This window comes from Escherichia whittamii (assembly GCF_014836715.1).
Lineage (GTDB): Bacteria > Pseudomonadota > Gammaproteobacteria > Enterobacterales > Enterobacteriaceae > Escherichia > Escherichia whittamii.
In genome coordinates, this window is record NZ_JACSQI010000012.1 from 1 (window position 1) to 115343 (window position 115343).

The 115343-nt window shown below is 51.0% G+C and carries 109 protein-coding genes, 3 pseudogenes and 1 riboswitch (1 of these 113 running past the window's edge); of the genes and pseudogenes, 56 read left to right on the forward strand and 56 right to left on the reverse strand.

Translation table 11 applies throughout. The annotated features are described in order from the left end of the window. The first annotated feature begins 359 nt into the window (after positions 1-359). The 7 genes from lysO to H9644_RS16770 all read left to right on the forward strand — a co-directional run bounded on the left by lysO (position 360) and on the right by H9644_RS16770 (position 9478). Positions 360-1259, forward strand: coding sequence for an L-lysine exporter LysO (gene lysO / locus H9644_RS16740; protein ID WP_064530173.1), 900 nt, complete (start codon positions 360-362; stop codon positions 1257-1259). A gap of 142 nt (positions 1260-1401) precedes the next feature. After that, on the forward strand, positions 1402-3054 hold the full coding sequence (hcp, locus tag H9644_RS16745; protein ID WP_191775471.1) for a hydroxylamine reductase: 1653 nt from the start codon (positions 1402-1404) through the stop codon (positions 3052-3054). Positions 3055-3065: 11 nt separating this feature from the next. Beyond that, entirely contained in the window at positions 3066-4034 is a 969-nt protein-coding gene (hcr, locus tag H9644_RS16750) for an NADH oxidoreductase (protein ID WP_191775474.1), read from the forward strand. A 132-nt stretch (positions 4035-4166) separates the two neighbouring features. Next, a complete protein-coding gene (gene poxB, locus H9644_RS16755; protein ID WP_191775476.1) occupies positions 4167-5885 on the forward strand; it encodes a ubiquinone-dependent pyruvate dehydrogenase in 1719 nt (572 codons plus the stop codon). Between the two features lie 37 nt (positions 5886-5922). Next, on the forward strand, positions 5923-6924 hold the full coding sequence (ltaE, locus tag H9644_RS16760; protein ID WP_064530169.1) for a low-specificity L-threonine aldolase: 1002 nt from the start codon (positions 5923-5925) through the stop codon (positions 6922-6924). Between the two features lie 10 nt (positions 6925-6934). Then, positions 6935-8365 carry an SDR family oxidoreductase gene (locus H9644_RS16765; protein WP_191775478.1) on the forward strand — a complete coding sequence of 477 codons (1431 nt, stop codon included), beginning with the start codon at positions 6935-6937 and terminating at the stop codon, positions 8363-8365. Between the two features lie 99 nt (positions 8366-8464). Then, positions 8465-9478: an NAD-dependent epimerase/dehydratase family protein gene (locus H9644_RS16770; protein WP_064530195.1), complete on the forward strand. Its 1014-nt coding sequence runs from the start codon at positions 8465-8467 to the stop codon at positions 9476-9478. On the opposite strand, the gene amiD is transcribed toward H9644_RS16770, so the two are convergent. Continuing rightward, entirely contained in the window at positions 9475-10305 is an 831-nt protein-coding gene (gene amiD / locus H9644_RS16775) for an N-acetylmuramoyl-L-alanine amidase AmiD (protein ID WP_191775480.1), read from the reverse strand. The two genes, H9644_RS16770 and amiD, sit on opposite strands and share 4 nt — an antisense overlap. Beyond that, positions 10302-10625: a heavy metal-binding domain-containing protein gene (locus H9644_RS16780; protein WP_001160732.1), complete on the reverse strand. Its 324-nt coding sequence runs from the start codon at positions 10623-10625 to the stop codon at positions 10302-10304. Before H9644_RS16780 ends, amiD begins: the two co-directional genes overlap by 4 nt. Positions 10626-10750: 125 nt before the next feature. Between H9644_RS16780 and H9644_RS16785 the strand changes: the two genes are divergently transcribed. The 6 genes from H9644_RS16785 to artJ all read left to right on the forward strand — a co-directional run bounded on the left by H9644_RS16785 (position 10751) and on the right by artJ (position 15364). Further along, positions 10751-11266 (forward strand): lipoprotein, encoded by a 516-nt coding sequence (locus tag H9644_RS16785; RefSeq protein ID WP_064530166.1) that lies wholly within the window; start codon positions 10751-10753, stop codon positions 11264-11266. A gap of 217 nt (positions 11267-11483) precedes the next feature. Then, complete coding sequence (gene artP / locus H9644_RS16790; protein WP_000027211.1) at positions 11484-12212, forward strand: arginine ABC transporter ATP-binding protein ArtP; 729 nt, start codon at positions 11484-11486, stop codon at positions 12210-12212. Positions 12213-12229: 17 nt separating this feature from the next. Continuing rightward, entirely contained in the window at positions 12230-12961 is a 732-nt protein-coding gene (artI, locus tag H9644_RS16795; RefSeq protein ID WP_064530165.1) for an arginine ABC transporter substrate-binding protein ArtI, read from the forward strand. Positions 12962-12967: 6 nt separating this feature from the next. Next, positions 12968-13684, forward strand: a complete 717-nt coding sequence (gene artQ, locus H9644_RS16800) for an arginine ABC transporter permease ArtQ (protein WP_180556328.1) — start codon at positions 12968-12970, stop codon at positions 13682-13684. Continuing rightward, on the forward strand, positions 13684-14352 hold the full coding sequence (gene artM, locus H9644_RS16805) for an arginine ABC transporter permease ArtM (protein WP_000464489.1): 669 nt from the start codon (positions 13684-13686) through the stop codon (positions 14350-14352). Before artQ ends, artM begins: the two co-directional genes overlap by 1 nt. Positions 14353-14632: 280 nt before the next feature. After that, entirely contained in the window at positions 14633-15364 is a 732-nt protein-coding gene (artJ, locus tag H9644_RS16810; RefSeq protein ID WP_064530163.1) for an arginine ABC transporter substrate-binding protein ArtJ, read from the forward strand. 50 nt (positions 15365-15414) lie between these two features. Here the strand turns inward: artJ and H9644_RS16815 are convergent, their stop codons facing one another. The 13 genes from H9644_RS16815 to H9644_RS16875 all read right to left on the reverse strand — a co-directional run bounded on the left by H9644_RS16815 (position 15415) and on the right by H9644_RS16875 (position 27596). Beyond that, a complete protein-coding gene (locus H9644_RS16815) occupies positions 15415-16896 on the reverse strand; it encodes a sulfatase (RefSeq protein WP_191775482.1) in 1482 nt (493 codons plus the stop codon). Positions 16897-16907: 11 nt separating this feature from the next. Next, positions 16908-17228 (reverse strand): PTS sugar transporter subunit IIB, encoded by a 321-nt coding sequence (locus H9644_RS16820; protein WP_064530161.1) that lies wholly within the window; start codon positions 17226-17228, stop codon positions 16908-16910. A 21-nt stretch (positions 17229-17249) separates the two neighbouring features. After that, the gene (locus H9644_RS16825) at positions 17250-18593 is read right to left on the reverse strand and encodes a PTS sugar transporter subunit IIC (RefSeq protein WP_064530160.1); all 1344 of its coding nucleotides are present in this window, start codon (positions 18591-18593) and stop codon (positions 17250-17252) included. 279 nt (positions 18594-18872) lie between these two features. Beyond that, on the reverse strand, positions 18873-20000 hold the full coding sequence (gene rlmC, locus H9644_RS16830) for a 23S rRNA (uracil(747)-C(5))-methyltransferase RlmC (RefSeq protein ID WP_191775484.1): 1128 nt from the start codon (positions 19998-20000) through the stop codon (positions 18873-18875). 40 nt (positions 20001-20040) lie between these two features. After that, entirely contained in the window at positions 20041-20529 is a 489-nt protein-coding gene (locus tag H9644_RS16835) for a YbjO family protein (protein WP_064530158.1), read from the reverse strand. Between the two features lie 59 nt (positions 20530-20588). Then, positions 20589-21434: a putrescine ABC transporter permease PotI gene (potI, locus tag H9644_RS16840; RefSeq protein WP_064530157.1), complete on the reverse strand. Its 846-nt coding sequence runs from the start codon at positions 21432-21434 to the stop codon at positions 20589-20591. Further along, positions 21431-22375 (reverse strand): putrescine ABC transporter permease PotH, encoded by a 945-nt coding sequence (gene potH, locus H9644_RS16845; RefSeq protein WP_064530156.1) that lies wholly within the window; start codon positions 22373-22375, stop codon positions 21431-21433. The genes potI and potH overlap by 4 nt, the downstream gene beginning before the upstream one ends. A 9-nt stretch (positions 22376-22384) precedes the next feature. Next, complete coding sequence (potG, locus tag H9644_RS16850) at positions 22385-23518, reverse strand: putrescine ABC transporter ATP-binding subunit PotG (protein ID WP_191775485.1); 1134 nt, start codon at positions 23516-23518, stop codon at positions 22385-22387. Between the two features lie 94 nt (positions 23519-23612). Further along, positions 23613-24725, reverse strand: coding sequence for a spermidine/putrescine ABC transporter substrate-binding protein PotF (gene potF / locus H9644_RS16855; RefSeq protein WP_191775487.1), 1113 nt, complete (start codon positions 24723-24725; stop codon positions 23613-23615). 350 nt (positions 24726-25075) lie between these two features. Then, positions 25076-25552: a type III secretion system chaperone family protein gene (locus H9644_RS16860; RefSeq protein WP_191775489.1), complete on the reverse strand. Its 477-nt coding sequence runs from the start codon at positions 25550-25552 to the stop codon at positions 25076-25078. Between the two features lie 87 nt (positions 25553-25639). Beyond that, entirely contained in the window at positions 25640-26542 is a 903-nt protein-coding gene (gene rimK / locus H9644_RS16865; RefSeq protein WP_064530152.1) for a 30S ribosomal protein S6--L-glutamate ligase, read from the reverse strand. Between the two features lie 60 nt (positions 26543-26602). Beyond that, entirely contained in the window at positions 26603-27325 is a 723-nt protein-coding gene (nfsA, locus tag H9644_RS16870; protein WP_064530151.1) for a nitroreductase NfsA, read from the reverse strand. Continuing rightward, positions 27309-27596 carry a DUF1418 family protein gene (locus tag H9644_RS16875; protein ID WP_191775491.1) on the reverse strand — a complete coding sequence of 96 codons (288 nt, stop codon included), beginning with the start codon at positions 27594-27596 and terminating at the stop codon, positions 27309-27311. The genes nfsA and H9644_RS16875 overlap by 17 nt, the downstream gene beginning before the upstream one ends. Before the next feature lie 159 nt (positions 27597-27755). Here H9644_RS16875 and H9644_RS16880 point away from each other — a divergent pair, with 159 nt between their 5' ends. Continuing rightward, positions 27756-28013, forward strand: coding sequence for a GrxA family glutaredoxin (locus H9644_RS16880; RefSeq protein ID WP_064530149.1), 258 nt, complete (start codon positions 27756-27758; stop codon positions 28011-28013). Between the two features lie 30 nt (positions 28014-28043). On the opposite strand, the gene H9644_RS16885 is transcribed toward H9644_RS16880, so the two are convergent. Then, complete coding sequence (locus H9644_RS16885; protein WP_167581265.1) at positions 28044-28421, reverse strand: inner membrane protein YbjM; 378 nt, start codon at positions 28419-28421, stop codon at positions 28044-28046. 267 nt (positions 28422-28688) lie between these two features. On the opposite strand from H9644_RS16885, the gene H9644_RS16890 reads away from it, so the two are divergent. After that, positions 28689-30374, forward strand: a complete 1686-nt coding sequence (locus tag H9644_RS16890; RefSeq protein WP_064530147.1) for an aspartate:alanine antiporter — start codon at positions 28689-28691, stop codon at positions 30372-30374. Positions 30375-30509: 135 nt separating this feature from the next. Here H9644_RS16890 and rcdA read toward each other — a convergent pair whose 3' ends face one another. Next, the gene (rcdA, locus tag H9644_RS16895; protein ID WP_191775493.1) at positions 30510-31085 is read right to left on the reverse strand and encodes a DNA-binding transcriptional regulator RcdA; all 576 of its coding nucleotides are present in this window, start codon (positions 31083-31085) and stop codon (positions 30510-30512) included. 83 nt (positions 31086-31168) lie between these two features. Between rcdA and H9644_RS16900 the strand changes: the two genes are divergently transcribed. From H9644_RS16900 to ybjH, 3 genes are all read left to right on the forward strand, one after another. Beyond that, positions 31169-32377, forward strand: coding sequence for an MFS transporter (locus tag H9644_RS16900; RefSeq protein WP_191775495.1), 1209 nt, complete (start codon positions 31169-31171; stop codon positions 32375-32377). Further along, the gene (gene ybjI, locus H9644_RS16905; RefSeq protein ID WP_191775503.1) at positions 32377-33192 is read left to right on the forward strand and encodes a 5-amino-6-(5-phospho-D-ribitylamino)uracil phosphatase; all 816 of its coding nucleotides are present in this window, start codon (positions 32377-32379) and stop codon (positions 33190-33192) included. The genes H9644_RS16900 and ybjI overlap by 1 nt, the downstream gene beginning before the upstream one ends. An 84-nt stretch (positions 33193-33276) precedes the next feature. Next, positions 33277-33561, forward strand: a complete 285-nt coding sequence (gene ybjH / locus H9644_RS16910; protein ID WP_191775505.1) for a protein YbjH — start codon at positions 33277-33279, stop codon at positions 33559-33561. A 40-nt stretch (positions 33562-33601) separates the two neighbouring features. On the opposite strand, the gene mdfA is transcribed toward ybjH, so the two are convergent. After that, a complete protein-coding gene (mdfA, locus tag H9644_RS16915) occupies positions 33602-34834 on the reverse strand; it encodes a multidrug efflux MFS transporter MdfA (protein WP_064530142.1) in 1233 nt (410 codons plus the stop codon). 285 nt (positions 34835-35119) lie between these two features. Between mdfA and ybjG the strand changes: the two genes are divergently transcribed. Both ybjG and deoR read left to right on the forward strand, forming a co-directional pair. Then, positions 35120-35716 (forward strand): undecaprenyl-diphosphate phosphatase, encoded by a 597-nt coding sequence (gene ybjG / locus H9644_RS16920; protein WP_191775641.1) that lies wholly within the window; start codon positions 35120-35122, stop codon positions 35714-35716. A 57-nt stretch (positions 35717-35773) separates the two neighbouring features. Then, complete coding sequence (deoR, locus tag H9644_RS16925) at positions 35774-36532, forward strand: DNA-binding transcriptional repressor DeoR (protein ID WP_064530140.1); 759 nt, start codon at positions 35774-35776, stop codon at positions 36530-36532. 47 nt (positions 36533-36579) lie between these two features. Here the strand turns inward: deoR and dacC are convergent, their stop codons facing one another. Further along, positions 36580-37782, reverse strand: coding sequence for a serine-type D-Ala-D-Ala carboxypeptidase (gene dacC, locus H9644_RS16930; RefSeq protein ID WP_191775507.1), 1203 nt, complete (start codon positions 37780-37782; stop codon positions 36580-36582). Positions 37783-38028: 246 nt separating this feature from the next. Here dacC and gstB point away from each other — a divergent pair, with 246 nt between their 5' ends. Then, positions 38029-38655, forward strand: coding sequence for a glutathione S-transferase GstB (gene gstB / locus H9644_RS16935; protein WP_130222154.1), 627 nt, complete (start codon positions 38029-38031; stop codon positions 38653-38655). On the opposite strand, the gene yliI is transcribed toward gstB, so the two are convergent. From yliI to H9644_RS16950, 3 genes are all read right to left on the reverse strand, one after another. Continuing rightward, positions 38652-39767: an aldose sugar dehydrogenase YliI gene (yliI, locus tag H9644_RS16940; RefSeq protein ID WP_064530138.1), complete on the reverse strand. Its 1116-nt coding sequence runs from the start codon at positions 39765-39767 to the stop codon at positions 38652-38654. The genes gstB and yliI overlap by 4 nt on opposite strands. A gap of 110 nt (positions 39768-39877) precedes the next feature. Continuing rightward, positions 39878-40261 (reverse strand): biofilm formation regulator BssR, encoded by a 384-nt coding sequence (gene bssR, locus H9644_RS16945; protein ID WP_191775517.1) that lies wholly within the window; start codon positions 40259-40261, stop codon positions 39878-39880. Between the two features lie 104 nt (positions 40262-40365). Continuing rightward, positions 40366-42420, reverse strand: a complete 2055-nt coding sequence (locus H9644_RS16950; RefSeq protein WP_191775519.1) for a beta-galactosidase — start codon at positions 42418-42420, stop codon at positions 40366-40368. A gap of 233 nt (positions 42421-42653) precedes the next feature. Between H9644_RS16950 and H9644_RS16955 the strand changes: the two genes are divergently transcribed. The 3 genes from H9644_RS16955 (at position 42654) to rimO (ending at position 46678) form a co-directional block, all read left to right on the forward strand. After that, on the forward strand, positions 42654-43736 hold the full coding sequence (locus H9644_RS16955) for a LacI family DNA-binding transcriptional regulator (protein ID WP_191775521.1): 1083 nt from the start codon (positions 42654-42656) through the stop codon (positions 43734-43736). Between the two features lie 253 nt (positions 43737-43989). Then, the gene (locus H9644_RS16960; RefSeq protein ID WP_191775643.1) at positions 43990-45225 is read left to right on the forward strand and encodes an oligosaccharide MFS transporter; all 1236 of its coding nucleotides are present in this window, start codon (positions 43990-43992) and stop codon (positions 45223-45225) included. Positions 45226-45352: 127 nt separating this feature from the next. Next, complete coding sequence (gene rimO / locus H9644_RS16965; RefSeq protein WP_001558886.1) at positions 45353-46678, forward strand: 30S ribosomal protein S12 methylthiotransferase RimO; 1326 nt, start codon at positions 45353-45355, stop codon at positions 46676-46678. 47 nt (positions 46679-46725) lie between these two features. Here the strand turns inward: rimO and H9644_RS16970 are convergent, their stop codons facing one another. From H9644_RS16970 to iaaA, 7 genes are all read right to left on the reverse strand, one after another. Then, entirely contained in the window at positions 46726-48054 is a 1329-nt protein-coding gene (locus H9644_RS16970) for a GGDEF domain-containing protein (protein WP_191775531.1), read from the reverse strand. 7 nt (positions 48055-48061) lie between these two features. Beyond that, positions 48062-50410: a sensor domain-containing phosphodiesterase gene (locus H9644_RS16975; RefSeq protein ID WP_191775533.1), complete on the reverse strand. Its 2349-nt coding sequence runs from the start codon at positions 50408-50410 to the stop codon at positions 48062-48064. A gap of 177 nt (positions 50411-50587) precedes the next feature. Then, positions 50588-51499: a glutathione ABC transporter permease GsiD gene (gsiD, locus tag H9644_RS16980; protein WP_138183110.1), complete on the reverse strand. Its 912-nt coding sequence runs from the start codon at positions 51497-51499 to the stop codon at positions 50588-50590. Positions 51500-51501: 2 nt separating this feature from the next. After that, positions 51502-52422, reverse strand: coding sequence for a glutathione ABC transporter permease GsiC (gene gsiC, locus H9644_RS16985; RefSeq protein WP_191775535.1), 921 nt, complete (start codon positions 52420-52422; stop codon positions 51502-51504). Between the two features lie 17 nt (positions 52423-52439). Further along, positions 52440-53978 (reverse strand): glutathione ABC transporter substrate-binding protein GsiB, encoded by a 1539-nt coding sequence (gsiB, locus tag H9644_RS16990; protein WP_191775537.1) that lies wholly within the window; start codon positions 53976-53978, stop codon positions 52440-52442. 19 nt (positions 53979-53997) lie between these two features. Further along, a complete protein-coding gene (gene gsiA, locus H9644_RS16995) occupies positions 53998-55869 on the reverse strand; it encodes a glutathione ABC transporter ATP-binding protein GsiA (protein WP_191775645.1) in 1872 nt (623 codons plus the stop codon). After that, the gene (gene iaaA / locus H9644_RS17000; protein WP_191775539.1) at positions 55856-56821 is read right to left on the reverse strand and encodes a beta-aspartyl-peptidase; all 966 of its coding nucleotides are present in this window, start codon (positions 56819-56821) and stop codon (positions 55856-55858) included. Before iaaA ends, gsiA begins: the two co-directional genes overlap by 14 nt. 203 nt (positions 56822-57024) lie before the next feature. Here iaaA and moeA point away from each other — a divergent pair, with 203 nt between their 5' ends. After that, positions 57025-58260 carry a molybdopterin molybdotransferase MoeA gene (moeA, locus tag H9644_RS17005; RefSeq protein ID WP_064530126.1) on the forward strand — a complete coding sequence of 412 codons (1236 nt, stop codon included), beginning with the start codon at positions 57025-57027 and terminating at the stop codon, positions 58258-58260. Further along, positions 58260-59009 carry a molybdopterin-synthase adenylyltransferase MoeB gene (gene moeB / locus H9644_RS17010; protein ID WP_191775541.1) on the forward strand — a complete coding sequence of 250 codons (750 nt, stop codon included), beginning with the start codon at positions 58260-58262 and terminating at the stop codon, positions 59007-59009. The genes moeA and moeB overlap by 1 nt, the downstream gene beginning before the upstream one ends. Before the next feature lie 189 nt (positions 59010-59198). Here the strand turns inward: moeB and fsa are convergent, their stop codons facing one another. Beyond that, positions 59199-59861 carry a fructose-6-phosphate aldolase gene (gene fsa / locus H9644_RS17015; protein WP_191775543.1) on the reverse strand — a complete coding sequence of 221 codons (663 nt, stop codon included), beginning with the start codon at positions 59859-59861 and terminating at the stop codon, positions 59199-59201. Positions 59862-59990: 129 nt separating this feature from the next. Between fsa and H9644_RS17020 the strand changes: the two genes are divergently transcribed. The 3 genes from H9644_RS17020 (at position 59991) to ybiV (ending at position 64288) form a co-directional block, all read left to right on the forward strand. Then, entirely contained in the window at positions 59991-60890 is a 900-nt protein-coding gene (locus H9644_RS17020; RefSeq protein WP_064530123.1) for a glycyl-radical enzyme activating protein, read from the forward strand. A gap of 5 nt (positions 60891-60895) precedes the next feature. Next, the gene (locus H9644_RS17025; RefSeq protein WP_191775545.1) at positions 60896-63328 is read left to right on the forward strand and encodes a glycyl radical protein; all 2433 of its coding nucleotides are present in this window, start codon (positions 60896-60898) and stop codon (positions 63326-63328) included. A gap of 144 nt (positions 63329-63472) precedes the next feature. Next, entirely contained in the window at positions 63473-64288 is an 816-nt protein-coding gene (gene ybiV / locus H9644_RS17030) for a sugar-phosphatase YbiV (protein ID WP_064530121.1), read from the forward strand. 28 nt (positions 64289-64316) lie between these two features. Here the strand turns inward: ybiV and H9644_RS21635 are convergent. Continuing rightward, a pseudogene (locus tag H9644_RS21635) lies at positions 64317-64442 on the reverse strand (DUF4261 domain-containing protein); the annotation flags it as partial. 115 nt (positions 64443-64557) lie between these two features. On the opposite strand from H9644_RS21635, the gene H9644_RS17035 reads away from it, so the two are divergent. Both H9644_RS17035 and H9644_RS17040 read left to right on the forward strand, forming a co-directional pair. After that, positions 64558-64839, forward strand: coding sequence for a hypothetical protein (locus tag H9644_RS17035; protein WP_064530120.1), 282 nt, complete (start codon positions 64558-64560; stop codon positions 64837-64839). Between the two features lie 84 nt (positions 64840-64923). After that, positions 64924-65313, forward strand: a pseudogene (locus H9644_RS17040) (DUF6960 family protein). Between the two features lie 47 nt (positions 65314-65360). Here the strand turns inward: H9644_RS17040 and H9644_RS17045 are convergent. Beyond that, the gene (locus H9644_RS17045) at positions 65361-66953 is read right to left on the reverse strand and encodes an ABC-F family ATPase (RefSeq protein ID WP_064530119.1); all 1593 of its coding nucleotides are present in this window, start codon (positions 66951-66953) and stop codon (positions 65361-65363) included. Positions 66954-67171: 218 nt separating this feature from the next. Here H9644_RS17045 and ldtB point away from each other — a divergent pair, with 218 nt between their 5' ends. Next, positions 67172-68092, forward strand: coding sequence for a L,D-transpeptidase (ldtB, locus tag H9644_RS17050; RefSeq protein WP_064530118.1), 921 nt, complete (start codon positions 67172-67174; stop codon positions 68090-68092). 193 nt (positions 68093-68285) lie between these two features. Here the strand turns inward: ldtB and H9644_RS17055 are convergent, their stop codons facing one another. Together H9644_RS17055 and mntR are read right to left on the reverse strand one after the other, a co-directional pair. Further along, positions 68286-69404: an anion transporter gene (locus H9644_RS17055; RefSeq protein WP_064530117.1), complete on the reverse strand. Its 1119-nt coding sequence runs from the start codon at positions 69402-69404 to the stop codon at positions 68286-68288. Then, positions 69401-69868, reverse strand: coding sequence for a manganese-binding transcriptional regulator MntR (gene mntR, locus H9644_RS17060; RefSeq protein WP_064530116.1), 468 nt, complete (start codon positions 69866-69868; stop codon positions 69401-69403). The genes H9644_RS17055 and mntR overlap by 4 nt, the downstream gene beginning before the upstream one ends. A gap of 185 nt (positions 69869-70053) precedes the next feature. Here mntR and mntS point away from each other — a divergent pair, with 185 nt between their 5' ends. Beyond that, a complete protein-coding gene (gene mntS, locus H9644_RS17065; protein WP_001001762.1) occupies positions 70054-70182 on the forward strand; it encodes a manganase accumulation protein MntS in 129 nt (42 codons plus the stop codon). Between the two features lie 270 nt (positions 70183-70452). Next, positions 70453-72036 carry a phosphoethanolamine transferase gene (gene opgE, locus H9644_RS17070; protein ID WP_064530115.1) on the forward strand — a complete coding sequence of 528 codons (1584 nt, stop codon included), beginning with the start codon at positions 70453-70455 and terminating at the stop codon, positions 72034-72036. Between the two features lie 48 nt (positions 72037-72084). Here opgE and ompX read toward each other — a convergent pair whose 3' ends face one another. Beyond that, the gene (gene ompX, locus H9644_RS17075; RefSeq protein WP_105289445.1) at positions 72085-72600 is read right to left on the reverse strand and encodes an outer membrane protein OmpX; all 516 of its coding nucleotides are present in this window, start codon (positions 72598-72600) and stop codon (positions 72085-72087) included. Positions 72601-72652: 52 nt separating this feature from the next. Beyond that, positions 72653-72700: pseudogene (locus tag H9644_RS17080) on the reverse strand (hypothetical protein). A 253-nt stretch (positions 72701-72953) separates the two neighbouring features. Here H9644_RS17080 and rhtA point away from each other — a divergent pair. The 6 genes from rhtA to ybiO all read left to right on the forward strand — a co-directional run bounded on the left by rhtA (position 72954) and on the right by ybiO (position 79919). Then, positions 72954-73841 (forward strand): threonine/homoserine exporter RhtA, encoded by an 888-nt coding sequence (gene rhtA / locus H9644_RS17085; RefSeq protein WP_064530113.1) that lies wholly within the window; start codon positions 72954-72956, stop codon positions 73839-73841. 298 nt (positions 73842-74139) lie between these two features. Further along, positions 74140-74643 carry a DNA starvation/stationary phase protection protein Dps gene (dps, locus tag H9644_RS17090; RefSeq protein ID WP_064530112.1) on the forward strand — a complete coding sequence of 168 codons (504 nt, stop codon included), beginning with the start codon at positions 74140-74142 and terminating at the stop codon, positions 74641-74643. A 557-nt stretch (positions 74644-75200) separates the two neighbouring features. After that, positions 75201-75947, forward strand: coding sequence for a glutamine ABC transporter substrate-binding protein GlnH (gene glnH, locus H9644_RS17095; protein WP_001516049.1), 747 nt, complete (start codon positions 75201-75203; stop codon positions 75945-75947). A gap of 108 nt (positions 75948-76055) precedes the next feature. Next, positions 76056-76715, forward strand: a complete 660-nt coding sequence (glnP, locus tag H9644_RS17100) for a glutamine ABC transporter permease GlnP (protein ID WP_061090926.1) — start codon at positions 76056-76058, stop codon at positions 76713-76715. Beyond that, positions 76712-77434, forward strand: coding sequence for a glutamine ABC transporter ATP-binding protein GlnQ (gene glnQ, locus H9644_RS17105; RefSeq protein ID WP_064530111.1), 723 nt, complete (start codon positions 76712-76714; stop codon positions 77432-77434). Before glnP ends, glnQ begins: the two co-directional genes overlap by 4 nt. Before the next feature lie 259 nt (positions 77435-77693). Next, positions 77694-79919, forward strand: a complete 2226-nt coding sequence (gene ybiO, locus H9644_RS17110) for a mechanosensitive channel protein (RefSeq protein WP_191775569.1) — start codon at positions 77694-77696, stop codon at positions 79917-79919. Here the strand turns inward: ybiO and rlmF are convergent. Beyond that, positions 79916-80842: a 23S rRNA (adenine(1618)-N(6))-methyltransferase RlmF gene (gene rlmF / locus H9644_RS17115; protein ID WP_064530109.1), complete on the reverse strand. Its 927-nt coding sequence runs from the start codon at positions 80840-80842 to the stop codon at positions 79916-79918. The genes ybiO and rlmF overlap by 4 nt on opposite strands. 275 nt (positions 80843-81117) lie before the next feature. Here rlmF and mcbA point away from each other — a divergent pair, with 275 nt between their 5' ends. The 5 genes from mcbA (at position 81118) to ybiJ (ending at position 85678) form a co-directional block, all read left to right on the forward strand. Further along, on the forward strand, positions 81118-81378 hold the full coding sequence (gene mcbA / locus H9644_RS17120) for a DUF1471 family periplasmic protein McbA (RefSeq protein ID WP_191775571.1): 261 nt from the start codon (positions 81118-81120) through the stop codon (positions 81376-81378). Positions 81379-81641: 263 nt separating this feature from the next. Beyond that, positions 81642-83924, forward strand: coding sequence for a catecholate siderophore receptor Fiu (locus tag H9644_RS17125; RefSeq protein ID WP_191775580.1), 2283 nt, complete (start codon positions 81642-81644; stop codon positions 83922-83924). Positions 83925-84136: 212 nt separating this feature from the next. Then, on the forward strand, positions 84137-84814 hold the full coding sequence (gene ybiX, locus H9644_RS17130) for a PKHD-type hydroxylase YbiX (protein ID WP_191775582.1): 678 nt from the start codon (positions 84137-84139) through the stop codon (positions 84812-84814). A 73-nt stretch (positions 84815-84887) separates the two neighbouring features. After that, positions 84888-85154 (forward strand): C4-type zinc finger protein YbiI, encoded by a 267-nt coding sequence (gene ybiI / locus H9644_RS17135; RefSeq protein WP_191775584.1) that lies wholly within the window; start codon positions 84888-84890, stop codon positions 85152-85154. A 263-nt stretch (positions 85155-85417) separates the two neighbouring features. Further along, a complete protein-coding gene (ybiJ, locus tag H9644_RS17140) occupies positions 85418-85678 on the forward strand; it encodes a DUF1471 family protein YbiJ (RefSeq protein WP_064530104.1) in 261 nt (86 codons plus the stop codon). Positions 85679-85906: 228 nt separating this feature from the next. Here ybiJ and hcxB read toward each other — a convergent pair whose 3' ends face one another. The 6 genes from hcxB to rhlE all read right to left on the reverse strand — a co-directional run bounded on the left by hcxB (position 85907) and on the right by rhlE (position 92685). Beyond that, positions 85907-86992, reverse strand: a complete 1086-nt coding sequence (hcxB, locus tag H9644_RS17145; RefSeq protein WP_135522967.1) for a hydroxycarboxylate dehydrogenase HcXB — start codon at positions 86990-86992, stop codon at positions 85907-85909. Positions 86993-87132: 140 nt separating this feature from the next. Beyond that, the gene (gene ybiB / locus H9644_RS17150) at positions 87133-88095 is read right to left on the reverse strand and encodes a DNA-binding protein YbiB (protein WP_191775586.1); all 963 of its coding nucleotides are present in this window, start codon (positions 88093-88095) and stop codon (positions 87133-87135) included. Between the two features lie 27 nt (positions 88096-88122). Further along, positions 88123-90273 (reverse strand): ATP-dependent DNA helicase DinG, encoded by a 2151-nt coding sequence (gene dinG, locus H9644_RS17155; RefSeq protein WP_191775588.1) that lies wholly within the window; start codon positions 90271-90273, stop codon positions 88123-88125. 170 nt (positions 90274-90443) lie between these two features. Continuing rightward, complete coding sequence (locus tag H9644_RS17160) at positions 90444-90725, reverse strand: type II toxin-antitoxin system RelE/ParE family toxin (RefSeq protein WP_191775590.1); 282 nt, start codon at positions 90723-90725, stop codon at positions 90444-90446. Continuing rightward, entirely contained in the window at positions 90725-91165 is a 441-nt protein-coding gene (locus tag H9644_RS17165; RefSeq protein ID WP_191775592.1) for an antitoxin PaaA2 family protein, read from the reverse strand. Before H9644_RS17165 ends, H9644_RS17160 begins: the two co-directional genes overlap by 1 nt. A gap of 155 nt (positions 91166-91320) precedes the next feature. Next, on the reverse strand, positions 91321-92685 hold the full coding sequence (rhlE, locus tag H9644_RS17170; RefSeq protein WP_191775594.1) for an ATP-dependent RNA helicase RhlE: 1365 nt from the start codon (positions 92683-92685) through the stop codon (positions 91321-91323). Between the two features lie 228 nt (positions 92686-92913). On the opposite strand from rhlE, the gene cecR reads away from it, so the two are divergent. The 5 genes from cecR to H9644_RS17195 are packed head-to-tail and all read left to right on the forward strand — an operon-like array spanning position 92914 to position 98555. Further along, positions 92914-93585, forward strand: a complete 672-nt coding sequence (cecR, locus tag H9644_RS17175) for a DNA-binding transcriptional regulator CecR (RefSeq protein WP_191775596.1) — start codon at positions 92914-92916, stop codon at positions 93583-93585. A 2-nt stretch (positions 93586-93587) separates the two neighbouring features. Beyond that, complete coding sequence (hlyD, locus tag H9644_RS17180; RefSeq protein WP_001334148.1) at positions 93588-94583, forward strand: secretion protein HlyD; 996 nt, start codon at positions 93588-93590, stop codon at positions 94581-94583. After that, entirely contained in the window at positions 94576-96312 is a 1737-nt protein-coding gene (locus H9644_RS17185) for an ATP-binding cassette domain-containing protein (RefSeq protein WP_191775598.1), read from the forward strand. Before hlyD ends, H9644_RS17185 begins: the two co-directional genes overlap by 8 nt. Then, positions 96305-97438, forward strand: a complete 1134-nt coding sequence (locus tag H9644_RS17190; protein WP_000070112.1) for an ABC transporter permease — start codon at positions 96305-96307, stop codon at positions 97436-97438. The genes H9644_RS17185 and H9644_RS17190 overlap by 8 nt, the downstream gene beginning before the upstream one ends. Positions 97439-97448: 10 nt before the next feature. Beyond that, positions 97449-98555: an ABC transporter permease gene (locus H9644_RS17195; protein ID WP_191775600.1), complete on the forward strand. Its 1107-nt coding sequence runs from the start codon at positions 97449-97451 to the stop codon at positions 98553-98555. Here the strand turns inward: H9644_RS17195 and H9644_RS17200 are convergent. After that, entirely contained in the window at positions 98517-98927 is a 411-nt protein-coding gene (locus tag H9644_RS17200; RefSeq protein ID WP_064530095.1) for a YbhQ family protein, read from the reverse strand. The two genes, H9644_RS17195 and H9644_RS17200, sit on opposite strands and share 39 nt — an antisense overlap. 132 nt (positions 98928-99059) lie before the next feature. Here H9644_RS17200 and H9644_RS17205 point away from each other — a divergent pair, with 132 nt between their 5' ends. The 3 genes from H9644_RS17205 to H9644_RS17215 are packed head-to-tail and all read left to right on the forward strand — an operon-like array spanning position 99060 to position 102015. Then, entirely contained in the window at positions 99060-99821 is a 762-nt protein-coding gene (locus H9644_RS17205) for an endonuclease/exonuclease/phosphatase family protein (protein WP_191775603.1), read from the forward strand. Beyond that, positions 99818-101059, forward strand: a complete 1242-nt coding sequence (gene clsB / locus H9644_RS17210) for a cardiolipin synthase ClsB (RefSeq protein WP_191775605.1) — start codon at positions 99818-99820, stop codon at positions 101057-101059. The genes H9644_RS17205 and clsB overlap by 4 nt, the downstream gene beginning before the upstream one ends. Beyond that, positions 101059-102015, forward strand: coding sequence for a lysylphosphatidylglycerol synthase domain-containing protein (locus H9644_RS17215; RefSeq protein ID WP_191775607.1), 957 nt, complete (start codon positions 101059-101061; stop codon positions 102013-102015). Before clsB ends, H9644_RS17215 begins: the two co-directional genes overlap by 1 nt. 3 nt (positions 102016-102018) lie before the next feature. Here H9644_RS17215 and H9644_RS21990 read toward each other — a convergent pair whose 3' ends face one another. From H9644_RS21990 to moaA, 7 genes are all read right to left on the reverse strand, one after another. Next, complete coding sequence (locus tag H9644_RS21990; protein ID WP_225221433.1) at positions 102019-102420, reverse strand: hypothetical protein; 402 nt, start codon at positions 102418-102420, stop codon at positions 102019-102021. A gap of 99 nt (positions 102421-102519) precedes the next feature. Beyond that, on the reverse strand, positions 102520-103224 hold the full coding sequence (locus H9644_RS17225) for a Bax inhibitor-1/YccA family protein (RefSeq protein WP_191775609.1): 705 nt from the start codon (positions 103222-103224) through the stop codon (positions 102520-102522). A gap of 135 nt (positions 103225-103359) precedes the next feature. Then, complete coding sequence (gene moaE, locus H9644_RS17230; protein ID WP_000852287.1) at positions 103360-103812, reverse strand: molybdopterin synthase catalytic subunit MoaE; 453 nt, start codon at positions 103810-103812, stop codon at positions 103360-103362. Between the two features lies 1 nt (position 103813). Next, entirely contained in the window at positions 103814-104059 is a 246-nt protein-coding gene (gene moaD, locus H9644_RS17235) for a molybdopterin synthase sulfur carrier subunit (RefSeq protein ID WP_191775612.1), read from the reverse strand. Then, a complete protein-coding gene (gene moaC / locus H9644_RS17240) occupies positions 104052-104537 on the reverse strand; it encodes a cyclic pyranopterin monophosphate synthase MoaC (protein WP_064530089.1) in 486 nt (161 codons plus the stop codon). The genes moaD and moaC overlap by 8 nt, the downstream gene beginning before the upstream one ends. A 2-nt stretch (positions 104538-104539) precedes the next feature. Next, on the reverse strand, positions 104540-105052 hold the full coding sequence (gene moaB, locus H9644_RS17245) for a molybdenum cofactor biosynthesis protein B (protein WP_000084634.1): 513 nt from the start codon (positions 105050-105052) through the stop codon (positions 104540-104542). Between the two features lie 21 nt (positions 105053-105073). After that, positions 105074-106063: a GTP 3',8-cyclase MoaA gene (gene moaA, locus H9644_RS17250; RefSeq protein ID WP_001295301.1), complete on the reverse strand. Its 990-nt coding sequence runs from the start codon at positions 106061-106063 to the stop codon at positions 105074-105076. Further along, positions 106051-106195, reverse strand: a riboswitch (molybdenum cofactor riboswitch). (Overlaps the previous gene by 13 nt.) A 265-nt stretch (positions 106196-106460) precedes the next feature. Between moaA and yvcK the strand changes: the two genes are divergently transcribed. After that, positions 106461-107369, forward strand: a complete 909-nt coding sequence (yvcK, locus tag H9644_RS17255) for a uridine diphosphate-N-acetylglucosamine-binding protein YvcK (RefSeq protein WP_064530088.1) — start codon at positions 106461-106463, stop codon at positions 107367-107369. A 173-nt stretch (positions 107370-107542) separates the two neighbouring features. Here yvcK and uvrB read toward each other — a convergent pair whose 3' ends face one another. The 5 genes from uvrB to bioB form a co-directional block, all read right to left on the reverse strand. Next, the gene (gene uvrB / locus H9644_RS17260) at positions 107543-109564 is read right to left on the reverse strand and encodes an excinuclease ABC subunit UvrB (RefSeq protein ID WP_191775614.1); all 2022 of its coding nucleotides are present in this window, start codon (positions 109562-109564) and stop codon (positions 107543-107545) included. A 574-nt stretch (positions 109565-110138) separates the two neighbouring features. Further along, positions 110139-110819, reverse strand: a complete 681-nt coding sequence (gene bioD, locus H9644_RS17265) for a dethiobiotin synthase (protein WP_064530086.1) — start codon at positions 110817-110819, stop codon at positions 110139-110141. Continuing rightward, complete coding sequence (gene bioC, locus H9644_RS17270) at positions 110812-111567, reverse strand: malonyl-ACP O-methyltransferase BioC (RefSeq protein WP_064530085.1); 756 nt, start codon at positions 111565-111567, stop codon at positions 110812-110814. Before bioC ends, bioD begins: the two co-directional genes overlap by 8 nt. After that, a complete protein-coding gene (gene bioF / locus H9644_RS17275; RefSeq protein WP_191775616.1) occupies positions 111551-112708 on the reverse strand; it encodes an 8-amino-7-oxononanoate synthase in 1158 nt (385 codons plus the stop codon). Before bioF ends, bioC begins: the two co-directional genes overlap by 17 nt. After that, on the reverse strand, positions 112705-113745 hold the full coding sequence (gene bioB / locus H9644_RS17280; RefSeq protein WP_064530083.1) for a biotin synthase BioB: 1041 nt from the start codon (positions 113743-113745) through the stop codon (positions 112705-112707). The genes bioF and bioB overlap by 4 nt, the downstream gene beginning before the upstream one ends. Positions 113746-113831: 86 nt before the next feature. On the opposite strand from bioB, the gene bioA reads away from it, so the two are divergent. Further along, positions 113832-115121: an adenosylmethionine--8-amino-7-oxononanoate transaminase gene (gene bioA / locus H9644_RS17285; RefSeq protein WP_074399642.1), complete on the forward strand. Its 1290-nt coding sequence runs from the start codon at positions 113832-113834 to the stop codon at positions 115119-115121. A gap of 58 nt (positions 115122-115179) precedes the next feature. After that, positions 115180-115343 carry the 5' portion of a kinase inhibitor gene (locus H9644_RS17290; protein ID WP_000767391.1) on the forward strand. Its footprint extends 313 nt past the window's final position, so 164 of the gene's 477 nt are visible here — the first part of the coding sequence; it begins with the start codon at positions 115180-115182; the stop codon falls past the right edge of the window.

A 115343-nucleotide genomic window follows, 5' to 3' on the forward strand; every position in this document is an offset into this window, starting at 1 on the left:
CAATCGCCGCCGCCCCCTGCACCCCCGGGCTCTGGCGAACAAAATCGCCGCTGCGCGGTACCCTCGGCTTATCCCTTGCGGCTAACGGGTCGGGCGCGAGGTAACATCCCTGTAAAACGCGCCCTCAGCCCACATCCATGTGGGCTGCCCCTGCCTTCAGGGAACGCCTCAGCGATTTTGACGCCACCAACACCGGTGCGGTTTGTAATTAAAGCGCAAGAATATCTTTAAATGAAAAGGAATACCCTACTGTTTCTGATGAATAACGTTTCCTTTTAATTGTAACTTTACTCATCCTTCTGCTTTCAGTAGTGTGTCATCGCGCATTTCGACTTCTTCTTTGCAAGGACTGGGTTTTCATGTTTTCTGGGCTGTTAATCATTCTGGTTCCCCTGATTGTGGGTTACCTCATTCCACTTCGCCAAAAAGCTGCGTTAAAACGCATTAATCAGCTATTAAGCTGGATGGTTTATCTCATTCTCTTTTTTATGGGTATCAGTCTGGCGTTTCTCGATAATCTCGCCAGTAACCTATTGGCGATTCTGCATTATTCCGCTGTCAGTATTACCATTATTTTACTGTGCAATATTGTCGCCTTGCTGTGGCTGGAACGCGGTTTGCCGTGGCGCAATAGCCACCAGCAAGAGAAATTGCCGTCGCGTATTGCGATGGCACTGGAGTCGCTGAAACTGTGTGGCGTCGTGGTGATTGGTTTTGCTATTGGCCTTAGCGGATTAGGTTTCTTACAACACGCGACCGAAGCCAGCGAATACACGTTAATTCTGTTACTTTTCCTCGTCGGTATTCAGCTGCGTAACAATGGCATGACCTTAAAGCAGATTGTCCTTAATCGCCGTGGAATGATTGTCGCCGCAGTGGTGGTTGCCAGTTCTTTAATTGGCGGTTTAATTAATGCCTTTATTCTTGATCTCCCCATCAATACCGCGCTGGCAATGGCTTCCGGTTTCGGCTGGTATTCTCTTTCAGGGATCTTATTGACCGAATCTTTTGGTCCGGTAATCGGTAGCGCGGCGTTCTTCAATGACTTGGCTCGTGAGTTGATCGCCATTATGTTGATCCCTGGCCTGATTCGCCGCAGCCGTTCTACTGCACTGGGCTTATGCGGTGCCACATCAATGGATTTCACCCTGCCCGTTCTTCAGCGTACAGGTGGGCTGGAGATGGTCCCGGCAGCGATTGTTCACGGCTTTATCCTTAGCCTGTTAGTGCCAATTCTCATCGCCTTTTTCTCCGCATAATACCTCTCTGGCGGTAGATCCCTGCCGCCAAAATTGCGCTAAATCAATCTCCCTTAAAGTTGCACTAAAAATCCCTTTTATCCCCGCGTTAAGCGTCTTAATCTTAAACATGTATATTAAATATAACTTTAAAGGTGTGATCATGTTTTGTGTGCAATGTGAACAAACTATCCGTACTCCGGCAGGAAACGGCTGCTCATACGCGCAGGGGATGTGTGGTAAAACGGCGGAAACCTCTGACCTTCAGGATTTACTCATTGCGGCGCTGCAAGGGCTTTCTGCCTGGGCAGTGAAAGCACGTGAATACGGCATCATCAACCATGACGTTGACAGCTTCGCGCCACGCGCATTTTTCTCAACTCTGACCAACGTTAACTTCGATTCTCCGCGCATTGTCGGCTACGCTCGTGAAGCGATTGCCTTGCGCGAGGCGCTGAAAGCGCAATGCCAGGCAGTTGATGCCAACGCCCGCGTCGATAACCCGATGGCTGACCTGCAACTGGTGAGCGATGATCTGGGCGAGCTGCAACGTCAGGCGGCAGAATTTACTCCGAATAAAGATAAAGCGGCGATTGGCGAAAACATTCTCGGCCTGCGTCTGCTCTGTCTGTATGGCCTGAAAGGTGCGGCGGCCTATATGGAACACGCGCACGTTCTCGGTCAATACGACAACGATATTTACGCCCAGTACCATAAAATCATGGCGTGGCTGGGGACCTGGCCTTCCGATATGAACGCGCTTCTCGAGTGTTCAATGGAAATCGGCCAGATGAACTTCAAAGTGATGAGCATTCTGGACGCAGGCGAAACCGGTAAATACGGTCACCCAACGCCAACTCAGGTCAACGTCAAAGCGACGGCGGGTAAATGTATCCTGATTTCTGGCCACGATCTTAAAGATCTCTACAACCTACTGGAGCAGACCGAAGGCACGGGCGTTAATGTCTACACCCACGGCGAAATGCTACCTGCACACGGCTACCCGGAGCTGCGTAAATTCAAGCATCTGGTCGGTAACTACGGCAGCGGCTGGCAGAATCAGCAAGTTGAGTTCGCTCGCTTCCCTGGCCCCATCGTGATGACCTCTAACTGCATCATCGACCCAACCGTGGGCGCTTATGACGATCGTATCTGGACCCGCAGCATTGTTGGCTGGCCGGGCGTTCGTCATCTGGATGGCGAAGATTTCTCTGCGGTTATCGCCCAGGCGCAACAAATGGCGGGCTTCCCGTACAGCGAAATTCCGCACCTGATCACCGTTGGCTTTGGCCGTCAGACGCTGCTTGGCGCGGCGGATACGCTGATTGATCTGGTGAGCCGTGAAAAACTGCGTCATATCTTCCTGCTTGGTGGCTGTGACGGCGCACGCGGCGAGCGTCACTACTTCACCGATTTCGCCACCAGCGTACCGGATGACTGCCTGATCCTGACCCTCGCCTGCGGTAAATATCGCTTTAACAAACTCGAGTTTGGCGCTATCGAAGGTCTGCCACGTCTGGTGGATGCAGGTCAGTGTAACGATGCTTACTCAGCGATTATTCTGGCGGTGACGCTGGCAGAAAAACTGGGCTGTGGAGTGAACGATCTGCCGCTGTCACTGGTGCTCTCCTGGTTTGAACAGAAAGCGATTGTCATTCTGCTGACGCTACTTTCTCTGGGCGTGAAAAATATCGTCACCGGCCCGACCGCACCAGGCTTCCTGACGCCAGACCTGCTGGCGGTGCTGAATGAGAAATTCGGCCTGCGTTCTATCACCACTGTTGAAGAAGACATGAAGCAACTGTTGAGCGCGTAAGGAGTTTGTCGATGACGATGCCAACGAATCAATGCCCGTGGCGGATGCAGGTTCATCACATTAAGCAAGAAACGCCGGATGTGTGGACGATTTCCCTGATTTGCCATGATTACTATCCGTATCGCGCAGGGCAATATGCGCTGGTCAGCGTGCGAAACTCAGCAGAAACGCTGCGTGCTTACACCATCTCCTCCACGCCAGGCGTGAGTGAATACATCACCCTGACCGTGCGGCGGATTGATGATGGTGTCGGTTCCCAGTGGCTGACTCGCGATGTAAAACGCGGTGACTATCTCTGGCTTTCGGACGCGATGGGGGAATTTACCTGCGACGATAAAGCAGAAGATAAATTCTTGTTGCTGGCGGCAGGCTGTGGTGTCACGCCGATTATGTCGATGCGTCGCTGGCTGGCGAAGAACCGTCCGCAGGCCGATGTGCAGGTGATCTACAACGTGCGCACGCCGCAGGATGTTATTTTCGCAGATGAGTGGCGTGACTATCCGGTGACATTGGTGGCGGAGAATAACGTTACCGACGGTTTCGTTGCCGGGCGTCTGACTCGTGAACTGCTGGAAAGCGTTCCTGACCTGGCCTCACGTACTGTGATGACCTGTGGCCCGGTGCCGTATATGGATTGGGTAGAGCAGGAAGTTAAAGCGCTCGGTGTGACACGCTTCTTTAAAGAGAAGTTCTTTACACCAGTGGCAGAAGCTGCAACCAGTGGTCTGAAATTCACCAAACTGCAACCGGCGCAAGAATTTTACGCCCCGGTTGGTACCACGCTGTTGGAAGCACTGGAAAGCAATAAAGTTCCGGTTGTCGCCGCGTGCCGTGCGGGTGTTTGCGGTTGCTGTAAGACGAAAGTGGTTTCTGGTGAATATACGGTGAGCAGCACCATGACGCTGACCGACGCCGAAATCGCTGAAGGTTACGTACTGGCCTGCTCCTGCCATCCGCAGGGGGATATGGTTCTCGCGTAATCACCTTATGCCCGATGATATTCCTGTCATCGGGCTGTTTAACCGTTAGTGCCTCCTTTTTCTCCCATCCCTTCCCCCTCCGTCAGATGAACTAAACTTGTTACCGTTATCACATTCAGGAGATGGAAAACCATGAAACAAACGGTTGCAGCTTATATCGCCAAAACGCTCGAATCAGCAGGGGTCAAACGCATCTGGGGAGTGACGGGCGACTCTCTTAACGGTCTTAGCGACAGTCTTAACCGAATGGGCACCATCGAGTGGATGTCCACCCGTCATGAAGAAGTTGCGGCCTTTGCCGCTGGTGCTGAAGCCCAGCTTTCGGGAGAACTGGCGGTCTGTGCCGGATCGTGCGGCCCCGGCAACCTGCACTTAATTAACGGCCTGTTCGATTGCCACCGCAATCACGTTCCGGTACTGGCGATTGCCGCCCATATTCCTTCCAGCGAGATTGGCAGCGGCTATTTCCAGGAAACCCACCCGCAAGAGTTATTCCGCGAATGTAGTCACTATTGCGAGCTGGTTTCCAGCCCGGAGCAGATCCCACAAGTGCTGGCGATTGCCATGCGCAAAGCGGTGTTAAACCGTGGCGTTTCGGTTGTCGTGTTACCGGGCGATGTGGCGTTAAAACCTGCGCCAGAAGGGGCAACCACACACTGGTATCACGCCCCCTTGCCCATTGTCACACCTGAAGAAGAAGAGTTACGCAAACTGGCGCAACTGCTGCGTTACTCCAGCAATATCGCCCTGATGTGCGGTAGCGGCTGCGCCGGGGCGCATAAAGAGTTAGTAGAGTTTGCCGGGAAAATTAAAGCGCCAGTGGTTCATGCCCTGCGCGGTAAAGAACATGTCGAATACGATAATCCCTATGACGTCGGAATGACCGGATTAATCGGCTTCTCGTCTGGTTTCCATACCATGATGAACGCCGACACCTTAGTGCTGCTCGGCACCCAGTTCCCCTACCGCGCCTTCTACCCGACCGATGCCAAAATTATCCAGATTGATATAAACCCAGCGAGCATCGGCGCGCACAGCAAGGTAGATATGGCGCTGGTGGGCGATATCAAATCGACCTTGCGTGCACTGCTGCCACTGGTGGAAGAAAAAACCGATCGCAAATTCCTTGATAAGGCGCTGGAAAATTACCGCGATGCCCGTAAAGGGCTGGATGATTTAGCCAAACCCAGCGAGAAAGCGATTCACCCGCAATATCTGGCGCAGCAAATTAGCCATTTTGCTGCCGATGACGCCATCTTTACCTGTGATGTTGGCACACCTACGGTATGGGCGGCACGTTATCTGAAAATGAACGGAAAACGCCGCCTGTTAGGTTCGTTTAACCACGGTTCGATGGCCAATGCCATGCCTCAGGCGCTGGGAGCACAGGCAACAGAGCCGGAACGTCAGGTGGTCGCCATGTGCGGTGATGGCGGTTTCAGTATGCTGATGGGTGATTTTCTCTCGGTGGTACAAATGAAACTGCCGGTGAAAATTATCGTCTTTAACAACAGTGTGCTGGGCTTCGTGGCGATGGAGATGAAAGCTGGTGGCTATTTGACTGACGGCACCGAACTGCACGACACCAACTTTGCCCGCATTGCTGAAGCGTGCGGTATTACGGGTATTCGCGTGGAAAAAGCGTCTGAAGTCGATGAAGCCCTGCAACGCGCCTTCTCCATCGACGGTCCGGTGCTGGTGGATGTGGTGGTTGCAAAAGAAGAATTAGCCATTCCGCCGCAGATCAAACTCGAACAGGCAAAAGGTTTTAGTCTGTATATGCTGCGCGCAATCATCAGCGGACGTGGCGATGAAGTAATCGAACTGGCGAAAACAAACTGGCTAAGGTAAAAAGGGTGGCATTTCCCGTCATAAATAAGGACATGCCATGATTGATTTACGCAGTGATACCGTTACCCGACCGAGCCGCGCCATGCTCGAAGCGATGATGGCCGCCCCGGTTGGGGACGACGTTTACGGAGACGACCCTACCGTTAATGCTCTGCAGGACTATGCGGCAGAACTTTCCGGTAAAGAAGCCGCCATTTTTCTGCCTACCGGCACTCAGGCCAACCTGGTCGCTCTGCTCAGTCACTGCGAACGCGGCGAAGAGTATATTGTCGGTCAGGCAGCGCATAACTATCTGTTTGAAGCCGGTGGCGCAGCGGTACTGGGCAGTATTCAACCGCAACCCATCGACGCTGCTGCCGACGGCACGCTACCGCTGGATAAAGTAGCGATGAAAATCAAACCCGACGATATTCACTTCGCCCGCACCAAATTGCTCAGTCTCGAAAACACCCACAACGGCAAAGTGTTGCCGCGTGAATACCTGAAACAGGCATGGGAATTTACCCGCGAGCGCAATCTGGCGCTGCACGTTGACGGCGCGCGCATCTTTAACGCCGTAGTGGCTTACGGCTGCGAACTGAAAGAGATCACGCAATATTGTGATTCGTTCACCATTTGTCTGTCGAAAGGTCTTGGTACGCCAGTCGGTTCGTTACTGGTTGGTAACCGTGACTACATTAAGCGAGCCATCCGCTGGCGGAAAATGACGGGTGGTGGGATGCGCCAGTCCGGCATTCTGGCTGCCGCCGGGATGTATGCCCTGAAAAATAACGTCGAACGCTTGCAGGAAGACCACGATAACGCCGCCTGGATGGCGGAGCAGTTGCGTGAAGCGGGCGCGGATGTAATGCGTCAGGATACCAATATGCTGTTTGTCCGCGTCGGCGAAGAGAATGCCGCCGCGTTAGGCGAATACATGAAAGCGAGAAATGTGCTGATTAACGCCTCACCGATTGTCCGCCTGGTGACGCATCTCGACGTTTCGCGCGAGCAACTGGCTGAAGTCGCTGCTCACTGGCGCGCTTTCTTAGCACGTTAAGGAGGGAGACGTGCCGCAACGCATTTTAGTTCTCGGTGCCAGTGGCTACATTGGTCAGCATCTGGTGCAGGCACTCAGCCAGCAAGGGCATCAGATCCTGGCGGCGGCACGTCATGTCGACAGGCTCACAAAGCTGCAACTGGCAAACGTCAGTTGCCATAATGTTGATCTTAGCTGGCCGGATAATCTTCCGGCCCTGTTGCAGGATATCGATACCGTCTATTTTCTGGTGCACAGCATGGGCGAAGGCGGTGATTTTATCGCTCAGGAGCGGCAGGTTGCTCTCAACGTCCGTGATGCTCTGCGCGAAGTGCCAGTGAAGCAATTAATCTTTCTCAGTTCATTGCAGGCCCCGCCCCACGAGCAGTCGGATCATCTGCGCGCCCGCCAGGCTACGGCGGATATCTTGCGTGAAGCCGGTGTGCCAGTTACTGAATTACGTGCCGGAATTATCGTTGGAGCAGGTTCCGCAGCGTTCGAAGTGATGCGCGATATGGTTTACAACCTGCCGGTATTAACGCCACCACGCTGGGTACGTTCACGCACCACGCCCATCGCGCTGGAAAACCTGCTGCACTATCTGGTGGCGCTGTTAGACCATCCGGCCAGCGAACATCGGATATTCGAAGCCGCCGGGCCAGAGGTGCTCAGTTATCAACAACAATTCGAACATTTTATGACCGTGAGCGGTAAACGCCGCTGGTTGATCCCCATCCCCTTTCCCACCCGCTGGATTTCGGTGTGGTTTCTCAATGTGATTACCTCCGTTCCCTCTACTACTGCCAAAGCGTTGATTCAGGGGCTGAAACACGATCTGCTGGCAGATGACACCGGGTTACGTGCACTCATTCCACAACCGCTGATCGCTTTCGATGACGCGGTACGTAGCACGTTGAAAGAGGAAGAAAAACTGGTCAACTCCAGCGACTGGGGATATGACGCGCAGGCTTTTGCTCGCTGGCGACCAGAATACGGTTATTTCGCCAAACAGGCCGGTTTTACGGTTAAAACTTCCGCCAGTCTTCAGGCACTATGGCGCGTGGTCAATCAAATCGGCGGAAAAGAACGTTACTTCTTTGGCAATATTTTGTGGCAGGCCCGGGCGCTGATGGACTGCGCGATCGGTCATAAACTGGCGAAAGGTCGCCCTGAGCGGGAATATTTGCAGACGGGCGATACGGTAGATAGCTGGAAAGTGATTGTCGTTGAACCGGAAAAACAACTTACGTTGTTATTTGGTATGAAAGCGCCGGGACTGGGACGACTTTGTTTTACGCTGGAGGATAAAGGCGACTACCGCACCATAGACGTTCGCGCTTTCTGGCATCCGCACGGCATGCCAGGCCTGTTTTACTGGCTTTTCATGATCCCCGCGCATCTGTTTATTTTTCGCGGCATGGCAAAACGAATCGCCAGACTTGCAGAACAAATCACAGATTAATCGAAAAAAACCTGCGTGATTCTTTCATGTTTCCCATTGCATCAAGGGGGAAATCACGAAAGAATGCGCACGTCGTCTTATAAACAACAGTGGAATGATATGAAGGTACTGGTTACCGGCGCCACCAGCGGCTTAGGTCGAAACGCGGTTGAGTTTTTATGCCAGAAAGGTATCAGCGTGAGAGCGACCGGTCGCAACGAAGCGATGGGCAAATTGCTGGAAAAAATGGGCGCAGAGTTTGTCCGGGCGGATCTGACCGAACTTGTCTCATCGCAGGCTAAAGTGATGCTCGCCGGCATTGATACGCTGTGGCACTGCTCCAGCTTTACCTCGCCCTGGGGAACGCAGCAGGCTTTCGATCTGGCCAACGTTCGCGCCACGCGTCGCCTGGGCGAATGGGCTGTTGCCTGGGGAGTGCGTAACTTTATTCATATTTCTTCGCCTTCACTGTACTTCGATTATCACCACCACCGGGATATCAAAGAAGATTTTCGCCCTCACCGCTTCGCCAACGAATTTGCCCGCAGCAAAGCCGCCAGCGAAGAAGTGATCAATATGCTCTCTCAGGCGAATCCACAAACACGCTTTACTATTCTGCGTCCACAAAGTCTGTTTGGGCCACACGATAAAGTGTTCATTCCCCGCCTGGCACATATGATGCACCACTACGGCAGCATTCTGTTACCGCACGGCGGCAGTGCGCTCGTCGATATGACCTACTACGAAAATGCCGTGCATGCCATGTGGCTGGCAAGCCAGGAAAACTGCGACAAACTGCCTTCCGGCAGGGTATATAACATCACCAACGGCGAACATCGTACACTGCGCAGCATCGTTCAGAAGCTCATCGACGAACTAAATATTGATTGCCGTATTCGTTCGGTTCCCTACCCGATGCTGGATATGATCGCCCGCAGTATGGAGCGTTTAGGCCGCAAGTCAGCGAAAGAGCCGCCGCTAACTCACTACGGCGTCTCCAAGTTGAATTTTGACTTTACGCTGGATATTACGCGTGCACAGGAAGAGTTAGGTTATCAGCCTGTCATCACGCTGGATGAAGGGATCGAGAAAACTGCCGCCTGGTTACGCGACCACGGAAAACTGCCGCGCTAATCCTGACCGTATTTCTCCAGCAACGCTTGTGCGATGGCCAGAGTTTCTGCATCCGCTTCGCCGTTATATAACGTCGGGCGGAAGTGCATCTGGAAAGCCATAATCACTCGTTGCTGTTCGCCTGGAGTCATTTCTGGTTTCACGTCATAGCCGTAACGGGCCAACAGTTCCAGCAATGAGGCGGTATCTACCGGTGTATGCGGCGCACGCCCGGTAAGATAAAAGTTCACCCGCTGCGCATCTGGCCAGGCACCAATCCCCTGCTGCGCCAGTTGTTGCCACGGAAATAACGGCCCGGGATCATCTTTGCGCTGCGGCGCAATATCTGCATGAGCCACTACGTTTTCTGGTTTGATGTGATAGCGGGCGATAATATCCTTCGCCAGTGGAATGAGCGCCTGAATTTGTGTCGGTTCAAATGGCGCAAAATATTTGCCCCCCGCTGATTTTTGCCAGCCGCGATTTTCCAGCTCAATACCTATAGAGGTGTCGTTAATTCGTGTCGCGCCACGCCAGGCGCTGCTCCCCGCATGCCAGGCCAGTTCCTGTTCTGGCACCAGTTGCCAGATACGCGGCTTGCCGTTGTAAAGTGGAGGCACGGCAGGAACCAGATAATGCGAACTCACGTGCTTATCGGTCAGTGTCGCCAGTGACGTATCAAAGTCCTCAGCCGTGTAGTGGATCACCAAAACTTTAATGCGCGGATACGCCGCCTGTGCCTGGCGCCGGGTATCAAGCTGGTATCCCTCTTTCTCGACAATGCCTTTTTCGCCTGCGCACCCAGCCAGGAACAAAGCGGCGGCAACCAGCCAGAAGACTCTCCTCATCGACGCGTTTTCACCGCCGTTCCGCTGACGCTAACCATCAGCATACTGCCATTTTGCCCGACCGTTTCGTAGTCGATATCAATGCCGACCACGGCGTCAGCCCCCAGCGCTCGCGCCTGCTCACCAAGCTCCTCAAAGGCTATCTCCCGCGCTTTACGCAGTTCTTTTTCATACGCACCGGAACGTCCGCCAACGATATCGCGGATCCCTGCAAAGAAATCGCGAAAAATGTTAGCGCCTAAAATCGCTTCGCCGGTCACCACACCGCAATATTCAACGATGGTCTGGCCTTCAAGTGTTGGGGTTGTGGAAAATTGCATGATCGATCTCCTTGTTTTCTAAGCCTTCGATCTTCAAAGCATTATCGGACTGATACGCTATTATTGAAAGGATATCATTATTATCGTAGAACGCTTTCAGAGCGATCGCTTATAAGGAAATGATTATGCGCTACAGCAAATTGACCATGATTATCCCTTGCGCACTGCTACTCAGTGCTTGTACCACCGTCACACCAGCCTATAAAGACAACGGCTCCCGCACAGGTTCTTGCGTCCAGGGCGGACCTGACAGCGTGGCCCAGCAGTTTTATGACTATCGCATTTCGCACCGCAGTAACGACATTACCGCTCTGCGCCCATATTTAAGTGACAAACTGGCAACTTTGCTGAGTGATGCCAGCCGCGATAACAGCCATCGCGAATTATTAAGCAGCGATCCGTTCTCCAGTCGCACCACCTTGCCTGACAGCGCACAAGTTGCCAGCGCCTCGACCATCCCAAATCGCGATGCGCGCAATATTCCGCTGCGGGTGGATCTGAAACAAGGCGACCAGAGCTGGCAGGATGAAGTGCTGATGATTCAGGAAGGACAGTGTTGGGTGATCGACGATGTGCGCTATTTAGGTGGCAGCGTTCACGCCAAAGCAGGAACATTACGTCAGTCCGTTGAGAACCGTTAATCCCTTGATTAGATTATAACCCCCATAAATTGTCTGGCATTCTGTGAAGAATGCCGACATTTATGCTCGCCGCCCTTCGCCGCCGTTATTTTGTGCTATGTTTATTGAATAATGCGCTTTGCTTTTAACTTTTAAAGCAGAAATATTGCATAATTATTCTGTCAAAGGTAGTATCTTCGACTTCAATAGCTATCCGACTGCCAGTATACGAGTGTCAATGAGTATTCAATTAAACGGCATTAATTGCTTCTACGGCGCACACCAGGCGCTGTTCGATATCACGCTGGATTGCCCGCAAGGCGAAACGCTGGTGTTACTTGGCCCCAGTGGCGCGGGGAAAAGCTCGCTGCTGCGTGTACTCAATCTGCTAGAGATGCCGCGCTCCGGTACGCTCAACATTGCAGGCAACCATTTCGATTTCACTAAAACGCCATCTGACAAAGCGATCCGCGAGCTGCGTCGTAACGTCGGTATGGTGTTTCAGCAATACAATCTGTGGCCGCATCTCACCGTGCAGCAAAACCTGATTGAAGCGCCCTGCCGCGTACTCGGCTTGAGTAAAGATCAGGCGCTGGCCCGTGCAGAAAAACTGCTGGAACGTCTGCGTCTCAAACCTTATAGCGATCGTTACCCGCTGCATCTTTCTGGTGGCCAGCAGCAACGTGTTGCTATCGCCCGCGCGCTGATGATGGAACCGCAGGTACTGCTGTTTGATGAACCGACCGCCGCGCTGGATCCGGAAATTACCGCACAAATCGTCAGCATTATTCGTGAGCTGGCGGAAACTAACATTACCCAGGTGATCGTCACCCACGAAGTTGAAGTGGCGCGTAAAACCGCCAGCCGTGTGGTGTATATGGAAAACGGTCACATCGTAGAACAAGGCGACGCGAGCTGCTTTACCGAGCCGCAGACCGAAGCATTTAAAAACTATCTCTCTCACTAAGATTCGGGATAACAACAATGAAAAAAGTTCTGATTGCCGCGTTAATTGCAGGTTTTAGCCTTTCCGCCACAGCCGCCGAAACCATTCGTTTTGCTACCGAAGCCTCTTATCCTCCGTTTGAATCGATGGATGCGAATAACCAGATCGTCGGTTTTGACGTCGACCTGGCACAGGCACTGTGTAAAGAAATTGATGCGACCTGCACTTTCTCTAACCAGGCGTTTGACAGCCTGATCCCAAGCCTGAAATTTCGTCGCGTAGAAGCGGTGATGGCCGGGATGGATATCACCCCGGAGCGTGAAAAGCAGGTGCTGTTTACGACGCCGTACTATGACAACTCCGCACTGTTTGTGGGTCAGCAAGGTAAATACACCAGCGTTGATCAGCTGAAAGGCAAAAAAGTCGGCGTACAGAACGGGACGACGCACCAGAAATTCATTATGGATAAGCACCCGGAAATCACCACCGTGCCGTATGACAGCTACCAGAACGCAAAACTGGATCTGCAAAACGGTCGTATCGACAGCGTATTCGGTGACACCGCAGTGGTAACTGAATGGCTGAAAGACAACCCGAAACTGGCGGCTGTGGGCGATAAAGTGACCGACAAAGATTACTTCGGCACTGGCCTCGGCATTGCAGTACGTCAGGGCAACACTGAATTGCAGCAGAAATTCAATGCTGCGCTGGAAAAAGTGAAGAAAGATGGCACTTACGAAACCATCTACAACAAATGGTTCCAGAAGTAATTCCTGATGAATGAATTTTTCCCTTTAGCAAGCGCCGCCGGGATGACCGTCGGCCTTGCCGTTTGTGCATTGATTGTCGGACTGGCACTGGCGATGTTCTTTGCGGTGTGGGAGTCGGCAAAATGGCGCCCTGTCGCGTGGGCAGGTTCAGCGCTGGTGACGGTCCTGCGCGGCCTGCCAGAAATTCTGGTGGTGCTGTTTATCTATTTTGGTTCCTCACAGCTGCTGCTGACGCTTGCGGATGGCTTCACCATCAATCTTGGGATCGTACAGATCCCGGTGCAGATGGACATCGAGAACTTTGACGTCAGTCCGTTCCTTTGTGGTGTCATCGCTCTATCGCTGCTATATGCCGCCTATGCCTCGCAAACGCTGCGTGGTGCATTAAAAGCGGTGCCAGTTGGCCAGTGGGAATCTGGTCAGGCGCTGGGGCTGTCAAAATCGGCTATCTTCTTTCGTCTGGTGATGCCACAAATGTGGCGTCATGCGTTGCCTGGCCTCGGTAATCAGTGGCTGGTGCTGCTGAAAGATACCGCGCTGGTCAGTTTAATCAGTGTGAATGACTTAATGTTGCAAACCAAAAGCATCGCCACTCGTACCCAGGAGCCATTTACCTGGTACATTGTGGCGGCGGCGATTTACCTGGTGATTACTCTGTTGAGTCAGTACATTCTCAAACGCATTGACCTGCGCGCGACACGTTTTGAGCGGAGGCCTGGCTGATGTTTGAGTATTTACCCGAACTAATGAAAGGGCTGCATACCAGCCTGACGCTAACCGTTGCCTCGCTGATTGTGGCGCTGATTCTGGCGTTGATTTTTACCATCATTCTGACGCTGAAAACGCCGGTGCTGGTATGGCTGGTGCGTGGCTATATCACGCTGTTTACCGGTACACCGCTGTTGGTGCAGATCTTCCTGATTTACTACGGTCCAGGTCAGTTCCCGACGTTGCAGGAATATCCGGCGCTATGGCATCTGTTGTCAGAACCGTGGTTATGTGCGCTGATTGCGTTATCGCTGAACAGTGCGGCGTATACCACGCAGCTGTTTTACGGTGCCATTCGCGCGATCCCGGAAGGTCAATGGCAATCCTGTAGCGCACTGGGAATGAGCAAAAAAGATACGCTGGCGATCCTGCTGCCGTATGCCTTTAAACGCTCACTCTCTTCTTATTCCAACGAAGTGGTGCTGGTGTTCAAAAGTACTTCGCTTGCTTACACCATTACGCTGATGGAAGTGATGGGTTACAGCCAGTTACTGTACGGGCGCACCTACGATGTGATGGTATTTGGCGCAGCGGGGATTATTTACCTGATCGTTAATGGTCTGCTGACGCTGATGATGCGTCTTATTGAGCGCAAAGCGCTGGCGTTCGAGCGGCGGAATTAATGTAGCTGCGTACGGTTTTGTAGGTCTGATAAGACGCACCAGCGTCGCATCAGACACCTGCACGGTGCCAGTGCCGGATGCGGCGTGAACGCCTTATCCGGCCTGCATAGTGCATAAGTTTTTATCATCAAGACGGATAACCCACTAAGTTGTCCGTCTTTTTTTATGCTTTAAAAAATATTTAGTCACATTTATTGCATATAAATTCATTTGATGGCATTGTAACCCCATGCCGCAGACACGGCCAATAACCATAAGATTGACAGACGGGAGTTCCATCATGAAAAAGTTAGTTCTTGCCGCTTTACTCGCATCCTGTGCGTTCGGCGCTTCTGCCGCAGAGAAAATCAATTTTGGCGTATCAGCGACCTATCCTCCGTTCGAGTCGATGGATGCCAATAACCAGATCGTCGGCTTTGATATCGACCTGGCAAAAGCGTTATGCACACAGATGCAGGCAGAATGTACTTTCACCAATCACGCTTTCGACAGCCTGATCCCGTCACTGAAATTCAGGAAATATGACGCCGTTATCTCTGGTATGGATATCACGCCAGAGCGTAGCAAGCAGGTATCGTTTACCACGCCCTACTACGAAAACTCAGCTGTCGTCATTGCCAAAAAAGATACCTACAAAACGTTTGCTGACCTGAAAGGCAAACGCATTGGGATGGAAAACGGCACTACGCACCAGAAATATATTCAAGATCAGCACCCGGAAGTGAAAACTGTCTCCTATGACAGTTACCAAAATGCCTTTATCGATCTGAAAAATGGCCGTATTGATGGCGTATTTGGCGACACGGCGGTGGTTAATGAATGGCTGAAAACCAATCCACAACTGGGCGTTGCAACTGAGAAAGTGACCGATCCGCAGTACTTCGGCACCGGCCTTGGCATTGCTGTACGTCCAGATAACAAATCCCTGCTGGAAAAACTGAATAACGCTCTGGCGGCAATTAAAGCCGACGGTACATATCAGAAAATTAGCGACCAGTGGTTCCCGCAGTAAATATTAATAAGCCGGAGTGGGCGAACGCCAACTCCGGCAAGATCACCTTTCTACGCCAGCCCCAAACGCTGGAACTGCTCTGGCGGTGCATCATTGTCTTTCATCAACTGAATCAGCAATTCGATCATCCGGGACTCGATCGCATCATCATGAATCGGATGTAACTGCTGCGGATCGTCTTGCAAATCAAACAGCAAATGACCAAATTGATTCAGCCCTTTATATTTCTCCTGTGCCGGAATGCGTAACACCTGTAATCCTTTGGTGAAACGAAGCGGCGGGACCAGCGATAAAGCCCGCATCTCATCCACCGGATAGCGACTGTTCATTTTGGCAGGCATTAACGTGTAATTAGCAATATCATCCTCACGCCCCGGCAGCGCGGCACGCATATAGACGTAACGCCCATCGGTTACGTTAACATGACCACTGAAGACACCAAACATCGCCGCACTACGTACCGGTTCATCATGGCTGACCGTTTTCGCCAGCGGTTGCCCCTGCACATCTGGCGGCACTGGCTGTTGAAAAAAGTCATACAACGTTGGCGCCCAGTCAATCATTTGCACCAGCGCTTGTCGCCGCTCGCCTTTTACACCACTGCGCGGATCCCAGATAAACAACGGATTATTGGCAACTTCGTTGTAATAAGGCATCTGGTTCTTCGCCCACCAGCCATGCTCACCGAGTAAAAAACCGTGGTCAGTGCCGACAATCAGCATGGTATCTCGCCACAGATCGTGCTGGTCCATCAGATCGAGAATGCGCCCCAGGTTGCGATCGCACATCGATACCAGCGAGCGATAGCTGCAGCGGATATGCTCCACGGCCTCGTCACTCTCCTGCACCCGACCACGCGGCCAGTCATAATGCGGCCCGTCCCAGTTATCTTCATACAAGGAAAGATACTCAACCGTTGTGTGAAACGGCTCGTGTGGATCAAACGTTTCGACCTGCAATAACCAGTTATCTTGCGCGTGATTTTTGTGGATAAAGGCACAGCCCGCATCAAACACTTTGGTTTGAGGAAAATCCGCTTCCTGTTGAATATATTCCCGGTTGACCCAGTCATGCCGCCACAGGCCAGAAACGCCGCCGCCGGTCTGTTTTTGTGGCACCTGTAACACCTCGGGAATATGCGGTTCCGCTACACTCGCCTGCCAGTGATCGCCTTCCTGACCACGGATAATTTCCCATGAACAATAGCGATTATGGTAATTTCCGCCCCCATCTTCCCAATAATGCAAATGATCGCTGATTAAATGGGTATAAATACCTGCTTTTTTGAGTAGCTCCGGCATAGAGTCATCAAAAGGTTCCAACGGCCCCCACTCCCGGTGCAGGAAGTTACAGCGGCCAGTGTGTAATTCACGTCGGGCAGGCATACACGGCATACTGCCGACGTAACTGTTTTCAAAGGTGGCGGCATGAGCCGCCAGACGTTGGAAATTAGGCGCTTTGGTTAACGCATCGCCATAAGGTGGCAGATAACGTTTATTCAGACTATCGAACAGCAGAATAATCGCTCTCATTACGCCCTACCTTATTGATTAATTAAATGTGGATAATGTTGCTGAACCACTTCGTAAATTTGCTGACCAATAGTTTCACCGTCCATAATATTTTCAATCGGGATCAAATATTGACCATGTTTCGGGTCAAGACTAACCACATCGAGTAACTTTTTCGAAATGGCGAAAATATCCGCCCAGTCGGTAAATCCGCCTACTTCGCCTGCGGCGGTATGTTCCATTTCAACTTTGAAATCATATTTGGTCAGCGCTTTTTTAACTACCGTTTGTAACATAACGCTACTACCGACACCGTAACCACAGACAAACAGAATATTAATTGTATCTTTCATTTTTAAACCCTTAATATTTAATTAACCCGCGTAAGGACCAAGATGGAATGTTGCAGCAATAAATTTCAGAACTTCACAAATAGCAGGCCATACGGTTGCCCAGTCAAATATTCCTGTCCAGCCGACGCCATTTTCAGCAAGTCCGGTTAACGGAATAGCCCACACCGTACCGAAGGTCTGAATAATACCCAGCAAGAATGTACAGATAATAACGGAACGGTATCCGCCCATTCGGTTCGCTAATACACCAATCGGACCACCTGAGAAAAATAACGGTACAAAGCCAGGCAATACCATAATTGGGCTGTGGATCAGTAATAAGATCCCCATCGAGAAAATGGTGCCAAAAGTACAGAAGACGAAGCCTAACGTCGCCGCGTTTGGTGAAAATGGTAACAGCGCGGCGACATCGACAGCAGGAATAGCGTTAGGAATAAAGCGATCTTGCCAGCCTTTAAACGAACCGTTAATTTCGCCCACCATCATCCGCACACCTTGTAGAAGGATGACCATGTACATCGAAAACTGTAAACCGAGGTTGATAATATAGATATACCAGGGCTTACCTTTCGCCATTAACTGAACATTATCGATACCCGTTGAGAGCAAGAAACCACCAACAAACAGCGTCATCACAATGGCGATAGCCGTTACGTTATGGTTAAAAATCGCCAGCCAACCGGGGAGTTTCAGGTTTTCAGCATCGTGCTTTTCAGGGTCACCAAATTTATGCGCAAATTTGGAGAAAAACCACAATCCCAACATCTGGTTATGAGCAATGGTAAAACCAGCATCTTTGGTCACTTTGGCAATGGGCTTAACAATGAGCGTGGTGGAGAAAGCCCAGAATACCCCCGTTAATACTCCGGCAATAATGATGGATGTAGTCCAGCTAAAACCCAGCCAAAAGACAATCAACCATAATACCGCCTGAGAATGTGAAACACCGGTATTCCCTGTCAAAAATATCCCTTTGGCACCAGTATACCGACCAAATAATACCAGCAGCAGGTTGGTAAAAAATGCCAGAACAAATACATAACCTACGTAACCAAAATTATCTCCCAACGCAATTTGCGTTGCCGCTTTCATCGCGTAGGAATCCATTAAATACCCGTGAACACCATAGGCTTTACTTACGGCTTCTGCTACCGGTTTAAATGTTGCGGAAAACTGGAAACCACCAAATAACACCATCATTAATCCCACCATGGCGCTTACCATGCCGGTAATAATTTTTATTGGCGATTTCTTATCAAGGGCATAACCAATACCCACCAGCAAACCAATTAAAATTGCCGGTTCAGTTAAAAACGTTTGAATAACATCTATGAATTTGGCAAACATCGTCGGAACGCCCTCCATAAGCGTACATTTCCGTTGTCAATGCATGAACCTTCTGCTGACGTTAATAAAGTTTCAGGAAATTTTGTGTTTCGCTAAGCGATGCCTCTGCATGTATTCGGTAAACGCACTGTAGTAATCAAAACAGTTCAATTAAAGATCTTATTTGATTATTTGTGATTTGATTTGCAAAAATAGAGCGATATATAATCGTGATCGATCGGTTATTATTAATCGATCGATCACGATTATTATTTTGAGTGAATAGTTGTTGCTGAAAAATTTATTACCGTGATGTGTTTAAATTTTCGCCAGCAAGGTCAGCACTTCATAATGCGCGGTGTGAGGGAACATATCGAAAAGCTGTACCCGCTCAATGCGGTAGCCAGGCAGTTCCCGGATATCTTTCGCCATCGTTTGGGCGTTACAGCTGGAGTAGATGATAAAGCGCGGTGCCATCTGTGAGAGATAATCACACAGTGGTTTACCAATGCCGCGACGCGGTGGGTTGACCAGCACGAGATCCGGCACTTGCCCCTGAGCGGTGGCAAACTGGGTAGAGTCCAGCGCCTGAAATTGCAGTCGCGTTAAGCCCAGTTCGTTAGCCGACTGTCTGGCACAAGCAATCGCCTCAGGTGCAATTTCGATGCCCGTGAGTTGCATTTCTGGCGTCGCGCAATGCAAACCAAAACCGCCCACGCCGCAGAACAAATCCCACATATGTTTGACCGGCAGTTGCCGTACCCAGTCGCGCGCGGTGGCGTACAGTTGACTGGCGACCGCCGGATTAGTCTGGAAGAAACTTTGCGGGCGGATCCACAGCGGCACATCGTTAAAACGCTCCGCCAGTGCCTGTTGTTCCGTAAGGTAGATCTCCGTCTCCCCTTCCATAATCGCCATATGTACCGGCTGAATGTTGACGGTAATAACTTTCAGCTGCGGCAGTTGGTCCTGTAACCACGGCAGCGCCTTACGCAGTTGCGCCAGCTTGGTGTCAGAACGCAGTACAAAGCGCAGCATCATACCGCCGTCTGTCTGGCTTTCGGTCAGCAGAATGTATTTCAGTTCGCCACGCTTACGCGCCACGTTATAAGGCGTTAGCCCCGCACGGGCGATAAACGGTTTCAGCGCCGCAAAAACGGGCGCAAATGAGGCAGGATAAAGCGGGCAGTCGCAAAGGTCTTCCGGCGTGCCGTCGCGATGCAGCATACCGAGCAGTGGTTTTTCTACGCTACCACTCACCACCATTTTGGCTTTATTACGAAACCCTCTCTCCGGGCCAGACACCGGCGCACACCATTCCACGACCGGAAAATCGGCGAGCAGATTTTTAAGATCGGCGGTTTTAGCGGAAAGTTGCTCTGGAATCGGCTGCGTTATCCACTGACAGGACCGACAGCGACCCGCGTCGTAAAGTGCGCACTGCATACATTGACCTTCACATCATCAGGGGCGACGATTATACACATTATTGCAACTGGAAGAACCGCCGACTGGTCGCGGGAACGAACAGCAGCATCAGGATGAGCATATCCGGCAGCTTCTGCAGCATCAGGCTATGGAAGATTTCACGTTTCGATTCACCGGGAATGCTGAACAGCTCCGGATAACCATAACCGAGCGAGGCCGCCCACAGATAACTGGCCGCAGTGATTTGTGTCAGCAGATACAGCCAGCGCGCCCAACTACGCCCTTTCACCAGCGAGAACGCACACCAGATCTCAATAAAAACCAGCGCCAGACTGCTTAAAAAGACCAGCGTTAAACTCCAGGTTTGTACGCTGCGATGAATGAACTCGCCAATGCCGCGCACGCCCAGCGTATTGAAAATCATCAGCACGTCGAGGCCACGGATCATAATAATGGCGAGCGCCGCCACCTGCACCAGCGCAGGCACATTCAGACGAGCATGTGATGAAGATGTTTTCTTAAAAAATCCCAACGGTTCGTCTTCCATGAAAACAATGCCGCGACATGGGCGGCATTATGTAGCCAGGTGGGCAAATTTTAGTGTCTTCAGCCACGTCTTGCACGCTGGATATCGCGTATCCGCTGCTTTTCTGCGCGCGCCATCAGATACCAGGCGATAAATCCGACAATTCCGACCGCGCCGAGAATTAACGTTGCAAGTGCGTTAATTTCCGGATTCACCCCCATCCGTACGCTGGAGAAGACCAGCATCGGCAGCGTTGTGGCTCCTGGGCCGGAAACAAAGCTGGCGATCACCAGATCATCGAGCGACAGGGTAAAAGCCAGTAACCAACCAGAAATGATTGCGGGCATAATCATCGGTAGCGTAATGACAAAAAACACTTTTAGCGGCATCGCACCGAGATCCATCGCCGCTTCTTCAATAGAGCGATCAAGTTCCCGCAGGCGCGAAGAAATTACGACCGCCACATAGGCGGTACAGAAAGTGACATGTGCCAGCCAGATGGTGAGCATGCCACGATCCGCTGGCCAGCCAATGGCGTGTGCAAGCGCGACAAACAATAGCAATAGCGACAAGCCCGTGATCACATCCGGCATGACTAACGGCGCGGTTATCATAAAAGCAAAACCGTTTGATCCCCGAAACCGTCCAAAGCGTACCAGCACCACCGCCGCAATAGTTCCGAGAACTGCCGCCGCCGTTGCCGCACAGGCAGCAATTGTCAGACTTAAACCAACTGCACTCATCATTGCGTCATCGCGCAATAACTCACCGTACCAACGCGTTGACCAACCCGCCCACACCGTCACCAGCTTAGAGCTGTTAAATGAATAGATAACCAGCATCAGCATCGGCGCATAAAGAAAGGTGAAGCCCAGCAGTAAAATTACAATCCGCCAGGGCGAACGAACGATCGGTAAGTTATTCATCCGTGTTCTCCCACACTTTTTTGCTGATACTTGTGGAACCACATAATAGGCACGATTAACAGCAACAACATGACAATCGCCACTGCCGAGGCTACGGGCCAGTCACGGTTATTGAAGAACTCCTGCCACAACACGCGGCCAATCATGATGCTATCCGGGCCGCCGAGCAGTTCCGGGATCACAAACTCGCCAACCGCAGGAATAAAGACCAGCATCGATCCGGCAATAATTCCGCCTTTAGTGAGTGGCACAATAACAGTAAAGAAGGTTTTCATCGGTCGTGCGCCGAGATCCAGTGCTGCTTCCACCAGCGAATAATCAATACGCGTCAACGCGGTGTAGATAGGCAACACCATAAACGGCACATAGGCGTAAACAATGCCAATATAGACTGCCAGGTTGGTATGCAGAATGGTCAGCGGTTGATCGATAACGCCCAGCCACAGCAGGAAGTTATTCAGCACGCCATTGTTTTTTAATATTCCCATCCAGGCATAAACGCGGATCAAAAACGAGGTCCACGACGGTAAGATCACCAGCAGCAATAAGATATTGCGGGTCGATGGTTTACTGTGCGCCACAGCCCACGCCAGCGGATAACCAAGCAGCAAACAACAAACTGTCGAAATCGCTGCCACCTGTAACGACTGGAGATAAGCATCGAAATAGAGTGGATCGTCGGTCAGTTGCAGGAAATTACCAAGATTGAGGGTGAGCGACAATTGCCCGTCGGCCCACTCCATCAGTTCGGTATAAGGCGGAATGGCGCGCGCCATCTCTGCAAGGCTTATTTTAAAGACGATCAGAAATGGCAGCAGAAATAGCAAAATCAACCAGATATACGGCAGCGCAATCACCAGTTTGCGCCCGTGCTTCATCTGCCACTGCGTAAGCCACTGTTTTAACCCGCCCGGCTGGACAGGTGGTTCAAGTGTACTCATCTTTGCTCCTTAAACCGTCAGCACCACACAACTGTCCACTTCCCAACATAAACGAACTTCATCACCCCAGGTCGGTAGCCCTTTGCGGTGACGATGCGCGTTTTGTAGCTGGGCGCTAATCATCTGCCCGCTTTTCAGGCGAACGTGATACACCGAAAGATCCCCGAGATAGGCAATATGTATCACCTCCCCTACCGCGAAGTTACAACCATTGGCGGGAGGCTCCTCGCAAAGCATGATTTTTTCTGGGCGCAGCGCCACGTGTACCGGCACGTTATCGACTACTGACGCCAGCGGATCGACTTTCAGCGGATGGACCAGCCCCGGTGAATCGAGCAACAGACCGTCTTCCTGACGCTCTTTTAGTAGCCCTTCAAAGACGTTGACTGAACCAATAAACTCGGCGCTGTAGCGGGTAGTCGGATGTTCGTAAATCTCTTCCGGCTCGCCAATCTGAACAAATTTTCCGCGATTCATAATGGCGATACGCCCCGCCATAGTCATCGCCTCTTCCTGATCGTGAGTAACCATTACGCAGGTCACGCCGACGCGCTCCAGAATATCCACCACTTCAAGCTGCATCCGGTCACGCAGCTTTTTATCCAGCGCCCCCATCGGTTCGTCGAGCAGTAATAGTTTCGGGCGTTTGGCGAGGCTTCGGGCCAGGGCCACACGTTGACGCTGACCGCCGGAAAGCTGATGCGGTTTGCGTTTGGTAAACTCCTGCATATGCACCAGCCCCAGCATCTCGTTGACCCGGCTGGCAATTTCCGCTTTCGGTAGTTTGTCTTGTTTCAGGCCAAAAGCGATGTTCTGTTCCACGGTCATATGCGGAAACAGCGCGTAAGACTGAAACATCATATTGATGGGGCGCAGGTAAGGCGGCACCTGTGACAAATCGACGCCATCAAGCATAATCTGCCCGGCAGAAGGTTGTTCAAAACCTGCCAGCATACGCAGCAGCGTGGATTTACCACAGCCGGATGCGCCCAACAGTGCAAATATTTCGCCTTTATAGATGGTCAGGCTGACATCATCGACCGCATGTTGACCATCATAAGATTTGGTCAGATTGCGGATTTCTAATAGCGGCGTCAGCGCCTTACGGGTTTTCGCCTGCGGGCGAGGGATAGCGTCATTCACGGCTGCTCTCCGGCATTTAATGTGTGCAAGCGCACCTTAATGGTGCGAATTGCCGGCGGGAATGGTGCTCCCGTCCGGCTTCTACAACAGCAGATTATTTTCCGCTCTTCACTTTGGTCCAGGCGCGAGTGCGCACCCGATCAATTTTCGGGTCCTGCACTTGTAGTGTGAACATTTTGGCGCGAACATCCGCCGGAGGATAAATTCCTGGGTTATCACGGACTTCCGCACTCACCAGCGGCGTAGCTTCTTTGTTGGCGTTGGCATAGAACACATGGTCGGAAATATGCGCTATCACATCCGGACGCAGCAGATAATTCAGAAACTGATAGGCTTCGTCTTTGTTTTTAGCATCAGCAGGCATAGCAAACACATCAAAGAATGCCATCGCTCCTTCTTTAGGAATCGAGAAAGAAACATTCACACCGTTTTTCGCTTCTTTCGCGCGGTTAGATGCCTGCCACACATCGCCCGCCCAGCCAATAGCGACGCAGATATCGCCATTCGCCAGATCGTTAATGTATTGAGATGAATGGAAATAACGAATATTTGGACGCAGCTTTAATAGCAGATCGGTTGCCGGGCCAGTGTAATCATCCGCTTTAGTGCTGTTGGGGTCTTTGCCGAGATAATTCAGCACGGTAGCAAAAACTTCTTCCGGTGCGTCAAGGAAAGAGACACCGCAGCTTTTCAGTTTTTCCAGATTTTCAGGTTTGAGGATCAAGTCCCAGCTATCAACTGGCGCGTTTTCGCCTAGTACGGCTTTGACTTTATCGACGTTATAGCCAATTCCGGTGGTCGCCCACATATACGGCATAGCAAATTTATTGTCGGGATCGTGTTTTGCCACCAGCTTCAGCAGTTCTGGATCGAGATTCTTCCATTCTGGCAATTTGCTTTTATCCAACGGCTGGAATACACCAGCAGTCAGCTGGCGTTCAAGAAAACTGGCTGACGGAACGACAAGATCAAAGCCGGTGCTCCCCGCCATTAATTTGCCTTCCAATACTTCGTTGGAATCGAAAACATCGTAGACGACTTTTATACCCGTCTCTTTTTCAAAATTTGCCACCGTATCCGGGGCGATATAATCAGACCAGTTATAAATGTGGAGTGTTTTTTGTTCAGCCGCGAGCGTGCCGACAGAGACGGCCATCAGAGCACCTGCAACCAGACCCGATAGCCATTTTTTATTTAAGGCAGTCATATCTCTTTCCTTCTGAAAGTTCGTTAACAAACGAACAAAAGTTGTCACACTGAAAGATATGCAATAAACGTGCATATTTTTTATCGGCGCGGCGCAAGAAAAGAGAACTCTCTCCCGGCCAGCATTGCTCGCTATATAAAAGCCTCGCAAGAATAACTTTAGCCAGGGTTTGAAACTATAGCTGTAATTAAAAAACAGTATTTAACAAATTTTTATGCGTATTTGCTCTATGTGATAAAGCGAATTCGGCACAAGACAAGTGAAAAAATCTTTAAGGAAAGGTTAAATTCAGCAGGAAATATTATGATGCGCAGTCACTGCGGCAGCGACTGCGTGCTCAAAAAGAGTTATCAGTGTAGGAAATAGTTTTCGGTAACGTTATTTTGCCCTTCATCGTCAGTCGGCAACAGCAGTTGATGGGCATTGGCTTCAAGGATGACCATCGAAATCTGCTCTTCACTCTGGCGTACGAACCATGAAAACTGTTCATAGGTTACGCCCTGCATAACGGATAAAGACTGGCAAACCACCAGCTTTGGCAGATTATCATCCTGCATATCAAGAAATGCTTTCACCGTCAGCGAACTGGCATTGATAGCCGATAAATCCGCCGCCAGCGGCAACACGGCTGAAGGTCTGACTTCCGCCATGGCAGAAAACAGGATCGTGTTATCAATCAGGTCGATTTTGGCATCAAAAACACCGTCGAAATTCTGCATATGCGGCAGATGTAGCGCCTGACAGTTATCACATTCAAAAAAACTCATCCCCAGGTCATCGAGCCATTGACGCAACGTATCCAGACCAGGAACGACCAGCGATGTCATAATTTTGTACAACCTCTTCCGATAAAAAGACTGGCACAGCTTACGCAAAAAGCGCAGGCAAAACCATGATCAGTCACGTTATTGCGACTAACCACCGGTTTTTAAGCAATATTCTGCCGTAGCGTGGCGCTCAATCCAGCGGATCATTTTACCCGCGATGTCGATACCGGTGGTTTTCTCTATCCCTTCCAGACCGGGCGACGCATTCACCTCCATCACCAACGGTCCGCGATTTGCACGCAGAATATCCACACCAGCAACATCCAGCGCCATCGTTCGCGCGGCTTTTATGGCGATTTCACGCTCCTGCGGAGTAATACTGGCAATGCTTGCCGCGCCGCCGCGATGCAAATTGGAACGAAAATCGCCCTCTTTCGCCTGCCGTTCAATTGCCGCAACCACTTCATCGCCAACGACCAGACAACGGATATCACGCCCTTTCGCTTCTTTTATATATTCCTGCACCAGGATATGCGCATTAAGACCGCGAAAAGCGTCAATCACGCTTTCTGCTGCCTGACGCGTCTCCGCCAGCACCACACCAATCCCCTGCGTGCCTTCGACCAGCTTGACCACCAGCGGCGCACCACCGACCATCTCGATTAAGTCGCTGGTATCATCCGGCGAATGCGCAATGCCTGTTACAGGCAGGTCAATGCCCTGTCGCGCTAACAGTTGCATAGACCGCAATTTGTCACGCGCACGGGCAATCGCGACCGATTCATTCAACGGATAGCTCCCCAGCATTTCGAACTGACGTAGCGCCGCCGTCCCATAAAAGGTAATGGCGGTGCCAATGCGCGGGATCACCGCGTCAAAATGGGGTAGCTTGCGGCCTTTATAATGAATAGAAGACGCCGCAGGATTAATGTTCATATAGCAAGAAAGCGGATCGAGAATTTCAACCAGGTGACCGCGCTGGATGGCGGCTTCACGCAGCCGCTTACACGAATAGAGCGTTCCATCCCGGGACAATATGGCAATTTTCACCCTGCACCTCTCTGTCAGACCTGGTCAAAAGCCCGCGTATAATACATCGGCGTTACGGTTTTAGCGCGTCGCCCAACCTTGTTTATGCAAATAATCGAGAATAAAAGGACGACTTTCTTTGATAATCGTCCGACGAATATGATCGCTCCAGGTATCCCGACGATTATTGCTACCACGGGTGAGATAATATTCCGCCAGTTGCTCGTCATACTGCGCCAGAGCGTCTTTATCCAGCGGTTGATAGCTGTTTTCATGCACCAAAATGGAGGCCGGTAAACGCGGTTTGAGATCCGGTTTATCCGCAGGCCAGCCAAGACACAGACCAAACAGCGGCAGAACATGCTTCGGTAACTTCAGCAGTTCCGTCACTGCTTCGATATTATTGCGCAGTCCACCAATATATACTCCGCCCAATCCCAGAGATTCCGCTGCAGTTAACGCATTTTGCGCCATCATCGCCGTATCAACGACACCGAGCAACAGTTGTTCCGCCAGGCCAAGCTGGGCATCCGGGCAGATTTGTAAATGACGGTTAAAGTCGGCACAGAACACCCAAAACTCCGCCGCTTGCGCAACATGTTTTTGCCCACCGGTCAGCGTTACCAGTTCATCACGCAACGTTCTATCGGTAATGCGAATAATACTCGTGCATTGCAAAAAACTAGAACTGGAAGTCGCTCGGGCGCTGTTGATAATCGCCTCACGCTGCGCCTCAGAAATGGGTTCATCAGTGAAATGGCGAATGGAGCGATGGCCACAAATAAGTTCAATCGTTGGCGTCATTATCTTTTTCTCTTTCTGAACGTGAAGATTCCAGTGGACGGTTCATCAGTTGTGGGGCAAGCCGTTTTGCCACCTGAAGAATAACCACCACCGCAGCGGGAAGCATGAGCAAAACACCGAGAAAAATCATCAGAATTTGTACCTCTGGTGTCGAAAACGGCATCGGAAGCGAAAGGTAATGGCTTAACGACAGCAGCGCCGTCACCAGTAACATCATGCCGATGAATTCCAGTATCAACACGCTTTTAGGTAATTTACCGATCGCGCGCATAATCTTCCCTCTGCAAAGTGAATAGCTATTTTAAAACCTTTCGTTGCGTTGTGCTTAACAGTTATAGCTTTAGTCAATCGATGCAACAGGTTAAACCTACTTTCAGCGAATAAGTTTTGGCGTGATCATGACGGACATAAACAGATGAGGAGAGAAACAATGCAAACCGTTATTTTTGGTCGTCCGGGGTGCCCTTACTGCGTGCGTGCTAAAGATCTGGCAGACAAACTGAGTAATGAACGCGATGACTTTGAATATCAGTATGTTGATATTCGTGCGGAAGGGATTAGCAAAGAAGATTTACAACAGAAAGCGGGTAAACCAGTAGAAACCGTACCGCAGATTTTTATCGATCAACAACATATTGGCGGCTTTACCGATTTTGCTGCGTGGGTGAAAGAAAATCTGGACGCCTGATCGCCTGACAAGCCCTCTGTATTGAGGGCTTTATTCATTTTTTCTGTGGTGTGGCTTGAACAGACTGCTGATAAACAAGAAACACAATGCCCCCAGCGCACACCAGAACACTGCACTCAATAACCACGCCAGCTCTTGCCAGAATGAGCGTGTCGGTGAAAAAAACAATCGCATAATTAACATTGAACACGGTGCCGCCAGCATTGCGCCAAACAGCGGTTTAAGGACTTCTCTACGCTGCGAAAAAAAGCTGGCAACCGCTCCAGGAAGAATGAAAAACAGCAAGCCGATTTCAGGATGCCCGGCAGCCCGAAAAGCGCCTTTCATATGCGTCGCCAGGAACAGGCACACTACAATGAAGAGGACAAAACAGCAGATTGCCCCCGCCCAACGTTGTTTATGTTTCACTCGCTCCTCCTGACACTGCCTCTATCGAACACATTTTCGCCACTATGGCGTTCAGTAAGATAAAGCCGCTTCGCATTCCATGCTAATATAGGCCAACACAATTCTTATAGCCGTTGGTATCTAATGTGATTACACTAGTAAAATATATTGTTACTTTACTATTGATTAAGTGCGCTGAATGAATTCGCGCTCTGAATTCAGGTAAAAACATTATCTTAAATTACCATTTCTTTCAACAGCTTACTCGTAAACAAGAAGTTAGTCTCCGTGAATATAAACGTCGCCGAATTGTTAAATGGGAATTACATTCTGTTATTATTCGTGGTCCTCGCGCTTGGACTATGTCTCGGAAAATTACGACTTGGTTCAATCCAACTGGGTAATTCCATTGGCGTTTTAGTCGTATCGTTACTATTAGGGCAACAACATTTCAGCATTAACACCGACGCGCTTAATCTTGGCTTTATGTTGTTTATTTTCTGCGTCGGAGTCGAAGCCGGCCCCAACTTTTTTTCCATTTTTTTTCGCGATGGGAAAAATTACCTAATGTTAGCTCTGGTAATGGTTGGCAGTGCGCTGGCGATCGCCTTAGGGTTGGGTAAGCTGTTTGGCTGGGATATTGGTCTGACGGCCGGTATGTTAGCAGGCTCCATGACTTCAACACCTGTCCTGGTCGGTGCTGGCGACACATTGCGTCATTCCGGTATGGAAAGCGGACAGCTCTCCACAGCACTGGATAATCTAAGCCTCGGGTATGCATTAACCTATTTAATTGGTCTGGTGAGTTTAATTGTCGGTGCACGTTATTTACCGAAGTTGCAGCATCAGGATTTACAGACCAGCGCCCAACAAATCGCTCGCGAACGTGGTCTGGACACCGATGCCAGCCGTAAAGTCTATCTGCCGGTAATTCGCGCCTACCGCGTCGGCCCGGAACTGGTCGCCTGGGCCGACGGCAAAAATCTACGTGAATTGGGTATTTATCGTCAAACCGGTTGCTACATTGAACGTATTCGTCGTAACGGGATTCTGGCAAATCCAGACGGTGATGCCGTGCTACAAATGGGCGATGAAATAGCGTTGGTAGGCTACCCCGACGCCCACGCTCGACTCGATCCCAGCTTCCGTAACGGTAAAGAAGTTTTTGATCGTGACCTTCTCGACATGCGTATCGTCACTGAAGAAGTTGTTGTCAAAAACCATAACGCTGTCGGTAAACGTCTGGCACAACTGAAGTTGACCGATCACGGTTGCTTCCTTAACCGCGTCATCCGCAGCCAGATTGAGATGCCAATTGATGACAACGTTGTGCTTAACAAAGGGGATGTTTTGCAGGTGAGCGGCGATGCCCGTCGCGTGAAGACCATTGCTGACCGCATCGGCTTTATCTCGATTCACAGCCAGGTCACAGACCTGCTGGCATTCTGCGCGTTCTTTGTTATTGGCCTGATGATCGGGATGATCACCTTCCAGTTCAGTACATTTAGTTTCGGCATGGGTAACGCTGCTGGCTTGTTATTCGCCGGCATTATGTTGGGCTTTATGCGCGCTAACCACCCAACCTTCGGTTACATTCCGCAGGGTGCGTTAAGCATGGTGAAAGAGTTCGGCCTGATGGTATTTATGGCAGGCGTTGGTTTAAGCGCCGGTAGCGGCATTAATAACGGCCTGGGTGCGATCGGCGGTCAGATGTTGATTGCCGGATTGATTGTCAGTCTGGTGCCGGTAGTTATCTGTTTCCTGTTTGGTGCCTATGTACTGCGTATGAACCGCGCGCTCCTGTTCGGTGCGATGATGGGTGCGCGTACCTGTGCTCCGGCAATGGAGATCATCAGCGACACCGCACGCAGTAACATCCCGGCCTTAGGTTATGCGGGCACTTATGCAATAGCTAACGTACTGCTGACGCTAGCCGGGACAATCATTGTCATGGTATGGCCAGGACTCGGATAAAACTGAAGTTGCCCTGAAAATGAAATTTTTTTGTACAATCACCGAACTTTTCTTCGGGGCATCAGTCTTAATTAGTGCCACTGCTTTTCTTTGATGTCCCCATTTTGTGGAGCCCATCAACCCCGCCATTTCGGTTCAAGGTTGATGGGTTTTTTGTTGCCTGAAATTTATCTCCTGCCCCGCCACTCGCGCCACCATCTGTAAAATCTCCTCGCGCGTTAGCGGCTTACGGTCAGTGACAAAATGCAGCGTCATCCCTTCAATAAAAGCATCCAGAGCCCGGGCCGTTCCTGGTTCGAACCATTGTTCGAGCGTTTGCTGACTGCGCTGCATCCAGTTTTGCATCACTGTTTTTAATAATGGTTTTCGGCTGGCCAGCGCGTAGAGTTGATACATCAACTCCATGTTGTCCGGCGTTGCAACCTGCGAGCTGTAGATCATGTCTGTTATGGCCTGGCAGGCACCTGAAGCATCACTAACACCGCTAAAAAATGCCTGATATTGCTTAGACATAATCTCTGTAAAACTGCTGAACGCCTCCAGCAGCAACTCATCAATTCCTGAAAAATAGTAGGTCATCGACCCTAACGGTACCCCGGCAAGGGTGGCTATTTTACGGTGCGTCACGGCATGTATTCCGTAAAGTTTAACCGCCTCAAGAGTGGCCTGGATGATTTTTTCTCGCCGTTGCGGATCATTAGCGCGACGCATGTCATTTCCTCTCTGTACAATTGTGTACAAATGTACACAACCTTGCTAAGGTTGTCTTCCCTCTTCTTTTTCTGACGTGATCTATGACCGTAAATTCTTCACGTAATGCCTTGAAACGTCGTACCTGGGCGCTGTTTATGTTCTTCTTTTTGCCGGGCCTTCTAATGGCTTCCTGGGCAACCCGTACGCCCGCTATCCGCGACATTCTTTCTGTCTCTATCGCCGAAATGGGCGGCGTGCTTTTTGGCCTGTCAATCGGTTCGATGAGCGGTATTCTCTGTTCGGCGTGGTTAGTGAAACGCTTTGGGACGCGTAATGTCATCCTGGTCACGATGTCCTGCGCATTGATCGGGATGATGATATTAAGTCTGGCACTCTGGCTGACATCTCCTGTGCTCTTTGCCATCGGGCTTGGCGTTTTTGGGGCCAGTTTTGGTTCCGCAGAAGTGGCGATAAACGTTGAAGGTGCTGCCGTTGAGCGAGAAATAAATAAAACGGTTTTACCGATGATGCATGGCTTCTACAGTCTCGGTACGCTGGCGGGGGCTGGTGTGGGGATGGCGCTGACGGCCTTTGGCGTTCCGGCAACTGTGCACATTTTGCTGGCGGCGCTGGTGGGTATCGCGCCTATTTATATCGCTATTCAGGCAATCCCTGACGGTACGGGAAAAAATGCTGCCGATGGTACGCAGCATGGTGAAAAAGGAGTTCCTTTTTATCGCGATATTCAGTTGCTGTTAATTGGTGTCGTGGTGCTGGCAATGGCTTTCGCAGAAGGTTCTGCCAACGACTGGTTACCCTTATTAATGGTTGATGGCCACGGATTTAGCCCCACGTCCGGCTCATTGATATACGCAGGTTTCACATTGGGGATGACCGTTGGACGTTTTACCGGCGGCTGGTTCATAGACCATTACAGCCGCGTTGCCGTGGTACGTGCCAGTGCGCTCATGGGTGCGTTGGGTATCGGGCTGATTATTTTTGTTGATAGCACCTGGGTCGCTGGGGTGTCTGTCGTTCTTTGGGGACTGGGGGCTTCTCTGGGCTTCCCGCTGACCATTTCAGCCGCCAGTGATACCGGCCCCGATGCGCCGACCCGTGTCAGCGTAGTGGCAACGACCGGTTATCTGGCTTTCCTCGTCGGGCCTCCACTTCTGGGCTATCTCGGCGAACATTATGGATTACGTAGTGCAATGCTGGTTGTACTGGCGCTGGTTATTCTCGCGGCTATTGTCGCGAAGGCCGTCGCCAAACCCGATACCAAAACGCAGACGGCGATGGAGAATAGTTGATGAGCATTAAATTAATTGCGGTAGACATGGATGGTACTTTCTTAAGCGATCAAAAAACCTATAACCGCGAGCGGTTTATGGCCCAGTATCAGCAGATGAAAGCACAAGGGATTCGTTTTGTCGTCGCCAGCGGGAATCAATATTATCAGTTGATCTCTTTCTTCCCCGAAATTGCCGATGAAATTGCCTTTGTGGCAGAAAACGGCGGTTGGGTAGTGAGCGAAGGCAAAGATGTTTTTAATGGCGAGCTGTCGAAAGATGCATTTACCACTGTCGTGAAACATTTACTGACGCGCCCGGAAGTGGAAATTATTGCCTGCGGAAAAAATAGCGCCTATACCCTCAAAAAATATGACGATGCCATGAAAACTGTGGCGGAAATGTATTATCACCGTCTGGAATACGTCGATAGCTTTGACAACTTAGAAGATATCTTCTTTAAGTTTGGCCTGAATCTTTCCGATGAACTGATTCCGCAAGTGCAAAAAGCATTACATGAAGCCATCGGCGATATTATGGTGCCAGTGCATACCGGCAACGGCAGCATCGATCTAATCATCCCTGGCGTACATAAAGCCAATGGCCTACGTCAACTCCAGAAATTATGGGGAATAGACGACAGCGAAGTAGTGGTCTTTGGCGATGGCGGTAACGATATTGAGATGCTGCGCCAGGCAGGGTTCAGCTTCGCAATGGAAAATGCCGGCAGTGCGGTTGTTGCAGCAGCGAAATTTCGTGCAGGTTCCAATAACCGTGAAGGCGTACTGGACGTGATCGATAAAGTTCTTAAACACGAAGCGCCATTTAATCAATAAAACGGCAGCACGCCCGGCAACACAACGCCTGCATGAAGGCTGCATAATTCGCAGAAATTAACTCACCGGATTATTTCAGGCGAAATGATTATGAAGAATTATGTTTTGCTGGGCGCGTTTCTCATGAGTTTTGCGGGTGCAACGATGGCGCAAAGTGTTACCGTCGATGTGCCGAGTGGATACAAAGTGGTTGTGGTACCTGATTCTGTCAGCGTTCCGCAAGCCGTCAGCGTTACTACCGTGCCGCAAACCGTCTATGTGGCCCCGACTCCCGCTCCGGCTTACCGTCCGCATCCGTATGTTCGTCACCTTGCCAGCGTTGGCGAAGGGATGGTTATCGAACATCAGATCGATGACCATCACCATTAATTCGAAAATGCCTGATTGCATTGTGCAATCAGGCATTTTTTTAACCTTCGTGTGAATTTCCTACCTGTTTATCTTTTAGAAAAATAAACATCAGCAGCAGCCACAAAATTCCGTTGGCAAGATTGAAGAGATTAAACAGACCGTTGCCACCGTTCAGATACGCGTGTTTACTGATCTCAATACCGACAGTGAAAATCAGCATTTGCAACATCCCCATTGCCGCCGAGACAGTACCTTTACTCATATCGCTAGCAAACAGCGTCAGACGCACCAACCCCGCATTCGCCAGGCCAATGCCAAAAGCATAAATACTTAACCCGGCGGTCATCCACAAATACGCGTGCGATGAGATGACCGTTGCCACAGCGGCAACCAGCAGACCAGTCATAATCGGCCAACCACCCATAATGATCAGCGAACGTACGGTGCGACGCGAGGTCAGCCGCGCCAGCAGTAAGTTCCCCGCAATTAATGCGCCGAAAATGGGTACTTGCAGCAAACCATATTCATAGCTGCTCAACTGCTCGCCGGTTATGATGATAATCGGCGACTGGGCAATCCACGCCAGCAACGGCAGACTGACAAATCCCAGTGCCAACGCCCCCGCAACAAAGCGACCATTCATCAACACCAGTTTGTAGTCACGCCCAAGCTCTTTCAGCGACAATTTCTCGCCAATACGCGTAGCGGTTTCTGGCATGGCACGTTGCAGGCCGAAGAAGGAGATAGTTGCCAACGCGGCAAATAATACAAACATCCCTTCCCAGGGCAGCACATGGATCCACGCCGCCCCCACCAGTGGGCCGAGTAGCGGAGCAATCAGCGCCACGTTCGCCATCAGCGCGGTGATCTTGATACAAACCGCCTCTTCGAAGGATTCCTGAATCGCGGCATAACCTACAGCGCCAATGAAACAGAGGCTTATACCCTGCAAGAAGCGCAACAGCGTGAATTGTTCAATGTTTTGCGCCAGTAAAATCGCCAGACAAGTGATGATAAACCACACTACGCCCGCCAGCATCACCGGACGGCGACCAATACGATCCGACAATGGCCCCAGCAGCCACTGTAAAAACATCCCACCCGCCAGGTACGCGGTCATCGAGGTAGGAACCCAATCAATGCCCGCCTGGTACTGTTCCACCACGGCCAACATACCGGGCTGAATCATATCGTTACCGATATAAGTTGAGAATTCGTAGAGCACCAGACAGAGAGGGAAAAGTAATGCCTGACGTCCGAGTCTGGCACCATTAGCTAATCTATTTTGCATGCAATTTCTTCGCCATTAATAATCGCGCAAAGTTTAATAAAAGCGCGGCTAACGAGAAAGCAATTTTTGCCCCTGAAACCGCCGTTAAGCACATTCTTACATTAATCGGCGTTTAGACTCTCTTTTTTTAAGCTTTATTTAACTACCGCGCGTTACCATTACTTAATGTAATACGGGCCACTTATGAGAAATAAGACGATGCCGCTTTACCCTGTTTAACATGCACCTTATTCTCACCGCCTTGCCTGACGGCTCTCCATTAAACACCTTATGAGTCTGGAAGTTATGCTGGAAAATCTCAATTACTCATTATTCTCTCTAATTAACGCCACGCCAGATTCTTCTCCGTGGATGATCTCGTTGGCGATTTTTATTGCCAAAGATTTGATTACCGTGGTGCCGCTACTGACCGGGGTACTTTGGCTGTGGGGGCGTACGGCGCAACGGCAGGTAGTGATAAAAATGGCGATCGCGCTGGCAGTCAGCCTGGTGGTTTCCTGGGGGATGGGTCACTTATTTCCACACGACCGCCCGTTTGTCGAGAATATCGGCTATAACTTCCTGCACCATGCGGCAGATGACTCTTTCCCGAGCGATCACGGCACGGTGATCTTCACCTTCGCTCTGGCATTTTTAATCTGGCATCGTTTGTGGTCCGGATCGCTTCTCATGGCGCTGGCCGTAATTATTGCCTGGTCGCGGGTCTACCTTGGCGTCCACTGGCCACTGGATATGCTTGGTGGATTGTTGGCGGGAATGATTGGTTGCCTTAGCGCGCATATTATCTGGCAAGCTGTGGGGACAATGCTCTACCAGCGACTGCAATCGTGGTATCGCTTCTGCTTCGCCTTACCGATCCGTAAAGGCTGGGTACGTGGCTGATTTCGGATAAAACGTGTAATATCAGGCGGCTCGCTTCAATAACTATTCAGAGGGAATATGGAAACACGTCGCGAAGAGCGTATCGGGCAATTACTCCAGGAATTAAAACGCAGCGATAAGTTGCATCTGAAGGACGCCGCCGCCCTACTTGGGGTTTCAGAGATGACGATTCGTCGCGACTTGAATAACAACAGCGCCCCCGTCGTATTACTCGGCGGCTATATCGTTCTCGAACCACGCAGCGCCAGCCATTACCTGCTAAGTGACCAAAAATCCCGTCTGGTGGAAGAAAAACGCCGCGCCGCAAAACTGGCCGCAACGTTGGTAGAACCCGATCAGACCCTCTTTTTTGACTGTGGCACCACTACGCCCTGGATTATTGAAGCGATTGATAATGAAATCCCTTTCACCGCCGTTTGTTATTCACTGAATACCTTTCTGGCGCTGCAAGAGAAACCACACTGCCGGGCGTTTCTGAGCGGTGGTGAATTTCACGCCAGCAACGCCATTTTCAAACCTATCGATTTTCAACAAACGCTGAATAATTTTTGTCCGGATATCGCTTTTTATTCCGCTGCGGGTGTGCATATCAAAAAAGGCGCAACCTGTTTTAATATTGAAGAGTTGCCGGTAAAACACTGGGCCATGTCGATGGCGCAAAAGCATGTGCTGGTTGTCGACCACAGTAAGTTTGGTAAGGTACGTCCGGCGCGCATGGGCGACCTGAAACGCTTTGATATCGTAGTGAGCGATTGTTGTCCGGAAGATGAGTATGTGAAGTACGCGCAAACGCAGCGCATTAAGTTAATGTATTAACTAAGCATCACCGGATGACGTCTACGCGCCATCCGGTCAACTAAAGATTAAGAGAACCAGCTGCCAAACCACTGATGGAATTTCATCATCACGAAATCCCACATCCGACCAAAGAATCCACCCTCTTCTACATTCTCCATTACGATTAACGGACGCTGTTCAATAGACTTGCCATTAAGCTGGAAATCAATGGTTCCGACAACCTGCCCTTTTTTCAGTGGTGCGGTGAGCTGCGGTTCCGTTAATGTATAACTGGCTTTCAGGTTTTTCAGTTGTCCGCGCGGAATAGTCACCGATCCGCCTTCGCCAGCACCGAGATTCACTTCGCTCTTATCGCCAAACCAGACTCGCTGGGTCACAAAGGTGGCATCAGGTTTAATTGGTGTCACGGTTTCAAAGAAACGGAAGCCCCAGGTGAGCAACTTTTCGGACTCATTAAAACGGATACGATCGGTTTTCGCTCCCAGTACAACAGAGATCAAACGCATGTCGCCCTGGGTCGCGGAGGCCACCAGGTTGTAACCGGCACCTGCCGTAGTACCGGTCTTCATGCCATCGACATTGACATTACTACTCCATAGCAGACGGTTACGGTTAGGCTGGCGAATCTTGTTGAAGGTAAATTCCTTCTCTTTATGAATGGCATACTCTTCCGGTACATCGTGGATTAACGCTTTGCCCAGCAAAGCCATATCGCGCGCGGTACTGAACTGCCCCGGTGCGTCGAGGCCGTGCACCGTCTGGAAGGTGGTGTTGGTCAGGCCCAATTTTTTAGCATAACCATTCATCAAACCAATAAATGACTCCTGACTGCCCGCAACGTAATCAGCCAGCGCAATACAGGCGTCATTACCGGACTGAATGATCACGCCTTTGTTTAAATCGGCCACCGAAACCTGATCGCCCGGTTTAAGGAACATCACCGACGAACCACGCAGCGCCGGATTGCCCGTTGCCCAGGCATCTTTACCGACCGTCACCATATCGGTGAGTTTAATCTTATCGGCCTTGAGCGCCTGCCCAACCACATAGCTGGTCATAATTTTGGTCAGACTGGCTGGGTCAAGTTTCTCATCCGCATTGCCTTCTGCCAGCACTTTACCGCTGGCGTAATCCATTAAAATCCATGCACGCGCATCCACGCTCGGCGCGTCCACGGTTTGTTCAGCTGCGAATGCCGTTGGGGCAAAAAGGAATAAAAATGCAGAACCCGCTGTAAAACCACGAAGGAGAGAGGAGAATTGCGTCATAAATGCCACCCGAGTATCCATTCAAAAAAAATACGTTATATCGCCGTATGATAAGTTCGGTGATTAATAACGCACACACAAACTTAAAGAAACCGTAAGTTGGTAAAGTTTTTAAAGTTTATGCAATATCCCGCCGCTTCGCTGCTTCTGGCGTCATTTTTTTGCCAACTGTTGCTTAAAAGTTAACTTTACTTCACCATCGGAATCCTGTTCAGCCTGTGGCTGCCTGTGTAAAAAGGGGTGAGTATGATTACGCTGTGGGGTCGGAATAATTCAACCAACGTAAAAAAAGTGTTGCTGACGCTCGAAGAACTGGATCTACCTTATGAGCAAATTCTCGCGGGCCGTGAGTTTGGGGTAAACCATGACGCCGACTTTCTGGCGATGAATCCCAACGGGCTGGTGCCACTGTTGCGTGACGACGAAAGTGATTTAATTCTCTGGGAGTCGAACGCCATTGTCCGCTACCTGGCAGCACAGTACGGGCAAAACCGCTTGTGGATTGACTCGCCAGCACGTCGCGCAGAAGCGGAAAAATGGATGGACTGGGCAAACCAGACGCTTAGTAATGCCCATCGCGGGATCCTGATGGGATTAGTCAGAACACCGCCTGAAGAGCGTGACCAGGCAGCCATTGATGCCAGTTGCAAGGAATGCGACGCCTTGTTTGCCCTTCTTGATGCGGAACTGGCAAAAGTGAAATGGTTCTCTGGTGATAAATTTGGCGTGGGTGATATCGCTATTGCACCGTTTATCTACAATTTGTTTAACGTCGGTCTGACCTGGACACCGCGTCCCAATCTGGAACGCTGGTATCAACAGCTCACCGAACGCCCCGCAGTACGTAAAGTGGTGATGATCCCCGTTAGCTAATTACGCGGGCTAACTTTTAGTAATTCCCCGTTGGACTCGTCGGTCAGGACGTATAAATAACCGTCGGGTCCAGTGCGAACATCACGAATTCGCTGCCCCCTGTCCGTTAATATGCGGCCATCTTCCGTCACTTTGTTGCCTTTGACGCTCATCACGATGACATCTTTGTCTTTTAACGCGCCAATAAATAATTTTTGCTGCCACTGGGGGAATTTGTCACTGTTATAGAAGGCCATACCGCTCACCGCCGGTGAGTCTTTCCAGTAGAAAATCGGTTGTTCGGTTCCGGCAACGATTTCCCCTTTCGCTTCCGGTATTTTAAATCCCGAGTAATTGATGCCCCAGGACGCCAGCGGCCAGCCGTAGTTTTTGCCTTTTTGCGGAATATTTATTTCATCACCACCGCGCGGGCCATGTTCATTCAACCACAGTGCATTACTCCACGGATTCATCGCCATCCCTTGCGGATTACGAATGCCGTAAGACCAGATCTCAGCTCGTGCAGCGGATTCCTTCACAAAGGGATTATCATCCGGGATCTCGCCCTGGTCGGTCAGACGCACTAATTTACCCTGTAATTTGTCGAGATCCTGCGCCGTCGGGCGCTGATTATTTTCCCCCAGACCAATAAAAAGATAACCGTTACCGTCGAATACCAACCGCCCGCCAAAATGGTTACCGGTAGACAGTTTTGGCATCTGCCGAAAGACGGTGTGGAAGTCGGTCACTTGTGAGAGATCATCACTTAAGCGGCCATAACCGACGGCAGTTCCGGCTTTGCCATCATCGCCAACTTCGGAATAACTTAACCAGATGCGGCGAGACTGGGCAAAATCAGGTGCTAAAGCCACATCCAGCAGACCGCCCTGCCCGTGCGCCCAGACTTCCGGCACTCCGGCAAGCGGCGCAGATAATCCTTTTCCTGCTTGCCAGTGACGCAACTCGCCGCCGCGCAGGGTGATTAACATGCCGTGATTATCGGGTAAAAAGGCCAGCGCCCACGGGTGATCGAGTTTGTCTTGCAGTACTTCGACATTTACCGTTGCAGGCGCCGCCCAAAGAGCGGAAGAAACACAGAGAAAGGGCACAAGGAAAAGGGATTGTCGATGCATAACGCCTCCGGATTGACTCTGGCTTAAAGCGTAGTCAGTGGAGGAGATGGCAAATTCATTTTTACAAAAACTTAAACATGAAGGGGGAGATGCTTTCTCCCCCTTAGTTTTCAGGCCTGCTCAAGCATGGTGTGCTTTTCAAGACTCTGGATACTCAGCGTTAAGCTCATCAGACAATTTTCAAGCTTATCGGAGTTGACGGTAATAAAATTTGGGCAATCATGATACCCACTCATCAAACATACTGCGGCTGTCGCTAATGCTTCTTCAGCGTGATGAAGAGCACTCCACTCATCCTTATCCAGATGAAGATTCAACCGCAGCGATTTATCGTGCAGTTCGCGATTCAGTTTAAAAAAGTTATCTCGTAGATGATTGCTTTCGCTGACGGACATGTATCCTTTAGCCTTCCTCAGATGCACGTACGCAGCGAGGTCAACTTGTGCGTCTTTCAACCGATTCAGCAGGTCGATTCGCTGTCTGTCAACGAACATACTTCGATCCTCCTCTTTCCAGCCTTGTTGCAATTAAATAGTATGGCTACTTTTTGTACAAAATGCTGTCAAGGATCAATACTTCACAACTTATTAATAAGAATTTACATTATTTCTCTTTCCAGCACCTCACATCCCCACGGCGCCAGTTCTAAGTCTTGTGAACAAGCCTTGCCCGTTTCTGCCACTCGCCACGCTCCAGGAAGCACAACATTTTGTACATGAGCAGTGTAGTTTTGTACAAAAACCCATTCCTGATTGCCGTCTGTCCGACGCGTTGCAATAACGCCAACAGGAAGCTCAGTAGCAAGTGCTTTTGGGAGATGAAGTGTGTTGATCAACATCGCGGCAAACGCTTGATGAAATGACGCATCATTACGCGAAGCCACATAGAAAGCACGACCTTGTCCGACGTGATTTACCGTTAACGCCGGCGTACCTGCATAAAAATCCTCGCTATAGTGCGCCAGAACCTGTGCGCCTTCGGCGTGAATAACCGCACATAATTCCCGTGCCTGCCATTGCCCCTGCAGTCCATACGCATTCGGCTCGCAGACAACTTCGTTATGCTGATAATCATTAAGGCTATCAATCTCTTCAGCCCACACGCCCATCAGATCACGCAACGGGCCAGGGAAACCGCCCAGGTGACATAAATCGGTTTCATTGACAATCCCGGACCAGTAAGTAGTGACAAAATTGCCTCCAGCTTCGACATAGGCACGAGCACGAGCAGCAAATCCATCGCGAACCATATAGAGCATTGGGGCGATAACTAACTGATAATCCGTAAGATCACAATCAGCGTTGATAATATCGACCGCCACGCCCTGCTCCCAGAAAGGTCGGTAATGCTCCACTACCGTTTGCTCGTAGTGGATACCGCAATTGCGCGGCCCGGCAGCATCATTGACCGCCCAGCGGTTTTCCCAGTCGAAAATAATGGCAACTTTTGCCTGCGTTTTCGTCCCAACCAATTGTTTAAGATGTGCCAGTCGTTGCCCCAGTTGTATGACTTCGCGCCCGGTACGCGTCTCCAGATGACCGACGTGATCAACCACCGCACCATGAAACTTCTCCACGGCACCACGACTCTTACGCCACTGAAAATAGTGCACGCCATCTGCACCGTGAGCGACGGCCTGTAAGGAAGAAAGAATATTCATTCCCGGCTTTTTCAATTTGCTGGTTGGCTGCCAGCTTGTCTGGCTGGGCGTGGATTCCATCAGAATAAACGGTTTATTTTTCAAGGTACGCATCAGGTCGTGATACATCGCTGTTTTACAGGCAACAGCGCGTTCATCTTCCTGTTTATGCCACATGGGATAGCTATCCCAACTCACAAAATCAACCACTTCAGCTAATGCCCAGTAGTTGTAGTCATTGAAATACCACATAAAATTGGTCGTCGCAGGTAAATCGGGGCGTTCTGCTTTTAACGGCGCGATCTCCATTTGATAGAACTCTTTTACCTGCGATGTGACAAAGCGCCGCCAGTCAAGATTCAAACCGTGGTTAGACATCTCACCTAACGGGGAAGGAGATTCAATTTGTGCCCAGTCACTGTATGTATGGCTCCAGAAGCCAGTCCACCATGCCTGATTAAGCGCCTCAAGAGTGGTGTAACGAGTCTGCAACCAACGGCGAAACGCCTGTTGGCATCCATTACAATGACACTCTCCGCCATACTCATTACTGATATGCCATCCCAGAACCGCCGGATGATTGGCGTATCGCTGCGCCAGCTTACGGTTAATTTGCGTCACTTTATCTTTATACACTGGCGAAGAAAGGCAGTGATTATGGCGACCACCGTGAAGCATTTTCTCGCGTGAGGCGCTAACTCTCAGAACCTCTGGATAACGTGCAGCAAGCCAGGCGGGTTTAGCTCCGCTCGGGGTTGCCAGGAAGACAGAGATCCCACCAGCATGAAGTTTATCCAGCACCTCATCCAGCCAGTCAAAGCAATATTCCCCCTCTGTGGGTTCCAGCATTGACCAGCTAAAAATACCCACCGACATGGTGTTACAACCAGCCTGTTGCATCATGGCGATATCTTTCTCCAGAATCCCGGGAACATGTAACCACTGCTCCGGATTGTAATCGGCACCATGAAGTAACCACGGGGCTCTGGGAATGATCGGTGGATGCTTGTCCATGCTGACTCCTGAATTGTTTTAAACAGACAAAAAATGTTATTCGTTCACAATATTGTCATCTAGTAATTAATTGCTTCGTTATGCAAGGAATGCCCGGCAGGAATGTGATCAAGTACGCGTTTTTCCCTTCAAATAGCTTCGGCGGTTCAGCTTACCGACAGTGAGACAAGTGAGCGTGATACGTATGACATTCACTGCGGTATACTGTGACAAATCTTTTAGCCGGGGCGAATATGAAAACCAAAGCTGCAACCCTTGCCGATGTTGCTCGTCATGCCAATGTTTCTTATCAGACAGTGTCGCGGGTGCTTAACAATTCAGCGAATGTGTCTGCCAAAACACGTCAAAAAATTGAACAAGCCATTGCCGAACTTAAATACGTTCCAAATCGCGTAGCTCAACAGTTGGTAGGGAAAGAGAGCAAAACGGTCGGGCTGGTTACAACTTCGCTCGCCCTACATGCCCCCTCGCAAATTGCGGCAGCAGTGAAAAAATATGCCGGAGAACAGGGATATCAGGTGCTGATATCCATGATCGATGATGTTGATATTAAAGGTATTCAGGCTGCAATTAATGACTTAAAAGCACAACGGGTAACAAAGATTATTATCAACGCACCGCTGGAAACGGCATTGGCTGAAAATCTGGTTGCTGAAAACAGCGATGTGTTGTGTCTGTTTCTCGACGTGGACCCTTATAGCCCGGTGTTTAACGTCACTTTTAATCCTGCAGAAGGTGCACGCGCCAGCGTGAAATATCTTTACGATTTGGGGCATCGTCAATTTTGCCTGATCTCCGGCCCAGAAAACTCAGTACCGGCGCGGCTACGACTCAATACCTGGCGCGATACTCTCGCCTCACTCCAACTGACGCCGCTGGCCATTCATTACGGTAGTTGGGACGCTCAAAGCGGCTATCTGGCGACGTTACAGATGCTACGTGAAACGCCACAGGTGACCGCTCTTCTGATCGCCAATGATCAGATGGCATTGGGGGCGTTAAGCGCCTTACATCAACAAAAACGTAAAATCCCGCAAGATATTTCTGTCATTGGCTATGATGACACCTATGAGAGTGCGTTTTTTGAACCCTCACTGACGACCGTCGCAATTGACTTTGATTTACAAGGAAAAATTGCCGTTCAACAAATTTTACAGCCGGACGATGAACACGCGATGCTCCGCTCTTCAACCATCCTTCCCAGTCGCCTGGTCGTACGTAACTCTGCTGGCCCTCTGCACTCACCACAGACTGATCTGATGAATATTGCCGAACACCTTCGCACACTGGCGGATGAACTAACACGCAAGGCATAAAAGTAATACGTTCTCATAAAAAGATTTAGTGATCTATTTCGCTAAATCTTTTTTATTACCAGCAATAATTGTGATGCAAATCGCAAACATTCATTTAACACATTGCCTAATCATCGCAGTCAGGGTCAGAGTAAAAATGAAATTGTTAACGTATGACATTTTCGGAGATGCATACCAAAACAATAACCAGTAAGCACAGCGAATGCCTGTGCCAACGGTAAATGACCCCACGCCAGTGATTGAGGATATGGCTATGTTATTGCCCGGTAAACGTAATTATATTTTGCTCAGTATTTTCGATTTCCTGTACCTCTTTGCCTGGTCGGCAACGATGGCATTTTTTGTCATATGGACGACACAGCATCTGGAAATTACCGCCACACGCACAGGATTACTTTATTCCGTTAATGCTTTCATTGCGTTATTAATGCAGCCGTTCTTCGGTTTCATCTCCGATAAATTTGGTCTTAAGAAACAACTCATCTGGATCCTCGTCGCATTATTACTTCCCGTAGGCCCATTCTTTATTTATGTATACGCCCCGCTTCTGGTTCATAACTTCTGGCTGGGCGCTGTTTTGGGTGGCGTTTACCTGGGGATCATTTTTAATTCTGGCTGTGGCGTTCTGGATTCCTGGATAGATAAAGTTTCGCGTCGTTATCATTTTGAATATGGTCGCGTAAGAATGTGGGGCTCTCTGGGATGGGCCGCCGCCGCGTGGATTGTGGGTAAATACATTGATACCAGTCCTAATCTCTCTTTCTGGCTGGCAAGCTGTGCCATTGTGGTCGCCGCAATCTGCTTTATGTTTACCAAAATTGAACTGACCGAGGCAGAAATTGAAAAAACCAATTCGCTGAAAGCTATCCATGCGCTTGAACTGGCGAAAAATAGTCAGTTCTGGTTTTTATTGATGTTCACTCTGTTCGTCACGCAAATTTATGACACCTACGATCAACAATTCGCACAATATTTTTCGCTGCAATTTCCGACGCCAGAAGAGGGCAATCGCTGGTACGGGATTCTGGCTTCTGTCCAGGTCTGCGGAGAAACCCTATTTCTCTGTCTGATGCCGTGGTTTGTTAACCGCACTGGCGCAAAATGGGCATTAGTGATTGCCGGAACCATTATGTCGTTACGCATTGCTGGTTCTGCAATCCAACTGGGACCGGTGTGGATTGCAGCCGTTAAAATGATGCACGCCATCGAAAAACCACTGATCCTGGTATCTGTGTTTAAATTTATCGCGGCTAACTTTGATCATAAACTCTCTTCGACGGTCTACCTGCTGGTGCTTTTTGTGGCATCCATCGCCACGGCAATCTATTCCCCCATTGCCGGCTATCTGTATGACACCATTGGCTTTGCTGAAACCTATTTAATCCTGGGAGCTATTGCCGGTTGCTTCACGCTTATTTCGGTCTTTACGCTGCGAGACAAATCCAGCAGCCAGCCCGCAAAGGCGCTAACTGAAAACCCAATAGCATGATAACCATTTACGCCCCGATATTTGGGGCGTTTTCCTCGCCTGTTGACCAGATTACGATACAAATTTTATCCAGAACTCTGTAGAATCCCTGCCCTGACCTTTCCTGTAACTGAATATTTTTTAAGCTATGAGCAAAGTAACTCCCCAGCCGAAAATCGGCTTTGTTTCCCTTGGCTGCCCGAAAAACCTTGTCGATTCGGAGCGCATTCTGACTGAACTGCGTACTGAAGGTTATGACGTAGTACCGAGCTATGACGACGCGGATATGGTGATCGTTAACACCTGCGGCTTTATCGACAGCGCGGTGCAAGAGTCTCTGGAAGCCATTGGCGAAGCGCTGAATGAAAATGGCAAGGTGATTGTGACCGGTTGTCTGGGGGCAAAAGAAGATCAGATCCGCGAAGTCCACCCGAAAGTACTGGAAATCACCGGGCCTCATAGCTACGAACAGGTTCTGGAGCACGTTCATCACTACGTGCCAAAACCGAAACACAATCCGTTCCTGAGCCTGGTGCCGGAACAAGGTGTGAAGTTAACCCCACGTCATTATGCCTATCTGAAGATTTCCGAAGGCTGTAACCACCGCTGCACTTTCTGCATTATTCCTTCAATGCGCGGCGATCTGGTGAGTCGCCCGATTGGCGAAGTATTAAGCGAAGCGAAACGTCTGGTTGATGCGGGCGTTAAAGAGATTCTGGTTATCTCCCAGGACACTTCCGCGTATGGCGTTGATGTTAAACACCGTACTGGCTTCCACAACGGCGAGCCGGTCAAAACCAGCATGGTCAGCCTGTGCGAACAGTTATCGAAACTGGGGATCTGGACTCGTCTGCACTACGTTTACCCTTATCCGCATGTGGATGACGTTATCCCGCTGATGGCTGAAGGCAAAATCCTGCCGTATCTGGATATTCCGTTACAGCATGCCAGCCCACGTATTCTCAAACTGATGAAGCGCCCGGGTTCGGTGGATCGCCAACTGGCACGCATCAAAAAATGGCGTGAAATCTGCCCGGAACTGACCCTGCGTTCAACCTTTATTGTCGGCTTCCCTGGCGAGACGGAAGAAGATTTCCAGATGCTGCTCGACTTCCTGAAGGAAGCACGTCTGGATCGCGTTGGCTGCTTTAAATACAGCCCGGTTGAAGGCGCAGATGCCAATGCTCTGCCGGACCAGGTCCCGGAAGAAGTGAAAGAAGAACGCTGGAATCGCTTCATGCAACTGCAACAACAGATTTCTGCCGAACGTCTGCAGGAAAAAGTGGGCCGTGAAATTCTGGTGATCATCGACGAAGTGGACGAAGAAGGCGCAATCGGCCGCAGCATGGCAGACGCTCCGGAAATCGACGGCGCGGTTTATCTCAACGGTGAAACCAACGTTAAGCCGGGCGATATTCTGCGTGTGAAAGTCGAGCATGCCGATGAATACGATTTGTGGGGTAGCCGGGTTTAATTAATGTCAGGCCGGGCAAAATTATTTTCCCGGCCTGCTAATAAACATTATTGCCAGCTAATCTGCGCCCTGCCGTTTTTCTTACTCTTATACAGACGCTCATCCGCCAGCATTTTCAGCCGCTCAACGGTGGTACATTCATTTGAATGCGCTACGCCGATGCTGGTGCTTAAATTAATGCTCCCCACCTGGAAATTAACGATTTCTTTTAATATCGATAGCAACTCTTCCAGCGTTCCACCTGTATAAATCACAGCAAATTCGTCGCCACCAAAACGATAGACTTTGCCTTTATCCACTGGAATTTGTGATTTAAGGATTTTCACAACCTTAATCAACACTTCATCGCCCAGCAAATGACCGAAGGTGTCGTTAATGTTTTTGAATTTATCGACGTCAAACAGGCACAAATATCCGCCTTTTTCCGGCAAAGCTTTTAAGTCTTCATCAAAGGATTTTCTGCCCATCGCTTTCGTCAGGTCGTCAAGAAACGCTGAGTTATACATACTGTAGAGTTTTTTGACATCCGCCGCCGAAAAGAAAAGTCCACCGTCCAGTACGCGGTCATAATGGTTATTAATAATGGCTTCTTTTTCAACAATGCCACAATTGATCACTCTGCGTACCAGATAGAGGCAGCTGGTTCCCGATATAACAGCCACCAATGCGGCAAAGAAGATGATCAACGTACACACCTGAACATAAACGTCTTTTTTATAGGCAAATACATACAATCCTGTCGGCAAATAGGAGAAATGCTCCATCGCTTCCGAAACAGTGAAAATGGCGTTTTTGGCATTATATTCATCACCAGTAACCGATTTGCCATTCTTAAAAAGTGAGAACATCAGGTTATCGCTGTCCATTGCCAGCGATTTTGACAGTAAAGAAAAACGCTCCAGCCCTAGTAAAAATATCAGACTGCGATTATGGGTAACCGGGTAGAGATAATAGACGAAGGTTTTACCGTCAAAAGAGATAAACCCGGTATTCTTAACATGCAAATACTTAACCACCTGCATGATATTTGCACAATAGTTATTCTCGTATTCCTTTACCTGGATACATTCATCACTGGAAATCAGATAAGGACCAACATCATACAAATAAGAAGGAGAAATCGAATCGGCGTAGGCTGTGCGTAAGCCAATCAGCAATTGTTCTTCCGTAGGATTTAGCGTATTGATGAGATCAATTGCCACACTACGCCGATATTCAGCAATATTTGCCACCGCAAAAGCAGTATCAATAACGGACTGTTTCAGGCCATACACCCGTTCTTTCACCATTTGAGTGTAGATCCCGCAGGCAACTGCCGAAATCATAATAAAAATCAGCAGACTGACTGTAAGTACGAATTTATTGATTCTGGACATACCTAAACTACTCTTTTACTAACTTTCCACTTTTATCCCAGGCAGAGAATGGCATAGGCTTCTGGTACAGATACCCCTGGGCCTGAACACAGCCTAATTTCATTAATTCACGCGCAACTTCTTCGCTCTCAACACCTTCTGCAATCACCGGAATCTGGTTATAGCGTGCCAGGTCGAAGATAATGCGTAAAATTTTTCCCGCGGTGCCGAAAATATCGCCAGTAAATTGCGAGTCCACTTTTATGCTGTCAGGGTTAATTTCATAAAAACGTTTCAGGTTTGACAGCCCTGTGCCAAAGTCATCAATCGATATCCCAACCCCTTGTTTACGCAGTTGTGCAATATTGAGATAAAAATGTTCACTAATTCGTTCGATCACTGTTTCAGTGATCTCAATACAAATACTATTCGCCTGCAGATCATGTTCTTTCATGATAGTTGTAAAATGCTCATGAAAGTGTGGTTCGTTTAACTGCCAGGGCGAAACATTAATATGCAGCAAGAAACCGTCCTTCAGGGCCGCACGCTCACTAAAATGCCTGAATTCACCCATCGCGGTTTTAATAATTTGATAACCAAGTTCATTGATAAACCCAATATCTTCAGCAATCGTAATAAACTTCTGCGGTGAGATTATTCCTCGTTCCGCAGAGATCCAGCGGCATAATGCTTCTGCGCCGATAATGTCTCTGGTTTTAATATCAACAATCGGTTGATAGACTAAAAATAGTTCACCTTTCTTCATCGCATGGCGAATATTGCGCGCAATCCAGATATTCTCTTCAATTTCGTTGAGTTTTGCGTCATCACAAAAAATAAACTCAGAGAACATATGGTCACGGATACTGGAAATCGCCAGCTTGAGTTTTTCGGCATAACTCCAGACGTTTTCACCCTTCAATGGTTCACAAATGGCAGATTTGTGTATACGCAGATTGCGGTAACCAAAGCTGCTGTCGAAATCATCTACCATCGCTATTTTGCGGGTAAAGGTCTGTACATTTTCCCGGCATAATAATAAATAGAGATCGGCATTGAATGTCACGATGTCACAGCATTGCGCATACTTCTCGGCAATTCGCTGACACAGTTTCCTGACGATTTTATTGCGTTCCTCAACGCCAAACACAGCTTCGACGGCTTCCAGCCCGCACAGTTTGATGATCCCGACAGCCAGATACTGGCTATTATTAGATTCAATAATCGCCATGTTTTTGATAAAACCACTCTCCTGATCGTAGGAGATTAGCGAGAGCAGCTTATTCGAACGTTCAATTTCAGCGTCTTTCATTTCCGCTATGGAATTTTTGATGCTGATAATCTCTTTCGCATCGCCTTCACGGATTTTCAGCGCCTGCATTTGTTCAGTAGAATCGGGCAAAAACTCCAGCGTATTGACCAGTTCTGTCATTTCGGAAAATTGTCGCCGAAACACTCGCGTGGTCATTAAGTAAACCAATAGCAATACGATAATAATAAACGCAAATGGTAGATAAAAGAGTTTATCTGATGCGTTAAATAAATTACCTGTTGGATAATAAAAATATATTTCGAACAACGCGTTATTTGGAACTTCAGATGTTCTTGCGATATATTCCGTGTCGAAAGAATCAATAATGTTATAATTTCCTTCGCTATTATAAATAATCAGTTTTTCACGGGCGAGTTGGTTTTTGGCGATGATCTCATGGCCTTGTTTTAAAAACAGCACTTCATCATTCGAACTGATTTGATCAAGATATTCATTCAGATAGCGCCAGTTTAAGTCGACATGAATCTTATTAACCGCCAGTAAGTCACGGTCTTTGCCATTAATTCGTAGGGTAAAAGAGATACACTTTTTCCCTGGGCGATCAAAGCAGTTGTAAGCCGGATTCCAGCTACTGACCGAGTCATCTGATGCCACCGACCAGGGCCGCTGCGACGGGTTAAAGTCGGCAAAGATGACGCGTCCTGCCTCATCGACAAGCGGCCCATTTACTTTTTCCTGGTGGTAAACAAGGATCTTATCATTCGCCCGACGTGAAAAGAGATAATATTTATTATCATCCAGTACCAATCCTACCGAATCCAGAAATGGCATCATTTCCATTTTCAGAATGACGGCACGTTTAATCTCCTCACTGTTTTTCAATAAATACAGCGAATCCTTTAACGTTAAGGCCGAACGCTCAATATCTTTAAAAAAATAACCTACATTTTTTTGAATAAGTTCAAAGCGGCTATCAGCACGTTTTACCGCCCTTTCCGATACCAACTGATAGTTAATGATGAAAAAAAGACCAATAAATGACAGCGTAGCCAACAAAAATAAAATAATCAGTCTTATCTTTATTTTTTCGTATAAACTAAGCATGTTAATACACGTAACAAAATAACTATCAGCACGCTGCCCCGCTGCATAAATAGACTTTTAAAGCAGCATATTTACCCATTAATCTGATTCTACAAAATCGGCAGAAAGTTACAACACTTGCGTATAGCAATAATTTCCTATGACGCCATTACATTATTAAGCAATATTCTGCTGTGACTATGCTTTAATTTTCGGGTCCAGCGCGTCGCGTAAGCCATCGCCCAGCAAGTTGAAAGCCAGCACGGTCAGGAAGATAGCGAGTGCCGGGAAAACCGCCACATGCGGGGCAATGACCATATCCGCTCGCGCTTCATTGAGCATAGCTCCCCATTCTGGTGTCGGCGGCTGCGCCCCCAGGCCGAGAAATGAAAGGCTGGCAGCCGAGATGATCGAAGTGCCAATACGCATAGTGAAAAAGACGACAATGGAAGAGACAGTCCCGGGCAAGATATGGCGCAACAAGATGGTCATATCGCTGGCACCAATACTGCGCGCCGATTCAATAAAAGTTTGCTGTTTCAACACTAGCGTGTTGCCGCGCACCAGGCGGGCAAAAGCAGGAATGGAAAAGATGGCTACAGCGATAATCACGTTAGCAATGCCGCTTCCTAACACCGCAACGACAGCAATCGCCAGTAATATGCCCGGGAAAGCAAACAGCACATCGCAAATACGCATAATCAGCCGATCCCACCAGCCCTCGTAATATCCCGCCAGTAAGCCCAATAGCGTACCGATCGCCGCACCGATAAAGACAGCAAACACCCCCGCCGCCAGCGAGATTTGCGCGCCAACCAGGACACGGCTGAAAATATCACGCCCCAGCGAGTCGACGCCAAACCAGTGCTGCAAAGAAGGACCGTTATTCAGGTTGTCATAATCGAAATAATTTTCGGCATCATAGGGGGCTATCCAGCGGGCGAAAATAGCCACCACAATCAACAAAATGACGAACAGTGCGGCAGCCATCGCCATATGCTGACGGCGAAAACGTCGCCAGAACTCATGCCACGGTGTACGTACCTGGTCAGGTTTTACCAGTGGCATAGCGTTTAACACCGCCTGACGTCGCCAGTTAAATAATCGCATCCTTACTTGTACCTGATAGCCGGGTTAATGGCGGCGTAAAGCACATCCACCACTAAGTTGATAAGAATAAACTCCAGCGAGAAGAGCAGAATTTCTGCCTGAATCACCGGGTAATCACGCATTTCTACCGAATCGACCAGTAAGCGCCCAAGTCCGGGCCAGTTAAATACTTTCTCCACTACGATGGAGCCGCCGAGCAAAAAGCCAAACTGCAATCCCATCATGGTGACCACCGGGATCATGGCATTGCGCAGACCATGTTTGAGGACAACCCAGGTTTCGCTCACCCCTTTCGCCCTCGCGGTACGCATATAATCTTCACTTAAAACGTCGACAAACGAGGCGCGGGTAAAACGCGCCATCACTGAAGCCACCGCCGCGCCGAGCGTCAGAGAAGGTAATATGTAGTGCTGCCAACTGTCTGCACCTACGGTAGGCAACCAGCCAAGTTCAACAGAGACAACCTGAATCAGCAATATTCCGAGCGCAAATGCCGGAAATGAAATCCCTGATACCGCGATGGTCATACTTAATCGATCCGGCCAACGGTTACGCCAGACGGCGGCGATAATACCAGCCGCCATACCGAACAGCACCGCCCAGGTCATACTGGTAATGGTCAACCACAGCGTAGGCATGAAGCGACTGGCAATCTCCTCGGCAACCGGGCGACGCGACACCATCGACAGGCCAAAATCCCCCTGCACAGCATTGGTGATGTAATGCCAGAACTGGTGATACAGCGGCTGATCCAGCCCCAGCTGCTGACGCACCAGTTCTATAACCTGCGCATCAGCTTCGGGTCCAGCAATCAATCGCGCCGGATCGCCGGGCAGCATGTGGACAAATAAAAACACCAGCACCGAGACGACAAACAGCGTCGGAATCAACCCCAGTAAGCGTTTGATAACGTAATTAAGCATTCCACTCCCTGCGTTGCTTATTGCAAATCCGCATCTTCAAAGCTGAAGCCGGTGTCTGGCATTATCCAAAAACCGGTCAGTTTTTTACTGTGGGCCGACACCAGTTTTTCTACCACCAGCGGGATCCACGGCGACTCTTGCCAGATGGTATCCTGCGCCGCCTTATACAAGCGCGCCTTTTCCGCCGGATCGTTGGTTTTCAGCGCCTGGGCAAGCTCGTCATCCACCTGCTTATTGCTGTAAAACGCGGTATTAAACTGCGTCGGCGGCCAGTTCTGCGAGGCAAACAGCGGCGATAGCGCCCAGTCAGCTTCACCAGTCGAAGCCGACCAGCCAGTGTAGAACATTCGCACACCGCTCTCTTTCTGCCCTTTACCTTCAACTTCCGCCGCTCGCTGCCCGGCATCCATCGCCGTTACCTGAGCTTTAATCCCCACCTGCGCTAGCTGTTGCTGGGTAAATTGCAGCACTTTCTGCGCGGTACTGTGATTATGTGATGACCACAGTGTGGTACTGAAACCGTTGGGATATCCCGCCTCTTTCAATAGTTCGCGCGCTTTAGCCGGATCGTAAGGCCACGGTTTATAACTTTGCGCGTAGGCAATACTCGGTGGCACCACACCAGTGGCAGGAACGGCATATCCCGCGAAGGCCACTTTCACCAGCGCCTGACGGTTGATAGCGTAATTCAACGCCTCACGCACTTTTGGGTTATCGAATGGTTTCTGCGTCACGTTCATGCTGATATAACGCTGCATAATCGACGGGCTGGCCATCAGCTCGATATTTTTATTCTTTTCCAGTAGCGCTGCTTGTTCATAAGGGATGGGGAAAGCAAACTGCGCTTCACCGGTTTGCAGCATTGCCGCGCGGGTGTTGTTATCCGCCACCGGACGCCAGGTGATGCTGTCCAGTTTGGGCAAGCCTGGCTGCCAGTAATCAGCGAATTTTTTAACCTTCACAAAATCGGTCTGATTCCAGGTATCCAGTTCATACGGTCCGGTTCCCACCGGATGAAAACCGATCTCCTTGCCATATTTATCCAGCGCCGCAGGTGAAATCATCGCTGTCGCCGGGTGAGCGAGGATGTTAATAAACGCGGAGAACGGTTGCTTGAGCGTAATCTTCACCGTTGTCGGATCGAGCGCTTCAGTTTTGGCAATATTTTTATACAGGTTATAGCGTTTAAGATGATTCGCCGGATCGCTGGCCCGCTCCAGATTCGCTTTTACCGCCGCTGCGTTGAAGTCGGTGCCATCCTGGAACTTAATCCCTTCGCGCAATTTCACGGTGTAAGTAAGGCCGTCATCGGAAACGGTATAACCCTCAGCTAGTACGTTTTTCAGTTTCATCTCTTTATCCAGACCGAACAGCCCCTGATAAAAAGATTTCGCCACTGCCTGCGACAACGTGTCATTCGCGTCATATGGATCGAGCGTAGTGAAGTTCGATCCCACTGCCACAACCACATCTTTGGCAGCAAATGCACAAGATGTCATCAACGCTGCGGCAATGCCCAGCGCCACTAACCCACTACGGTGTACAGCTCTTGCCATTTTATTCTCCGCCTGAATGTTATCTACGCAAAAATGCGTACTCTGATTGTGGTTGCGCGACGTAATGCCCCGGCCCGACGCATTGCAACGAGGCGGCTGCAACCTCTTCGCCACGCAGATGAATGTTGCTGGGAAGATCGTCTGACAGCAGCACGCGCTGCGGTCGTAGTCGGGACGGTTCAGCGACCGGAACTGCCGCCAGTAACTTACGTGTATAAGGGTGCTGCGGATTTTCAAAGACCGCACGCCGTGGACCAATTTCAACGATTTGCCCGAGATACATCACCGCCACGCGATGACTGATCCGCTCTACAACGGCCATATCATGGGAGATAAACAAAAAGGCGATGCCAAAATCACGCTGGAGATCGAGCAACAAGTTGATGATTTGCCCGCGGATAGAAACATCCAGCGCTGAAACGGCTTCATCGGCAATGATCACTTTCGGATTCAGCGCCAACGCGCGAGCAATGCAGATGCGCTGGCGCTGACCGCCGGAAAACTCATGCGGGTAACGCCACGCATGTTCAGGTAACAGGCCAACGCGCTCCAGCAACCACGCAACGCGTGCAGCAGCTTCTTTACCCTGCAATAAACCGTGCACACGCAGCGGTTCCATTATCGAATCGCCAACCGTCTGGCGCGGGTCCAACGAGGCGTAAGGATCCTGAAAAATAAACTGGATGTCGCGACGCAATGCCTGCAGTTTGCCAGGTGAAAGGGTATCGATTCGCTGCCCTTTGAAGATGATTTCGCCGCCCTGGGATTCAACCAGGCGCAGCAACGCTCGACCGGTGGTTGATTTGCCACTCCCGGACTCGCCCACCAGCGACAACGTTTCGCCCGGCCAGAGATCAAAACTGACCTTCTCAACCGCATGCACTTCTCGCGTTACGCGATTCAGTAAGCCGCTACGTAAAGGGAAACGGGTCACCAGATTACGCACCTGTAAAACAGGTTCGCCGTCAACCACCGTTTTCTGCTCGACAGGCCATTCCTGTTTTTCCGGATGTTCAAGCGATATCAGCGGGAAACGGCGAGGATAATCTTGCCCTTTCATCGCCCCCAACTGCGGTACGGCAGCCAACAGCGCGCGGGTATAAGGATGCTCTGGCGCATGAAAAATCTGTTCGACGCTGCCCGTTTCGACCGCTTCGCCCTGATACATCACCAACACCCGATCGGCTATCTCCGCCACCACGCCCATGTCGTGAGTGATAAAGATGACGCCCATCGACATCTCTTTTTGCAATACTTTGATTAATTGCAGGATCTGCGCCTGAATGGTGACATCCAGCGCGGTGGTCGGCTCATCGGCAATCAGCACCGCCGGACGACATGACAGCGCCATTGCAATCATCACTCGCTGGCGCATTCCGCCGGAGAGTTGATGCGGATAACGCGAAAGAATGGTTTGTGCTTCCGGGATGCGAACCTGATCCAGCATCCGCTTCGCCTCTACCATCGCCTGTTCACGACTGGCGTTTTGATGCAAACGGATTGACTCGGCAATCTGTTCGCCGACGGTAAATACCGGATTCAGCGAGGTCATCGGCTCCTGAAAAATCATCGCTATATCTGCACCGCGCACATGCTGTATTTGCCTGGCACTCTGCTCGTTAAGCTCAATCACTTCACGACTGCGTCGCCGCAACAGCATTTTATCGCACTGCACCAGACCGCCTGCTTGTTCCAATAGACGTATCAATGCCAGTGCTGTGACGGATTTACCGGAACCTGATTCCCCGACAATGGCCAGCGTCTCACCGCGTCGCAAACGAAAAGAAAGATTGCGCACTGCAGCCATTTTCTGCTGGTCCTGCCTAAAGGCAATATTGAGATTATCGACCGCCAGTACTTCACCGACATCAAGTTCATCACTGTGTGGCAACGGTGTCCCCTTTTTCACGGTAGATACCGGTGGTTGGTGTATCGCCTGCGTAGCCCCAGGCGCGATACATTCCTTCAGTATTAAACGGTAGCGCAACGTTACCTTCGTGGTCGATAGCGATTAAGCCACCGCTGCCGCCAAGCGCAGGGAGTTTTTCCATCACCACCCGCTCGCAGGCTTCCGCGAGGCTTAGACCGCCATAATCCATTAACGCGCTGATGTCATACGCCGCCAGCGCGCGAATGAAGACTTCGCCCGTACCGGTACAAGAAACCGCCACACTGGCGTTATTGGCGTAGCATCCGGCTCCAACTAAAGGACTGTCGCCCACTCGCCCGGGTAATTTATTGGTCATTCCGCCCGTGGACGTAGCTGCCGCCAGATTGCCGTGTAAATCCAAAGCCACGGCTCCCACCGTACCCATTTTCTGTTTTTCATCCAGCGGAGCGCCGCGATGGTCGAGGACAGTTTCCCCTCCCTCACGCGCCGCCAGCAGCTGTTCATAACGCAAAGGCGTGGAGAAAATCTCCGGCGAAACGCGCTCCATGCCATGAGAAAAAGCAAAGTTTTCCGCCCCCTCGCCAATCATCATCACATGCGGGCTTTGCTCCATTACCAGACGGGCTGCAAGAATCGGGTTGCGCAGATGGCTAACACCCGCCACCGCCCCCGCTTTCAGTGTGTTGCCATCCATCACACAGGCATCCAGTTCATGGGTTTCATCACGCGTAAAAACGGCGCCAATTCCAGCGTTAAAGAGCGGACACTCTTCCAGCAGGCGCACCGCTTCTGTCACTACATCCAGCGCGCTTTCGCCCGCTTCGAGCATTTGCTGTCCGGTTTCAACAATGGCAGACAGCGCCTCAATGTAGCGTAATTCCTGTTGCAGACTCATCTGTGCGCGGCTAATTGCGCCTGCGCCGCCGTGGATTGCAATGACTGCTTTGCCCATAGTCTTCGTCCATTAAGGGTGGCTCGCCACTTTTGCTATAAATATCAGAATTTTTATGAATTACTCATTCAATTTTTGAATATAGAAAGATGTATATCGCATGTAAAGGCGAGCGTCTGCTCTACGACCGAGGTGGCATACAGTCTGAAACGTTTTTCTGACATAATAGGCGAATTCGATTTTGCCTCCGCAGGAGTGTTTTCATGGAATTTACCACCGGATTGATGTCGCTCGACACCGCGCTTAATGAGATGCTTTCTCGCGTTACCCCACTGACCGCCCAGGAAACGCTGCCACTGGTACAGTGTTTTGGCCGTATTCTGGCGAGCGATGTGATTTCGCCGCTGGATGTCCCAGGGTTTGATAACTCTGCAATGGACGGCTACGCGGTACGTTTGGCCGATATCGCCTCCGGACAACCGCTGCCCGTTGCCGGGAAGTCGTTTGCCGGTCAGCCTTATCATGGCGAGTGGCCCGCTGGCACCTGCATTCGCATTATGACTGGCGCGCCGGTGCCGGAAAGCTGTGAAGCGGTGGTAATGCAGGAACAGACTGAACTCACGGACAATGGCGTGCGTTTTACCGCTGAAGTGCGTAGCGGGCAAAATATTCGTCATCGCGGTGAAGATATTTCTGCGGGCGCAGTAGTTTTCCCTGCAGGCACTCGCCTGACTACCGCTGAACTGCCAGTGATTGCTTCGCTAGGGATTGCCGAAGTTCCGGTGATTCGTAAAGTGCGAGTGGCGCTATTTTCCACGGGCGATGAACTCCAGCTACCCGGTCAGCCGCTGGGCGACGGGCAAATCTACGATACCAACCGTCTGGCCGTGCATCTGATGCTGGAACAGTTAGGTTGCGAGGTAATCAACTTAGGGATTATCCGTGACGACCCGAACGCATTACGTGCGGCATTTATTGAAGCAGACAGCCAGGCGGATGTGGTGATCAGTTCCGGCGGTGTTTCGGTCGGTGAGGCGGATTACACCAAAACCATTCTCGAAGAGCTGGGCGAAATCGCATTCTGGAAGCTGGCGATTAAACCAGGCAAACCGTTCGCGTTTGGTAAACTCTCTAATAGCTGGTTCTGCGGATTGCCGGGCAACCCGGTTTCAGCGACGCTGACTTTCTACCAACTGGTACAACCGTTACTGGCAAAATTAAGCGGCAATACCGCCAGCGGCCTGCCTGCGCGTCAGCGTGTACGCACGGCTTCTCGCCTGAAGAAATCCCCCGGACGTCTTGATTTCCAGCGCGGCGTGCTGCAACGCAACGCCGACGGCGAACTGGAAGTCACGACCACCGGGCATCAGGGTTCACATATATTTAGCTCCTTTAGCCTCGGCAACTGCTTTATCGTGCTGGAACGCGATCGCGGCAATGTTGAAGCGGGCGAATGGGTGGAAGTCGAGCCCTTTAACGCGTTGTTCGGAGGCCTGTAATGGCGGAACTCAGCGATCAGGAGATGCTGCGCTACAACCGGCAAATCATCCTGCGTGGTTTTGATTTTGACGGTCAGGAGGCGTTGAAAGAGGCGCGTGTGCTGGTCGTCGGCCTGGGCGGCCTCGGCTGTGCTGCCTCGCAATATCTGGCAAGCGCAGGCGTCGGCAACCTGACGCTGCTCGACTTCGACACGGTTTCGCTCTCAAATCTGCAACGCCAGACACTGCACAGTGATGCTACGGTCGGGCAACCGAAGGTGGTATCCGCCCGTGACGCCCTGGCGCGTATCAATCCGCATATTTCTATTACGCCAGTCAATGCACTGCTTGATGACGCTGAACTTGCTGCGATGATTGCAAAACACGATCTGGTACTCGACTGTACGGATAACGTTGCGGTACGTAATCAACTGAACGCAGGCTGTTTTGCCGCAAAGGTGCCGCTGGTTTCCGGCGCGGCAATTCGTATGGAAGGTCAAATCACCGTTTTTACTTACCAGGATGGCGAGCCATGTTACCGTTGTCTGAGTCATCTGTTTGGCGAAAACGCGTTAACCTGCGTAGAAGCGGGCGTGATGGCACCGTTGATTGGGGTGATTGGTTCATTACAGGCAATGGAAGCGATTAAACTGCTGGCTGGTTATGGCAAATCTGCCAGCGGAAAAATCGTTATGTACGATGCGATGACCTGTCAGTTCCGTGAAATGAAACTGATGCGCAATCCGGGATGTGAGGTGTGCGGGCAGTAATTGCCATCTGTTACGCGCCAGGCGCCGCATCCGGCAATGTGTTCCTGATGTCGGATGTGGCGTAAACGCCTTATCCGACCTACGGTTCGAACGCAGATTTCCAGGCATGATAAGACGCGACAGCGCCGCATCGGGCATTGTTGCCCTCCGCCAGGTCATAATTAATTTATGAGGATGACAAGCGCCCTGTTAAAGCGACGTTCTGCCAAAAGCCCCCTGCCAGTCCTGCTCAAACTTCGCTACAGCGGCATCAACGGCCGGATAGCTAATCATCTGTTGCGCAACATCCAGCGGCAGCGTGATTGATTCACATCCCACCAGTAAGCAGTCCAGCGCCTGACGCGGGGTTTTGAAACTGGCTGCCAGCACTTTCGCCTGTGGCGCATGCATTTTCAGTAACTGGTGTAAGTCGGTCACCGTCTGAATACCACTTCCGCCCTGGGCATCAATTCGGTTGACGTAAGGCGCAACATACTCCGCACCTGCCAGCGCCGACAACAGCCCTTGCGCCGCGCCATACACCGCCGTACCCAGCGTCGGAATACCTTCCGCTTTTAATAGCTTAATCGCTGCCAGCCCTTCGGCAGTCACAGGTACTTTAACCACGATATCCGTAATAATAGAACGCAGTTTACGCGCATCATTCACCATACCTTCAGCAGTAGTAGACATGACCTGGGCAAACAAACGCCCCTGTCCGCCCATTGCCTCATGTAACTCAGGAAGTAAAACTTCCAGAGGCTTCTTACCTGCCGCCACAATACTTGGGTTAGTGGTCACGCCCGCCAACGGAAAAACACGCGCCAGCGCCTTCACTGCGGCGACGTCTGAAGTATCCAGATACAGTTCCATAGTCATCCTCTAAATCTACTTTTGTCTGAATGCAGACTATCACGAGAAAACTCTCTGAACAGTTGACGCACATCAATCTAACTTTTATTCGAAAGTAATTTAATGTTTGAACGAAAAGAGAGGGCTTCTATGATTTTCAATATTCAGCGCTATTCGACCCACGACGGTCCCGGTATCCGCACGGTAGTTTTTCTTAAGGGGTGCTCACTGGGCTGCCGCTGGTGTCAGAACCCGGAAAGCCGCGCCCGCACGCAGGACCTGCTATATGACGCGCGTCTGTGCCTGGAAGGTTGCGAACTATGCTCGAAGACCGCGCCGGAAGTGATTGAGCGCGCGCTGAATGGCTTGCTTATTCATAGGGAAAAATTAACGCCTGAACATCTGACGGCACTGACCGACTGCTGTCCGACTCAGGCATTAACCGTGTGCGGTGAAGCGAAAAGCGTTGAGGAGATCATGGCGACCGTTCTGCGCGACAAACCGTTTTACGATCGCAGCGGCGGTGGCTTAACGCTTTCCGGTGGTGAGCCGTTTATGCAGCCGGAAATGGCAATGGCACTACTGCAAGCCAGCCACGAGGCTGGTATTCATACTGCGGTAGAAACCTGTCTGCATGTGCCGTGGAAATATATCGCCCCTTCTCTGCCGTATATTGATCTGTTTCTTGCCGATTTAAAACACGTTGCCGACGTGCCGTTTAAACAGTGGACCGACGGCAATGCTGCGAGAGTACTGGATAACCTGAAAAAACTCGCGGCGGCGGGCAAAAAAATCATTATTCGCGTGCCGCTGATTCAAGGCTTTAATGCCGATGAAGCCGCGGTGAAAGCCATTACTGATTTTGCCGCCAGTGAACTGCACGTTAACGAAATCCATTTCTTGCCCTACCACACGCTGGGCATCAACAAATATCACTTACTTAATCTGCCCTATGACGCCCCGGAAAAACCGCTTGATGCGCCAGAACTGCTCGACTTTGCCCAGCAGTATGCCTGCCAGAAAGGGTTAACCGCGACCTTACGAGGATAACAATCATGACAACACTGAAACTGGACACCCTCAGCGACCGCATTAAAGCGCACAAAAACGCGCTGGTGCATATTGTGAAACCGCCGGTCTGTACCGAACGCGCGCAGCACTATACCGAGATGTATCAACAACATCTCGATAAGCCAATCCCGGTACGTCGCGCGCTGGCGCTGGCACACCACCTGGCTAACCGCACCATCTGGATCAAACACGATGAGTTGATCATCGGCAACCAGGCAAGCGAAGTTCGCGCCGCGCCGATCTTCCCGGAATATACCGTGTCGTGGATCGAAAAAGAGATTGATGATCTGGCGGATCGTCCCGGCGCTGGTTTTGCAGTGAGCGAAGAGAACAAACGTGTTCTGCATGAAGTATGCCCGTGGTGGCGCGGTCAGACCGTGCAGGATCGCTGCTATGGCATGTTTACCGATGAGCAAAAAGGCCTACTGGCGACCGGAATCATTAAAGCGGAAGGCAATATGACTTCCGGCGACGCGCACCTGGCAGTCAATTTCCCGCTGTTGCTGGAAAAAGGGCTTGATGGTCTGCGCGAGAAAGTGGCGGAGCGTCGCTCGCGTATCAACCTGACAGTGCTGGAAGATTTGCATGGCGAGCAGTTCCTGAAAGCTATAGATATCGTACTGGTGGCCGTCAGTGAACACATTGAACGTTTCGCTGCTCTGGCGCGTGAAATGGCCGCCACCGAAACCCGCGAAAGCCGTCGCGATGAACTGCTGGCGATAGCAGAAAACTGCGACCTTATCGCCCACCAGCCGCCGCAGACTTTCTGGCAGGCGCTGCAACTGTGCTACTTCATCCAGTTGATTTTGCAGATTGAATCTAACGGTCACTCGGTGTCGTTTGGTCGTATGGATCAGTATCTCTATCCGTACTATCGCCGCGACGTTGAACTCAACCAGACGCTGGATCGTGAACACGCCATCGAAATGCTGCATAGTTGCTGGCTGAAACTGCTGGAAGTGAACAAGATCCGCTCCGGCTCGCACTCAAAAGCCTCTGCGGGAAGCCCGCTGTATCAGAACGTCACCATTGGTGGGCAAAATCTGGTTGATGGTCAGCCGATGGACGCAGTGAATCCACTCTCTTACGCGATCCTCGAATCCTGCGGTCGCCTGCGTTCGACTCAGCCTAACCTCAGCGTGCGCTACCACGCGGGAATGAGCAACGATTTCCTCGACGCCTGCGTGCAGGTGATCCGCTGCGGCTTCGGGATGCCCGCGTTCAACAACGATGAAATCGTGATCCCAGAATTTATCAAACTCGGTATTGAACCGCAGGACGCTTACGACTACGCAGCGATTGGCTGTATCGAAACCGCCGTCGGCGGTAAATGGGGCTATCGCTGCACCGGCATGAGCTTTATCAACTTCGCCCGCGTAATGCTGGCGGCGCTGGAAGGCGGTCGTGATGCCACCAGCGGCAAAGTGTTCCTGCCACAAGAAAAAGCGTTGTCAGCGGGTAACTTCAACAACTTCAATGAAGTAATGGACGCGTGGGATACGCAAATCCGTTACTACACCCGCAAATCAATCGAAATCGAATATGTCGTCGATACCATGCTGGAAGAGAACGTGCACGATATTCTCTGCTCGGCGCTGGTGGATGACTGTATTGAGCGGGCGAAGAGTATTAAGCAAGGTGGCGCAAAATATGACTGGGTATCTGGCTTACAGGTCGGTATTGCTAATCTCGGCAACAGCCTGGCGGCAGTGAAGAAACTGGTATTCGAACAGGGCGCGATTGGTCAGCAACAACTGGCGACCGCACTGGCGGAAGACTTCGACGGTCTGACTCACGAGCAATTGCGTCAGCGTTTGATTAACGGCGCGCCGAAGTACGGCAATGACGATGATAGCGTCGATACGCTGCTCGCTCGCGCTTATCAGACCTATATCGACGAACTGAAACAGTACCATAACCCACGCTACGGTCGTGGCCCGATCGGCGGCAATTATTACGCAGGTACGTCATCTATTTCCGCTAACGTACCGTTTGGCGCGCAGACGATGGCAACGCCGGACGGGCGTAAAGCGCATACTCCGCTGGCAGAAGGCGCAAGCCCAGCCTCCGGTACCGACCATCTCGGCCCAACGGCGGTCATTGGCTCGGTGGGGAAACTGCCTACGGCAGCGATTCTTGGCGGCGTGTTGCTCAACCAGAAACTGAATCCGGCGACGCTGGAAAATGAATCTGATAAGCAGAAACTGATGATCCTGCTGCGCACCTTCTTTGAAGTGCATAAAGGCTGGCACATTCAGTACAACATTGTTTCCCGCGAAACATTGCTGGAAGCGAAAAAACATCCGGATCAATACCGCGATCTGGTGGTACGCGTCGCGGGCTATTCCGCCTTCTTCACCGCCCTGTCGCCGGAAGCGCAGGACGATATCATCGCCCGTACCGAACATATGCTGTAATCCCCTTAGCCCGGCGGCGTCGTCGCCGGGCCAAATCATTCACATCATCAATTTCACTCTCTCTTTCATTCGAAATAAATTTGTGTCCTGCGTCACATTGTTATTACACTGTGGCGGTTTGCATTCATTGCCAGGAGCACTTCTATGAGCGTAAAAGTTATCGTCACAGACATGGACGGTACTTTTCTAAACGACGCCAAAACGTACAATCATGAGCGTTTTATGGCGCAGTATCAGGAATTTAAAAAACGCGGTATTGAGTTCGTTGTCGCCAGTGGTAATCAGTATTATCAGCTTATTTCCTTCTTTCCTGAGCTAAAGGATGAAATCTCATTTGTCGCAGAAAACGGCGCGCTGGTTTACGAACATGGCAAACAACTGTTTCACGGCGAGTTGACCCGGCATGAATCGCAAATTGTCATTGGTGAGCTGCTGAAAGATAAACAGCTAAATTTTGTCGCCTGTGGTCTGCAAAGTGCCTATGTCAGTGAGAATGCGCCAGAAGCTTTTGTCGCCCTGATGGCAAAACACTACCATCGCCTGAAACCTGTAAAGGATTACCAGGACATTGACGATGTGCTGTTCAAATTTTCGCTCAACCTGCCGGATGAACAAATCCCATTAGTGATAGACAAACTGCACATTGCACTCGACGGAATTATGAAACCGGTGACCAGTGGTTTTGGGTTTATTGACCTGATTATACCCGGCCTGCATAAAGCGAACGGTATTTCACGGTTGATAAAACGCTGGGATTTGTCACCGCAAAATGTGGTAGCGATTGGCGACAGCGGTAACGACGCCGAAATGTTAAAAATGGCGCGTTATTCTTTTGCGATGGGCAATGCTGCTGAAAGTATTAAACAAATCGCTCATTACGCTACGGATGACAATAATCATGAAGGCGCGCTGAATGTGATTCAGGCAGTGCTGGAAAATAAACCGCCTTTTACTCTTTAACGAGAGCCGGGGCAATTGCCCCGATTTCTCAATGAGCGTTACACTCATCTTCTTCAATCAGCTCAACCACTAATGTGGTTCCAGGTCTCTGTAAGTAATATTCATTATCAAGGGGATCACGCAATTTCATAAACGTTGTTTCACCGACTTGCATAATGTTACTCATCAGATCGGAGGCTGGGAAGTCAATACAGGGCATGCTAATATCTCTACGCCTTTAGCAAGGGATACAATAGGTTTTGATCTAACATTATTTAAGGGTTATCAAAATGCATCACTTGGAAATATACTACTCAGGAAATGATAATTGGATTATTTTCTCAAATTTATATAAAGAGTATAAAGACATTGAAAAAGTACAAGAATTAGCAAGGAAATTTAATAATGATTTAATATTGGCAAGTGTCATTTATGGAAAGATTGGTGAGGGGTATTATCTTGCCTGGATTGAGAATAAAGTTCCGGCCCTGGGCTATTTAACGCCTTTGGATTGCAATAACGATTTAACCCTTATAACCAGATTAAAAGAAATGTTAATGAGAATGCCATGAAATTATAAATAACATTGAAAATTACCCTAGCGAAGATGTTTAGCTTATAAAAATCAGGACATACATATTATGGAGATTAAAAATCTGGAGGTTATTGAGCATTATGGTATATGTAACTGGTATCCTGAACATGGAAGTCATTTAGTCTCGCCTGATGATCTCCTGGAGTTTATTAACTTAAAACCAGCAGGAAAGATATTTAAATGTATACGAATTGATGATAAATGGTGTTCAGTAATCTATGGCGAGAAAACATTTAAAATCGATCCAGTGATATATCACACCGTGCCGGATTTGAAATTTTATATTAATCAATCTGTTTGGGTTAAAACAAAGAATAGTGTGGGCACAATTATTGATATTTATTGACATTTTAAAAATGAGACACCCCTTTATTTTATAAACTTTGAAGGTAAACGATCATCCAGTCGATATTCAGAAAGTGAGCTGTCTCTTCCACATAATATACCTTGAATGTAGCGCGGCCCCACAGAGATTATCTCTGTAGAGCCAGCATAATATTACTCGATCCCTCTGCTACGCAGATAATCTTCGTAATTACCGCTAAAGTCGATCACGCGTTCCGGAGTGATTTCCAGAATGCGGGTCGCCAGTGAACTTACAAACTCACGGTCGTGAGAAACAAAGATCAGCGTACCCTGATACAGTTCCAGCGCCATGTTCAGCGACTCGATAGATTCCATATCCAGGTGGTTGGTCGGTTCGTCCATGATCAGAATATTCGGTTTCTGCATCATTAACTTACCAAACAGCATACGGCCTTTTTCACCACCGGAAAGCACTTTGGCAGGTTTTTTGATGTCGTCCTGGCTGAACAACAAACGGCCAAGAATGCTGCGCACCGCCTGCTCGTCATCGCCTTCCTGCTTCCACTGGCTCATCCATTCGAACACGGTCAGATCATTATCGAACTCATATTCGTGATCCTGCGCATAGTAACCAATGCGCGCGTTCTCAGACCATTTTACGGTGCCGCTATCCGGTTGCAGATCGCCCACCAGCGTTTTCAGCAGCGTAGATTTACCGACGCCGTTGGTACCGAGCACCGCCAGCTTTTCACCCACTTCCAGCAGCAGGTTGAGATTTTTAAACAGCGGACCGTTATCAAACCCTTTGGTCAGCCCTTCTACTTCCAGCGCGTTACGGAACAGTTTCTTATCCTGCTCAAAACGGATGAACGGGTTCTGACGGCTGGAGGCTTTTACCTCTTCCAGTTTGATTTTATCAATCTGACGCGCACGCGAAGTTGCCTGACGAGATTTCGAGGCGTTAGCGCTAAAGCGGCTAACGAAGGATTGCAGCTCGGCAATCTGCGCTTTCTTCTTGGCGTTATCAGCCAGTAGACGTTCGCGCGCCTGGGTCGCCGCCGTCATGTACTCATCGTAGTTACCCGGATAAACGCGCAGTTCGCCGTAATCCAGATCCGCCATGTGGGTACAAACCATGTTGAGGAAGTGACGGTCGTGCGAAATGATGATCATGGTGCTGTCACGCTCGTTCAGCACCTGCTCCAGCCAACGAATGGTGTCGATGTCCAGGTTGTTGGTCGGTTCGTCGAGAAGGAGGATGTCCGGATCGGCAAACAGCGCCTGCGCCAGCAACACACGCAGTTTCCAGCCTGGCGCCACTTCGCTCATTGGACCGTAGTGTTGTTCCACTGGAATACCCACGCCGAGCAACAACTCACCGGCGCGCGCTTCCGCAGAGTAACCGTCCATTTCGCCGTATTTCACTTCCAGATCGGCCACTTTATAGCCATCTTCTTCGCTCATTTCCGGCAAAGCATAGATGCGGTCGCGCTCCTGCTTCACTTCCCACAACTCTTTATGCCCCATGATCACCGTATCCAGCACGGTGTACTCTTCAAAGGCAAATTGATCCTGGCGCAGCTTACCAATGCGCTCATTCGGATCGAGGGAAACGTTACCCAGCGTCGGCTCAAGGTCGCCGCCGAGGATTTTCATAAAGGTGGATTTACCACTACCGTTCGCGCCAATCAGGCCGTAACGGTTGCCGCCGCCAAATTTGACGGAAATGTTTTCAAACAACGGCTTACTGCCGAACTGCATGGTGACGTTACTGGAAACTAACACAGGCGTATCCTGAAAAGAGATATGACAAACCGCGTATTATGCCATAAGTCTGAAAGAAGATCCCGCTTGCCGCTTAAGGTCTACACTCTTCCCAAAGGCAAAAAATGTGATTTCGTACACATCTGATTTCACTGTTAGCTGGAATGAACATATAATGCGCTTCCAATACTCTAAGATTCTCAACCTAATGGCCTGCCAGGCACTAAATCTCGCTTAACATGAATATGAAATTGAAAACATTATTCGCAGCGGCCTTCGCTGTTGTCGGCTTTTGCAGTACCGCCTCTGCGGTAACTTATCCTCTGCCAACCGACGGGAGTCGCCTGGTTGGTCAGAATCAGGTGATCACTATCCCTGAAGGTAACACTCAGCCGCTGGAGTATTTTGCGGCCGAGTACCAGATGGGGCTTTCCAACATGATGGAAGCGAACCCTGGAGTAGATACCTTCCTGCCGAAAGGCGGCACCGTACTGAACATTCCGCAGCAACTGATCCTGCCGGACACTGTTCATGAAGGCATTGTGATTAACAGCGCAGAGATGCGTCTGTATTACTATCCGAAAGGGACCAACACCGTTATCGTGCTGCCGATCGGCATTGGTCAGTTAGGTAAAGACACACCTATCAACTGGACCACCAAAGTAGAGCGTAAGAAAGCAGGCCCGACCTGGACACCGACCGCCAAAATGCACGCAGAGTACCGCGCAGCGGGCGAACCGCTTCCGGCTGTCGTTCCGGCTGGCCCGGATAACCCGATGGGGCTGTACGCACTGTACATCGGTCGCCTGTACGCTATCCACGGCACCAACGCTAACTTCGGTATCGGTTTGCGCGTAAGCCACGGCTGTGTACGTCTGCGTAACGAAGACATTAAATTCCTGTTCGAGAAAGTGCCAGTCGGTACTCGCGTGCAGTTTATTGATGAGCCGGTAAAAGCGACTACTGAGCCAGACGGCAGCCGTTACATTGAAGTCCATAACCCACTGTCTACCACCGAAGCCCAGTTTGAAGGTAAGGAAATTGTACCGATTACTCTGACGAAGAGCGTGCAGACAGTAACTGGCCAGCCAGACGTTGATCAGGTTGTTCTGGATGAAGCGATTAAAAACCGTTCCGGGATGCCGGTTCGTCTGAATTAATCGTCAAAACGTAAAGCAAAAGGCGGAGTAATAATCCGCCTGATGCGCTACGCTTATCAGGCCTACGAAGAACCTGCGATATATTGATTTTGTAGGCCGGATAAGGCGTTAACGCCGCATCCGGCATGAACAAAGCGCGTATTACCAACAATCAGAGGCGGACTCATAATCCGCCTTTTTTATTTGCCGGCTCTTACACTGCCGGGATCATCACCAACAAAACATATCCCACCAGCGCCGCCCACAGCAGCATCGGTATTGAATAGAGATGGAAACGCCACCAGATACGGCGATCGTTCGCCATCCGTAACGCAATCAAATTTGCCAGCGATCCGGGTAATAAACCAAAGCCACCTACGTTTACCGCCCATGCCAGCAACAATGACGGCGGCACATAGTTCAGCAGCAAAATCGTGCTCGGCACGTTACTGATTACCTGCGATAAACCAATCGCCGTCAGCCATAATCCAGGTTCAGATAAATGACTCACGTTGCTCAACACGCCCTGTAATGCCGGAAGCTGGGTCAGTAAATGGACGTCAATAAACATCGCCATAAACACCAGCAGCAGCGTCCAGTCCACACTCAGTATCACGCGACGCGCCAGCAGCGTAAACCCCGCCGCCACAATCACCAGTCCCCACAGCTCTTGTTTTAGCTCAAGTGCCATAAGAAAGACGATATACAACCCCAGACAACTCCACACCAGTCGTGGTTTCCACTCCGGCATTTGCGTACCCGTATGATATTGCAGCGCCTTTCCAGGGAAGCAACACCAACACAGCAGCAGTAGTGTCAGCATCATCGCACCAGCCAGCGGAGCCATTTGGGCAATAAAACCGACAAACGAAAGACCAGAGCATCCCCAGATTAGGATATTTTGCGGATTGCCAATCGGCGTCAGCAACGATCCGGCATTCACCGCCAGCGCCTCGAAAATAATCAGCCGATTAACCGGTATCTCACACAGTCTTTTTAGCGTGATGGTCAGCGGAACAACAATAAACAGCGCGACATCGTTGGTCAGAAACGTAGAAAGCAGCGCCGCTGCCAGCACCATAAACATCGCCAGCCGGCGCTCAGTAGCAAAACGGCGCACCATTTTGCGCCCAAGCACATCAAAATAACCGCTTAACTCGACGCCTTTGGTCAGCAGCATCAGGCCACTTAAGGTGATGATGGTGTGCCAGTCAATAGCACCAGGCCAGGACTTAGGTGTGAAAGGAACGAAAAAACTTAATCCGATGCCAACGAGAATTAATAACTGAAAAAAGCGATCGCCTTGCAGCGTGTGTAAAAAAGGCAGACTCATTTGGCACCGTGTTTCTGGGTAAACAAACGAAAGGCGTCCAGCGTCTCCTCACTGACATGGTGCTCCATGCCTTCCGCGTCGCGACGGGCGATTTCCGGGCTAACCCCCAATACCAGCAAGAAGTTTTCAACTATATGGTGCCGCTCGCGGCTTTCCTGTGCCAGTTTCTCCCCTTCCACCGTTAAAAACACGCCACGCCAGGGGATCATTTCAATCAATCCCATTGTCGCCAGTCGCTTAAGCATTTTAGCCACCGTAGGTTGAGAGACACCCAGACGGGCGGCCATATCAACCTGACGCGCTTCTCCAACCTCCCTCATCAGGTCAGAAATCAGCTCAACGTAATCGTCGATAAGTTCACGACGATGTGCCTCTCTGACCTGGCGGAATCCTTCAACGTGCTCTTCCACGTTCACTAACTGCGTCACTTTTTTTGCTGTTGGCGTACCTGCGCGACGACTCATTGTGCTTCCTCATTATGGTGACGCATGGATAGCGTTCTCATTTCGTGCACACATTGTAAACCAGAGTTGCGAAGGCACAAAAAATTAACGTTTTAGCAATAGCTATATAATATAGCCTGTGCTATATCTGTATGTAATGCAATCATCCCTCAAGGACCGACGGGATTAGCAAGTCAGGAGGTCTTATGAATGAGTTCAAGAGGTGTATGCGCGTGTTTAGTCACTCTCCCTTTAAAGTACGGTTAATGCTGCTCTCGATGTTGTGCGATATGGTCAACAACAAACCGCAGCAGGATAAACCCTCCAATAAATAGCGGCGTCGCGGTACGCCGCTTCACTCCTGCTTTATTGCAGGCATAAATTGTTCAGGATTGAATTCCCCCACTTTTTATCGGTATTGCTATTCTCTTCGCAAAAGATTTGTTCCTCAGTAGTTGACCTGAACGGCGGCTCGCTCTATCTTCTTGCAGCCCTGCGTATATTGCGGCTCGCAGATGCGGACCCTTCCCCCTCTTCACGCACTCTTGCAGGTATTGACCCTTGACGCCAGGGTAAGCACATGGCGTTTGTTACGATAGTGGCATATGAACTTAACCCTTAAAGAATCGCTTGTTTCCCGTAGCCAGGCTTTTAGCCCGTGGACTGCGTTCTACTTTTTACAGTCGCTATTGATTAACCTTGGTTTAGGTTATCCCTTTAGTTTTCTCTATACCGCCGCTTTTACTGCCATTTTGCTTTTGCTATGGCGGATGTTGCCGCGCGTGCAAAAAACCTTAATAGGCGTCTGTTCGCTGGTGGCGGCCTGTTATTTTCCTTTTGCTCAGGCGTACGGTGCGCCTAACTTCAATACCTTGCTGGCGCTGCATTCCACCAATATGGAAGAGTCGACCGAAATTCTTACGATCTTCCCGTGGTATAGCTATCTGGTCGGCTTATTTATTTTTGCACTCGGCGTGATTGCGATCAGGCGGAAAAAAGAGAATGAAAAAGCACGCTGGAATAAATTCGACAGCCTGTGCCTGGTATTCAGTGTGGCGACATTTTTTGTCGCTCCGGTTCAAAATCTCGCCTGGGGCGGCGTATTTAAACTCAAAGACACCGGTTATCCGGTATTTCGTTTTGCTAAGGATGTCATCGTCAATAATAACGAGGTGATTGAAGAGCAAGAACGGATGGCAAAGCTTTCCGGGATGAAAGATACCTGGACAGTCACTGCAGTTAAACCAAAATATCACACTTATGTGGTGGTCATTGGCGAAAGCGCACGTCGCGATGCCCTCGGTGCCTTTGGCGGTCACTGGAACAATACCCCGTTTGCCAGCAGCGTTAACGGCCTGATTTTTGCTGATTACATTGCTGCCAGTGGCTCCACGCAGAAATCTCTCGGATTAACGCTTAACCGCGTGGTCGATGGCAAGCCACAGTTTCAGGATAACTTTGTGACCCTGGCCAACCGGGCAGGATTCCAGACCTGGTGGTTTTCTAATCAAGGGCAAATAGGTGAATACGATACGGCTATCGCCAGCATCGCTAAACGTGCAGATGAAGTGTACTTCCTGAAAAATGGTAATTTTGAAGCAGATAAGAATGCCAAAGACGAAGAACTACTGGCAATGACCGCTCAGGTATTGGCGGAAGAACATTCGCAGCCGCAACTGATTGTTTTGCATCTGATGGGCTCACATCCTCAGGCCTGCGACCGGACACAAGGCAAATACGAAACCTTTGTACAATCGAAAGAAACATCGTGCTATCTCTATACCATGACGCAAACGGACGATTTACTGCGCAAACTGTACGACCAGTTACGCAACAGCGGCAGCAGTTTCTCCATGGTTTATTTTTCAGACCACGGTTTAGCCTTTAAAGAACGCGGAAAAGAAGTGCAATACCTGGCCCACGATGATAAATATCAGCAGAATTTTCAGGTGCCTTTTATGGTCATTTCCAGCGACGATAAAGCGCACCGGGTGATTAAAGCCCGCCGTTCAGCCAATGATTTCTTAGGTTTTTTCTCTCAGTGGACGGGAATTAAAGCGCAGGAAATCAACATCAACTACCCGTTTATTTCCGAGAAGAAAGCCGGGCCGATATACATCACCAACTTCCAGTTACAGAAGGTGGATTACAACCATCTGGGAACCGATATTTTCGACCCGAAATCTTAAGATAAAAAATCCGCCCCGAGAGGCGGATTTTTTATATCACCGAAGTGATTAGAAGCGGTAACCAACACCGGCAATCCAGGTGCCTACGTCAACGCTACGAATACGGCTCTGCTCGTAAGAGAAGTCCAGCGCAACGTTTTCGATTGGGTTGAACTGCAGACCTGCGCCGTAGGAGAAACCGTAGTCGCTGGTGTCGTGTTTATAGGTCGGGTAGTTGGTGTCCTGGAATTTACCGTAGCCCACACCTACAACACCGTAGATGCTCGCCCAGTCGTTGATGCGGTATGCCGGACCAGCGGTGATGCCGTAGTACTGGGTTTTGTTGTAATCGCCTGCACTGTTAGTACGACTTTTTTCAGTGTAAGTGAAAGAACCGATCACACCCAGCGGGCTGTTGTCTTCTTCATAGCGGTATTTCAGGTTGAAACCGCCCATTTTGTTCATTTTGCCCTGAGCGTCACTCTGAGCGTAACCGCCAGTTACGGTAGAAGTTGCAGCTACGGAAGTACCTGCGGTGAAAGCCAGAACTGCGGCCAGTGCTGAAAGACATGCAATTTTTTTCATAACCACCTCAAATGTGATTCAAATAAGTCCTAAGCTTTAAATATATCAAAAATTAATGGGAAACTCTTCGCGATTTGTGATGTCTAACGGGCTATTTCATGTAACAGAACGTTTCCACATGCCGCTATCCATCTAAATTTAAATCATTTTTTCAGTGAGCTGCTTAAGTATTACGCATATTTTCACTGCCATTCATCCAGATTATTCCTAATCACCAAGCTGATGAATCAATCAATCCTGGCGCATTTTAGTCAAAACGGGGGAAAATTTTTTCAACAAATGCTCAACCAGTTTTGGTTATATCCAGTACACTCCTCGCTTTATCTGACTATACACATTTATGGGGGGAACGGATGCCAGGGACATTACGTAAAATGCCGGTCTGGTTACCGATAGTCATATTGCTCGTTGCCATGGCGTCTATTCAGGGTGGGGCTTCATTAGCAAAATCGCTTTTTCCATTGGTTGGCGCGCCGGGCGTGACTGCACTGCGTCTGGCACTGGGAACGCTGATTCTTATCGCATTCTTTAAACCGTGGCGATTGCGGTTTGCCAAAGAACAGCGCTTGCCGCTGTTGTTTTACGGCGTCTCACTGGGTGGAATGAACTATCTTTTTTATCTTTCTATTCAGACCGTGCCGCTTGGGATTGCGGTGGCGCTGGAGTTCACCGGGCCACTGGCAGTGGCGCTGTTCTCTTCTCGTCGCCCCGTAGACTTTGTTTGGGTTGTACTGGTGGTTCTCGGCCTGTGGTTCCTGCTGCCGCTGGGGCAGGATGTTTCACATGTCGACCTGGCTGGCTGTGCGTTGGCGCTCGGTGCCGGTGCTTGTTGGGCTATCTATATATTAAGTGGGCAACGCGCCGGGGCGGAACACGGCCCGGCGACGGTGGCAATCGGCTCGCTGATTGCGGCGCTTATTTTCGTGCCGATTGGCGCATTCCAGGCCGGAGAGGCACTCTGGCACTGGTCGGTTGTTCCATTGGGTCTGGCTGTCGCTATCCTCTCTACCGCTCTGCCCTATTCCCTTGAGATGATTGCGCTCACCCGTTTGCCGACACGGACATTTGGTACGCTAATGAGTATGGAACCTGCGCTGGCTGCCATTTCCGGAATGATTTTCCTCGGTGAGACATTGGCGCCAATACAACTGCTGGCCCTCGGCGCGATTATTTGTGCCTCAATGGGCTCAACGCTGACAGCGCGCAAAGAGACTAAAATTAAAGAATTAGATATTAATTAAACCTGCCTTTCTGCATGGTTATGCATAACCATGCAGAATATTACACGAATCCTCCTCCCGTCCTTTTTTATATATCTTGTTCTCCAAAAACCTATTCTCTGTGAATAGTTCGCGTAAAAAAGAAAATAAGAATCGTTGCTGGCAATATACATAACTATGTGAATTTATATGGTTTTTATTTTTTACGCTTGTTACCACTATTAGTGTGATAGGGACAGCCAGAATAGCGGAACACCAGGGCGGTGCTATACTTAGTCTCGTTAATTACTGGGACACAACATCAAGAGGATATGAAATTATGAGTACCGCTAAATTAGTCAAAGCAAAAGCGACCAATCTGCTTTATACCCGCAACGATGTCTCTGACAGCGAGAAGAAAGCGACAGTTGAGTTGCTGAATCGCCAGGTTATCCAGTTTATTGATCTCTCTTTGATTACCAAACAAGCGCACTGGAACATGCGCGGCGCTAACTTCATTGCCGTGCATGAGATGCTGGATGGTTTCCGTACCGCACTGACCGATCATCTGGATACCATGGCAGAGCGCGCGGTGCAGCTAGGCGGCGTTGCCCTTGGTACCACTCAAGTTATTAACAGCAAAACCCCGCTGAAAAGCTACCCGCTGGATATCCACAGCGTACAGGATCACCTGAAAGAACTGGCTGATCGTTACGCGATTGTTGCCAACGACGTGCGCAAAGCGATTGGCGAAGCGAAAGATGACGACACCGCAGATATCCTGACCGCCGCTTCCCGCGACCTGGATAAATTCTTGTGGTTTATCGAGTCTAATATCGAATAACTCCATCGCTGATGAATTCAGATGGTTGATAAAGTGCGCTTGTTCATGCCGGATACGGCGTGAACGCCTTATCCGGCCTACAAAAACAAGCAAATTCAATATATTGCATGAACTATGTAGGCCTGATAAGCGTAGTGCATCAGGCAGTTTTGCGTTTGTCATCGGTCTTAATCCATCGCTAATAGATTTAGAAAGCGGCTTCCTGACAGGAGGCCGTTTTGTTTTGCTGCCTGCTTCTACGCACTTTTTTAGTGCATCCCGTCGCCCTTCCCTTCCGATAAAGTAATTTTTTTGTATCAACAACATCACACAATCGTTACATAAAGATTGTTTTTTCATCAGGATTTACGCTAAATAATCACTGTGTTGACTGCACTATTTTAGCGCACCACTTTGGCGCCCCAGAATGGTGCAATCCAACGGTGTTGCCTCATAAATCGTGCAATGAGTTTTCATCGCTTTTCGAAAAATCAATGAGTTGCAAAACTGGCACGATTTTTTCATATAGGTAAGTGTTACGCAGGGGATCGTCCCGTGGATAGAAAAAAGGAAATGCTATGAAGTCTGTATTAAAAGTTTCACTGGCAGCACTGACCCTGGCTTTTGCGGTTTCTTCCCATGCCGCAGATAAAAAATTAGTTGTCGCGACAGATACCGCTTTCGTTCCGTTTGAATTTAAACAGGGCGACAAATACGTGGGCTTTGATGTCGATCTGTGGGCGGCAATCGCCAAAGAACTGAAGCTGGATTACGAACTGAAACCGATGGATTTCAGCGGCATCATCCCGGCATTGCAAACCAAAAACATCGATCTGGCGCTGGCGGGTATCACTATTACCGACGAGCGTAAAAAAGCGATCGATTTCTCTGACGGCTACTACAAAAGCGGCCTGTTAGTGATGGTGAAAGCGAACAATAACGATGTGAAAAGCGTGAAAGATCTCGACGGAAAAGTGGTTGCTGTGAAGAGCGGCACGGGCTCCGTTGATTACGCGAAGACGAACATCAAAACCAAAGATCTGCGACAGTTCCCGAACATCGATAACGCTTATATGGAACTGGGTACTAACCGCGCAGACGCCGTCCTGCACGATACACCAAACATTCTGTACTTCATCAAAACCGCCGGTAATGGCCAGTTCAAAGCGGTGGGTGACTCTCTGGAAGCACAGCAATACGGTATTGCTTTCCCGAAAGGTAGCGACGAGCTGCGTGACAAAGTCAATGGCGCGTTGAAAACCCTGCGCGAAAACGGAACTTACAACGAAATCTACAAAAAATGGTTCGGTACTGAACCGAAATAATTACTGCCTTTAATTTATGGCCCGGTGGCCTTTTGCATACCGGGCCTGCGTTTCGCCCAGCCAGTCTTCTGGCTCAGGGTATTTACACCACGGTAACAGGAACAACATATGCAGTTTGACTGGAGTGCCATCTGGCCTGCCATTCCGCTTCTGATTGAAGGCGCCAAAATGACCCTGTGGATTTCTGTCCTCGGTCTGGCTGGCGGCCTTGTAATCGGCCTGGCGGCAGGTTTTGCACGCACCTTCGGTGGTTGGATAGCCAACCACGTCGCGCTGGTCTTTATTGAAGTGATCCGCGGCACACCTATCGTCGTCCAGGTGATGTTTATCTACTTCGCCCTGCCGATGGCGTTTAACGACTTACGCATCGACCCGTTTACTGCGGCGGTGGTCACCATCATGATCAACTCCGGCGCGTACATTGCGGAAATCACGCGTGGTGCGGTGCTGTCAATCCACAAAGGTTTTCGTGAAGCAGGACTGGCGCTCGGCCTTTCACGTTGGGAAACCATTCGCTACGTGATTTTACCGCTGGCACTGCGCCGCATGCTGCCACCGCTGGGTAACCAGTGGATCATCAGCATTAAAGATACCTCATTGTTTATTGTTATCGGCGTGGCGGAACTGACCCGTCAGGGGCAAGAAATTATTGCCGGTAACTTCCGCGCCCTTGAGATCTGGAGCGCCGTTGCGGTGTTCTATTTGATTATTACCCTGGTGCTGAGTTTTATTCTGCGTCGTCTGGAAAGAAGGATGAAAATCCTGTGATTGAATTTAAAAACGTCTCCAAGCATTTTGGTCCTACCCAGGTGCTGCACAATATCGATTTGAACATTGCCCAGGGTGAAGTGGTGGTGATTATCGGGCCTTCCGGTTCCGGTAAATCGACTCTGCTGCGCTGCATCAACAAACTGGAAGAGATAACCTCCGGCGATCTGATTGTCGATGGTCTGAAAGTTAACGACCCGAAAGTTGACGAGCGTTTGATTCGTCAGGAAGCGGGCATGGTGTTTCAGCAGTTTTACCTTTTCCCACATCTGACGGCGCTGGAAAACGTGATGTTTGGTCCGCTGCGTGTACGTGGTGCGAACAAAAAAGACGCGGAAAAACTGGCTCGTGAACTGCTGGCGAAAGTCGGTCTGGCGGAACGCGCCCACCACTACCCTTCCGAGCTTTCTGGTGGTCAGCAACAGCGTGTGGCGATTGCCCGTGCGCTGGCGGTAAAACCGAAAATGATGCTGTTCGATGAACCGACATCAGCTCTTGATCCGGAACTGCGCCATGAAGTGCTGAAGGTTATGCAGGATCTGGCTGAAGAAGGGATGACGATGGTGATCGTGACCCACGAAATCGGTTTTGCCGAGAAAGTGGCTTCGCGCCTGATCTTTATCGACAAAGGCCGGATTGCAGAAGATGGCGATCCACAGGTGTTGATCAAGAACCCACCGAGCCAGCGTTTACAGGAATTTTTACAGCACGTCTCTTAATAAGACACATTGCCTGATGCGCTACGCTTATCAGGCCTACAGGATATATAGCAACTTATTGAAATTGCATGAACTTGTAGGACAGATAAGGCGTTCACGCCCATCCGGCAAAAAAGCCCGCACGTTGTCAACAACCTGCTAAATGTCCCTTCCTCCCTTTCACCCGAAAGGGAGGCACACCAGATTCCTCTCATTTAAAATCGCCCCTCCCCCAGCATCTATACTTATCTTTTTGCTCTGTTTTCTCACTGGAGGAGTCATGCGGTGGATCCTGTTCATCCTCTTCTGCCTGCTGGGCGCACCTGCCCACGCGGTATCCATACCCGGCGTTACAACCACAGCCTCATCGGATTCAGCCTCAGAACCGGCCCCGGAACCGGATATCGAACAAAAAAAAGCGGCCTATGGCGCACTGGCGGATGTGCTGGATAACGACACATCTCGCAAAGAGTTGATCGACCAGTTGCGTACCGTCGCCGCTACGCCCCCTGCGGAACCGGTACCGAAGATCGTGCCGCCGACGCTGGTTGAAGAGCAAACCGTGCTGCAAAAGGTCACCGAAGTCAGCCGTCATTATGGTGAAGCCCTTTCCGCCCGCTTCGGGCAACTTTATCGCAATATCACCGGCTCCCCGCATAAACCGTTTAATCCACAAACCTTCAGCAATGCGCTGACCCATTTTTCAATGTTAGCGGTGTTAGTGTTTTGTTTTTACTGGCTGATTCGCCTGTTCGCACTGCCGCTGTATCGCAAAATGGGCCAGTGGGCGCGGCAAAAAAATCGCGAGCGCAGTAACTGGTTGCAGCTCCCGGCGATGATTATCGGGGCGTTTATTATCGACCTGCTGTTATTGGCTTTGACGTTATTTGTCGGTCAGGTTTTAAGCGATAACCTGAATGCGGGCAGTCGCACCATCGCCTTTCAACAAAGTTTGTTCCTTAATGCTTTCGCCCTGATTGAATTTTTCAAAGCGGTTTTACGCCTGATTTTCTGCCCGAACGTGGCGGAGCTGCGCCCGTTTAACATCCAGGATGAGAGCGCCCGTTACTGGAGTCGCCGCCTGAGCTGGTTAAGCAGTCTGATAGGTTATGGCCTGATCGTGGCAGTGCCGATTATCTCTAATCAGGTGAATGTACAGACAGGCGCGCTGGCAAACGTGGTAATCATGCTGTGTATGACTGTCTGGGCGCTGTACCTGATCTTTCACAATAAAAAAGAGATCACCCAACATTTGCTCAACTTTGCGGAACACTCGCTGGCCTTTTTCAGCCTGTTTATCCGCGCCTTTGCGCTGGTGTGGCACTGGCTGGCAAGCGCCTATTTTATCGTGCTGTTTTTCTTTTCGTTGTTCGATCCGGGAAACAGCCTGAAATTTATGATGGGCGCGACGGTACGCAGCCTGGCGATTATTGCTATCGCGGCGTTTGTTTCCGGCATGTTTTCCCGCTGGCTGGCGAAGACCATCACTCTCTCGCCACATACTCAGCGTAGCTATCCGGAACTGCAAAAACGGCTGAACGGCTGGCTGTCGGCGACGCTGAAAACGGCGCGTATTCTGACGGTCTGCGTGGCAGTTATGTTGTTGTTGAGCGCATGGGGATTATTCGATTTCTGGAACTGGCTGCAAAACGGTGCGGGGCAGAAAACCGTGGATATCCTGATCCGCATCGCGCTCATTCTTTTCTTCTCGGCGGTTGGTTGGACAGTGCTCGCCAGTTTGATCGAAAACCGGCTGGCTTCAGATATTCATGGCCGTCCGCTGCCCAGCGCCCGCACGCGTACCCTGCTGACGCTGTTTCGCAACGCGCTGGCGGTGATCATCAGTACCATCACCATCATGATTGTGTTGTCGGAAATCGGCGTCAATATTGCGCCGCTGCTGGCAGGTGCCGGGGCATTAGGTCTGGCTATCTCTTTCGGTTCGCAAACGCTGGTGAAAGATATCATCACCGGGGTATTTATTCAGTTTGAAAACGGCATGAATACCGGAGATTTAGTTACCATCGGGCCGTTGACGGGTACGGTGGAACGGATGTCAATTCGCTCCGTTGGCGTGCGCCAGGATACCGGGGCGTATCACATCATTCCGTGGTCTTCGATTACCACCTTTGCCAACTTTGTCCGCGGTATTGGTTCGGTGGTGGCAAATTACGATGTTGATCGCCATGAAGATGCTGATAAAGCCAATCAGGCACTGAAAGATGCGGTAGCGGAATTGATGGAAAACGAAGAAATTCGTGGGCTGATTATCGGTGAGCCGAACTTTGCCGGAATTGTCGGCTTAAGCAATACCGCGTTTACGCTGCGCGTGTCATTCACCACGCTGCCACTCAAACAGTGGACGGTCCGCTTTGCCCTCGACAGCCAGGTGAAAAAGCATTTCGACCTGGCTGGCGTTCGTGCTCCGGTACAGACTTATCAGGTGCTGCCAGCTCCGGGCGCGGCCCCCGTAGAACCGTTGCCGCCGGGGGAGCCAACGCTTTAACGCTGGCGATTGACAAAACGACGGCGCTGCTCGTCGTTCATAAAGGTCCAGGCTATGAAACGACTCTGCTTTTGCCCCTGGGCCATCTCTTTTTTGACCACCTTCACCGCACCAACATCCGTCAGTGCGCGATAAAGTGGCGGTAAGTTTTCGCCACGAGAAACCAGTGAGGTAAACCACATCACCTGCTTCGCGAAGCCTTTACTCTCTTCAATCATCTTTTTGATAAAGGCCACTTCACCGCCTTCACACCACAGCTCCTGTTGCTGACCACCAAAGTTCAGTGCATCGTCTTTGTTCAGCCCCAGGTTACGGCGTTTACGCTCACTACCAGCCCGTGCCGCAGCGGCGGAATCGTGGAACGGCGGGTTACACAAGGTGGCGTCGTATTGCTCGTTTTTGTGGATGATACCGTTAAAAATTGCCCCGCTCTCTTTCTGCCGACGCAGACGGATCGCACGGTTAAGACCTGGATTAGCACTGATGATCGCCTGCGCGCTGCTTAACGCCTGGCTGCTGGTTTCACTGCCAGTAAAACGCCAGCCATATTCATGTACGCCAATCAGCGGATAAATACAGTTCGCACCAACGCCGATATCCAGAATGCTGGCATTGGCTGGAATCGTTCCTGTTGCTTCTGCCAGTAAATCAGCCAGGTGATGAATATAATCCGCCCGGCCCGGCACTGGCGGGCAGAGGAAACCGTCCGGAATATCCCAGTTCGCCACGGCGTAAAAATGCGCCAGCAATGCCTTGTTGAGCGCCTTCACCGCCAGTGGATTGGCGAAGTCTACGCTTTGTTCCCCGGCAGGAGTAAGCGTGAGGAATTGCTTCAGTTCAGGATTGACCTGACAAAGCGTGGCAAGATCGTAGCGACTGTGATGACGGTTGCGCGGGTGTAACCCCGGTTTCTGGGCAGACATAGCATTCTCCTTTAAGCAGCGGCGTAAGATACCCGCATAACGCTACAGGGTAAATATTTGGCTGCGTTTATCATTTCCAAAAACCTTAGAATGACTATGGTTTATGGCAATTCATCATAAAAATCAGCAGCATGTATCTTATTGATTTGTCTTGTTTTGTAAAAATATATCGTTCAAAAAATAAGCACATCTCTGTCAATTTTTTGCGTCATTTGCATCGCGCAGGCGACCTACACTTATCAGGCACTACCCGTTGTATTTATGAGGATGTCATTATGAGAAAGTGCCTCACACTACTGATTGCCACCGTCCTGAGCGGAATCACTGTCACGGCTTATGCCGCACAACCACTGAGTAACCAGGACAGCGGCCAACTAAGGCCAGCCGGAACCGTTTCGGCAACTGGCGCATCCAACCTAAGCGATCTGGAGGATAAACTGGCAGAAAAAGCGCGCGAACAAGGTGCGAAAGGTTATGTCATTAATTCCGCGGGAGGAAATGATCAGATGTTCGGTACCGCAACCATCTACAAATAACCACACCAACGTAACTGCATTCGCCTCTGGATGCAGTTTTCGTCCATTTTGTAATCAAAAAACATCAAATATGAACTAAATGTAAATAAATGTGTTTCTTTTCGCTTCAGGGGTGATAGAAAATCGCGCCAAGTGATAATGCTTATCAAAATTATTATCACTTGCACGAGCGCTATTACGGGATTAACAGTGGCATCGCATCCGCAGAGATGCTTTCTCGTGACAGTGAAAACTTCAACATATAAGAAAAAGTCACCTGCAAAATGGAAAACAATCGCAATTTCCCTGCCAGACAATTTCATTCGCTCACGTTCTTTGCCGGCCTTTGTATTGGCATCACGCCTGTGGCACAGGCACTCGCCGCCGAAGGGCAAAACAACGCTGATGACACACTGGTTGTCGAGGCGTCAACGCCTTCGCTTTATGCGCCACTTAAATCTGCCGATCCGAAATTCTCCCGTCCGGTAGCGGATACTACCCGCACGATGACGGTGATTTCTGAACAGGTGATTAAAGATCAGGGCGCAACCAACCTTACCGACGCGCTCAAAAACGTCCCCGGCGTGGGTGCGTTTTTTGCTGGTGAGAACGGTAACTCCACCACTGGCGACGCCATTTATATGCGTGGTGCCGATACCTCTAACAGTATTTATATCGATGGCATTCGAGATATTGGCAGCGTTTCGCGCGACACCTTCAATACCGAACAGGTCGAAGTGATTAAAGGGCCGTCCGGCACCGACTACGGGCGCAGCGCGCCGACTGGCTCGATCAATATGATCAGCAAACAGCCGCGTAATGATTCCGGCATTGACGCCTCCGCCAGTATTGGTAGTGCCTGGTTCCGTCGCGGCACGCTGGACGTCAACCAGGTGATTGGTGACACCACCGCCGTACGTCTGAATGTAATGGGCGAAAAAACGCACGATGCCGGGCGCGATAAGGTCAAAAATGAGCGTTACGGCGTCGCCCCTTCCGTAGCTTTTGGCCTCGGTACAGCGAATCGTTTGTATCTTAATTATCTGCATGTCACCCAGCACAACACGCCAGACGGCGGTATTCCAACCATCGGTTTGCCGGGCTATTCCGCCCCTTCTGCGGGAACGGCGGCACTGAATCATTCCGGAAAAGTTGATACGCATAACTTTTATGGGACGGATTCCGATTACGACGATTCGACCACCGACACCGCTACCATGCGTTTTGAGCACGACATCAACGATAACACCACCATTCGCAACACTACGCGTTGGTCGCGCGTGAAGCAGGATTACCTGATGACGGCGATTATGGGCGGGGCATCAAATATTACCCAGCCCACCAGCGATGTGAATAGCTGGACGTGGTCACGCACGGCGAATACCAAAGATGTGAGTAATAAAATTCTCACCAACCAGACCAACCTGACCACCACATTTTATACTGGTTCTATCGGTCATGACGTCAGTACCGGCGTGGAATTTACCCGTGAAACGCAGACCAACTACGGGGTTAATCCGGTGACGTTACCGGCGGTGAATATTTATCATCCTGACAGCAGCATTCATCCTGGCGGCCTGACGCGCAACGGTGCCAATGCCAACGGTCAAACAGATACCTTTGCGATTTATGCCTTCGATACGCTGCAAATCACCCGTGATTTTGAGCTGAACGGCGGAGTTCGACTGGACAATTATCACACTGAATATGACAGTGCTACCGCCTGCGGCGGCACTGGTCGCGGTGCCGTCACCTGCCCAACTGGCGTGGCAAACGGTTCTCCGGTAACCACTGTCGACACCGCGAAGTCTGGCAACCTGGAGAACTGGAAAGCCGGGGCGCTGTATCACCTGACAGACAATGGCAATGTCTATGTGAACTATGCTGTTTCCCAACAACCACCAGGCGGCAGTAATTTCGCTCTTGCACAGTCTGGCAGCGGTAACAGTGCCAGTCGCACCGACTTTAAACCGCAAAAAGCGAAAACCAGTGAGATTGGCACCAAATGGCAGGTGCTGGATAAACGCCTGTTGCTTACCGCCGCGCTGTTCCGTACTGATATCGAAAATGAAGTTGAGCAAAACGATGACGGGACTTACTCACAATACGGTAAGAAACGCGTCGAAGGCTATGAGATATCCGTGGCCGGGAATATAACTCCCGCGTGGCAGATGATTGGCGGATATACCCAGCAAAAAGCGACCATTAAAAATGGTGCGGATGTGGCTCAGGATGGTTCATCATCACTGCCATATACGCCGGAGCACGCCTTTACCTTATGGAGCCAGTATCAGGCAACCGATGATATCTCCGTTGGCGCGGGCGCACGCTATATCGGCAGTATGCATAAAGGTTCAGACGGCGCGGTGGGAACTCCGGCGTTTACCGAAGGTTATTGGGTCGCCGATGCCAAACTGGGGTATCGCGTCAATCGCAATCTCGACTTCCAGCTAAACGTCTACAACCTGTTTGATACCGATTACGTCGCCTCAATTAACAAGAGCGGATACCGTTATCACCCGGGCGAGCCAAGAACCTTCTTGCTCACGGCCAATATGCATTTCTGATTCAGATGTGGGGCGCAGGGCTCACTAATGTTGATGGCGAGAACAGGACTGCCTGATGCGCTGCGCTTATCAGGCCTACAAGGTTGTGCAACACATTGAGTTCACATCATTTGGTAGGCCGGATAAGGCGTTCACGCCGCATCCGGCATGAACAAAGCACCTGCTGTTAAAAATCGGGGTGGGGTGAAAGCCCCACTTTTTGGAGAACTTGTATGATGTACCACATTCCCGGCGTGTTATCGCCACACGACGTCGCGCGTTTTCTTGAACAACTGGAACAAGCCGAATGGGTAGATGGACGCGTCACAACCGGCGCACAAGGCGCACAAGTTAAGAACAATCAACAGGTAGACACACGCAGCGCCCTGTACGCCGCCTTGCAAAATGAGGTACTGAACGCGGTTAACCAACATGCTTTGTTCTTTGCCGCTGCCTTGCCGCGTACCCTTTCCACGCCGCTGTTTAATCGCTATCAGAACAATGAAACCTATGGTTTTCATGTGGATGGCGCAGTACGCAGCCATCCACAAAACGGCTGGATGCGCACTGACCTTTCTGCCACGCTGTTTTTAAGCGATCCAGAAAGCTACGACGGCGGCGAACTGGTCGTTAATGACACCTTCGGGCAACATCGGGTAAAACTCCCGGCAGGCGATCTGGTGTTGTATCCCTCCAGCAGCCTGCATTGCGTGACACCCGTAACCCGCGGCGTGCGAGTGGCATCATTTATGTGGATCCAGTCGATGATCCGCGATGATAAAAAGCGCGCCATGCTGTTTGAACTGGACAACAATATTCAGTCGCTGAAAAGCCACTACGGCGAAAGTGAAGAGATCCTGTCGCTACTCAATCTTTATCATAATCTGCTGCGGGAATGGTCGGAGATCTGACGCTTGAACTGCCCGAGTTCGCCCCTATATTAGCTACACTTAACTGTACAAGCATTGATATGGGGAGGGCGATATGGCATCCGGTTGGGCTAACGATGACGCCGTCAACGAACAGATCAACAGTACAATTGAAGATGCGATTGCCCGCGCTCGGGGTGAAATTCCGCGTGGCGAGAGCCTGTATGAATGTGAAGAGTGTGGCGCGCCCATCCCGCAGGCCCGTCGGGAAGCCATTCCTGGCGTGCGCTTATGCATTCATTGCCAGCAGGAGAAAGATTTACAAAAGCCGGCTCATACAGGATATAATCGCAGAGGTTCGAAAGACAGCCAGTTACGTTAACTACAACAGGCATAATGTAGAGCCAGTATAATTTGTATTTTGCGTGGCATTCCGTGCCTTTAACGCAGCCGTGACCGCCACGTGGTAGAAAGATGATTCATAAATACAACAAATGAATGAATTATCAGCATGTTAGATATCAATCAATTTATTTGAACAAGGTGGTCAATTCTCTTCGATTTTATCTCTCGTAAGAAAACGTGATACTCATCACATCGACGAAACAACGTCACTTAAACAAAATCACCTGCGAGAGATTAATTATGAAAACTATCAAAACTGTTGTTGCTGCTATGGCTCTTTCAACTCTGTCATTTGGCGTGTTTGCGGCGGAGCCGGTAACGTCATCTCAGGCCCAGAACATGAATAAAATCGGTGTTGTGTCTGCCGATGGCGCGTCCACCCTCGATGCTCTGGAAGCGAAACTGGCTGAAAAAGCTGCGGCTGCCGGTGCGAGTGGATACAGCATCACTTCTGCCACCAACAACAATAAATTAAGCGGAACTGCGGTTATCTATAAGTAATTCGTAGGTTGGATAAGACGTTTAGACTGCATCCGACAACAGATGCCTGATGCGACGCTACCCCGTCTTGTCAGGCCTACAAAATCCGAACCGTTGGTCGGATATGGCGTTTACGCTACATTCAGCAAAGGTATTTCCCTGTCTGTTTGCCGACAGACGCATATGCTCTAACCCTCATTGATCCTATGTTACCCTTGTTTGCCCGTCCGACACTGGACGGGCTTTTTTTTAGCTGGCTAACTGCTGACAGAAAGCCTGCAACGTCTCTTCCGGCATACCAACCTGTCGCGCCGCATCACAAATGGCCTGCCAGCTTCCCGCATCCAATGGGATCCCCAACTCCTGCCGTTCGCGACGCGTGTTCACTTCCCACTCACCCGGTAGCAAAATCGGCTTATCTTCATCATGCGGCGAAGCTTTCACCCACTCGGCAAAGGCTTCGGTCTGCGCGCTACAATCCGGCGCGCCGAACAGTTCCGGATTGATGATGATAGTGGTCATGCAGTTAAGAATGGCATCGGGACTGGTTTGTAACGTTTCCTGATGCGTCGTTTTACCGCCAGAAAGCGCCCCGCCAAGAATTTCACACATCGCCGCCAGGGCGTAGCCTTTATGTTCGGCAAAGGTCAACAACGAACCCAACGGCGACTCCTGCATGACCGCCGGATTTGTCGTCGGGACGCCGTTAACATCAATCAGGCAGCCTGGCGGCACGGGGACACCTTTATGCCAGGCGACGCGAGTTTTACCAAATGCGATGGCGCTGGTGGCGTAATCAAGCAACAGTGGGAAATTATCTTTACGTGGGAAAATCACACAGAACGGATTGGTGCCAAAGCGGCTGTCGCGGCCGTGGAACGGTGCAACCATTGGAATACCGACCACGTTAACAAAGTGGATAGAAACAAACCCCGCCGCCGCGCACTGTTCCGCCCAATAACCGATTCGGCCGATATGATGCGAGTTATGTAGCGCCACGGCAGCAATGCCGTGCTGATGCGCTTTCTCAATCCCCAGCGCCATCGCTTCGTGTGCCGCCACCTGACCAAATGCGCGATCGCCATCAAGCGTGACCACAGCCCCCGCCTCTTTGATAATTTTGGCGTGATGGTTGATTTGCAAAGAACCCAGGCGCCAGGAATGCACATAGCTTGGGATCATGCCAATACCATGTGAATCATGCCCAGCCAGATTTGCCGCGATTAAATGATCGGCAACTAATTTTGCTTCCTGTTCCTCGCTCCCCATCTGACGAAATACAGCCTGAATAAAACGGTGTAGCGTCTGCGCATAAAAGCGATGACCACTTTCCATAGTTAACTCCTGTTTATGTTATATGCCTGTTGCTTTTTTATGCTGCGCGCCAGACGCGGGAAGGTCAATAAAGATGCAGGAATTTCATATTGCGGTGGGGTAAAGGCCGGATGACAGTGCTCATCCGGCGGAGAGAAAAATTAAAATGCCTGGTTAACGCGCGCCAGGCCGTCGCTAATGGTTGCCACTTCGCGCGCCGCCAGCAGGCAGCAAGCCATCTGGATTTTTAGTGACTGGGGAATCGGTTCGCTGCCAGCCAGGCAACGTTCAATCCACTGCGCCGTGGTTTTCGGGTCTTTGGCTTGTGGCAGTAGCTCGCTGCCAGCTGTGTCCTGTTTTTCATACAGCACCCGCATCCCTTCACGGCCGATCAAATTGATTTGCGGGCAGCGTTGCGGATTAGCATAAACTTCGCCTTCGGTGCCGTGCATTAACAGTGCCCGTCCGCCAATATCGCTAAAGAATTTCGCGACTCGCCCGATGTATTCCGGATGCGAGACGCTGGAAAGACGCAGCGCCTCACCTTCGGCAAATGGCGTCGCCAGTTTCGCCAGGGTATGTGCACTGTTACGCACGCCCATCCGCCAGCGCATTGCCAGTTGTTTTTCCAGCGGCGGGCAAAACGCGCCAACAGGCATAAAGACAGGTTGATGTTCGTCGAGCTTCGCCTGCGCTTGTCCGGCATGTCGCGTTGGTGCTATCCCCATCAGTTCGAAAATGGTTTCGGTCAACACACGAGTTGGATCCTCGCTGACGCCGTGAACCACCACAGGAAAACCGAGTTTGTGTAGCAGAAGTGCCAGCAACGGCGTCAGGTTGGCCTGTTTACGCGCACCGTTGTAACTGGGGATGACAATCGGCATCGGCTTACCGGCAGGCGGCGTCAGCTTGATAGTGTGATTTTGCATGGCTTCGTAAAAACCAAGCATCTCTGCTTCCCCTTCCCCTTTGATACGCAGCGCAATCAATACACCGCCCAACTCAAGATCAGGCACTTCACCGTTGAGCATATGGGCATACAGACCGCGCGCCGTATCCTGGTCTAAATCGCGCGCGTGGTTTTTCCCGCGCCCGATCTCTTTAATGATTTTGCGATAGTCCATTTACGACTCCTTACCTGACTCACATCATTAACGCCGCCGACGGCGTGGGGATTTCGCTTTTTCTTTCTTTTTAACTATACCTTCAGGGACTTCCGGTTGCTCAATCGGAAATACCGGTAATGCATCCAGTAGTCGCTTGCCATAATTTTTGGTCAACAAGCGTTTGTCGTAGATAACCACTTCGCCCCAGCAACTGTGGCTTCGAATAAGACGCCCGACCTGCTGGATCAGGTTAAACGAAGCGCTCGGCAGGCTTTGCACCTCAAACGGATAGCGATTGAGACTTTTTAGCCATTCGCCTTCGGTGATCACCACCGGACTGTCGATAGGCGGGAAGGCAATTTTATGGATATGCACCTGACTTAGCAGATCGCCTTTCAGATCCAGACCTTCGGCAAAAGACTGTAAACCAACCAGTACGCTGCGCTCGCCGTTAGCAACACGTTTGCGGTGCAGTTCAACTAAGCGATAGCGCGGCTGATCGCCCTGTACCAGCAGCATCAGGCGTAAATCCGTCACATAGTCGAGAAACCGCTGCATCGCACGCCCGCTGGCAAACAGCACTAACATACCGAGATGTTTTTTACTCTCCACCTGCTCACGGAAGAACGCCGCCATTTCAGCAATGTGCTGTTCTTCGTTGTCGATGGAAGGCTCATAGCGCATCCGTGGAATAACAATTTTGCCCTGCTCGCAATGGTTGAACGGTGAATCCAGCGCCACAAAGCGGTCGCCCGCTTTCTCTTTCAGCCCGCTCATCTCCTGCAATCGCGAAAAACTGTTTAGCGAACGCAAGGTCGCAGAAGTGACAATAATGTGCGGAATGCTGCGCCACAGCAGTCTTTCCAGCTGATCGCTGACGCGGATCCCCACGCAGTGAAACCAGAGATGTAACTGCCCGTCACGCTCTTCCCGCGTCGCCCATTTGGTCACTGGCGCACCGGAAGATTGCGCCAGCGAAGCCAGCCGCCAGAGTTTGCTTTGTGCCTCAAACATCCCCAGCGCGCGGTTCATCTGCAAAATCAACCGATGCAGACGCACAATGTCGTGGCTGCCGGTTTTCTCGCTTAAATCATTGAGGAATAACTCCGCCAGCCCACGCAGCATCTCGGTGAGTTTTGCCAGCCGCTGACAGATCTCCAGCACTTCATCAGGCAGTTCGCCCATCGCAAAACGGTGTTCAGCTTCCTGCCCGGCAGGCATATAAAGATTTAGGATGTTGTTTAAAGAGGCAATAAGTTCATACAACTCTTCACAATGCGCATTCAAACGCTCGGGGATCGCCAGCGGTGGGATCGTCTTCGGGCGAAACTGCTCCATGCAGGTAGCGACCAGTTTCGTGAACAAGTCCAGCTGTAGCCGATACCAGGGCGCGGTGATTTCGGCGCTCATCTCCAGCGCATCCCGCGCTACATCTGGCAGGTGATGACCTTCATCCAGCACCAGTAGCAAATTTTTCGGGTCAGGCAATACCGCTTCGCTTTCCATCGCCGCCATCACCAGCGCATGGTTTGCCACCACCACTTCCGCTTCCTGAATTTCCCGACGAGCAACAAAAAACGGGCATTCGCGATAGTAGTAACAGTTGCGGTTGAGGCAGCTGGCTTTATCGGTGCTCAAACGACGCCAGAGATCATCATCAATAGCGATATCAGTATGATCGCGCAGACCATCCCACTTATATGTATCGAGATCGCCCTTCAGCTTGGCACAGCGTTTTTGCTCTTCCTGATTGTTCGGCGTGAGTTCATCGTCGAGAAACGCGAGCAGGTCCTGTTGTGTGGGTTCAGTGCTGGCGAGCGCTGTCAGGTTACGCGGGCAAACGTAGCGCCCACGCCCAAAAGCGGCAGTGAATTTAAGATCGGGAATGATCTTTTTCAGCAGCGGTAAATCTTTGCTGTAGACCTGATCCTGCAACGCCACGTTGGCGGTACTCACCACCAGCGTTTTTTGCTCTTCGCGGGCAATAGCGATGCCGGGGATCAAATAGGAGAGCGTTTTCCCAACGCCTGTGGGAGCTTCAATCGCCAGATGGCGCCCTTCTTCTCCGGCCAGCGTTTTGGCGACGTCCGCAATCATCTGCCGCTGCGGCGCACGGGGAATAAAGTCGGGGATCTGTTCCTGAAGCGCCTTATACCAGGCGGCGATTTGCGCTTTAAGCGCGGCGGTTAATGCCATGAGAAAACCTGAAATACTGTATAAACAGCCATTATTGTGGCATTTTTCGGTTTTCAGGGGTAATGGTTTTTCTGTTTCTGGAAAGCGGCTCGCAATAACGTTTTCTGGATGCGGGGGTTTCCCGCAGCTAAAGAAACATCATTGCGCAGCAAAAGACATTGTACACAGGCTTATTCCGCTGGCGGCCATTGCAGGGCGGTATGCAAAACGCGCAGTACCGAGAGCGTATCGCCCTCCACTTGATAAACAAGCACATAATGCGGTCTGACAACGGCTTCATGAGTACCAGCGACTCGTCCGGCACGATACATTTCAGGGCGTTCACAGGCCTGTTCCGCAATGTTTTCAAATTGATTATCAAGGGCAATTGCCGCTTGCGGATTATCTTTACTGATGTATTCCATGATTTGCTCCCTGTCAGACAGGGACATTGGCTTCCATTCCAGACGCATTAATCCCCCTTCAACAATGCTTTTTTACGGGCAGCAAATAGACTTTTGGCCTCTTCATGAGAGAGCACCGGGCGTGGGTCGTCAATGGCGGCCTGCACCTGTTCACGAAACCAGGCATCATACGCAGCAGCTTCATGAGCACGTTTTAATGCCTCTGCCCTGTCAGGTCGGGTCGTTTTCATCTGACCGTCCGGGTCGTAATTAGAGGCGTCGACTTCAAACCGGGCAATACCAACATCTTTCAGGTAGTTGACAACCGTTTCCAGCCGTTTAAACAAGCGAATTTGCCGACTGCGTTGTGCTGCAAGAGGCCGTTCAGTGTGACCGTATTTCACGGTCAACGACCAGCCGCCCTGGGTGCCAATAACGTGTGCTGCATCCACTACGCCAGATTCAACCAGTTTATGTAAGGTTGAGTGATCAATCGTTTCTGGTGCCATAATGCGCTAACCTCTTTGTATACGGCATGCAATTTATAATTAAAGATAGCGCAATTAATAATAAATTGCATTTTTTGATCGTAAATTCTCCAGGGTGAAATTGCGGTAGAAAGAGACTTGTGGCGAAGATGCCGGGCATAGCCCGGCATAAAAAATTACTGCGCAGCGGCAGGTTTACGCGGACGGCGACGACGTTGTTGTTCGCCTGCCGGTTTGGCATCGCCGAGACGACGAGACGGTTTTTCTGCAGGTTTCGCGCTAGCTGATTTCGCGCCACCTTCTGCACGGCGTGGTTGCTGTTGACCGCGACCACCGCCCTGCCCACGACCGCCGCCGCCACGTTGCTGGCGACCATTCTGGATCGGTTCGGCTTTGATTGACGGGTCCGGCTCATAGCCCGGAATCGCAATACGCGGGATCTCTTTTTTCAGCAATTTTTCGATATCACGCAGCAGCTTGTGTTCATCAACACACACCAGCGACAACGCTTCTCCAGTTGCCGCCGCACGGCCAGTACGCCCGATACGGTGGACATAATCTTCCGGTACGTTTGGCAACTCGTAGTTGACGACGTGCGGTAGTTCTTCAATATCCAGGCCACGCGCAGCGATGTCAGTTGCCACCAGTACACGAATATCGCCCGATTTAAAATCAGCCAGCGCACGGGTACGCGCACCTTGCGATTTATTACCGTGGATCGCCGCACTGCGAATACCATCTTTATTTAATTGTTCAGCCAGATGGTTAGCGCCATGTTTGGTACGGGTAAACACCAGCACCTGCTGCCAGTTGCCTTTACCAATCATGTGTGACAACAGTTCCCGTTTGCGTTTCTTATCGACAAAGTGAACGTGTTGTGTCACCTGAGCAGACGCGGTATTGCGGCGTGCCACTTCAATTTCCAGTGGGTTATGCAGCAGTTTTTCCGCCAGAGCTTTAATATCGTCAGAGAAGGTTGCGGAGAACAACAGGTTCTGGCGCTTCGCTGGCAGTTTAGTCAGCACGCGACGGATATCGTGGATAAAGCCCATGTCGAGCATGCGGTCAGCTTCATCAAGGACGAGGATTTCTATCTGGTCCAGTTTCACCGCGTTTTGATGTTCCAGGTCCAGCAGACGCCCCGGTGTTGCCACCAGCACGTCAACGCCGCCGCGCAGCTTCATCATCTGCGGGTTAATGCTGACGCCGCCAAACACCACCAGCGAACGAATGTTCAGGTATTTGCTGTAATCACGGACGTTTTCGCCAATCTGCGCCGCCAGTTCACGGGTCGGGGTGAGGATCAACGCACGTACCGGACGACGCCCTTTGGCGTGCGGCTCGCGGGAAATCAGGTGTTGCAACAGCGGCAGCGTAAAGCCCGCTGTTTTGCCCGTGCCGGTCTGGGCACTGGCCATCAGGTCGCGGCCTTCCAGCACCGCAGGGATCGCCTGCTGCTGAATAGGGGTGGGTTCACGGTAACCTTGCTCGGCAACGGCGCGCAGGATATCAGGGCTTAAACCCAAAGAATCGAAAGACATAACTACTCCGAACCGCCCCGACCGTTACCGGTGTAGTTTTCAGGGAGATACTGAAAAGGAAAATGACAAAAACCACAATGTCATGAGGGAGCGGAGTGTAGCAGTTTTTGTGACGCGGCGCATAAATTATCCCTATTGCTGGCATTGCAAAAAGAGTTAGCCATACTGGACAACTCCGATAAGGAGTCATAATCTTAATCAATCATTTGATTAAGAATGGACTGTGCGATGAATAATCCCGCCATGACAATCAAGGGTGAACAGGCGAAAAAACAGCTGATTGCCGCCGCACTGGCGCAGTTTGGCGAGTACGGAATGAACGCCACCACCCGCGAAATCGCCGCCCTGGCCGGGCAGAATATTGCTGCCATCACCTACTACTTCGGTTCAAAAGAAGATTTATATCTCGCCTGCGCCCAGTGGATTGCCGATTTTATTGGCGAGCAGTTCCGCCCACACGCCGAGGAAGCCGAACGCTTGTTCGCGCAACCACAGCCGGATCGCGCTGCCATCCGCGAATTGATCCTTCGCGCCTGCAGGAACATGATTCAACTGCTCACCCAGGATGACACCGTCAACCTCAGCAAGTTTATCTCCCGTGAGCAGCTCTCTCCCACGGCGGCCTACCATCTGGTGCATGAACAGGTGATTAGCCCGCTACACAGCCATCTTACGCGTCTGATTGCCGCCTGGACCGGTTGTGATGCCAACGATACCCGCATGATCCTCCATACCCATGCATTACTTGGCGAGATTCTGGCGTTTCGTCTTGGTAAAGAAACGATTCTGTTACGCACCGGCTGGACCGCGTTCGATGAAGAAAAGACCGAACTGATTAACCAGACGGTGACATGTCATATCGACCTGATTTTGCAAGGATTATCGCAAAGGAGTTTGTAGTGATGAAAAAACCTGTCGTGATTGGACTGGCGGTAGTAGTGCTTGCCGCCGTGGTTGCCGGAGGCTACTGGTGGTATCAAAGCCGCCAGGATAACGGCCTGACGCTGTATGGCAACGTGGATATTCGTACGGTGAATCTTAGCTTCCGTGTCGGTGGTCGCGTTGAGTCGCTGGCGGTGGACGAAGGTGATGCCATCAAAGCGGGCCAGGTGCTGGGCGAACTGGATCATAAGCCGTATGAAATTGCCCTGATGCAGGCGAAAGCAGGCGTTTCGGTAGCGCAGGCGCAGTACGACCTGATGCTGGCCGGTTATCGCGACGAAGAAATCGCTCAGGCCGCCGCCGCCGTAAAACAGGCGCAGGCCGCTTATGACTATGCGCAGAACTTCTATAACCGCCAGCAAGGGTTGTGGAAAAGCCGCACCATTTCGGCAAACGACCTGGAAAATGCGCGCTCCTCGCGCGACCAGGCGCAGGCAACGCTGAAATCAGCTCAGGATAAATTACGTCAGTACCGTTCCGGTAACCGCGAACAGGATATCGCCCAGGCGAAAGCCAGCCTCGAACAGGCGCAGGCGCAACTGGCGCAGGCAGAGTTGAATTTACAGGACTCGACGCTGGTCGCACCGTCTGATGGCACGCTGTTAACCCGCGCGGTAGAGCCTGGTACGGTGCTCAATGAAGGCGGCACGGTGTTTACCGTCTCACTGACGCGTCCGGTGTGGGTGCGCGCTTATGTTGATGAACGTAATCTTGACCAGGCCCAGCCAGGGCGCAAAGTGCTGCTCTATACCGATGGTCGTCCGGACAAGCCCTATCACGGGCAGATTGGTTTCGTTTCGCCAACCGCTGAATTTACCCCGAAAACCGTCGAAACGCCGGATCTGCGTACCGACCTCGTCTATCGCCTGCGTATTGTGGTGACCGACGCCGATGATGCGTTACGCCAGGGAATGCCAGTAACGGTGCAATTCGGTGACGAGGCAGGACATGAATGATGCCGTTATCACGCTAAACGGCCTGGAAAAACGCTTTCCGGGCATGGACAAGCCCGCCGTCGCGCCGCTCGACTGTACCATTCACGCCGGTTATGTGACGGGGCTGGTGGGGCCGGACGGTGCGGGCAAAACCACGCTGATGCGGATGCTGGCAGGATTACTGAAACCTGACAGCGGCAGTGCTACCGTGATTGGCTTTGATCCGATCAAAAACGACGCTGCGCTGCACGCCGTGCTCGGCTATATGCCGCAGAAATTCGGTCTGTATGAAGATCTCACGGTGATGGAAAACCTCAATCTGTACGCGGATTTGCGCAGCGTCACCGGTGAAGCGCGGAATCAGACTTTTGCTCGCCTGCTGGAATTTACTTCTCTTGGCCCGTTTACCGGGCGCCTGGCGGGCAAGCTCTCCGGCGGGATGAAGCAAAAACTCGGCCTGGCCTGTACCCTGGTGGGCGAACCGAAAGTGTTGCTGCTCGATGAACCTGGCGTCGGCGTCGACCCCATCTCACGGCGCGAGCTGTGGCAGATGGTGCACGAACTGGCAGGCGAAGGAATGTTAATTCTCTGGAGTACTTCGTACCTCGACGAAGCCGAACAGTGCCGCGACGTGCTTTTGATGAACGAAGGCGAGCTGTTATATCAGGGAGAACCGACGGCCCTGACGCAAACCATGGCCGGACGTAGCTTTCTGATGACCAGCCCGCACGAGGGCAACCGCAAACTACTACAGCGCGCACTGAAACTGCCGCAGGTCAGCGACGGCATGATTCAGGGGAAATCGGTGCGTCTGATCCTCAAAAAAGAAGCCACACCAGACGATATTCGCCACGCCGACGGGATGCCGGAAATCGACATCAGCCAAACCTCGCCCCGCTTTGAAGATGCGTTTATTGATTTGCTGGGCGGAGCTGGAACCTCGGAATCCCCGCTGGGCGCAATATTGCATACGGTAGAAGGTACACCCGACGAGACGGTGATCGAAGCGAAAGAACTGACCAAAAAGTTTGGCGATTTTGCCGCCACCGATCATGTTAATTTTGCCGTCAAACGCGGTGAAATCTTTGGTTTGCTCGGGCCAAACGGCGCAGGGAAATCGACCACTTTTAAGATGATGTGTGGCTTGCTGGTGCCGACCTCCGGCCAGGCGCTGGTGCTGGGAATGGATCTGAAAGAGAGTTCCGGTAAAGCGCGCCAGCATCTCGGCTATATGGCGCAAAAATTTTCGCTCTATGGCAACCTGACCGTCGAACAGAATTTACGCTTTTTCTCCGGCGTGTATGGCTTACGCGGTCGGGCGCAGAACGAAAAAATCACCCGTATGAGTGAGGCATTCGGCCTGAAAAGTATCGCCTCGCACGCCACTGATGAACTGCCCTTAGGTTTTAAACAGCGTCTGGCGCTGGCCTGCTCGCTAATGCACGAACCGGACATTCTGTTTCTCGATGAACCAACTTCTGGCGTCGATCCCCTCACCCGCCGCGAGTTCTGGCTGCATATCAATAGCATGGTAGAGAAAGGCGTCACGGTGATGGTCACTACCCACTTTATGGATGAAGCGGAATATTGCGACCGCATCGGTCTGGTGTATCGCGGGAAGCTGATTGCCAGCGGTACGCCGGACGATTTGAAAGCGCAGTCGGCTAACGATGAGCAACCCGATCCCACCATGGAGCAGGCTTTTATTCAGTTGATCCACGACTGGGATAAGGAGCATAGCAATGAGTAATCCGATCCTTTCCTGGCGTCGTGTGCGGGCGCTGTGCGTCAAAGAGACGCGGCAGATCATTCGCGATCCGAGTAGCTGGCTGATTGCGGTAGTGATCCCGCTGTTACTGCTGTTTATTTTTGGCTACGGCATTAACCTCGATTCCAGCAAGCTGCGGGTCGGGATTTTGCTGGAACAGCGTAGCGAAGCGGCGCTGGATTTCACCCACACTATGACTGGTTCGCCCTATATTGACGCCACTATCAGCGATAACCGTCAGGAACTGATCGCCAAAATGCAGGCGGGGAAAATTCGCGGTCTGGTGGTGATTCCGGTGGATTTCGCCGAACAGATGGAGCGCGCCAACGCTACCGCGCCGATTCAGGTGATCACCGACGGCAGCGAGCCAAACACCGCTAACTTTGTGCAGGGCTATGTCGAAGGGATCTGGCAGATTTGGCAAATGCAGCGAGCGGAGGACAACGGGCAGACTTTTGAACCGCTTATTGATGTACAAACCCGCTACTGGTTTAACCCGGCGGCGATTAGCCAGCACTTTATTATCCCCGGTGCGGTGACCATTATCATGACGGTCATCGGCGCGATCCTCACCTCGCTGGTGGTGGCACGGGAATGGGAACGCGGCACCATGGAGGCTCTGCTCTCCACCGAGATTACCCGCACGGAGCTGCTGTTGTGTAAGCTAATCCCTTATTACTTCCTCGGCATGCTGGCGATGCTGCTGTGTATGCTGGTGTCGGTGTTTATTCTCGGCGTGCCGTATCGAGGGTCGCTGCTGATCCTGTTTTTTATCACCAGTCTGTTTTTGCTCAGTACCCTGGGGATGGGGCTGCTGATTTCCACGATTACTCGCAACCAGTTCAACGCCGCTCAGGTGGCACTGAACGCCGCTTTCCTGCCGTCGATTATGCTCTCTGGTTTTATTTTTCAGATCGACAGTATGCCTGCGGTGATCCGCGCGGTGACGTACATTATTCCCGCACGTTACTTCGTCAGCACCCTGCAAAGCCTGTTCCTCGCCGGGAATATTCCGGTGGTGCTGGTGGTGAATGTGCTGTTTTTGATCGCTTCGGCGGTGATGTTTATCGGCCTGACGTGGCTGAAAACCAAACGTCGGCTGGATTAGGGAGAAGAGCATGTTTCATCGCTTATGGACGTTAATCCGCAAAGAGTTACAGTCATTGCTGCGCGAACCGCAAACGCGTGCGATTCTGATTTTACCCGTGCTGATTCAGGTAATTCTGTTCCCGTTCGCCGCCACACTGGAAGTGACCAACGCCACCATCGCCATCTACGACGAAGATAACGGCGCACATTCGGTGGAGTTGACCCAGCGTTTTGCCCGAGCCAGCGCCTTTACCCACGTGCTGCTGTTGAAAAGTCCACGGGAGATCCGCCCGACAATCGACACACAAAAGGCGCTACTGCTGGTGCGTTTTCCGGCTGACTTCTCGCGCAAACTGGATACCTTCCAGACCGCGCCGTTGCAGTTGATTCTCGACGGGCGTAACTCCAACAGTGCGCAAATCGCCGCCAACTACCTGCAACAGATCGTCAAAAATTATCAGCAGGAGCTGCTGGAAGGAAAACCGAAGCCAAACAACAGCGAGCTGGTGGTACGCAACTGGTATAACCCAAATCTCGACTATAAATGGTTCGTGGTGCCGTCGCTGATTGCCATGATCACCACTATTGGCGTGATGATCGTCACTTCACTTTCCGTCGCCCGCGAACGTGAACAAGGTACGCTCGATCAGCTCCTGGTTTCGCCGCTCACTACCTGGCAGATATTTATCGGCAAAGCCGTACCGGCGTTAATTGTCGCCACATTCCAGGCGACCATTGTGCTGGCCATTGGTATCTGGGCATATCAAATCCCCTTCGCCGGATCGCTGGCCCTGTTCTACTTTACGATGGTGATTTACGGTTTATCGCTGGTGGGATTCGGTCTGTTGATTTCGTCACTCTGCTCAACGCAACAGCAGGCGTTTATCGGCGTGTTCGTCTTTATGATGCCCGCCATTCTGCTTTCCGGTTACGTTTCGCCGGTGGAGAACATGCCTGTGTGGCTGCAAAACCTGACGTGGATTAACCCTATTCGCCACTTTACGGACATTACCAAGCAGATTTATTTGAAGGATGCGAGTCTGGATATTGTGTGGAACAGCTTGTGGCCGCTATTGGTCATAACGGCCACGACAGGGTCAGCGGCGTACGCGATGTTTAGACGTAAGGTGATGTAATTTTTTATCTTTCGCCAGTAACGACACTACCGCCGGGCCGGCAAGGATCGCCAGCCCTGCAACGGCCAGCAAATAGTTGTTTTCCAGTACGCGGGACAACAGCCACAACACAATCAGCGCCGCGCCAAAATACCAGGTGGTGGTCAGCTCTTCCAGCACATCCGCCACCTCTCGCCAGCGTTGCTCGGGATGACGCTGAAACACCAGCATCATCACCACGGTGACACAATACAGCACGCATAATCCCACGCCGACGTGAACCAGAGTTTTACTCATCCAGCCCATCACCAGCAGCGCCACTACCAGTAAATGCAACATAATCTGCCAGCAACTTAGGCCAGTTGCGACACGAACACGTTGTTGCCACTTCATGGCTTCTCTCCTGAAGAATTTATCTCTACTAACTCAGAGTACCGAACTTTACGGAAAATTCCGTAAGACCGCACCTTTTTGTGACGCCGACTACACTATTTCAATGAGATAAGAGGCAAAGACAGGAAAATTATGCCCGATCAAACACAACACTTTTCGTTCAAGGTGCTCACCATCAATATTCACAAAGGTTTTACCGCGTTTAACCGACGCTTCATTTTGCCGGAGCTTCGCGACGCCGTGCGCACCGTCAACGCCGATATTGTTTGCCTGCAGGAAGTGATGGGCGCGCACGAAGTTCATCCGCTGCGTGTAGAAAACTGGCCCGACACATCTCACTACGAGTTTCTCGCCGACACCATGTGGAGCGATTTTGCCTACGGCCGCAATGCTGTGTATCCGGAAGGGCATCACGGCAACGCGGTACTGTCACGCTATCCCATTGAACATTATGAGAATCGCGATGTTTCGGTCGATGGCGCGGAAAAACGTGGCGTGCTCTACTGCCGCATTGTGCCGCCAATGACCGGAAAAGCGATTCATGTGATGTGCGTACATCTCGGTTTGCGAGAGGCGCACCGTCAGGCGCAACTTGCGATGCTTGCCGAATGGGTAAACCAGCTTCCGCCCGACGAACCCGTTTTAGTGGCGGGTGATTTCAACGACTGGCGGCAAAAAGCCAATCATCCGTTGAAGGCCCATGCCGGGCTGGATGAGATATTTACCCGCGCCCACGGACGCCCGGCGCGCACGTTTCCGGTGCAATTTCCCCTACTACGACTGGACAGGATCTATGTCAAAAATGCCAGCGCCAGCGCGCCAACGGCGTTGCCGCTGCGGACCTGGCGACATCTTTCTGACCATGCTCCTTTGAGTGCGGAGATTCATTTATGAAATGTAGCTGGCGCGAAGGCAATAAGATCCAGTTGCTGGAAAACGGCGAGCAATATTATCCCGCTGTATTTAAAGCGATTGATGAGGCGCAAGAACGCATCATCCTTGAAACGTTTATCTGGTTCGAGGATGACGTCGGTAAACAACTGCATGCGGCACTGCTGGCGGCGGTGCAACGTGGAGTTAAAGCGGAAGTTTTGCTGGATGGCTACGGTTCGCCGGATCTCAGCGATGAGTTTGTCAATGAACTGACTGCGGCTGGCGTGATATTTCGTTATTACGATCCCCGCCCTCGCCTGTTCGGTATGCGTACTAATGTATTCCGCCGGATGCATCGCAAAATTGTGGTGATCGATGCACGTATCGCCTTTATTGGTGGACTGAATTACTCCGCCGAGCATATGTCCAGCTACGGTCCAGAGGCTAAACAGGATTACGCGGTACGTCTGGAAGGGCCGATTGTTGAAGATATTTTGCAATTTGAACTGGAAAATCTGCCCGGGCAAAGCGCAGCACGGCGCTGGTGGCGACGTCATCACAAAGCGGAAGAAAACCGCCAGCCGGGAGAAGCGCAGGTATTGCTGGTCTGGCGCGATAACGAAGAACATCGCAGCGATATTGAACGTCACTATCTGAAAATGCTCACTCAGGCACGGAGGGAAGTGATTATCGCCAACGCCTACTTCTTCCCTGGCTATCGGTTTTTACACGCCTTGCGTAAAGCGGCGCGGCGCGGAGTGCGGATCAAACTGATTATTCAGGGCGAACCGGATATGCCCATTGTCAGAGTCGGCGCGCGCTTGCTGTATAACTATCTGGTTAAAGGCGGTGTTCAGGTGTTTGAGTACCGTCGCCGCCCGCTCCACGGCAAAGTGGCATTGATGGACGATCACTGGGCAACGGTAGGTTCCAGTAATCTCGATCCGCTCAGTTTGTCGCTAAATCTCGAAGCAAACGTCATCATTCACGATCGAAAATTTAACCAGACGCTGCGCGACAATCTTAACAGCATCATCGCTGCCGACTGTCAGCTGGTGGATGAAACTATGCTGCCGAAACGCACCTGGTGGAACCTGAGCAAAAGCGTGCTGGCGTTCCACTTTTTGCGCCATTTCCCGGCGCTGGTGGGCTGGCTTCCGGCGCATACACCGCATCTGGCACAGGTTGATCCCCCCGCACAACCAGCAATGGAAACGCAGGATCGGGTAGAAACGGAAAACACGGGGATAAAACCCTGATGAGTAAATCGCATCCACGCTGGCGCCGGACAAAGAAGATCCTCACCTGGCTGTTTTTTATCGCGGTGATTGTGTTGCTGGTGGTCTATGCCAAAAAGGTAGACTGGGAAGAGGTCTGGAAGGTCATCCGCGACTACAATCGCGTTGCGCTGCTCAGTGCGGTTGGGCTGGTGGTCGTCAGTTATCTGATTTACGGCTGCTATGACCTGCTCGCCCGCTTCTACTGTGGTCACAAACTGGCGAAGCGCCAGGTGATGCTGGTGTCGTTTATCTGCTACGCCTTCAACCTGACGCTCAGTACCTGGGTCGGCGGCATTGGTATGCGCTATCGTTTGTACTCTCGTCTGGGATTGCCCGGTAGCACTATCACACGGATTTTCTCGCTGAGTATTACCACCAACTGGATGGGCTATATTTTACTGGCGGGGATTATCTTTACCGCAGGCATGGTGGAACTGCCGGAGCATTGGTATATCGATCAAACCACGCTGCGTATTCTCGGCATTGGCTTACTGATGATTATCGCGGTTTATTTGTGGTTTTGCGCGTTCGCGAAGCACCGCCATATGACCATCAAGGGGCAAAAGCTGGTGCTACCTTCATGGAAATTTGCCCTGGCGCAGATGCTGATTTCCAGCGTTAACTGGATGGTAATGGGAGCGATTATCTGGCTGTTACTCGGTCAAAACGTGAACTATTTCTTTGTTTTAGGCGTGTTACTGGTTAGCAGTATTGCCGGCGTCATTGTGCATATTCCGGCGGGTATTGGCGTGCTGGAAGCGGTGTTTATCGCGCTACTGGCAGGAGAGCATACATCAAAAGGCACGATTATCGCTGCCCTGCTCGCTTACCGTGTCCTGTACTACTTTATCCCGCTGCTGTTGGCGCTGATTTGCTATCTGGTACTGGAAAGTCAGGCGAAGAAGCTACGGGCGAAAAATGAAGCGGCGATGTGATGTTCAGTTAACTTCTTTTGGTTTAAGTTCGGGATGCTGTTTATAGATGGGGTTCATGATGTCGATTAGCATGCGCCCCATTATTTCACCAACGGCAGAACGATAAGTATTAAGCTCAGATTCATCGCAAGTTTGCTGAACACGTGATACTGACGCATCTAATTTAGAACCAATGTCGAGCATTAATGCGCTGATATCTTCTGCTATATTTTTATCTTTGAACATTTCATAAACCTTTTTATTTATGACAGACACAGACGCTAAACTAGCAGCGACAACCGCCACCAAATGAGGGGCAGCATTTTGCTGGGCAAAGCGCTTTTTTGCTGTAATTGAGTAGCAGAGGATCGTCTGTTCAAATGCGTTATCTGTCCCTGAAATGATGCAGTGGACATAGTCTGGCATTTGTGGCGATTCAATTCTCATGTAAATGAGCGGAATAGTCTTTATAAAATCCGAAAAAAATCCCGGCACCTGGCCGGGATATTGATGGTGAAAAAAGAATTAACGGCGGTTGCCAAATATCCGCAGCAACATCAGGAACAGGTTGATGAAGTCCAGATACAAGGTTAACGCACCAAGAATGGAGTATTTACGCAGGTTCGACGTGTCACGGGTATCAATCTGCTCGCCCATATTTTTCAGTTTCTGAGTGTCATACGCCGTCAGTCCAACAAAGACAATCACGCCGATGTAGGTGACTGCCCACATTAATGCCTCGCTTTTCAGCCAGAAGTTCACCAGCGAGGCGATGACAATACCGATTAACGCCATAAACAGCATATTGCCGAAGCTGCTTAAATCGCGTTTCGTGGTGTAACCATACAGGCTCATTGCGCCGAACATCCCGGCAGTAACGACGAAGGTACTCGCGATAGAGGCAGCAGTATAGACAATGAAAATACTGGAAAGCGTCAGGCCAGTCAACGCCGAATAAAGCATAAAGAGCATGGTTGTCACGCCTGCACTCAGCTTTTGAATCATCGCTGATAACACAATAACCAGAGCTAATTGCGCTATTACCAGACCAATTAAAAAGATGCGGTTGGTGAATAACAGCTCCATAACGGCGGCGGAATTGGCCGCATACCAGGCAACAAATGCAGTAAGCAGCAAGCCCACTGTCATCCAGCCATAGACCTGTGCCATATAGGTTTGCAGGCCAGCTCGGGTTTGTACGATTGAATCAGAACGTGGGAATCTGTCCATGACTTTCTCCTGAAGATATAAGGAATATCTTAAGGATACTGCAAATGAGGAGGGTGTGCATCGACGCCGCGTAAACGCATGTCCAGAGCGGAGAAATTGCCGGATGCAACTGTGCGGTATCCGGCATACTAAAAACTACCAGCGTTTTGCCGCCTGCTGATCGCTCTCCCGGGCTTCGACCCAGCGGTCGCCTTCCGGCGTGGCTTCGCGCTTCCAGAACGGCGCGCGGGTTTTGAGATAATCCATAATAAACTGCCCGGCTTCAAACGCACTGCTGCGATGCGCACTGGTAACGCCGACAAAAACGATTTCATCACCCGGCCATAATTCGCCAATGCGATGAATAACCGTTACTCTTCCCAGCGGCCAGCGGTTACGCGCTTCATCAACGATTTCTGCCAGTGCTTTTTCAGTCATCCCCGGATAGTGTTCGAGGGTTAATGCTTTTACGCTGTCCCCCAGGTTATGGTTGCGCACCTTTCCGGTAAAGGTGACCACTGCACCGTCTTCGTCACGCTCCGCCAGCCACGGGTACTCTTCCCCTACGCTGAACGGCTGCGGTCCGACAACAATTTTAGTTTCTGCCATCTTATCCTCCGGTTACCGGCGGGAAGAAAGCCACTTCGTCGCCGTCAGTCAGCGGATGGTCAAAACTCACCAGCGTCTGGTTGACGGCAGCCAGTAATTTGCCATCTTCCAGCGCCAGCGCCCAGCGATCGCTCTGCGCAGCCAGGTGTTGACGTAATACTTCTACGGTTGGGAACTCCGCAGCCACTTCGATTGCATCGGTCCCCACCAGCTCGCGCACCTGGGCGAAAAAAAGAACGTTAATCATCCGCTTCCACCTTAAAGTCACCTGACTTGCCGCCACTTTTCGCCAGCAAACGTACCGGACCAATCACCATATCTTTTTGCACCGCTTTACACATATCGTAGATAGTCAGCGCGGCCACGGAGGCCGCCGTTAATGCTTCCATTTCGACACCGGTTTTCCCGGTCAGGCGACAAAGTGTTTCAATACGTACCCGATTATTCTCCGGCTCGGCCTGTAAATTGACTTCGACTTTACTGAGCATCAGCGGATGACACAGCGGGATCAGATCCCAGGTGCGTTTTGCTGCCTGAATACCGGCAATACGCGCAGTAGCAAACACGTCGCCTTTGTGGTGGCGACCATCGATGATCATCGCCAACGTCTCGCTGCGCATGGTGACAAAAGCTTCAGCTCGCGCTTCACGTACGGTTTCCGCTTTGGCGGAGACATCCACCATGTGCGCTTCGCCAGCGGCGTTGATATGGGTCAGTTGCGACATACTTATTTCTTCAAATGTGGATGGAAATTGCACGGACGCGTACGGGCGTCCAGCTGCGGCGCGATGATGTTTTCCCAGGCGGTGCGACACGCTTTGGTTGAACCAGGCATGGCGAAAATCAGCGTCTTGTTAGCGACGCCCGCTACCGCACGGGATTGCAACGTTGCGGTGCCAATCTCTTCAAACGACAGCATACGGAACACTTCGCCAAAACCTTCGACTTCACGGTCGAACAGCGGCAGCAATGCTTCAGGTGCCTGATCGCCTTCAGTCAGGCCAGTACCGCCAGTAATCAACACCACTTGTACATCGTCGCTGGCTATCCACGCAGATACCTGAGCACGGATGGCGTAGCGGTTTTCTTTGACAATAGCTTTATCTACAACATGATGGCCCGCTTCCTGCGCAGAATCGCGCAGATAGTGACCGGAGGTATCGTCTTCTTCACCGCGACGATTAGAAACCGTAAGAATAGCAATACGGGTCGGGATAAATTCAGTGCTTACCTGACTCATCTGATCTCTCCTTTTGACGTTTTAACCGCCAATGTACGATAAGTTTTGCGTAATACCGGTGTTGTTTTGATGCAGGAAATGGGTCTGTTTTTTCTCCCGCAGCGCCGCTGAAATACGCGCTTCCAGCGCCTGTTGCTGGGTATCATCTTCCAGTAGATCGCGCAGATTAACGCCGCCCTCACCAAACAGGCAGAGGTGGAGTTTACCAATGGAGGAGACGCGCAGACGGTTGCAGGTGGCACAGAAGTCTTTTTCATACGGCATGATTAGGCCGATCTCTCCGGCGTAATCCGGATGACAAAAGACTTGCGCCGGGCCGTCGCTGCGTTGACGCAGTTGATGGATCCAGCCGCGACGCAGCAGCTCGTCACGCAGAACCTGACCAGAAATATGGTGCTTACGGAAGAGTTCACTGCCCTCGCCTGTTTCCATCAGTTCGATGAAACGCAACTGGATAGGGCGATGCTGGATCCAGTTCAGAAAGGTGTCGAGTTGGTGATGATTGACATCGCGCATCAGCACGGTATTGACTTTGACCTTCTCAAAACCGGCTTCAAATGCGGCATCGATGCCCGCCATTACCTGGTTGAATTTATCCTGACCGGTAATAGCATGAAACTGACGGGCATCGAGGCTATCAACGCTGACGTTAATGCCCGTCAGCCCGGCATCGCGCCAGTTCGCCACGTCGCGTTCCAGACGGTAACCATTAGTGGTGACCGCAATCTGGCGGATAGCATCGTTTTCTCGTACAGCGGCGATGATATCGGTAAAGTCGCGACGTAAAGACGGCTCACCGCCTGTCAGACGGACTTTTTCGGTACCCAGACTGGCAAAGGCGCGTGTAACCCGGCGAATTTCATCGACGGTCAGAAAGCCTTTATTGGTGACGCCGCTCGGCTTGTAGCCATCCGGCAGACAATATGTGCAACGAAAGTTACACACATCGGTAATCGACAGGCGCAAGTAATAAAACTTACGCGCAAATGCATCAGTCAGTTGTGAAGCCATGTACACCTTTCCAGATACGGGAGGCGAAGTCATTTCTTCCTTCGCCCTGGTGGCAACCTTTCAAAGCATTGTCACGGCCAAAGCACCATATCAGTTGACCCAGGTGCAGAGGCTAGAGTGTTTAGTGGTTATGCCGATACTAGCGCGTAAATGAGATTTTTACCATTCACCCTTTTCGCTATGTAATCATGTATATAGCGTCATGATCGGCCTATTTCGCTACAGAATAAGGGAAAATGGCGGTTTTACTTTGATATACATCATCAGGGATGCAGAGCGAGTATCATCCTTTGGAGGTAGAAAACCATGAGTTGTATCCTCAATATTGGCAGGCTAATTGCTGTCTCCCCGTAATTTGCGCTACTGTAGCGCGGATAATCTGACTTCAGGAATGTATATGCGCAATCGTACGCTGGCTGACCTTGATCGTGTCGTTGCTCTCGGCGGGGGGCATGGACTGGGACGCGTTCTCTCATCACTTTCGTCTTTAGGTTCTCGTTTAACGGGCATCGTAACCACTACTGATAATGGTGGTTCGACGGGACGTATTCGTCGCTCGGAAGGCGGTATTGCCTGGGGCGATATGCGCAACTGTCTAAACCAGCTGATAACGGAACCGAGCGTCGCTTCCGCGATGTTTGAATACCGTTTTGGCGGTAATGGCGAACTTTCCGGGCATAACCTTGGAAACTTGATGTTAAAGGCGCTGGATCACCTTAGCGTGCGGCCTCTGGAAGCCATCAATTTGATTCGTAATCTGCTGAAAGTAGACGCGCAATTAATTCCGATGTCAGAGCATCCCGTTGATCTGATGGCCATTGATGATCAGGGACACGAAGTTTACGGCGAGGTCAATATCGATCAGTTAACTACGCCGATTCAGGAACTACTTTTAACCCCCAACGTACCTGCCACTCGTGAAGCGGTGCTGGCGATCAATGAGGCTGACCTGATAATTATCGGGCCTGGGAGTTTTTATACCAGCCTGATGCCAATCCTGCTGCTTGAGGAAATGGCACAGGCGCTACGCCGCTCTCCAGCCCCGATGGTTTATATTGGCAATTTGGGAAGAGAATTAAGCCTGCCTGCGGCGAATCTGAAGCTGGAAAACAAGCTGGCGATTATGGAGCAGTATGTCGGTAAAAAGGTGATTGATGCGGTAATTGTCGGACCGAAGGTGGATGTTTCTATGGTTAACGACAGATTAGTCATTCAGGACGTACTGGAGGCCAGCGATATTCCCTATCGTCATGACCGCCAGTTGTTACATAACGCGCTGGAAAAGGCATTACAGGCGTTGGGTTAACGGAAAACCGGAAGAACATTCCGGCTTCAGATTGCTGACAAAGCGCGCGTTGTTCATGCCGGATGCGGCGTGCAAACCGCGCAAATTCAATATATTGCAGAGAAAATGTAGGCCTGATAAGCGTAGCGCATCAGGCTGTTTTTCATTTGTCATCTGTCTTCTTCGCTATCCTGTTACGAAGCTGCAATAAACAACTCACGCAACTGATGCAACTGATCACGAATTTGTGCCGCCTCTTCGAATTCGAGGTTTTGCGCGTGTTGCATCATCTGACCTTCCAGTTCATGGATTTTCTGCTGCAACGCTTTAGGCGACATATCCATCGGCACATTATCCGGTTCGACAATCGGGCGCGATTTTCCTCTGCCCTTCGCTTTGGTTTTAGCAATGTTCTGCCCCAGCGCCAGGATATCGACCACTTTCTTGTTAAGCCCTTGTGGCGTAATACCATGCTCTTCGTTGTACCGCTGCTGTTTCTCACGACGACGTTCCGTTTCGCCAATCGCTTTCGCCATCGACGGGGTTATCTTGTCGCCGTAGAGAATCGCTTTGCCGTTGATGTTACGCGCTGCACGACCAATGGTCTGGATCAGCGAACGTTCTGAACGCAGGAAGCCTTCTTTGTCGGCATCGAGGATCGCCACCAGCGAGACTTCCGGCATATCCAGACCTTCGCGCAGTAAGTTGATGCCAACCAACACATCGAACTCGCCCAGACGCAAGTCGCGGATGATTTCCATACGCTCGACGGTGTCGATATCCGAGTGAAGATAACGCACGCGTTCACCGTGTTCTTCCAGATATTCGGTGAGATCTTCCGCCATCCGCTTAGTCAACGTCGTGACCAGTACGCGTTCGTTAATTGCCGCCCGCAGGCGAATTTCTGAAAGAAGATCATCAACCTGGGTCGCTACCGGGCGCATTTCGATAATCGGGTCCAGCAGTCCTGTTGGACGCACCACCTGATCCACCACGTCGCCACCGGATTTCTCCAGCTCGTAATTACCGGGGGTCGCAGAAACATAGATGGTTTGCGGTGCTAATGCCTCGAACTCTTCGAACTTCAGCGGACGGTTATCCAGCGCCGAGGGCAGGCGGAAACCGTACTCTACCAGCGTCTCTTTACGCGCCCGATCGCCTCGATACATGCCGCCAATTTGCGGAATAGTCACGTGGGATTCATCGACCACCAACAGACCATCGGCGGGTAGATAATCAAACAGCGTCGGCGGTGGCTCACCGGGTCCACGACCGGAAAGAAAGCGCGAATAGTTTTCAATGCCTGAGCAATAACCCAGCTCGTTCATCATCTCCAGATCAAACTGGGTACGCTGAGTCAGGCGTTGTTCTTCCAGCAGCTTGTTATTTGCCAGCAGCACTTTGCGCCGATCGGCCAGCTCTTCTTTGATCTCTTCCATTGCCTGCACAATACGCTCACGCGGGGTAACGTAGTGTGTTTTCGGATAGATGGTAAAGCGGGGAATGGTTGAGATAATCTGCCCTGTTAACGGGTCGAAAAGCGACAGCCTCTCTACCTCTTCGTCGAACAATTCAACACGTAGCGCAACGTCGTCGGACTCCGCCGGAAAAATATCAATCACTTCTCCGCGAACACGGAAAGTCCCGCGCTGGAACGCCTGGTCGTTGCGGGTGTATTGCAGTTCCGCCAGACGCCGCAGAATCGCGCGCTGATCGATAATCATGCCGACCGTCAGATGCAGCATCATCTTAAGATATAAGTCAGGGTCGCCCAGACCGTAGATGGCTGAAACAGAGGCGACCACCACCACATCGCGGCGCTCCAGCAAAGCTTTAGTCGCTGAAAGCCGCATCTGTTCAATATGTTCGTTTACCGAGGCATCTTTTTCAATGAAGGTGTCAGAACTCGGCACATAGGCTTCCGGCTGATAGTAGTCATAGTAAGAGACGAAGTATTCCACCGCATTTTCCGGGAAAAATTCTTTCATCTCGCCGTACAACTGGGCCGCCAGCGTTTTGTTGGGCGCCAGCACCATCGTCGGGCGCTGAAGGTCAGCGATGACGTTAGCGATGGTAAATGTTTTCCCGGAGCCCGTTACGCCAAGTAGAGTCTGGTGAGCCAGGCCATCTTCAAGTCCCTCTTCGAGGCGTCGAATTGCCTCAGGCTGATCGCCAGAAGGTTTGAAAGCGGAATTCAGTTTGAACGGTTTACTCATGAGTCGCTACCTGAAGGAGTGGGCGGGCAGGTATGTAATTTTACTCGTCGTGCTTAATAATGCCAACAAATTATACTGGATAAAAAAACAGTTTCACGCCACATTATTTCTGTTACATCGTCAACGAAAGTGTCAATCATGAGCATAATTTGCTCAGTGACGAGATAAAACTCCAGGCTTGCGGGGTTATCCCCAAAGCAACGGCTTTTTTAACAATTGTCAAGATGACTGATGACGGATTTATGGCAAGAGATGTCACTTTCATGACTGCCATTGCTTTTATTTAATTAATTGAAAAATAACAAATATTTTCCCAAGCCTTCTTTCGCGTCAATTCGCGTGCAAGCCGCGTATTCTCTCGCTTGCATCGCGTTTTCTAACTCTAATGCACATGGTTATCCACAGGAATAGTGGATAACTGCCTGCAGCCCGTATGCCCTGCCGCCTGGGCAATTCCCACACTAACCGCATATTGTGGGCGTAAATATTTTTTCTCGATTCTTTTAAAATTTAATTGGTTAAATTGCAGGCAACAGACGACGCGATCTCGCTCGCACTTTAACCAAATATATTGCTACAACAATGCGGTGAGATTGAGGTACTTTCCGGTTAGCGCGTTTTCAGGGGGTTCATCAAGCCACGGGATCTCCCCAAGCAGCGGTGCGGAAATCATCCGCTTGAGCGTGGCCATATATTCAGCATGACGTTTGCCCGGTGGAGTGACATCGTTCGCTACCCACCCTGCAAGGGTAAGTCCGACTTGCTGTACAGCCTGTGCGGTCAGCATCGCGTGATTAATACAACCGAGTTTCACGCCCACAACCAGTATCACTGGCAGTTGTTCTTGCGTTACCCAATCCGCAAAAGTGAAAGAATCAGAAAGCGGCGTAAACCAGCCTCCTGCACCTTCCACTAACACCCAGTCAGCCTGTTGTTCAAGTGCGCGTAATCCGGCGCTCATTACTGATGACTCAATCGGCCTGCCCTCTTGCGCGCTGATGATATGCGGCGAGGTGGGTTCTGCGAAGGTGTAAGGATTTACCGTGGCGTAATCCAGTTGCAGGCTACTGTTGCGTTGCAACGCCAGTGCGTCGCTATTGCGTAATCCTTCTGCCGTTATTTCACTGCCGGAGGCAACAGGTTTGTAACCTACCGTCCGGTAGCCTGCCGCCTTCGCGGCCTGTAAAAGCGCACAACTGGCGACGGTTTTCCCCACTTCGGTGTCTGTTCCGGTAACAAAATAGCGTTTACTCACGAGCAATCACTCCCAAAAAAAGATGATAAGTCAGAGGATATCGCCCCTGTTTTTGCGGCCAGGCCAGTTGCAGTTGCTGTAGCTGTGAACGCGTTAATATTCGCGGGTCGCGCCCTTCGTGAAGATGCGTTGCGCCAATGCCTTTCAGGGAACGCATGGCACTGAGCGCATCATCAAAGCACAGCGTGACAGGTTGCATATTGTGTTGATAACGAAAACCTTTCAGCGCCTGTTCAATGTCAGCGGGCGGTAAAAAGTGATTGGCATGCGGGCGTTCGTCTACCGCTTGCCACGCCTGATGTAATTCAGGGAGCGAACCCTGCGCCAGGGTGGTAAACGCCACCACGCCGCCGGGGCGTACTACTCGGCAAAGCTCGCATAATGCCGTGGATAACTCACCACACCACTGCACGGCAAGGTTGCTCCACGCCAGATCAAACGTCTCGTTCGCCAGCGGTAAGGATTCGATATCGCCCGCCAGATAATAATCTGCGGCATCTTGTTGGCGCGCCTGCGCAAGCATCGTCGGCGAAAGATCGAGCGCCATGACTTGCTGACAATGCTCGCGCCAGTGGCGGCTCATCCAGCCAGGTCCACAGCCAGCGTCCAGCACTCTGGCGTATTTACGCTGCGGGAGCATTGCCAGCAAGGCATCGGCGCTCTGGCGCTGTAACTCTGCGTGTTGCTCATACTGTGAGGCTGCCCGACCAAATGCCGCCGCAATGGCTTGTTTATTGACCGTTGCCATGCAGCACCTCCAGCAGGCGGTCGATATCCTGTGTTTCATGGGCCGCAGTCAACGTCAGGCGCAGTCGCGCAGTGCCGACGGGGACGGTTGGCGGGCGAATCGCCGTTACCCAGCAACCTTGCTGACGCAGTTTTTCTGCCAGTCGTAATGCACGACTGTTATCGCCTACGATTAATGGCTGGATGGCGCTACGTGAATCAGCAAGAGTAAATGGCGAGCCCTGCACTCCGGCACGGAAATGTGCGATCAGTGCCACCAGTTTTTCGCGCCGTGCATCTCCCTCTTCGCTGCGAATAACCGCCAGCGATGCACGCAATGCCTGCGCCTGAGCGGGCGGCATGCTGGTGCTGTAGATAAGATGACGGGCAAATTGCAGCAGATAATCCGCCACGGTATCGGAGCAAAGCACCGCCGCCCCGCTGACACCAAATCCTTTGCCAAAAGTGACCACCAGCAGTTCCGGCTTCACCTTTTGCTGCCAGCAGCTGCCTCGCCCCTGCTCACCGATAACCCCGGTACCGTGGGCATCGTCGACCATTAACCAGGCGTTTTGCTGATGCGTTACCTGCTGAATTTCCGTAAGCGGCGCACTATCGCCGTCCATACTAAACACGCCTTCTGTCACCACCAGTTGCCGCCCCGGACAGGAGCTAGCAAGCAGACGTTCCAGATGAGCGGCATCGTTATGGGCAAAACGGCGAAGCTGCGCCGGGCTTAAACTGGCGGCCTCCAGCAATGAGGCATGGCTAAGGCGGTCGGCAACGATACGGTCCTCTTTCGCCATCATCGCGGTAATGACCGCCTGGTTAGCAGCAAAACCGGAGATAAACAGCAGCGCACGCGAATAGCCCAGCCACTGCGCCAGTTCCTCTTCCAGCGCCTGATGCGCCACGTTATAACCGCTAACATGCCCGGAGCCGCCGCTACCGACACCAAACTTTTCTGCACCCTGCTGCCAGGCACGGATGATGTGCGGATGATGGCTTAAACCGAGGTAATCATTGCTGGAAAAGTTCAGATACTGGCGATCATTCGCCACCAGCCAGCGTCCGGCCCCTTGCGCCACCGGATAACGGCGACGCAGGGCATCTGCAGCACGCCGCGCATCAAGCGCCGCATCAATTTTCTCCTGCCAGGTCATAGTGCTGCCGCGTTGTAATATTCGTCGGTATCCGGGGTCATCAGTGCCTGCTCCAGACGCTGCTGTTGTTCGTTATCGCCCGCCAGCACGGCGGTTTGTTGCGGATTCAGTCCCAGTTTGCGGAACAGTTGCAGGTCTTTATCTTCTTCCGGATTCGGCGTGGTCAGCAGTTTGCAGCCGTAGAAAATCGAGTTAGCCCCGGCCATAAAGCACATTGCCTGGGTCTGTTCGTTCATCTGTTCGCGTCCGGCAGAAAGGCGGACATAGGAAGTCGGCATCATGATCCGCGCCACCGCAATGGTGCGAATAAAATCAAAGGCATCGACATCCTCGTTATCGGCCAGCGGTGTGCCTTTCACCTTCACCAGCATGTTGATTGGCACGCTTTCCGGCGGCGTCGGCAGATTCGCCAGTTGCAGCAATAATCCGGCACGATCTTTCACCGTTTCACCTAAGCCCACAATGCCGCCTGAACAGACTTTGATCCCGGCTTCGCGCACTTTTTCCAGCGTATCGAGGCGTTCCTGATAAGTACGTGTGGTGATAATATTGCCGTAAAACTCCGGCGAGGTGTCGAGGTTGTGGTTATAGTAATCCAGTCCAGCATTCGCGAGGCGCTGCGCCTGAGATTCGCTCAATGTGCCCAGCGTCATACACGCTTCCAGACCCATTGCTTTTACCCCCTGCACCATTTGTTCCAGGTACGGCATATCGCGCTCGTGGGGATTTTTCCACGCCGCGCCCATGCAGAAGCGCGTCGATCCCGCCGCCTTCGCTTTGCGCGCCGACTCCAGCACCTGCTCAACTTCCATCAACCGTTCGGCTTCCAGCCCGGTTTTATAGCGCGAGCTTTGCGGACAGTATTTGCAATCTTCAGGACAGGCGCCGGTTTTAATCGACAGCAAAGTACTAACCTGTACCTGACGAGGATCGAAATGCTGACGATGCACCTGCTGCGCTTCAAACAGCAGATCCAGCAATGGTTTTTCAAATAATTCTGTGACTTGCGACAATGTCCAGCGTGGGCGGTGAGCCATGGGGCTTCTCCAAAACGTGTTTTTTGTTGTTAATTCGGTGTAGACTTGTAAACCTAAATCTTTTCAATTTGGTTTACAAGTCGATTATGACAACGGACGATCTTGCCTTTGACCAACGCCATATCTGGCATCCGTACACATCCATGACCTCCCCGCTGCCGGTTTATCCGGTGGCGAGTGCAGAAGGTTGCGAGTTGATTTTGTCTGACGGCAGACGCCTGGTTGACGGTATGTCGTCCTGGTGGGCGGCGATCCACGGCTACAATCACCCGCAGCTTAATGCCGCAATGAAGTCGCAAATTGATGCCATGTCGCATGTGATGTTTGGCGGTATCACCCATGCGCCAGCCATTGAGCTGTGCCGCAAACTGGTGGCGATGACGCCGCAACCGCTGGAATGCGTTTTTCTCGCAGACTCCGGTTCCGTGGCGGTGGAAGTGGCGATGAAAATGGCGTTGCAGTACTGGCAGGCCAAAGGTGAAGCGCGCCAGCGTTTTCTGACTTTCCGCAATGGTTATCATGGCGATACCTTTGGCGCGATGTCGGTGTGCGATCCGGACAATTCAATGCACAGTCTGTGGAAGGGATATCTGCCGGAAAACTTGTTTGCTCCCGCCCCGCAAAGCCGCATGGGCGGCGAATGGGATGAGCGCGATATGGTGGGCTTTGCCCGCCTGATGGCGGCGCATCGTCATGATATCGCCGCCGTAATCATTGAACCGATTGTTCAGGGCGCTGGCGGAATGCGCATCTACCATCCTGAATGGTTAAAACGAATCCGCAAAATGTGCGATCGTGAAGGTATCTTGCTGATTGCTGACGAAATAGCGACTGGTTTTGGTCGCACCGGCAAACTGTTTGCCTGCGAACATGCGGGGATCGCGCCGGATATTTTATGCCTCGGCAAAGCCTTAACCGGCGGTACGATGACCCTTTCCGCCACGCTCACCACGCGTCTGGTCGCTGAAACCATCAGTAACGGCGAAGCCGGCTGCTTTATGCATGGGCCAACTTTTATGGGCAATCCGCTGGCCTGCGCGGCAGCAAACGCCAGCCTGACAATTATCGAATCCGGCGAATGGCAACAGCAGGTGGCAAGTATTGAAGCGCAGCTACATGAGCAACTGGCACCAGTCCGTGATGCCGAAATGGTTGCCGATGTCCGCGTACTGGGGGCAATTGGTGTAGTAGAAACCACTCGCCCGGTGAATATGGCAGTACTGCAAAAATTCTTTGTCGAACAGGGCGTCTGGATCCGGCCTTTTGGCAAGCTTATATACCTGATGCCGCCCTATATTATTCGCCCGGAGCAGCTGCAGCGTCTGACTGCAGCAGTTAACCGTGCGGTGCAGGATGAAACATTTTTTTGCCAATAACGAGCAGTCAGCGTGAGTGTTTCTGGCTACACTTTCTGCAAACAAGAAGGGAGGGTTCATGAAACTCATCAGTAATGATCTGCGCGATGGCGATAAGCTACCGCATCGTCATGTCTTTAACGGCATGGGTTACGATGGTGATAATATTTCGCCACATCTGGCGTGGGATGATGTTCCTGCGGGAACAAAAAGTTTTGTTGTCACCTGTTATGATCCAGATGC

Bases quoted from the DNA above. Each gene is read 5' to 3' on its own strand.
- lysO (WP_064530173.1), top strand. From the start codon at position 360: ATGTTTTCTGGGCTGTTAATCATTCTGGTTCCCCTGATTGTGGGTTAC.
- hcp (WP_191775471.1), top strand. From the start codon at position 1,402: ATGTTTTGTGTGCAATGTGAACAAACTATCCGTACTCCGGCAGGAAAC.
- hcr (WP_191775474.1), top strand. From the start codon at position 3,066: ATGACGATGCCAACGAATCAATGCCCGTGGCGGATGCAGGTTCATCAC.
- poxB (WP_191775476.1), top strand. From the start codon at position 4,167: ATGAAACAAACGGTTGCAGCTTATATCGCCAAAACGCTCGAATCAGCA.
- ltaE (WP_064530169.1), top strand. From the start codon at position 5,923: ATGATTGATTTACGCAGTGATACCGTTACCCGACCGAGCCGCGCCATG.
- H9644_RS16770 (WP_064530195.1), top strand. From the start codon at position 8,465: ATGAAGGTACTGGTTACCGGCGCCACCAGCGGCTTAGGTCGAAACGCG.
- amiD (WP_191775480.1), bottom strand. From the start codon at position 10,305: ATGAGGAGAGTCTTCTGGCTGGTTGCCGCCGCTTTGTTCCTGGCTGGG.
- H9644_RS16780 (WP_001160732.1), bottom strand. From the start codon at position 10,625: ATGCAATTTTCCACAACCCCAACACTTGAAGGCCAGACCATCGTTGAA.
- H9644_RS16785 (WP_064530166.1), top strand. From the start codon at position 10,751: ATGCGCTACAGCAAATTGACCATGATTATCCCTTGCGCACTGCTACTC.
- artP (WP_000027211.1), top strand. From the start codon at position 11,484: ATGAGTATTCAATTAAACGGCATTAATTGCTTCTACGGCGCACACCAG.
- artI (WP_064530165.1), top strand. From the start codon at position 12,230: ATGAAAAAAGTTCTGATTGCCGCGTTAATTGCAGGTTTTAGCCTTTCC.
- artQ (WP_180556328.1), top strand. From the start codon at position 12,968: ATGAATGAATTTTTCCCTTTAGCAAGCGCCGCCGGGATGACCGTCGGC.
- artM (WP_000464489.1), top strand. From the start codon at position 13,684: ATGTTTGAGTATTTACCCGAACTAATGAAAGGGCTGCATACCAGCCTG.
- artJ (WP_064530163.1), top strand. From the start codon at position 14,633: ATGAAAAAGTTAGTTCTTGCCGCTTTACTCGCATCCTGTGCGTTCGGC.
- H9644_RS16815 (WP_191775482.1), bottom strand. From the start codon at position 16,896: ATGAGAGCGATTATTCTGCTGTTCGATAGTCTGAATAAACGTTATCTG.
- H9644_RS16820 (WP_064530161.1), bottom strand. From the start codon at position 17,228: ATGAAAGATACAATTAATATTCTGTTTGTCTGTGGTTACGGTGTCGGT.
- H9644_RS16825 (WP_064530160.1), bottom strand. From the start codon at position 18,593: ATGGAGGGCGTTCCGACGATGTTTGCCAAATTCATAGATGTTATTCAA.
- rlmC (WP_191775484.1), bottom strand. From the start codon at position 20,000: ATGCAGTGCGCACTTTACGACGCGGGTCGCTGTCGGTCCTGTCAGTGG.
- H9644_RS16835 (WP_064530158.1), bottom strand. From the start codon at position 20,529: ATGGAAGACGAACCGTTGGGATTTTTTAAGAAAACATCTTCATCACAT.
- potI (WP_064530157.1), bottom strand. From the start codon at position 21,434: ATGAATAACTTACCGATCGTTCGTTCGCCCTGGCGGATTGTAATTTTA.
- potH (WP_064530156.1), bottom strand. From the start codon at position 22,375: ATGAGTACACTTGAACCACCTGTCCAGCCGGGCGGGTTAAAACAGTGG.
- potF (WP_191775487.1), bottom strand. From the start codon at position 24,725: ATGACTGCCTTAAATAAAAAATGGCTATCGGGTCTGGTTGCAGGTGCT.
- H9644_RS16860 (WP_191775489.1), bottom strand. From the start codon at position 25,552: ATGACATCGCTGGTCGTTCCTGGTCTGGATACGTTGCGTCAATGGCTC.
- nfsA (WP_064530151.1), bottom strand. From the start codon at position 27,325: ATGACGCCAACGATTGAACTTATTTGTGGCCATCGCTCCATTCGCCAT.
- H9644_RS16875 (WP_191775491.1), bottom strand. From the start codon at position 27,596: ATGCGCGCGATCGGTAAATTACCTAAAAGCGTGTTGATACTGGAATTC.
- H9644_RS16880 (WP_064530149.1), top strand. From the start codon at position 27,756: ATGCAAACCGTTATTTTTGGTCGTCCGGGGTGCCCTTACTGCGTGCGT.
- rcdA (WP_191775493.1), bottom strand. From the start codon at position 31,085: ATGCGTCGCGCTAATGATCCGCAACGGCGAGAAAAAATCATCCAGGCC.
- H9644_RS16900 (WP_191775495.1), top strand. From the start codon at position 31,169: ATGACCGTAAATTCTTCACGTAATGCCTTGAAACGTCGTACCTGGGCG.
- ybjI (WP_191775503.1), top strand. From the start codon at position 32,377: ATGAGCATTAAATTAATTGCGGTAGACATGGATGGTACTTTCTTAAGC.
- ybjH (WP_191775505.1), top strand. From the start codon at position 33,277: ATGATTATGAAGAATTATGTTTTGCTGGGCGCGTTTCTCATGAGTTTT.
- mdfA (WP_064530142.1), bottom strand. From the start codon at position 34,834: ATGCAAAATAGATTAGCTAATGGTGCCAGACTCGGACGTCAGGCATTA.
- ybjG (WP_191775641.1), top strand. From the start codon at position 35,120: ATGCTGGAAAATCTCAATTACTCATTATTCTCTCTAATTAACGCCACG.
- deoR (WP_064530140.1), top strand. From the start codon at position 35,774: ATGGAAACACGTCGCGAAGAGCGTATCGGGCAATTACTCCAGGAATTA.
- dacC (WP_191775507.1), bottom strand. From the start codon at position 37,782: ATGACGCAATTCTCCTCTCTCCTTCGTGGTTTTACAGCGGGTTCTGCA.
- gstB (WP_130222154.1), top strand. From the start codon at position 38,029: ATGATTACGCTGTGGGGTCGGAATAATTCAACCAACGTAAAAAAAGTG.
- yliI (WP_064530138.1), bottom strand. From the start codon at position 39,767: ATGCATCGACAATCCCTTTTCCTTGTGCCCTTTCTCTGTGTTTCTTCC.
- bssR (WP_191775517.1), bottom strand. From the start codon at position 40,261: ATGTTCGTTGACAGACAGCGAATCGACCTGCTGAATCGGTTGAAAGAC.
- H9644_RS16950 (WP_191775519.1), bottom strand. From the start codon at position 42,420: ATGGACAAGCATCCACCGATCATTCCCAGAGCCCCGTGGTTACTTCAT.
- H9644_RS16955 (WP_191775521.1), top strand. From the start codon at position 42,654: ATGAAAACCAAAGCTGCAACCCTTGCCGATGTTGCTCGTCATGCCAAT.
- H9644_RS16960 (WP_191775643.1), top strand. From the start codon at position 43,990: ATGTTATTGCCCGGTAAACGTAATTATATTTTGCTCAGTATTTTCGAT.
- rimO (WP_001558886.1), top strand. From the start codon at position 45,353: ATGAGCAAAGTAACTCCCCAGCCGAAAATCGGCTTTGTTTCCCTTGGC.
- H9644_RS16970 (WP_191775531.1), bottom strand. From the start codon at position 48,054: ATGTCCAGAATCAATAAATTCGTACTTACAGTCAGTCTGCTGATTTTT.
- H9644_RS16975 (WP_191775533.1), bottom strand. From the start codon at position 50,410: ATGCTTAGTTTATACGAAAAAATAAAGATAAGACTGATTATTTTATTT.
- gsiD (WP_138183110.1), bottom strand. From the start codon at position 51,499: ATGCGATTATTTAACTGGCGACGTCAGGCGGTGTTAAACGCTATGCCA.
- gsiC (WP_191775535.1), bottom strand. From the start codon at position 52,422: ATGCTTAATTACGTTATCAAACGCTTACTGGGGTTGATTCCGACGCTG.
- gsiB (WP_191775537.1), bottom strand. From the start codon at position 53,978: ATGGCAAGAGCTGTACACCGTAGTGGGTTAGTGGCGCTGGGCATTGCC.
- iaaA (WP_191775539.1), bottom strand. From the start codon at position 56,821: ATGGGCAAAGCAGTCATTGCAATCCACGGCGGCGCAGGCGCAATTAGC.
- moeA (WP_064530126.1), top strand. From the start codon at position 57,025: ATGGAATTTACCACCGGATTGATGTCGCTCGACACCGCGCTTAATGAG.
- moeB (WP_191775541.1), top strand. From the start codon at position 58,260: ATGGCGGAACTCAGCGATCAGGAGATGCTGCGCTACAACCGGCAAATC.
- fsa (WP_191775543.1), bottom strand. From the start codon at position 59,861: ATGGAACTGTATCTGGATACTTCAGACGTCGCCGCAGTGAAGGCGCTG.
- H9644_RS17020 (WP_064530123.1), top strand. From the start codon at position 59,991: ATGATTTTCAATATTCAGCGCTATTCGACCCACGACGGTCCCGGTATC.
- H9644_RS17025 (WP_191775545.1), top strand. From the start codon at position 60,896: ATGACAACACTGAAACTGGACACCCTCAGCGACCGCATTAAAGCGCAC.
- ybiV (WP_064530121.1), top strand. From the start codon at position 63,473: ATGAGCGTAAAAGTTATCGTCACAGACATGGACGGTACTTTTCTAAAC.
- H9644_RS17035 (WP_064530120.1), top strand. From the start codon at position 64,558: ATGCATCACTTGGAAATATACTACTCAGGAAATGATAATTGGATTATT.
- ldtB (WP_064530118.1), top strand. From the start codon at position 67,172: ATGAATATGAAATTGAAAACATTATTCGCAGCGGCCTTCGCTGTTGTC.
- H9644_RS17055 (WP_064530117.1), bottom strand. From the start codon at position 69,404: ATGAGTCTGCCTTTTTTACACACGCTGCAAGGCGATCGCTTTTTTCAG.
- mntR (WP_064530116.1), bottom strand. From the start codon at position 69,868: ATGAGTCGTCGCGCAGGTACGCCAACAGCAAAAAAAGTGACGCAGTTA.
- mntS (WP_001001762.1), top strand. From the start codon at position 70,054: ATGAATGAGTTCAAGAGGTGTATGCGCGTGTTTAGTCACTCTCCCTTT.
- opgE (WP_064530115.1), top strand. From the start codon at position 70,453: ATGAACTTAACCCTTAAAGAATCGCTTGTTTCCCGTAGCCAGGCTTTT.
- ompX (WP_105289445.1), bottom strand. From the start codon at position 72,600: ATGAAAAAAATTGCATGTCTTTCAGCACTGGCCGCAGTTCTGGCTTTC.
- rhtA (WP_064530113.1), top strand. From the start codon at position 72,954: ATGCCAGGGACATTACGTAAAATGCCGGTCTGGTTACCGATAGTCATA.
- dps (WP_064530112.1), top strand. From the start codon at position 74,140: ATGAGTACCGCTAAATTAGTCAAAGCAAAAGCGACCAATCTGCTTTAT.
- glnH (WP_001516049.1), top strand. From the start codon at position 75,201: ATGAAGTCTGTATTAAAAGTTTCACTGGCAGCACTGACCCTGGCTTTT.
- glnP (WP_061090926.1), top strand. From the start codon at position 76,056: ATGCAGTTTGACTGGAGTGCCATCTGGCCTGCCATTCCGCTTCTGATT.
- ybiO (WP_191775569.1), top strand. From the start codon at position 77,694: ATGCGGTGGATCCTGTTCATCCTCTTCTGCCTGCTGGGCGCACCTGCC.
- rlmF (WP_064530109.1), bottom strand. From the start codon at position 80,842: ATGTCTGCCCAGAAACCGGGGTTACACCCGCGCAACCGTCATCACAGT.
- mcbA (WP_191775571.1), top strand. From the start codon at position 81,118: ATGAGAAAGTGCCTCACACTACTGATTGCCACCGTCCTGAGCGGAATC.
- H9644_RS17125 (WP_191775580.1), top strand. From the start codon at position 81,642: ATGGAAAACAATCGCAATTTCCCTGCCAGACAATTTCATTCGCTCACG.
- ybiX (WP_191775582.1), top strand. From the start codon at position 84,137: ATGATGTACCACATTCCCGGCGTGTTATCGCCACACGACGTCGCGCGT.
- ybiI (WP_191775584.1), top strand. From the start codon at position 84,888: ATGGCATCCGGTTGGGCTAACGATGACGCCGTCAACGAACAGATCAAC.
- ybiJ (WP_064530104.1), top strand. From the start codon at position 85,418: ATGAAAACTATCAAAACTGTTGTTGCTGCTATGGCTCTTTCAACTCTG.
- hcxB (WP_135522967.1), bottom strand. From the start codon at position 86,992: ATGGAAAGTGGTCATCGCTTTTATGCGCAGACGCTACACCGTTTTATT.
- ybiB (WP_191775586.1), bottom strand. From the start codon at position 88,095: ATGGACTATCGCAAAATCATTAAAGAGATCGGGCGCGGGAAAAACCAC.
- dinG (WP_191775588.1), bottom strand. From the start codon at position 90,273: ATGGCATTAACCGCCGCGCTTAAAGCGCAAATCGCCGCCTGGTATAAG.
- H9644_RS17160 (WP_191775590.1), bottom strand. From the start codon at position 90,725: ATGCGTCTGGAATGGAAGCCAATGTCCCTGTCTGACAGGGAGCAAATC.
- H9644_RS17165 (WP_191775592.1), bottom strand. From the start codon at position 91,165: ATGGCACCAGAAACGATTGATCACTCAACCTTACATAAACTGGTTGAA.
- rhlE (WP_191775594.1), bottom strand. From the start codon at position 92,685: ATGTCTTTCGATTCTTTGGGTTTAAGCCCTGATATCCTGCGCGCCGTT.
- cecR (WP_191775596.1), top strand. From the start codon at position 92,914: ATGAATAATCCCGCCATGACAATCAAGGGTGAACAGGCGAAAAAACAG.
- hlyD (WP_001334148.1), top strand. From the start codon at position 93,588: ATGAAAAAACCTGTCGTGATTGGACTGGCGGTAGTAGTGCTTGCCGCC.
- H9644_RS17185 (WP_191775598.1), top strand. From the start codon at position 94,576: ATGAATGATGCCGTTATCACGCTAAACGGCCTGGAAAAACGCTTTCCG.
- H9644_RS17190 (WP_000070112.1), top strand. From the start codon at position 96,305: ATGAGTAATCCGATCCTTTCCTGGCGTCGTGTGCGGGCGCTGTGCGTC.
- H9644_RS17195 (WP_191775600.1), top strand. From the start codon at position 97,449: ATGTTTCATCGCTTATGGACGTTAATCCGCAAAGAGTTACAGTCATTG.
- H9644_RS17200 (WP_064530095.1), bottom strand. From the start codon at position 98,927: ATGAAGTGGCAACAACGTGTTCGTGTCGCAACTGGCCTAAGTTGCTGG.
- H9644_RS17205 (WP_191775603.1), top strand. From the start codon at position 99,060: ATGCCCGATCAAACACAACACTTTTCGTTCAAGGTGCTCACCATCAAT.
- clsB (WP_191775605.1), top strand. From the start codon at position 99,818: ATGAAATGTAGCTGGCGCGAAGGCAATAAGATCCAGTTGCTGGAAAAC.
- H9644_RS17215 (WP_191775607.1), top strand. From the start codon at position 101,059: ATGAGTAAATCGCATCCACGCTGGCGCCGGACAAAGAAGATCCTCACC.
- H9644_RS21990 (WP_225221433.1), bottom strand. From the start codon at position 102,420: ATGCCAGACTATGTCCACTGCATCATTTCAGGGACAGATAACGCATTT.
- H9644_RS17225 (WP_191775609.1), bottom strand. From the start codon at position 103,224: ATGGACAGATTCCCACGTTCTGATTCAATCGTACAAACCCGAGCTGGC.
- moaE (WP_000852287.1), bottom strand. From the start codon at position 103,812: ATGGCAGAAACTAAAATTGTTGTCGGACCGCAGCCGTTCAGCGTAGGG.
- moaD (WP_191775612.1), bottom strand. From the start codon at position 104,059: ATGATTAACGTTCTTTTTTTCGCCCAGGTGCGCGAGCTGGTGGGGACC.
- moaC (WP_064530089.1), bottom strand. From the start codon at position 104,537: ATGTCGCAACTGACCCATATCAACGCCGCTGGCGAAGCGCACATGGTG.
- moaB (WP_000084634.1), bottom strand. From the start codon at position 105,052: ATGAGTCAGGTAAGCACTGAATTTATCCCGACCCGTATTGCTATTCTT.
- moaA (WP_001295301.1), bottom strand. From the start codon at position 106,063: ATGGCTTCACAACTGACTGATGCATTTGCGCGTAAGTTTTATTACTTG.
- yvcK (WP_064530088.1), top strand. From the start codon at position 106,461: ATGCGCAATCGTACGCTGGCTGACCTTGATCGTGTCGTTGCTCTCGGC.
- uvrB (WP_191775614.1), bottom strand. From the start codon at position 109,564: ATGAGTAAACCGTTCAAACTGAATTCCGCTTTCAAACCTTCTGGCGAT.
- bioC (WP_064530085.1), bottom strand. From the start codon at position 111,567: ATGGCAACGGTCAATAAACAAGCCATTGCGGCGGCATTTGGTCGGGCA.
- bioF (WP_191775616.1), bottom strand. From the start codon at position 112,708: ATGACCTGGCAGGAGAAAATTGATGCGGCGCTTGATGCGCGGCGTGCT.
- bioB (WP_064530083.1), bottom strand. From the start codon at position 113,745: ATGGCTCACCGCCCACGCTGGACATTGTCGCAAGTCACAGAATTATTT.
- bioA (WP_074399642.1), top strand. From the start codon at position 113,832: ATGACAACGGACGATCTTGCCTTTGACCAACGCCATATCTGGCATCCG.